The following is a 113,864-nucleotide window of genomic DNA, read 5'->3' on the forward strand; positions in this document are numbered from 1 at the left end:
ATGGTGGCGTACTGCCGGGCCGGTCTGGACGCCTACCGCGCCGGTCTGCCCGCCGCCGTGCATTTCCAACAGCCGGGCGACGCCATCGAGCACCGGCAGGAGGGCCCCGACCGCACCCGCCTGCTGAGCGGACCGCCGGTCAGTGGGGTGGAGGTGCCGTATGGGCTGCGGGTGTTCGCCGAGCAGGCCGTCGGCAGGATCGCGGAGGCGAGGGAGGTGTCCTGGGTGCGCACCGGCAGCCGGGTGTGGCGGCTGGCCGGGCCCGGGGGCGGCAACTGGTACCTCAAGCGGCACCGCGGGGTGCGGTTCCATGACCGGGAGGTCGCTGCGTACCGGTCCTGGGTGCCGGCCCTCGGGGCGCGTGCTCCCCGTCTCGTCGCCGCCGACACCGCGGCGCGGGCCGTCGTGGTCACCGCGCTGCCCGGGCACCCGCTGCACGGCATGGTCCTCGGTGCCGCCGACGAGGCGCGCGTCCAGCAGGCCCTGGGTCGTCTCGTGGGCGTCCTTCACCGCAGCGCACCCGAGCTGCCGGCCGCAGCCGCCACGGCTGCGGACAGGATCAAACGGCATCTGGACGGGGCTCGCCGGTACTTGGCCGACGGGGATGAGGATCTGGTCCTCGTCCTCGTCGGTGCTTACGCGGACCTCCCGAAGCCCACGCTCGTGCCCACGCACGGGGACCTGCAGTACCGCAACGTCCTGCTGGACGGCGACGGGGAACCGCTGCTGTTTGACTTCGAGCGGTCCGAGTACAACACCGCGACCCGGGACATGGTTCGGCTGAGCGACACCTGGACCGGCCGACCCGACCTGCGCGCCGCGTTCCTCGACGGCTACGGCAGGGCGCTCACACCGGCCGAGGAGCTGCGCCTGGACTGCGAGGCCGCCTTCGACGCCGTCTCCGGCATCGCCTACGGCACCAGCCACGACGACCCCGAGGTCACCGAGCGCGGCCACCGCACCCTGCGCCGACTCCGCACCCAACACCCCTAGGCCCGTCCCCGACTCCACCCGTCCGAGAAAGGACCCCCATGCCCCAACCCCGCCGCGCCACCCCTGCCGATGCCGCCGAGATCGCCCGCCTGCGGTCGGAGCACATCCTCAGCGAACCCCTCGACGACGCCTGGCTCACCACATGCACCGACCAACTCGCCTTACGCCTCCAGGAGGGCGGGGACGCCCGCGCGTACGTCATCGACTCCCCCGACGGCGGGCTCGCCACCTGCGCCCTCGGCCTGATCCACGCGGTCCTGCCCGCCCCGAAGTACCCCAAGGGGCTGGCCGTGCGGATCCACGCGGTCGCCACCGACCCCACCCACCGGCGCCGCGGCTACGCCAAGGCCGCGCTCACCGCCCTCCTCGACGACCTGGAGGACGACGGGGTCACCCTGTACGAGCTGTACGCCAGCGACGGTTCGGCCCCGCTGTACGAGCAGCTCGGCTTCGCGGCCGACCCGGCCCTCATGCGGATGACGCGCTTCCCCGCCATCGAAGGGAACGCGTCGTGAGCGAGCGGAAGTGGCTGCCTCCGGAGGAGTTCGCTGCGACGCTGCCGAAGGCCACCATGTTCGGGTCCGTGTTCTTCACCGACAAGGACGACCGCCCCGTCCAACTGCGGGCCACATACTCCAGTACCCACCCCTGGCAGTGGCCGGGCGGCGTCGCCGAACAGGGCGAGCGCCCCTGGGAGACCGCCGTGCGGGAGTGCCGGGAGGAGACCGGCCTCCGCGTGGAGGGACCGCCGAAGCTCCTGGCCACCGTGTTCGGGCTGCCGGGCAAGGACTGGCCGCTGGCCACCGCGGGATGGGTTTTCGACGGCGGCCGGCTCACCGCCGAGCAACTTGCGGGGATCGTGCTGAACCCGGACGAGCACGACAAGGTCCGTGCCCTGGCCGTCCCCGAGTGGCAGGGCCTGATGCCGGAACGCGACCACGCCCGGCTCGAGGCCGTGATGGCCGCCCGCCGCACGGGGATCCCGGCGTACTTCGATACCTGGGACTGGGAGGTCTAGATGAGCATCGTCCTGATGTCCGACCCGCGAGTCGCCGCCATCCGAGTCTCGGAGAACGGCGAGCCCCTGGCCGACGTCCGTGGCGGCGGAGAGCTCCGGCTCGATGACCGCCGCTCCGATCCCGCGTATGCATTCGCGCACCTGCGCTCCGGTGTTCTCGACCGGCTCCTGCAAGCGCAGCTGCTGCTGCCCGAAGGGTTGCGGCTGCTCGTCGTCGAAGGGTTTCGGCCGCCGGCCCTGCAGCAGCGGTACTTCGAGGAGTACGCGGCCGAGCTGCGCGCGGCCCACGGCGACTGGCCGGCGGAGGAGCTGCGGGCGCAGGCGAGTCGGTACGTGTCGCCTCCCGAGATCGCCCCGCACAGCGCCGGCGCGGCCGTCGACCTGACCCTCGTGGACGCGGACGGCACCGAGCTCGACATGGGCACCCGCGTCAACGCCAGCCCGGAGGAGAGCAGGGGCCGCTGCTACACCCTGGCCGACGGCCTCACCCACCAGGCCCGGCTGCACCGCGCCACCCTCAGCCGTGCGCTCACCGCCGCCGGGCTCGTCAACTACCCGACCGAGTGGTGGCACTGGTCCTTCGGCGACCGCTACTGGGCCCTGATGACCGGTAAGCCGGAAGCCCTCTACGGACCCGCCTCCCAGCACTCCAACCGTTCCTGAGCCACCCGACGAACAGGGAGCCCGCACCACATGAGCACCACGCACACCGCACAGGACTGGCACGCCCACTACGAGGCCGGCCACGACTTCCGCCCCCTGAGCGACACCGAGAAGACCATCCTCACCGAGCACCTGGCCCTGCTGGAGGACGCGCAGGAGGCCCGGGCCCTGGACGTGGCATGCGGGACCGGTGAGCTCGCCCGGTTCCTCGCCGCAGCCGGGTACCAGGTCGACGCCGTGGACTGGGCCCAGTCCGCCGTCGACAAGACCAGCGCGGCATCGGACGGGGTCAGCTGCCACCACCTCGACCTGACGAGCGGGGACCTCTCCTCTCTCGCCCCGGTCGGCTCCGGCGGGTATCGGCTGATCACCATGCGCCGGGCCCTGGCCCACCTGCCCGACCGCACCCGCACGGTCACCGAACTCGCCGCCCTCCTCGACGAGGACGGCACACTGTGCGTGATCACCCCGCACGCCGACCGCCACCCCGAGGAGCTGCGCGGGATCTGCCTGGACGACACCGAGATCGACCTGCTCGCCGACGGCTGGCAGCACACCGAGCGCATCGAGGCCGGCGACCTCACCGTCCTGCTGCTGCGCGGCCCCAAGACCGACCCCGTCACCTACAGCGAGAAGCGGACCCCGAAGCCGTCCGCGATGGCCGGAGTCGCCGTCGTCGTCACCAACGACCGCGGGCAGGTCCTCCTCGGCTGGAACCCCTCGCGCGCCGTGTGGGAGCTCCCGGCTGGCAAGGTGGAGCCGGGCGAGGCGTTCGAGGCCACCGCGGTACGCGAACTCGGAGAGGAGGCGGGCCTGCAGGCCCGGCCGGAGTCGGTGCTCCTGCTGGGCACGTTGTGCGACTCCACGCACGGATTCACCCGGGTCACCGAGATCGCCCGCCTCACCGAGTACACCGGCGAGCCGACCGTCCGGGAACCGGAGTTGATCACCCGGTGGGAGTGGCACAGCCCCTTCGCGGTGCGGAACTTGCCCCAGCCGCTGTTCACGGCTTCCGCTCAGGCCTTGAACGTGGTGTGGCCGGGGCTGCTGCCCGACGTCCCGCCTGCGCACCACACGCCCAGGCCCACCGAAGGGGTGCCGCTGAAGTTCGGCGAACCGGCTGCGGCGGTCCGGCTCCGCGAGCAGCTGGTCGAAGACCTCACCGAGGCAGGCTGGATCGACACTCCGGAGTTGCGGCGGGCGTTCGCGACGGTTCCCCGGCAAGCGTTCCTCCCCGAGCAGTCGCTCGTCCGGGCGTACGCCAACGAGGCGGTGCCCACCGTGTTCGACAGCGGGCGGTCGATGAGCTCGGTGTCCCAGCCCGAGATGCAGGCGGTCATGCTGCGCCGCGCCAACCTGCGGCCGGGAGCGAACGTGCTGGAGATCGGAGGAGGCGGCTACAACGCGTCGCTGATCGCCGAACTCGTAGGCTCTCAGGGGTCAGTGGTGTGCATGGAGATCGACCCTTACGTGCATGCGCGTACGGAGAGGTTCCTGTCCGAGACCGGGTACGCCGATCGGGTCCGGGCCGTCTTGGGCGACGGCACCGGCGGAGCGCCCGGGGACCTGATCCCGGCGGACGGCTTCGACGCCATCATCGTGACGGTCGCCTCGAACGACGTTGCGCGGTACTGGACGAACCAACTCGCCGAGGGCGGGCACCTGGTCATGCCCCTGCGGATCGGCGGGTTCACCCGGGCCGTCGGCCTTCGCAACGAGGACCCGGCGCTAGTGTCCACGGAGATCAGCCCGTGTGGGTTCGTCCCCATGCAGGGTGCCGGCCGGTGGGATGAGACCTCGGCCCCGATCGGGGACACCGGCTACGGCATCCGCTGGGAGGACACCCCGCCCACCGCGCTCGACGGCCTGGACCGCGCCCTGGCCGCGGGTGGCGTAGAGCTGTGGACCGGGGTGACGGTCCGCGGCGGAGAGACGCTGGAGGACCTGCAGCTGTGGTTGGCCACCTCCCTGGCCGGGTTCTGCCGGATGGAGGGGGATCCGGAGCGGCCGGGGCCGGTGCGGCTGCCGAAGCGGTCGGGGGCCGAAGCGGTCGTCCTCGGTCGCTCGCTGGCCTGTCTGATGACGGAACGGCGTGAGCTCGATGAGGCCGACGGCACGTCCACGTGGGAGTTCGGAGTGCAGGGCTTCGGGCCGGACGGCAAGGCCGCCGCGGACACCCTGGCCGCCGCCGTCCACACCTGGGACCGCGACCTTCGGTGCCGGGCCACGCCTCGGCTGACGGTGCTGCCCGCAGGTACCCCCGACTCCGCGCTCCCGGCCGGTGATGTCGTGGAGAAGAACGACTGCCGCATCGTGGTCTCCTGGCACGGCCGTGACGAGGTTCCCGGCCCCGCCGTTGGACGGAACACAGCCTCAGGGAGGTCCGACGAGCAGTGATCACCTGGATCAACGGGGCCTTCGGAAGCGGCAAGAGCACCCTGGCAGCCGGCCGGCCTGCATCAGGCACTGCCCGGTTCGGTGGTGGCCGACCCGGAGGAGATCGGCGACCTGCTGCGCTGCACCCTGGCCGGGCACCCCGGAAGGCTCCGCGATTACCAGGACTTCCCGGCCTGGCGGCGCCTGACCACGGCCTACATCAGCGAGATCGCCGCGCATACCAGCGGTCACGTCATCGTGCCCATGACCGTGCTCAATCCCGCCTACGCCGCGGAAGTGTTCACGCCCTTGCGCTGCTCGCCCGGGCTCGTCCATCTCGTCCTCCACGTCGAACCGGACGAGCTGAAAGCCCGGATCGACGCGAGCGAGAAGTTTCCAGGAGACGAGACCCGTGGCGAGGCCGTGCGTGCGTACCGGCGTCGAAGGGCGGTGGACTACGCCGCTGCCGCTGCGTGGATGCACGCCGACGGCCACGTCATCGACACAAGTGCCCTGCTGGCGCACGCGGTCCTCCAGGCCGCCCTACGCCGTATCTCGCCCGCCCACCCCGTAACCGTCGATGGAGCCCGACCCTGATGACCAGCAGCACCAACCTCACCACCGTCCGGCTGGGGACCCGGCCCAGCCCCATGGCCCTGGAACAGACCGACCGCTTCGCCGACGCCTTCCGCGCCCGCTACCCGCAGGCGGTCCTCGACATCGTCGAGATCGTCTCCGAGGGCGACCGGCACCGCGGCCCGCTCTCGGCGATCGGCGGGAAAGGGGCCTTCACCCGCAACGCGGACCGCTACCTCCTCGACGGCCTCGTCCAGGCCACGATCGCGTGCGCCAAGGACGTGCCCGGCCCGCACGACCGCTCCCCCGGCATCATCATCGGAGCGGTCCTGCCCCGAGAGGACACCCGCGACGCCCTCGTCCTCCCCGCCGGCCATCCCGCGGCCACGCTCGCCGACCTGCCGCCCGGCACCAGGGTCGGAACCAGCGCACCCCGCCGCTCGGCCCTTCTCAAAGCCCTCCACCCCAAGCTCGTACAGGTACCGATCCGCGGCAACGCCGACAGCCGGCTCTCGAAGCTGGACGAGGAAACGCTCGGCGCGGACGTGATGATCGCCGCCCTGGCCGGCCTGCGCCGCCTTGGCCATAAGGACCGGGCCTGCGAGATCCTCGACCCCACCGTGTGGCTGCCCGCGGCCGGCGCGGGGACCGTGATCATCGAGCACCGTGCCGACGACCCCGCTACCGGGGAGCTGCTCGCACCCCTCACCCATGCCCCTACTCGGATTCTGCTCGACGCCGAGCGGGCCGCGCTCGCCACGCTGCACGGCGGGTGCCTGACAGCCGCCTCCGCCCACGCCACCCTCGACTCCGCGTCGGGAGTCGTCACCGTGCACGCCGCCGTTCTCGACCCGACCGGCGGCACCCCTCTGCGCGCCTGCGCGTCCGGCCCCTCGACGTCAGCCCATGAAGTCGGGCAGGACGCAGGCCGACAGCTGCTGAACGCCGGAGCGGAGCGTCTTCTCGGACGGCCCGCATGACCGATTCGAACGCCCGGCAGGCAGTCTTCGCGCCGCCAGCCCAGACGTCCGACCAGGAGCGGATGCGCAGCCGGCACCAGCAAGCCGCCCGTGCCTTCTCTGTGACCGCGTCCGGGCCGGAAGCCTGGGGATGGCAGGGCCGAACCCTGGGGCGCCGGGCCGGCCTGTGGTGGCTGCGGCTGGTCGGCGCGCCTGCCGACAAGCGCAACGCCCGCCTGTGGGAGGGTACTGCCGCCGCGGACTGCGCCCTGCCCCGCTCCGTTCCCCGGCCTCGCCTGCACGACGTCACCGAGTGGACCGAGAACGCCATCGCCTACCGGGCCGAGCTGTCCGAGTACATCTCCCAACCGGCGCTCCAATCCGGCGGACCGGTCCTGACAGGCGAGGTAGACCTGCCCCGCTCCTGGTGGGCAGACCTACGCAACGCACTCGCTGCCACCGCGACGGTGCCAACCGACCGGCATGCCGTACGGCAGCAGTGGATCGACCGCAACTTCAGCCGCTTCCTCGGCATCCCGGTGCCCACGATCGATTCCTGGACCACGGGGCACGGGGACCTCCACTGGGGCAACCTCACGCCGGAGCCCCTCGTGATCCTCGACTGGGAGGGGTGGGGCCTGCTCCCCACCGGCTACGACGTGGGCCTGCTCCACGCCTACGCCCTCCCCCAGCCCGCCACGGCCGGCCGCATCCGCAGCGAGTTCGCCCACGTCCTCGACACCCCCGAGGGACGGATCGGCGAACTCGTCGCCCTCGCTCAGCTCCTCCAGGTCACCGGCCGCGGCTCCCACCCCGAACTCGCCCCGCACCTGGCCCACCGAGCCCAGCAGCTCACCGGCACACCCGTTCCATCAGCCACCAGCACGGCCAGAAAATCCGACCGCTGACCTGGCCCCACCCCCGACATCTCGATGCCGCGGCCCCCACACCACAGTGACGGCCGGCACCGACACCCCAACCGAAGGAGCAGCCGTGTCGCTTCCCAGCCTGCTCGGCGTGTTCGCCCACCCCGACGACGAGGCCCTCTTGGCCGGCGGCGTTCTCGCGCAGCACGCCGCCGCGGGCGCAGCAACGAACGTCGTCACCGCCACCTGGTCCCCCACCAGCCACCGGGCGCCCGAGCTCGCCGATGCTCTGGCCGTGCTGGGCGCGGGCGAGCCGAGGATGCTCGGCTACGCCGACGCCCGCATCCCCGACTCCGCGCCCGGTCGGGCCCGGCTGTGCGACGCTCCCATCGACGAGGTCGTCGAGCTGCTCGTCGGGCACATCCGCGCCGTGCGCCCTCAGGCCGTGGTGACCCACGACGCCTACGGCCAGCTGACGGGCCACCCCGACCACGTCCGCACCCACCAAGCGACCGTCCTTGCGTTCCACGCCGCCGGACTTGAGCACCTCCACCCGGATGCCGGGGCCCCGTGGCAGCCCGCGGCTCTGTATGCGGCCACACACCCGGTCTCGGGGGTGGGCGAGCTCGGACCGCTCTTGGAGCGGGTGGGGAAGAAGATCCTCAGCGTTCCGGACAAGCACGCCACCGCGATGGTCGACGTGAGCGAGTGGCTCGAGCAGAAGTGGGCCGCGATCTCGGCTCACCGAAGTGAAGCCGCCAAGGAACGGCCACTTCCTGGGATCCTCTCCCGCCTCCCGTCAGCAGAGCGGGAGTCGATCATCTCGACCGAGCACTTCACCCTCCTCGCCACCCGCCCCGCACCCGCCCACCTACAGCAATTGGTCTTCTGACCGGCACAGCGGAACGCAACCGCGCACTCATCCGCAACGGAGAGCAGGGGATATGACCATACGTCTGGCGAATCTCAACGCCTACAAGCTCACCCCTGCCCCCCGCCACAGCAGCTCCTGGACTGCCCGGGGCACCGCCACCGTGGGGGCGCGCCGGCCACCCGCACGGCATGGCCATGGCGAGCGGGCTGGCGAGGCCATCCAGGAACACTTCGGCCGCGGGTACGGGTTGGGCCTGGACGGTGCTCTGCGCGGTCCAGGCCAGCCGTGGTTCCAGATCTGCGTCGAGGAGGTGGAGGCTCGGTGGTGGGTGAGGAGTGCGAGGGCGGCGGCTTCGTTGGCGGCGCGGGCCGGGTCGCTGCAATGCTTGAGGACGTACGGCTCGCGTCCGCCGATGTACCAGACGCTGTTGGCCTGGCTGGTGCTGATTTCGGTGCGCCTTCGGGGACGCGGCAGTCGATCGTCGCCATGGCGTCAGGCGAGGTCGCCGAGATAGCGGGTGGGAAGCTCGGCGTGCGCGAGGTCGGCTATCAGGGGGGCGCAGGCCCTGGGGCAACAGGTTGATGCCGGTCACCTTCGCCCTCGGGCCGGCACCCGGTGATCTTCCGGGGCACCGTCGTGGTTGGCGCCGATGTACTCACGCAGCCACAGCAGAGGCTCGGGGGTGACGTCCAGGCCGGCCTCCTCGTGGACCTCGCGGCCGCGCTGCGGTAGAGCATGGCGCCACGTACGAGGGACCGAACCTGTCCCCGCCGCCCGTCCCACACCTGGCAGGCAAGCCAGGGCGATGGTTCAGCTGCCCACTGCCTGGGGGGTGTCGGCGTAGCTGTTGAACACTTCGAGCTCATCCTGCTCGAAGCGCCGGATGCCGCCGCGGATGGAGTCGTAGCCGGCCACAACCGCAGTCGCGGTGGCGTAGACGTGATCGTCGTCCTTCACCTCGAAGTGGAAGGTGATCGACACCCGCTTGACGTCGGTCACCCAGGCTTCGATGCGGACCGGGGTCTCCCAGGTCTCAAGCGGGTACTGATAGCGGATGCTCTGCTCGCGCAGGAGGAAGTTGCGGGCCAGTCGCTCGGTGGGATCGCTGGGAACCAGCATGCTGAACATGCGCATGCGGGTCTCTTCCAGGAGGACGCCGTAGCGGCTGGAGTTGAGGTGTCCGTTTGCATCGAGGTCCGACCAGCGAACGGGGCAGTCGTAGGTGTACCGGGACACGGTGGCTCCTGAAGGGCTGTGGGATCTGCCGCGCCTCTGAGGCGCACGGCCGATCCGAGGACGGACTGGCGCAGTCGTCGTCGCAAGAGAAGCGGTTCATGGGCGCGGCCGTCCGGACGATCTCTGCTGCCCGGATGGCCACGCCCCGGCCCCCTGCCCTCGCACGGAGACGGCGCCAGCGGTGACACTAAGTTGTCTTCAATGCTCATTCGGCCAGCCACACCAGCTACTGGGCCAAGTCCTCGCCCTCTTGGAGGCTCTCGGAAATCTCACGAAGGAGAGCGGCCCGGAGGTCTGCCTGCGGTAGTTGATCCTGGAGCCGGCTGAGGGCCTCGCGGTCAGATGCCGGGAGTGAAGCGCGCAACAGAACCTTCAGCTCAGCCCGAGCTTGGGGGTTAATGTTCGCCGGCTGAATGCGGTCGACCACCGCACCGGCCCCGAGCTGCGTGATGCCCCACTCTTCAGGTGCTTCTCGGACGGCCCACACAACGGAGTGGTTCTCAGGTGAGAGGGTGAGCTGGCACTGCGGGCCAAGCAATTCGCTGAGCGCGGGGAGCGGAACGCCTCCGGGGCCGGCGAGCGCCGCGGCTTCGTCGGCACTGTCCACGACCAGGCGGGCCGTGAGCGCATTGGCTGCGCGGCGCCGGGCAGCATCCGCTTCGGCCTGGCCGGTTGGGTGCTGGGCCGGTGCGGCCCAGGCGTTTCGCCTTCCACCGAGGGCGTCGATCTCGTCGTCAGAGGACTCGGCCTCGACCCAGGTGATCACGACGAAGCGGCAGTGGGGCATGCTGGCCGGGTAGAGAACGTGACTGACAACCTCGACAGTTTCCCAGCCGAGCGCGGGGATGATCATACGGAAGACATGGCCGTCACGGTCGGCCTCCATGTCCGCCTCGGTGCGCCAGATCCGGTCGACGCCGGAGTTGCGGCGGACGTCTGCAATCAGCTCGGCCAGTTCCGCGTTGTCCTTGTGGGTGGCCTGTGCGAACTTCAGCAGCCGGACGTAGGCCATCGCGTGCTTGTCCCAGTCGTGGTACTGGGTGCGGGCCTCCGGGTTCGTCAGCGCCCAGCGCATCAGGTTCGCCTGCGGCTCCATGACCCACGGCCACCACTCGGCCATGGCCTGGTTGTACGCCAGAACGTTCCAGTTGCGGTCGGTGAGGTAGGTGGGCGAGGGCATCTGCCGATCGATCAGCAGCCGCAGAGCCCTGCGCAGCTCGGGGCTGGCACCGACAAGCGGGTCGTCGTCCAGCGTCGTTCCAATGTTGTACAGCAGCAGGGCGTGGCGCTCGCTCTTGTCCAGCTGGAGGACGTCCGCCAGCGCGTCGCACTGGGCTTTGGTGAACCGCGGTGGAGTCGCGCCCTTCTCCACGTTGCGGTAGGTCCGGACTCCCATGCCGAGGGCCCTGGCGACCGGAGCCTGGGTGATCCCTGCCGCTTGGCGCCAGTTCTTCAGCCAGCCGCCGAACCCCATGAACTGGCCGGCGAGCTCCTCGCCGCGCGTGCCCTTGTTCTCGGCGTGGTCATCGCCGAAGGGGGTGGATATCCCCTGAGCAACCATGAGGCTCTTCCTTGTCTTCCCGTATTCCACAGGGACACCTGACGCGGACATGAAAAAAGAGGGGCAGGCGTGAATGCCGGCCCCCCGGCCTGGTGTCTCCCACAAAGACGATACGACGACCTTGAACGCTTTCCACAATTTGTGGCCTCGACCACAGGGGTTTTGGTTAAATCCGCAACCATACTCCACCGTCACCAAGACCCTTCCATGACGAATCTGGACATTCCCTCGCCCATGGATTCTCATGATCGGCAAAGCGGCAAATCCTTGCCGCTTTTCGCTGTAGCGGCATAAATGATCACTCGCACCTCTGTCAGGCATCCCTGAATGGCCATGCTTCACCACTCAATCCCCCTTCGCCGCAAAGGCGTTACGCGACTTCATCACCCACTCTCCACATCCTCTACACGTCGCTCTACGCGCGTGGATTCTGCCTTGAGCCACCGTTGACGAAGGCTTTGCCTGCGGGCTTAAATCCAGACCTGACCAGCCCGGTACAGCGCGACAGCCTGCCGGTTCACAGCTGGTCAGAGCATGTGCGGGAAGCTGTATGGGGTTGTAGAGCTATCTCTGGACCTTGGCGCAGCCTGCCCATATGTTCGTCGTCGCTCGCCGGGTAGTCCGCCCGGCCAACGGGGGGATCGGGGGAGAGCCATGTGTAGTGCGTGCACCAGCCGCGCGGATTAAACCGCAGATACAGCGACGGCGCCTGAGAGGGCCAACTCTCAGACGCCGAACGCTCACGGTGCTCCTACCCAAGGCAAGGGCCGGAGACCACCTTCATCCGCACCGATCCTTCTCACGGGACCATCGGTGCGGCTTCACTGCACAGGAGAGTGTTGCATGACGCCTGCCCAGCGCAAAAGGCCAAGTTGTTCGGCCCTGGCGGCCACGGCCCCCTTTCGTAACCCCGCCCGCGGGGGTGCTGCCTGATGGCCCGCATCCGGACGATCAAGCCTGAGATGTTCTTGTCGGAGGATGTCGCCTCGGTCGACATCAGCGCGATGGTGACCTTCATTGGGCTGCTGACTCAGGCTGATGACAACGGTCGCTTCCTCGCCCACCCTGCGATCATCGCCGGTTTCCTGTGGGCGCTGCGCGCCGAGCACACCCCGGAGCACGTGGCCAACGACCTGGAGCAGCTGGAGGCAGCCGGGCTGATCTGCCGCTACATCGGGTGCGACGGCAAGAAATACCTGCACATCGTGACGTGGGAGAAGCACCAGAAGATCGACCGGCCGTCCGCCTCTCGGGTATCGCGCTGCCCGAAGCACCAGACGCACCAGCGGTGCGGCGGGTGCACGGCCGAGAAGCAGCGGCCCTGCCCGGTCTCCCAGCCTGCCGTGGTGCAGGTGCCAGCCACGCCTGCGGGAATCATCGGTCCGGTTCTGCAGGCCTCGGCGCACCCTCGTCGAGCCCTCGATCATCCGGTTTCGCCCGCTTCTGCGCTGGGCGCCGCATGCAGCACCGAAGCGGCCGGGGGAAGCTCCTCCGCTGAGGAGGCCTGCGGAACCCGTTCGGACGGAACTCCGGCGGAGTCGGAAGAAAGTGCAGCTCAGGGGGCATTCGTCGAGCCCTCGACACAGTCTCGCGAGGGCTCGACGTCTGGATCTAGGATCTTGGATCCTGGATCTTTCCCTAAGGGGGGCGATGCCCCCGCGCACGAGGCGGCTCCAGGGCCTGGCTCGACGAAGGCCCTGGTGGCCGAGTACGTCAGCAGTCACGTCCAACGGCCTCCGAAGGACGTGATCGGTCTGGTCGGGCGCCACGTCAAGGGCCTCCTGGAGGAAGGCTTCGACGCCGAGGTGATCCGGGCCGCTCTGGAGCGGCTGCGGTTCAAGAACCTGCATCCGAGCGTCCTGCCGAGCCTGGTCAACGAGGCCCTGAACGCCGCACCGCCGCATGCCGCCGCTGGGGTGTCGTCCGCCTCCGGCACGGGGGCCTGGGCCCACGCCTCGGGCTACACGCCCTACATGAACCCGACCACGCCGGAGCCGACCACGTTCGGAGGCAGCCTGTGAACCGCGCCCGACTCTCCGACCCGCTGCCCGCGGTCTCCGACCGGCTGCGTGAGCGTCTGGCCGCCCGCCTGGCCGAGCGCGGCATCGACCCGGCAACCGCGCCGATGCTCCCGGATACTCCGGAGCCGATCCCGGCCCTGGAGGCCGCCCAGAAGCGGATCCCCTACGCCTACCGGGACGCGGTGCCCCAGCATCCGCAGGTCGCCGCCTGGGTGCGGACCATCGCGGAAACCGCCGTCGCCCCGGCTGCAGAAGATCTCAACGCAGCCTGGGGTAGGCCCGGCCGCCGGCAGATCGCGCACGGCCCGTCGCTGCTGCTGTGGGGCGGGACCGGGATCGGCAAGACCCACGAGGCGTACGGCGCGGTCCGGGCCCTGACCGCTGCCGGGTGTGGGGTCGAGTGGCATGCGACGACCGCCGCGGACCTGTACGCGGAGATGCGCTACCGGTCCGGCGTGGACCCCGAGCACATGCTCCGGCGGATCATGCGGGTGCCGCTGCTTCTCCTGGACGACATCGGCGCGGCGAAGACCAGTGAGTGGACGGAGGAGATCACCTTCCGGCTGGTGAACTGGCGCTGCCAGAACCGCCTGCCGACGATCTTCACTACGAACCTGCCGCCGGTCCGCGCCGACCACATGGAAAAGCATCTCCCGGTGCTGCGTGACAAGGTCGGCGACCGGGTCCTGTCCCGCCTCTCCGGCATGTGCACGCCGGTGGAATTCATCGGCACCGACCGCCGCTTCCAGCGCACCTGACCGGCCCTCCGCCCGGCACACGCTCATCGGCGCGGCACCGCCGCCGTCGCCCCCTTCTCCGCCTCCCGCCGGCCTGCCAGCCGCACCCCGGCCTCCTGCCGGCCTGCCGCCGGCCGGTGAGGCGTACCCGAAAGACAGCTCCCGATGCGCACGATCACCTCGAACACCGCTCCCCCACCGACGCTCCAGGGCGTCTCCGACCACAGCTGGCACGCCCGCGCCGCCTGCCACGGCATGGACCCGGACTCCGCCGACGAGCTGTTCTTCCACACCCCTCGCGACCGCTGGGCCATCCGTGAGGCCCTGGAAACCTGCGGCATGTGCCCGGTCCGCCAGGAGTGCTTTGACTACGCCCTCGACAACGAGGAGAAGGAAGGCATCTGGGGCGGCATGACCGCCGACGAGCGCCTCCACTGGCACGAGAAGGTCGAGCACCGGCTCGACTACGGCCGCGTGCTCTCGGTGATCAACGGCCGGAGCATCCAGCTCAGCGAGCACGAGCGCCGGACCCTAATCCGGTACGCCGCAGCCCGGGGCTGGAGCCCCGAACGCCTGGCCTTCACCCTGCAGGTCAGCCTCAACTGGGCCCGCGACGTCCTGCGCGAGGAAGCCCGCGCCATCGAAGACCGCGACAACTTCAACGTCGCCCTCGACACCAACCCCATCGCCACCGCACGGCAGGCCAAGGCCGACGGCAAGGAGCTCCTCGGTGCGGGCGTTCGCCACGACGGCGACGGCCCCGAGCGCGACCGCAGCAAGCAGACCCCCGAACCAGTGCCCCGGCAGGTCCACACCTCTGCCCTGATCGACGACTTCCGAAAGGCCACATGCCGCCCCAGCACGACAAATGGAGGCACCACCCGGTGAGCACCCAGACCGCTGAGCGATTCGTCCTGATTGCCGCCGGCGCCGTCATCGTGGCACTCACCGCCGCCGGGTTCTGGCTCTCGTACGCTCACCTGGCCGAGGTCGCGGGGCTGCACGGCCTGGGCGGCTCCCCAGTCCGACGGTGGGCCTGGCCCGGCACCTTGGATGCCTTCATCGTCGCCGGTGAACTGCTCATGCTGAGGGCCACGCTCCGTCGGGTGACCGACTGGTGGGCCATCGCTCTGACCACCACGGGGTCGGTCGGCTCGATCGTGCTGAACGTGGCAGGCGTGAGCGGCACCGGCACCGCGCCGGTGCCCCTGCTGAACTACGTGGTCGCCGCGATCCCGCCGGCCGCCGCCCTGCTGGCCTTCGGTGTCCTGATGCGCCAGGTCCAGCAGCTGGTCGCCACCCACCAGGACGGCCAGAGCCCGAACGGGGACCGTACCCCCGCGCACGTCACACCGGGACCGTCCGCAAAGGGCGAGGCGGTCGGGGACGGGGGGCTCCCCGGATGGGGCGAGGGCACCCAGCATGACGGGGACCAGGCGTGCGGGACCGAGGCCTCCACCGCCGGGGACCGTCCCCACTCCACCGCGGGGACCGACCCCGGTACCCGCCGGGACCGCACCGGCGCAGTCCCCCACACGGTCCCGGTCCCCAGCGGGGACCGTACAGACGAGACCGCCCATCCTGCCGGAGGGGACCGAACCGCCGCCGCCGGGACCGTCCCGCAGGACAGCGACCACGGTCCCCGATCAGTCCCCAACACCGCCGTCCCCCAGCGGGACCACGCGTACGGGACCGGGGATCCCGTCGCAGGAGATCGTCCCCACACCGAGGGGACCGTCCCCGGGAGCGACCATGGTCCCCTCCGGAACCGCGCCACCACGGTCCCGGACACCAGCCCCGGTCCGCGGACGGTCCCGGTCCCCAGAGCTGCGGTCACCAGCGGGGACCGTCCCCGGCATGAGCGCACTCTCGCAGTACCGGGGACCGGGGACCGCCTGTGGGCCGGGCTGGGGACCGATGCTGAGGGACCGCGTCCCCACCCGGTCCCCGAAGGGAACTCAGACGGGGACCGGGACGACGCCGGGGACGGGGACCGCAGTGACGGCGAGGACGACCCCGCCACCGGGGACCGGGGACCGGACCCCGCAGCCACGCGCGTTCGGGACCGTGCACGGGACCGGTCCCGAACGCCACGGGGACCACGTACTCGAACGGGACGGGGACCGCGGTCCCGGACCCGCCTGTCCGAGGACGAGATCGTCGACCTGCTGCGCCCCCATGTCCCGGCGGCGCTGAAGCGGGACGGCAACGAGTCCATCACAAGGGTGCAGCTGCGCCAGATCATGCGCGAGCACAGCATCCCGATCCGTAACGACCGGCTAACCCCGGTTCTCGCCCGTCTGCGTGACGAGAACGCCCCGTCCATGAAGAGGAGTTCTGCCCGATGAAGACCTGCCGCACCTTCAGCCGCATCAAGGCGGGATACGAGACGGAGATGGGCCAGATGAGCAACCACTCCGTCCGCCACGCCGGCACCAGAACGGGCAAGTCCAGCGCCGGGTTCGCGGCCGGCGCCAAGCAGCGCATGGCCAGGGCCCTGACCCAGCACTACGCACACTGCCCCGAATGCGGCTGACACCGCTATAGCTGCAGGTCAACCGCCTGCCGCGCACCACCTGACATCCGGGTGGCCCGGTGATCGACCGGGCCACCCCGCTCTCCTTCCGCCGTGCACGCGAGCGGCGAGGCAGGCGACACCCGACAGGCGCCACCAGCACCGGCCAGCCCAGCGACGAGGACCCAACCCATGACCAGCCCAAACACCACGCCTGCAACCGAACGCGTGCAGCCGGCATCCAACTCGACCTCAACGCGAGCAAGTTGGGACGGAAGCGTAGCTTACGCCGGACCCGCCACCGAGGGGGCGGGCCAGGACCTGCACCAGGGGGCGCAGGTCCTTCTGGCTTCGACCGGGGGCGGATCGAAGCCAGAGCAGGAGGAGAAGCCGTCCGAGCGTCGCAGCCGCCGTAACCGATCCGACCGCGCCCGACAGCGCCCGCGCCAGCCGCACGAGAAGAAGCGTCGACACCAGCCCAATACCCGCTTCAACGAAGAAGAGTTCGCACTGATCAAGTCCGCCGCCGCCCGGTGTCGCCTGTCCGTCGCCGGCTTCCTCGCCCGAGCCGCTCTCGCCGCCGCCCGCGACCTCGACCGCACCAACGCCGAGATAGCCGACGAGCGCGAAGTGATCACCGCCCTCTTCGAGAGCCGTCGCAGGCTCGGCTGGGCCGGCAGCAACCTGAACCAAGTCACCAAGGCCCTGAACTCCGGTGCTGACGTCCCCCAGCTCGACGCGACACTCGCAGCCGTCCACCAGGCCGCCAAGACCGTTCACGAAGCCGCCACCCAGCTGATCGCGCAGCGCACGCCGTGATCCCCAGCGTCAACAACCCCGGATCGCGCACCATCGGCCTCCTCGCCTACCTGTACGGGCCCGGCAAGCACGAGGAGCACACCGACCCGCACCTCGTCGCGTCCTTCGACGGCATGTCCCCCGATCCCGGCCGGGACCCGAACGCCACCCTGAAGCACCTCCAGCAGCTCCTCGACCAGCCTGTCCAGGCCCTTCCCGAGCATGCCCGCCCCGCCAAGCACGTATGGCACACCTCCGTACGCGCCACCGCGGACGACCGGATCCTCTCCGACGAGGAATGGGGCGAGATCGCCCGCCGGATCGTGGCCGCCACCGGCATCGACCCCGGCGGCGGCGAGCCGAGCTGCCGCTGGGCAGCCGTACGGCACGCGGACGACCACATCCACATCATCGCCACCCTGGTGTGCGAGGACGGCAGCCGCCCCGACGACTTCCGCTCCGGCAAACGGGCCCAGGCCGAGTGCCGCCTCATCGAGAAGGAACTCGGCCTGCACCAGGTCGCGCCCGGCGACGGCACCGCCGCCCAGCGCCCCACCAGCGCCGAACGCCACAAGGCCGAGCGCCAGGGCCGCGAGCGCACCGCCCGGGAGGAACTGCGCGAGACCATACGCCGCTCGGTCGCCGGAATACGCAGCGAGGAGGAGTTCTTCGCCCGGCTGGCCGCCGCCGGCCTGCTCATCCGCAAGCGAGTCGCCCCCTCCGGCGACCTCCTCGGGTACAAGGTCGCCCTCCCCGACGACCACAACAAGGACGGCGAGCCGGTGTTCTACCCCGGTGCGCGGCTCGCCCCGGACCTGTCCCTGCCCCGCATCCGAGAGCGCTGGACCGTCGCTGCGCCCTCCAGCCAGGAGAGCGACAGCTCTACGGCCGACGCTCCGCTGCGAGCCATGCGCGGGCCCGCTTCCGCACGCCGGGCCGCGACCACCGCCGCCTGGCAGGCGGTTCTGGTCCTCGACGACGGCGACGACGGCGTGATCGCCGCGCACATCGCGGCGGCGGGCGAGGTCCTAGACGCGCTCGCCAAGACCTCCGCCGCCCACACCCGTAAGCAACTCGGTGAGGCTGCCGTCGCGTTCGAGCGGGCATCCCGCTCCCACGTCCGGGCCGTCCGCGGGCACGACCGCGCCCTGCGCCAGGCCGCCCGCGACCTCGTCCACGGCGGACCGGCCCTCGGCCGCGGCGAGGACGGCGCCACCACCGCCATGCTCATCGACATGACGTTCTTCCTCGTCACCGCCGCCGCGCACTGGCACGGCAAGAAGCAGCACGCCCAGCAGGCCGAGGCCGCCCGCCAGGCCGCCGAACACCTGCGCGCCGCCTACCAGGCCGCAGCCTCCCAGCCCATAGCCGTCCTCCACCACCGCGGCCGACTCCTCCCCCTGCCGCTGCAGCGCCGCCACACCCTCCTCGTGCGGCAAGCGCTGCCGGAGCTGGCCGAGCAGATCCTCGCCGAGGCGGGATGGCCCGCGCTCGCGGCCACCCTCGCCGACGCCGAAGCCGCCGGCCACGACCCCACCCTCCTGCTCACCGAGGCAACGGCCCGGCGGGAGTTGGACAGCGCGGCCTCGGTCAGCGACGTCCTCGTGTGGCGGCTGCGCCGCGCAGCCTGCCTCCCCGCCGACGCCTCCGCCCAGCCCCTCCCGGGCGCCACCACAGTCCCGACATCGTCGCAGTCGCGTACAACCGGGCGTACGCAGAACCGGGACGACCGTCGCCGGGGCCGGTGACTGTTCATGAATTTGCTAGTTGCGGCAGGTCACGGGGCTGGTGCACGATCTCCCGTGCCCGGCTGGATCAGGACGAGGGGGAACTGATGCTTCGACGCAGACGTGAACGACAGCAGCGGCTTCAAGCACAACAGCAGTGGGAGGTCTGGAGCGCCATGCACGTAGAACCGGACCCGGCACCGGCGTCGGCCGCGCAGGCAGCCGTCGCGGTGGTGGACGACTTCCTGCCGCCCGACCTGCGGATGCCGAGCCGTGAGCTGGCCGGGATCCTGATGCCTCACGAGGCGCCCCTCGTCATCGATGGCGAGGTCCGCGCCTGCGCCGACTGTGGCGCGTACCGGCAGTGGATCGTCGCCAGCACCCGCGACGGCGTGTGGCTGCGCTGCCCTGTAGGCCACGAGCGGCCCGAGTCCCGCCTGGATGCGGCCTGGTTCAACCGGGTCAGCGGCCCCATCACCGCCCAGCACGCCTCCTACGAGGAGTGCCTGCGCCACCTCGGCCACTGAACCCCGCCCCCTGCCAACGCCCGCCCATCTGCCGGAGGAGAACCCCACGCGGGTCCGGCTGTCAGACCCGCCACACCCAGCAAGGGGTTCCCATGCGCCGTCGCACCACCATCTCCATATCCCTGGCCCTGGCCGCCTCCGCCGCGCTGTCCGGCTGCTCCGGCAGCCCGGCGACCGCACCGTCCGGCTCGGCCGCCTCCTCCTCGTCGGCCGGACCGGCCGCCCCTGCCGGCGCGCCGAGTACGCCCGTGTCCTCGGCCGCGCTCGGCCAGCGGCTCCTGACCGAGGCAGACCTCGGCCAGGGCTACACCCGCAAGCCCGAACGCGACAGCCACCGGGACGACGTCACCGTGATCGGCTGCCCCGCACTCGAGCAGCTCGGCGGCGACGCCGCGGCCGGTGGGAGCCTGGACTTCCCGAACAAGGCCAAGACCGCGTTCACGTACAGCGGCAGCAATGGCTCCGAGGTGTCCCAAGAGCTCTACAGCGACACCCCCGACAAACTCGCCGACGGCACGAAGAAGATCTTCGACGCGATGACCGGGTGCCCGGTGTACCAGGTCGTCATCGGCAGCAGGCCCGTCAAGGTCACCACCCAGAAGCTGACCGCGCCCGCCCTGGGCGAGCAGGCGTGGAGCCAGCTCCTCAGCTTCACCGCTGGCGGGCAGGAGAGCGTCGTGAAGCAGACCGCCGTTCGTACCGGGACCGTCCTTGTGGTGGTGGCCGGCTCTCCTGGGCTCGTCGATGCTCAGGTCGAGAGAGCCCTCGGCAAGGCGTCCTCCTCCCTGTGACGGAAGGCCTACGCCTGCCGCGCCGCGACGCTGGTGCTTGGTGCGCCGGGCAAGGCAGCACGGCAGGACGCTGGCCGGGAGATGCCGATGCGCCGCGCGTCCTCCCCCACGGCCACGTGGTCGGCGTGGATGCCCGGACGAAGCCGGAATCAGCCTCGGGCGAGAGCCAGCATGTGGGCCGAGGAATCCGTCAGGGCCGGGTATGGCTCAGCGACACGTGCAGCGGCAAGCGCCGCCTCGTACATGGGGGTGCCGATCAGGTCGATGCCCGCATACTTCGTGATCGCCTTGACCGCGACCCAGCCCGGCCCCTCCACCCCGTAGACGGTGTGTTCGGAGAGCCCTGCCGCAGCCAGCTCTTCGCGGAGCTCGGCGGAGGTCTGGAAATAGGCGTGGGTGAACCCGCGGGAACCGGAGTAGCGACCTTCGTCGAGGGTGGTGCGCACACCGTCCTGGATGGCGCGCTCGGCGATGCCAGTCGTGGCAATGTAGTCGAGCAGCGGGCTATATCGGCTGATCACGGCTGCGGCGAGGAGGCCTCCGGGCCGCAGGACGCGTCGGGCCTCGCGTAGGGCGGCGAGCCGGTCGGACTGTTCGTGCAGGTGGTAGAGGGGGCCCAGGAGCAAGACGACGTCGAAGGAGTCGTCGGCCGCGGTCAGGGTCCGGGCGTCGCCGAGTTCGGTGGTGACGCCCGGGATTTCGGCGGCCTGGGCGATGTGCTTGGCGACGGGGTCGATCAGGTGCACGGTGTGGCCGTCCTCGGTGAGCCAGCGGGCGTGGGCACCGGGCCCGCCGCCGACGTCGAGAACTCTGGTTGGTGCGGGTGGCAGGTGTCGGCGTAACAGCTCCCGGGTGCGTTCCAGTTCGAGCATGCCGGTGGCCGTGGTGTGCAGGCGTCCGGCTTCGTCGGACTGGTCGTAGAAGGCGATGATCTCCGGGCGAACAGGCTGGAAACTGGACATGGGGTCCCCCTTGTCGGTCGGATGGCGAGCAGGCTAGGGCACTTCTCGAACTGATCGCCTCGCATTTCTGGCCGCCGCGTCCCCTCGCCATGCCACCCCCGCCTGCCTCGAACACCCCCGGATGGTGTCCGCCCGTCGGCAAACGCAACAGGCCCGGAACCCCCCCGTTGAGGGAGTCCGGGCCTGAAGTCATGAATGTCGAAAAGGGGACATGTGGTCCGGGTCCGCTTGCTCCAGCAGACCGGGCCAGTGCCGTCATCCGCACGCGTGCCGTCTACGAGCGTCGTCGGGTACGACTCTGAGACTGGCCGTGCAGGTCCATCCGCAGGTGCACACTGCTTCCCAGGTGGCGCGTCCGGTGCAGCCGTCGGTGCGGGGATAGCCGCGTGGGGAAAGACGGTGCCGGTCGGGGCCGACGGTCGGGCACTGGGTGCCGTCGGGGTGGTAGGCGGTCAGTTTGGGCAGGCTGCGAGGCAAGGATCCTCCAAGACGGGCGTGCAGGTGGCGGGTTGGTCTCCGGGTTCAGTGAGCCCGGGTGAGGATGAGGCGGCCCTCGGTGCCCTCGGGCAGGCTGCGGCGCAGGACCGGGGCGGGTGAGGCCAGGGACGCGGCGAACGCGGCGACGAGGTCGTGCGGGACGCTGGGGCTGAAGGTGGCGGCCCACTGGTACGGGGCGCCGAGTACGGGCTCGGCCCACGCCTGCCAGCCCAGCAGGTCCGGGCGCGGGTCGGCGTCCTGGATCTCCGCCGGGGCGGGGCCCCAGGTCAAGCTGGCGGACAGGCCCGGATCCCAGGCCGTGGTCTCGGGCCGATCCACGTCGCGGGCCCAGCCGAGCGCGGTCAGCGCGCCGAGGACGGCTTCGGGGCCGTCGTAGTTGAGAGCCGGGTCGGTGCGTGCCTCGACGGCGAGGAGGAAGTCCGCGACGGCTTCATGCGGGGTGCCGACGGTGAAGTACGCGTTCCACTCGACCAGCGCGCTGTCGGCGGCGGGTCGGGCGGAGACCTGCCAGGCAACGGGGAGGTCTCCGAGGTGGAAGAGGTTGTCGGGGAGGATCCATTCGGCGCCGCACAGTCGGCCGGGGCTGAGGAACAGCCAGGTGCTGCGGGCGGTGGTCCAGCTGGTCCAGCCCGCCTCGGTGAGCAGACAGGTGATCCGGTCGGCAAGGACACCGTCGTCGCCGGCCAAATGGCGGGGCGTGACCCAGTACGCGGGGCCGGCGGGGTTGGGGGTGGACGGGTAGCGGGGGTGGTGCGGGTTCAGCAGCGCCTCCAGGCGGGTGCGGTACGGGTCACTGGCCGGCGCTTGCTGTGCCGGTGGCGGGGCGGCGCCGCCGCGGGGGTACATCGGTGGGCTCGTGCCAGGCCAGGCCCACGGCGACCGCCGGCGGTACAGGCCCGAGCTGCTCACCGCGTTCGGCGATGTAGACAACCGCCCGCCCCTGCGTGTCCACGGTCGCGGTGATGCCGGCGACCGTGTGCTCCAGCGGGAAGAGCGGATTGATGGCCAGGCGCACAGGTGCGCTGCGGTCGAAGACGGACAGACGGTCGATGAACTCGCCGACAGTGATCTCGCGATCCAACAGGTTCTCCTTCACAAGCGTGGGTGGCTGTCATGCGGGCGGAGCCGGACGCTGTTCAACCCAGGGCCACCGGGCGGGAGGTGGCCAGCACGTGCGCGACGGTGGCCGCGACGAGCTCTGCGGGTGTGTCGACGTCGAACGACACGTGGTATCCAGGGAACTCGGCGGGCCCGGTGACCGCGAGTTTCCAGCCCTCGCCGTCCGTGCCGGGGCGTCCGGTGGGGAACCAGCCAAGGTAGAAGCGGCCGTCCTTGCTGCTGATGTGGAGATCGGCCCGGTCGTCCACGATCAGGTTGAAGTCCTCGGCGGTGAACTGGTCGATCACGCTGGACGGCTGGCCGGGACCGAGCTGCCAGGAGCGGAGCCTCAGCGCCTCGATCGTCGTAGCGAAGCCGTGCTTCGAACCTTCCGCAGCCATGAGCACACACCTCTCTGACCTGGGGTTTCTTGGGAAGGTATCTACGTTGACATCGGTTGCCGCGCTCCACCAGTCCTTTGCCGCTCTTTCCTGTCTGCCCCAGGCGAACTGGGGACCAAGCACTCCAAAGGATCACCGATGCACCTGGCTACACCTCAGGGCCTACAGCTCTGGACGACCGCTCGACCAAAGAGAAGCGACTCGGCTTCCCTGCAAGACACATGGGTTCCAAGAAATAACTGAGGGCTTCAACACGCTAGATAGTCGACGGGCCCTATCCGCGTCTGTCACGAGGTCCGGCTGCTGGTTGCACCGGCGCAACGGGCAGCCCAGCAGCCGGACCACACAACCGAAGGCACAGGCGTCTACCGTAGATCCCCGGTGGGCGCCATCGGTCTGCCCGAAAGTCACTCACATGTGCGCCTGCACCTTGCCTTCGCCGGGCTGCACCCGATCCACTGTGCTGCGTGACCCTCCGGACGGTCAGCACCCCTTGCGCGGGGAGTCCCAGGTCGCACCACCGACATAAGCGGATAGGGCTTAAGGAGAGACGATGAAAGTGAGCGTCGGGTACGCAGCGGGCGTAGCCCTGCTTGCGACCAGCAAGGCTGTCGAACTCGGGGGCGACCGCTGGGACTCGGCTGCCAGCTGGGCGCAGGTGGCCGTGATCACGGCTGCCACTGCGCACGTGGCCATCAGCGGTGTGGATCGGTCGATTAACATCACCCAGCAGGTGCGCAAGGTGATGAGGTTCGCGGCTGTCCTCGATGAGGACAACAAGGCCAATGGCACCGATGCCGGTGCCGCCTAGCGGCCCCATCACAGGAGCGGCCGACGCTGGCGAGACCGCCACGTCGGCCGCTTCGGCGCGCCTCGAAGAGCTGTTTCGCACACTCCGCCCGAAGATCGCCGCCAACATCCGAGCGCGATTCCCGAATCTAAGCTGGGCCGATGCCGAGGATGTCGTCGTCGAGGCGTTCGTCTACGCATTCCGGAATTGGGAACGCATAGGGGCACGGGAGAACCTGGCCGGGTACGTGACGCTCACTGCGCACCATAAGGCGATCGACCTACTAAGGGGCCGACAACGCGAAGTTCTCGCTGACGGGGGAACCCTCGCCGCCCTACTCGACGATACGGGTCGTAATCAAGTCTCTGACGAGAGTGTCGACTCGGAGCTCTGGAGCATCGTTCATCAAGCGATCACAGGCTTGAAGGGGGGGAGCCTGCGCCGCGTAGTCAGCTTGCAGGCAGCGGGTTCATCCGATGCTGACATCGCTGCGGCCTTGGAGATCCCAGCGCACCGTCTCCATTCAGACCGCAGCAAGGCGATCAACAAGCTAAGGAAGCAACTCGGCAGCTACATTCGGGATAGCCACGCCCGCAAGCAGCGGAAGCCTGAGGCAACGTCCAAGCCTCTAACCTCCCTCCCGGCTACGACCAGCCAGCGCGGCTCGACACCACCAACCGCCGCCAAGGCAGCACTGGCACCCAAACGGAAGGGGCGACCCGGCGTTTCTCCGGATGAGGCCGCAGCCGTGATGCGCAAAGCCGGGTTTGAACCTCTGGAACCGTACCCCGGATCGAACGCTAGGTGGCGATGCCGATGCATTACCTGCAGCAAAGAGGTGATGCCGCGCTATGGGACCGCAAAGAAGGGACACGGATGCCGGTACTGCGCCGGCCAGGTTGTATCACCTGAGGCTGCCCTTACCGTCATGCGCGAGCGCGGCCTGGAACCCATCGGCGCCTACCCGGGTGCAACCAAGAAGTGGGCCTACACCTGCCTGACGTGTGGGCACGAGGGCATAACGACTTACCACTCTGTGAAGTCCCAAGCCAGTGGCTGCATTGTCTGCGGCCGACATCAGGCCGGTGCCCGACAGCGCCTCAGCCGTGCTGCAGCAGCTTCGGTTATGAGGCATGGCGGGTACGAACCCCTGGAGGACTATCCAGGCTCTGGCGCACCGTGGCGATGCCAGTGCACAACCTGCGGGGTAGTGGCAACACCCACATACGACAACGTGAAGTCGGGACACCGCTGCAGTACCTGCGCCCGTACTCGGCAGGCCGCAGAGCAGCAAGGCAGGGCGCCTTGGCCAGCGATCGATTCGCAACAGGGGGTCGACGCGAAAGGGAGTGCGCTGGAGGCGGCGGGCCAGAGCGGAGTACCGGGGAAGCTCCCTCAACACCACTATGCGCCGGACACCGAGGCATGCTCCGGGACTACAACGACTACATGTAAGTGCCCTGGCAACACACCAGGCCCCAGGAACTACGGGCTGGTTCCTGGGGCCTGATCTTGCGACGTCGGATGGAGTTAGCTGTTGGGCTGGTCGTCCTCGTCACCCTGGCGACGACGCAAAGCGAACAGGGCACCGCCGCCCGCACTGATCAGCAGTCCGGCGCCGGCGAGTAGCCAGGAGGTGGAGTCCGCGCCGGTCTGTGCGAGGGAACCCTTCGGGGTGGGGGAAGAGGTGCTCGATGCGGTCTCGGTCGGCCTCGGAGTCGCCGAGGTCGGCGCAGTCGCGGAGGGTGTGGGCGTGCCGGTCGTGGCGGGGACGGTGGGGTTGCCCGACGGTGTGGCCGGGGTGGTCGGTGCGGTGGGTGTCGGGGTGGAGGGCGGGTTGGTCGGCTGGTTCTTCTTGGTGTTGGTGAAGGCGGCGGTGGTCTTCTCGCCGGGCTTGGCGGTGATCTTCACTGGGGTGGAGTTGAGCTGGTAGCCGTCGGGGGCCTTGGTCTCGGTGGCGGTGTAGGGGGTGCCGGTGCGGGCGGAGACGTCGAGCTTGGTGGTGGCGGTGCCGTCCTTGCCGGTGGTGAGCGTGAGCGGCTTGCCGCCGCCGGTCTGTGGGGTGATGTTGATGACGGCGCCGGCGAGCGGCTTGCCAGTGTCCTTGTCCGTCTTGGTCACCGTGACTTCGGCGGGCTTGAACGGGTCGACGACGGTGAGCTTGGCAGTCTGGCCGGGGGTGACGACGATGTCCTGGTCCGGGGCGAGGTCGTGGATCGGGCTGCCGGAGTTGGTTTCCTTGAGCCGCCACACGCCTGGGGTGACGCCCTCGAAGCGCAGGGTGCCGTCCTTGCCGGTCTTCCCCTGAAGGGCCTTGGCACCGTGGAGGGTGTCGAGGAGGGAGAACTCGGCCCCGGCGAGGAAGTCGCCGCCGGGGTCCTTCTTCGTGATCTCGAAGTGGCCGGGCTGCGGTTCGGGGGCTTCGGCCCAAGCGGACGGTGCCCAGGTCAGGGTGCCGGTGGCGAGGGTGGCTGCGGCGGCGACGGCTGCCGGTGCGGTGCGGCGAGAAGTGGTGCGGGTACGCATGCGGTGGAACGGTCTCCTGATGTAGTGGTGGGTGCATTGCCGGGATCCCTTGACGGGGCCGAGACGGACGTCAGGGGGTGCGGCCCGGTGCGGGTGCCAGGGCTGGCAGAGCGGGCCGGCCTGTAGCCGCGGCGGTCAGGGCCGGTGGTGCCGTGGGGGTGCGGTAGCGGTGGGCTGCGGCCTTGACCAGGGCGTGCTGGCCTTCGGCGCTGAGTGCGTCGATGCGGGCCAGCGCTTCGGCGGTGCCGGGTCCGTACGGGCGGCCGGCGGTCTGGGTGATGTGGGCGACGGCCTCGGCCTCGGCAAGGACCCCGTACTCAATAGGCAGGCCGAGCGTGTCGCGGACGCCTTCGCGGGCGTAGCGCAGGTTCTGCGAGACGGGGATGCCGTCAAGGGTGCCGTACTCGGCGAAGTCGAAGACGAGGAGTGTCGCCTGGCGGAGCAGGTCGAGGAAGTCGGTGTCCGAAGCCCAGAAGCCGTCCGGGTGATGCAGCCCGGGCGCGTCCAAGGTCGGTGTCGGACGCGGCTCCTGGCGCTGGTGTGCGCTCGGGGGTGCGGCTGGGGCGTGGGTCCACATAGTGGTGAAGGCGGTCACGGCCTGCCGTAGTCCGGTGAGGTCGGCGCCTTGCCAGGGCGGTGGGCCTGAAGGGTGCCAGTCGCGGATGCGGGCGTACCCGTCGTGGCCTGGGGACTTGCCGCGTGCAATGTCCCGTTGGGTGAAGGTGTGGTGTTCGGCGAAGGCGAGGGTCTCCACGTGGAGGGCGCCTCGATGGGGGTGGATCACGGTGAGGCGCAGTCCGTCGTATTCGCCGTGGCGGATCGTCGGGGCGAAGTCGATGCGCAGCCGCAGCGCGGAGTCGGCGGCGAGGGCGGCGTAATAGCTGTCGCCGACGACGAAGCCGGTGGCGAAGGGCGGGTCGAGTTCGGCGAAGAACTCCTGGGCGTGCAGTGGCACATGGGCTCCGGGGCGGGGTTAGCGGCGTACGGCGGGGCGGGTGCTGGTGGTCCAGCGGGGGACGCTGGTCGTGGTGAGGGCCGGCCGTGGCCTTGCCCAGGTGCGGCGGTGTACGTCCAGCGGGGTCGGTGCCGGCCGCGGGGGCGGGACGACCGGGGTGAGCTGGGCGTGCGGGCGCAGCAGTGGGCTGAGGAAGCTGTCCCAGCGGGCGACCGGGGCGGGGTCGGCGAGCGCGGTGGTGACCGCGGTGACCAGCGGCACGGGGGTTGCGGTGGAGGCGGTGGCGTACCAGCGGGGGCCCTTGGGGCCGCCTTCCATGTACCAGCGGGCCCGCAGCGTGGTGATCTCCTGGGCCGGGTCGAGTGGGCCGGTGGCGTACTCCAGGCCGGCCATGCCGTCGGGGGACCGTAGGGCCAGCGCGGAGCCGTAACCGGTGTACGGGAGCTTCCAGCCTTGGTTCAGGAGCGGGGCGACGGCCGTGAACCGGTTCTGGTGTGCGCCGTTGTGGAGGTAGGCCCCCTGGCCGGAGGTGTAGGCAGTGGCGAGTGCGGTGGTGAAGGCGGTGACCAGTTCGGTGGGGGCCGTGTCGTTGAAGCAGACGCCCCAGGCGGGGGCGGCGAAGGGATCCTGGTAGGCGGTGATGCGCCAGATGCCGTCGTCTTCGCCTTCAGGGAGAAAGCCGAGGCGGACCTTGCGGTCCGGGGAGGCGAGGTACAGGTTGCCGTACTCGTCGTTGTGGCGGTCAAAGCCGAGGTCGAACAGCGGCTTGAAGGCGGGGTCTACGTTCGCGGCGCTGCCGGCGAGGTAGCGGGGAGTTACCCACACGTCGCCGTCGATGTCGAAGGTGTCGGTCAAGGGGCTCCAGGTCTCGGGGTTCAGGCGGCGGGTGCGACGGTGATCGTGATGTTCCGGGTGACCGTGTCAAGGCGCTCGCGGGCCTGGTCGGCGTCGGCGGCGGTGACGACGACAAGGCCGACGCGGGCGACGTCGACATCGCCTTCGGGCGGCAGGGTGACGCGGTCGCCGGGCTCGAGGATCCAGCTGGTCTGGTGCAGCCAGTCGGCTCCGGCGAGGGCAGGGTCGATACCCCGGGCGGTGACGGTGCCGGAGGTCTCGGGGTAGAGCAGGGCTATGGCCGCGGCCTGGTACCGGGTCGGGGTGAGGTCGGGGCGGCGGCCGAGGGCGAGATCGCCGGCGGCCCGCGGCAGGTCGATTCCGGTGGCGAGCAGGACGAGCTTGCCGATCAGGTCGCCGCCGATGCGGGCGTTGACCTCGACGATGCGCGGTCCGCTCGCCGTGAGCCGCATCTCCACATGCTGGATGCCGGAGGTGACGCCCAGGGCGGCGACAGCGGCCTGGGCGATTGGGCCGACGTACGGCAGGAGCGGGTCGGCGGCGTCCACGCTGTGGCCGGTCTCCTCGAAGTACGGGGCGAAGCCCAGTTGCTTGCGGGTGATGGCGACCGGTGTGGTGACGCCCTGGTGGGTGACGCACTCGACGGAGATCTCCTCGCCGTCGAGGTACTCCTCCACCAGCACCACCGTGGACTCCCCGCCGTGCAGCTGGGCTCCGGTGGTGGCGAAGGCGAAGGCGTCCGGGAGCTGCTGCGGGGTATCGACGCGGATGACGCCGACGCTGCCGGCCTGGCCCGCTGGCTTGACGACGACCGGGTAGCCGATGTCCTGGGCCGCCGCTACGGCTTCCGCAAGGGTCGCGGCCTTCACCGAGGTGGCGGAGGGCACCTGGTGGCGGTCGAACAGGGCGCGGCTGGTGGCCTTGTCGCGGCAGGCCCGCATCACGCCGGGCCGGTCGCCGGGCAGGCCGAGGTGGCGGGCGAGGCGGCTGGTGTTGACCAGCAGGGTCTCGTTCCAGGTGAGCACGCCTGCGACCGGTCGGCGCGCGGCCAGGGCCTGTCCGGCCGTGATCAGGGAGTCGAGGTCGTAGGGGTCGGCCTGTTCGTGGTCGATGACGTGGGGGTGTTCCCAGGTGAGGGGGGTGGGGGTGATGACGACGGTGTCGTAGGCGGCGGCGACGGAGGTGAGGCAGTAGCCGCGGTACAGCTCGTCGTTGGGGGCGACGACCAAGACGACAGGGCGTCCGGTCGGCTGACGGAGCGGTCGGGGATCGGTCAAGACGGGGTCCTTGTCTGCGGGGGCGGACTGGCGGACGGCCTCGAGGAGGCTTCGCATGTCGGTGGTGAGGCCGCCGGGTGCGTGCAGCAGGCGGGCCAGTGCGGCGGCCTGGCCGGCGGGCAGGCCGTGGAGGCGGCTGGTCAGGGTGCGGAGCAGTGCGGCGGCGCAGGCGGCTTGGTCGGCGGTGTAGGCCGAGACGGCTGCTGGCTGGTCGTTGGGCATGGGCAGTTCCACGGGGGTCAGGTGGCGGCCGGGTGGCGGTCGCGCATGGCGGGTTCGCGGCGCAGGCGCCAGAAGGCTGCGGCGAGTCCGATGGCCTGGAGGGCGGCGCAGGCAGTGAGTACGTGGCCGAGGAGGGCCGGTGGGGTGAGGGCGACGAGGATGCCGGCGAGGGGGAACGGCAGGAGCATCACGAGGATGGTGATGCTCAGCGTTGCGCCGAAGACCTGTTCGGGGATGAGGTGGGAACGAAGGGTGCGCAGCACGACGGTCATGCCGCCTTCGCCGGCCATGAGCACGGCGGTGAGGACCAGGAACTGGGTGTAGGTCCCGGCCTGGGAGACGGCGAGCCCGGCCGCGGCGGCGACGAGGGCGCTGGCTGCTCCGGTGGGCCACAGGCCGACGCGGTCGATGGTGAAGCGGCAGCAGGCGACCGTGAGGAGGGAGGCTGCTGCGGCTGCGGACCAGATGACGCCGACGGCGGCGCTGGAGTACCCGAAGTGCTGGACGACGATGATCGGGGCGGCGGCCTGCAGCATGCCAGTGGCCACGTTGGAGACGGTCAGTCCGGCGATCAGCCAGGCGAGCGCCGGCAGGGAGATGAGGGTCTTCCAGCCGGTGGCCAGTCCGGTCAGGGCGGAAGCGGCTGGGTCCACCTGGCGGGGCTCGCGATGCCAGGGGGCGAGGAGCGCGCCGAGGAGGGAACAGGCGGCGATGGTGACCAGGGTGCCGGTCACCCCGACCCAATGCAGGAGGAATCCCGCGGCGGCGGGTCCTGCGAGGGTGGCGGTCTGATCGATGCCGAGCAGGACGGACTGCACCCGGTGCGCCCGCTCGCCCGCGTCCCGGCTGGCGGTGGCGCCAGCGGTCTCGGCCGCGATGTACGAGAACTCGGTGACCACGCCGGTGATGGCGGCGAGCGCCATCACCGTGACTGTTGCGGCGGCACCACTGACCTGGGGCAGGAGGAACGCGGCGGCCATCACCACCAGGGCGCGCAGAACGGAGGCGATGCGGAAGACCCTTTTGGTGCCGTGCCGGTCGACCATCGCCCCGGCCAGGGAGAACGCCGCGAGGCGGGGTACCCACTCCAGGGCGAACGCCAGGCCGGTCAGGGCTGCCGAGCCGGTGGTGGCCAGCACGATCAGCGGGATGCCGTACGTGGTCATCGCGAAGGCTGCGGCATCCGCGCTGCGGGGAAGGTAGATCCGGCGCAGCAGGGACAGCTGCGGCAGGAGGGCGTGCCGGGGGCCGGCGATCACGAGCTCGGTGGTCATCGTCGCTTTCACACAAGAGCGGCGCCCGCCGCGGCGAGCTGAACAGAGAGAAGGAAGAGGAGCGGGGTCAGCGGCGCGGGCCGCGCGCCTGCGGCGGGGAGTCCGCCGGATGCGCCGTGCCCGCTGTCCTCGTCGGCGCGGTCGGCGGATAGGGCCCGGAGTTGGCGGCCTGGTAGAGGGCCAGGTGGGCATCGAGGCGGCGCAGGAGTTCCCCGCGGCGGACGGCCAGGCGCCCGATGCGGGCGCCCCGGTCGCCGAGGAGGCCGTCGGTGGCCCGGAGGCTGTCGGTGCCGGCCTCGGTCTTCGACAGCTCCTCGATCGCGCGGACGACGTCGTCGAGGAGGTGCCGCTGCACGGCGTCGAGTTCGTGGGCGGTGTTCATCACCGCGAGCACGACGGCCTGCAGGTGGCCGGGCGCGTCCTTCATGGCGGCGAGCGCCCACACGGCCGGGTCGGTGCCGACGACCTCGGCCACCGTGCGGGTCCCCAGACCTGCTTCGGCAGGGCCGTTGGGGGTCGTGCTCACGCTGCCAGTTCCATCCCCGCCTGCGCGCGGGCGGGCACCGGATTCGTGGCGAGGGCGTCCCCGTGGTCGCCGGCCCACTGCGACAGGGCGGACCGTACGGAGTTCAAGGTGCGCGCGGCTTCGTCGTCCGGCCCGGTGTCCGCGGTGGTGGTGCCGGGGTGCTGGGCGAGGAGGGTGAGGGTGGCCTGGACGCGGGTGGTGAAGTCGCTGACTGGGTGGGGGTAGTGGTGGGCACGGGCCCACCGGGCCGCGATGTCGTAAATTTCGGCGAGGTCGCGGCCGGAGCTGGTCAGGACGTAGCAGGCGTTGCCGCCCTGCCTGCCAGTACGAAGGAGGCCCAGCCGTCGGCCGGTGGTGGTGGCGTGGGTGAGCTGGCGGCGGGAGAGGCCGTGCAAGGTGGTGGCGAGCATGCGCCGCTGGAGGGGGCCGTTGTCGTCGATCTCGCTGATGAGACGGATGAGCCCGTCGTGGGCCAGCGTGTCGGCGGCCCACGACGTCGGGGAGGCCGGGGTGCGGGAGGTGTTCATCGGGTGCGGCCTCCTGCCGGTGCGGGGGTGATCGGGCGGGCGGGCGGGGTGTGGGAGAACATGTCGCCTGGTTTCCAGACGGTCTGGGTCGGCCGGGGTGCTGGTGCGGGGTGGCGGGGCTGGGTGGTGAGCCACACCCCGGGCCCGGCGGTTGTGACCGGGGAGGGTGCGGGTGCCGGGCCCCAGACCGGGTGGTCACCGGCCTCCGCCAGTGGGCGGCCGGCCGCCCACGCGGACAGGGCCCGGTAGACCGGTGCCAGGTTCCGGCCGGCCGCGGTCAGCTCGACGTGGCCGTCGCGGTGCCGGTTGCGGGTGATCAGGCCGTCCTCGGCCAGCCGCTGCAGCGGCTGGTAGATCACGGAGAGGCTGGAGTCGGGCATCACACTGGCGGCGATGGCCTTGGCACTGGAGGCGCCCCGGGCCTGGAGGGTCCACAGGATCGCGGTGGCGTGCCGGGGGGCGAGCAGCGTGAGGGTGTCTTCGATGTCCTGGGCCTGCGGCACCGCCTTGGGCACGCGCTGGCCCGTGACGGCGTCCAGGACGGTGTCCTTCTCCAGGTGGGTCCGGGCCCATTGGGCCAGTTCCGGCAGCACCGGCAGCACCGCCTTGCCGCGGGCGGACAGCCCGTAGAGGACGTTGCGCCGGTCGAGGGCGGTGCGCTCGACCATCCCGGCGTCGGTGAGCTTGCGGAGCTTGGGGTGAAGCTGGCCGTCGACGAGCCAGGGCAGACGGGTCTTGATGTCGCTGTAGCGCAGGGGCTGTTCGGCCACCGTCATCAGTACCCACACGTTCCAGCGTGGGGCCAGCATCTGCAGGCTTTCGGTGACGCGGGACAGGTCGGCGGCGACGGTTTCGGGCATGCCGGGGGTAGGCAAAGTGGTGCTCCTGGAACGTGGGTGAAGGAGGGTTCAGCGCGTCCGCGCAGCCGGAGCAGCGGGTGCAGCGGCTGGCAGGCCGGGCATGGCCGGGGCTTGCGCGGCGGGTCCGGGGGCGCGGTGCAGGCTTTGCAGGACGGCGGAGGTGTGCCGGGCCTGGGAGTCTCGGACGGCGACGGCTTCGCCGATGCGGCGGGCGCAGTCGAGGAGGTGTCCGGCGGTGAAGCGGCCGATCTCGCGGTCGGGGTGGGTCAGCTGGCGCAGGCGCTCGGCCTGGAAGGCTATGTCGCGCTCGGCGAACTCGACCGCGGAGACAGAGCCGAGGAGCGCGGCCAGCATGCTGGGGTGGCCGGTGGCGTCCGCGTGGGCTTCGAGTTCGGCACGGGGCCGTCCGTAGAGGTCTTCGATGCGTTCGGTGATGGCCTGGGAGGTACGGTGGGGCAATCAGCGGCCTCTCGTTGCGGGCACTGGCGGTGAGGCGGCGGGGGCGGGACGGGGACTCAGCCGGGCTGCGAGACGCTGTTGGTCGAATGCGACTGGCCGGCGGGGAGGGTTGGTCGGCGCCGGCATGGTCTTCAGGAGCTCGCCCAGGGCGGTGAGGTACTCGCCGCGGGCGGACAGGGCGGCGTCCATCCACTGCGAGTCCATCCGCAGCTGCGCGGCCGACAGCTCGTCCATATCCCGGTCCGGGGCCATGGCGGCGTGCACCCGGTCCCGGACCCGGGCGACCTGTTCCTCGGTCAGTGCGAGGAAGGAACGCAGCTCCAGCGCCCGCGATACCGCTGGCGGTGCGATCCCGGCAGCCGCCTGCCCGTACAGCTCGCCGACCGGGGCGCCGAAGACTTCTTCGAGGCGGATGTCCTGGCTGCAGGGCTTGGTTGAAGTGCTCATCGCACAGCCCCCCTCACCGGCACCGCGGTGGCGGCAGGCCGGGCAACCGGCGTGGTCCGGACGGCCGGAGCCAGTCCGTTGGTGCGTGCGGACCAGGCAGCGCGGTTGCCGGGTGCGTTGCCGTCGAGGAGGTAGCGCACGACCATGGCCCGTCCATCGCGGACGGCGACCGCCGCGTTCACCTGGTGGGCCAGGGCCATGGCCGGGTCGTCCAGCTCTCCCGGGGTGCTGCCGAGTTCCTCGACGAGCGCGTCCTCGGCGCGGGTGAGGGCTTCCTGGGCATCGGTGAGATGCCCGTACCAGCGCAGGACCGTGGCCGCGCCGCGATCGGCGCCCGGTGCAGCCGTGACCGCGGCCCGCAGCTCGTCGGTGGTCATTCCGTAGCGGGCTTCGATCTGCTGGGTGATGGCACTCACGACATCGTCGGACTCCAGTGCTGGGGACACCGTGGACTCCTCTCCAGAAAAAAGTGGGCATGCCTCGCCCACGGCGACAGGCAGGGGTGGGAAGCCCGGGCGGCGTTACCCGCTGGGCTGATTCAAGAGTCCGGACAATCCCCGGTTTGGCTAACCGGGGATGTGCTGTTAGCTTCTCCGCCCGCAACTCGATCAGCGGGATCGTCCTGATCGCGGACCTGGGGCAGGGGCTGGCGGGAGTGCCGGCACCCCAGGCGTGCGCGCGACCGATACCCGAAGCGCCCGCGGAGCCGGGAGCGGGGCGTCGCGGTCCTCCAGCCACGCGTCCGCAGCCTCGAAGGTCTCGAAGCCGCCCTCGCGCAGGGTGTGGGTCCACGTGCCGGTGTCCACCTCCTCCAGCAGCACCCGGTACGGGTACGGCGCCCGGTCGTCTACGGCCCGCAGCAACACCGTGATCTCCGGCTTCGGGCCGTCGTCCTCGGTGTAGCTGAACAGAACGGCGAAGTTGTCCCCGTCGCCCATCAGCCGCCGCTCCAGAGCGACGGTGGTCTCGTCCGCAGGCCTGGTGCCCGTCCCCTCCGGCAAGCCGATGGCATCGGCAGGGCAGCCGCGCTTGATCAGCCAGGACTGGGCCATCGCGACCAGCGGCAGGCGGACGAAGTCGGCCGTGAAGGTGCGGGCTGCGATGTCGCGGGTGAGGTGGAGGGCGATCAGCTGCGGCTCGCCGGGAATGCCCCAGGTAGCGGTGCGGTCGTGGAGTACGAAGAAGCTGGTGTGCCCGTCCTGGCTGTGGTGGGAGGCCAGCACGCTCATCTCGTGGGATTCGCTCTCCACCACGCCCCAGAAGCTCTCCCCCATCGCGGGGCTTGCGGGCTCAAGGCCGTCGAGTCGGAAGTCGGGTTCGTCATCGGTCGGTGGCAAGGAGGTCCGTTCGTCGTATGCGGGGCGTGGGGGGGAGTCAGCGGTGGGCCCGCGTGGCAGGCGCGGGCCAGGCACCGGTGCGGACGGCCGGAGGCGCCCCGGGCGCGTTCGTACGCCGGGCGCCGGTGAGCGTGGCGCGGCCGGCCTCGGTCAGGGTGAGGGGAACCCCGGCGTGGACGGGGTGGGAGGTGTCCCGCGCGACCAGGTCGGCGGACTCGAGCCGTTGGAGGGCCGAGTAGGCGATGCGGGTGCCGGAGGCGGTGATGACCGACAGGCGCTGGGTGAGCAGGTTCTCGTGGAGCTTGGCTCCGCGGGCGATGGCCAGCAGCGCGGCAGTGTCCGGGGCCGACAGGTCCGGTGCCCCGCTGGTGTCCGGCCGTGCGGGGCTGGCGGTCTGGAGTTCGGCCAGGGCGGCGAGGACGGCGTCGCGGTGGGTGTCGCGGGTGGCGGCGGCTTGCCGCAGGTGCCCGATGGACCGGTCGATGCGGTCCGCGACCGTGGTGTCCACCACAGGCTCGTCGAACAGCAGCCGACGTAGGTGCTCGCGGTGGTAGTCCACGGCCTGCTGCGCCTGGCACATAAGCCTGTGTGCGTCGGCCAGGGCCGCCGTCGGCCCGTCGAGCAGGCCGCGTTCGTGATACTCGGCGAGGTCAGTGACGCCGTGGCTGGTGACGGCGCGGATCCGGTCGGCCAGAGCCGCATCCGGCGCAGAAGGGGCAGATGGTGGGGTGAGGATGGGCGACTCCGGGAGGTGACGAAGCGATCGGATGTGTTCAGAAGGGCCTGCCGGGTGCGTCAGCTTCTGAGCTGGACGCGGACGTCCGCGTGGCTGCCGTGTGGTGTCTGCGCGGACGGGCCGAGGCGGCGCAGGATGCGGAGCATCGGCGTGTTCGACGCCGCGGTGTAGACCGACAGGGTGTGGGCGCCGCTGCTGCGGGCGTGCGCGGCGGCGTGGCGGGTCATCAGTGTCCCGATGCCTCGCTGCTGTTGGGCGTCGGCGACCTGTAGGCCGAGATCCATCACCCCCGGCTCGCCGCTGACGTGCCCGGCGGTGGCCACTGCGGTCACCTGCCCGGACGCGTCGAGGCCGAGCCATGTCGTACCAGCGGCCAGGCGTTCGATATCGTGGATCGCGACGCGGGTCCGCCCCCAACGCTGGTGAAGACCGGCAGGTGAGCAGCGGTGGTGGAACGCGTCGATGCGGGCGATGTCCGAGAGCACAGCCCGCCGGATGCCTGCGAGCACAACCGCGCGGACAGGGTGGGGGCGTGGGGTGGTGGGGTGGTTCAGCAGAGGGATTCGCCCCACCCCGCCGAGACGAAGGCGGTGCGGCGGTAGGACTTGCGGCGCCGGCCGTCCGGCAGGGTGACGTCGCGGGACTGGATCCCGTATGGGGCCAGGAGCTCGGCGAGTCGGGCCTGGGTGAGGTCGGCGTAGGACCAGCGACCCCCCGCGGTGCCGGGCAGGAGGCGCAGTCCGTCCACCAGGTCCGCCGATGCCAGCGCGTCCGGATCGCCGAGCGCGCAGAACACCACCAGGCACGCATCCAACAGGTCGGCCTGTTCCGCGCCTGCCTGCCGACAGGAGCCGTTCTCCGAACCCTGCCCGCACGGGAGGCACTCGGGTTCGACCGGGATATCTCCGCTCGGGCGGCAGCAGTCCGCATCGGGCTCGCCCTCGGCGGGCGGGGTGCTGCCGGTGACCGGGGCGCAGGGGGCGGACAGCAGGAGGGACAGCTCGACGCCGGCGGCGAGCCGGTCGAGGACGAGCTCGGTGTACTCCTCCACGTACGTATGCAGCGAGGTGTTCTCGGGCAGCGGCCGGGAGAACCTCTCCAGGAGCTGGCCTTCGAGGTGCTGGACGGTGCTGTGGGCCTCCAGGAGGGCCCGGTGGTGGGGGTTCTCCGGCTTCGGCTGCGTCCCGAGGAGGGTGTGGGCGAAGGCGTCGAGGATGTTGGGGTGGGTCGTCAACGTGTGAGGCCTTTCGTGGCGAGGGGGGTGGGTGCGGGCTGGGGCAGGCCCGGCAGTGCGTACGACGGCGGGCCGGGCTTGGGAGCGGTCCGGTAGCCGGCCAGCTGGGGGGATCGGGCGCGGGCGGCGTGGGTGAGCGCGCTGACGGGTCGCCGCTTGATGCCCAGGCGGACGGCGGCGGTGTTGTAGACGTCGTGCCGGTCCCGGGGGCGGATGGCGACCACGTGGATCTCGGTGCGATGGGCGGAGCCCTCCGGGGCCGGCCGTTGGGCGTAGACGGTGCGCCACGCGGCAGCGCGGTCGACGTAGAGCTTGCGCAGGCCGGCGAGGTCGCCGGTGAGCTTGCCGCCGAACAGGTCGGCGTTGACGACGTCCTGGAGCTGGGCGAGGGCCAGGTCGCGGATGTCGCCGGGGGCGGCAAGCAGGTCGTTCAAGGCGCGCGGGTCGAAGCTGAGGCCGAACGCGGGCCGGGGCTCGGGCCCGCTCACGACTCGGCCCCGTCCGCTGCCGCTGCGCCTGCGGGGCCTGCCATCGGAGCGCGGCTGGATCGGCCGGGGCCGCGCAGGAGACGGTGGGCAGGCCGGTCCGGATCCGTCTGGCAGGCCGAGAGAGGGCCGCCCGGTGCGCGGACGGCGGCCATGGTGTGGGTGAGGAAGTCCCGGTGCCACACCGCCATCCCGGACTGGCCCGCGTCGGGTTCCTTGTGCTGGAGGTAGGCCAGCCACAGGGCGTGCAGCCAGGCCACCACGTCCAGGTGCTCCTGCCACTGCCCGCACCACGGCGCGGCGGTGGTGACCTCCGTGCCGTAGACGCGCATCAGGAAGTCCTCGACCCAGTCCGTGAGCGTGTCGAGTTCGTTCTCGTACTCCTCGCCCTCCAGCTCCAGGATCGGCCGCGGCTCCGGCGGCAACGCCGGCATGCCAGGCATGCCGGGGAGCGAGGGCATGGCGAAGCCGGGAAAGGACACCGGGTCGGGGGCGATGGCCAGGCTGTCGAGCTGGCGGGCCTGTTCGGCAGAGCGGTCCAGGAGGTGGCGGACGCTGGCCTGGATGCTCTCCAGCTCGGCTTCCGGAATCCGGACCGGCTCCAGTTCCTCGCCGCCGGTGGCATCTGGTGATTCGTGCACGGAAAAGGGATCTCCTCACAGCCGTAGACGGCATGGGGAATTGGGAAGGGGACTTCAACGATCCACGGGATCCCCGGTTTGGCTAACCGGGGATCCCGTGTTACAAAGCCCGGCAACCGGACAGGAAGGGGAATCGAAACCTCGGGAATCCACCGCCGTAAGACGGTGGGCGGTATCAGGCAGACAGGGTGAAGTCGTCCTGGGTGAGGGTCTGCTGGAGCGTTTCGGCGAGCCGGCCGGTGGCGATCTCGGCGTAGTGCTTGGTCTTCTCCACACCGATGAAGTCGCGGCCCTCCAGCAGGGCGGCGACCCCGGTGGAGCCGGACCCGGCACAGAAATCGAGCACCGTTCCGCCCGGCGGGCTGATCTTGACCAGCTCGCGCATCACCTCCACGGGCTTCTGCGTGATGTGCTGCCGGTTCTTGCCCGAGGGCTGCGAGGCCGAGTACAGGCCGGGCAGGTAGACCTCGTTCCGGTCGCCGTCGATGGCGCCATTCGAGCCCCAGACGATGAACTCGCAGTTCTGGGTGAAACGGCCCTTCTGCGGCCTGGCCTGCGGCTTGTGCCAGGCAAGGACACCGCGCCACAGCCATCCGGCGGCCTGGAGCGCGTCGGTGGTGACGGGCAGCTGGCGCCAGTCGGTGAACAGCAGCGCCGTCCCGCCGGCCCGGGTAAGGCGGTGGGCTTCGGTCATGATCTGGGTGAGCCAGAAGCCGTAGGAGCGCTGGTCCATGTTCTCGCCGGTGAAGTCCGGCAGGGTGTGGCCGGCGTCCGCGGAGGTGTACTTCTGGCGCGCAGTCCGGGAGGTGCGCTCCTTCGCGGTCCGCCCGCCGCTGTTGTACGGCGGGTCGGTGATGACGGAGTCGACGCAGTCGTCCGGGAGAGTGGACAGGACGCTGAGCGCGTCACCCTGGTGCAGGGAGAAAGACAAAGAGGTACCCCAATTCGGGTCGGGAAAGGGATGGGACTCCCCAGAACGCGCCAATGGGACACACGCCAGCCAGGCGGTATGCGGGCATGGCAAGGCCACGGCAGAAGGCGCCGGGCAGTTGCAAGTGGGAGTCCCAAAACTGTAGGGCACGATCCCCGGTTGACCACGGTCACCGCCAAAACCCGTGAAATAGAGCCTTGATCATCAATTTCTTGGTCAACCGGGGATCGGCACCTACAGTTTTGGAACCGCCCCGGCACGCACCGACTGCCGGATGGCCTCCCCCACCCATGCCCTCACGGAGGATCCCTGTGCCCAGGCACACCTGAACTCGCGCCCTGCCGTACCGGAACGAGAGGCAACTCAATCCGGCCCGCCGCCGGGCACCAGATCACCCATTACCCGGCACGACGCGCCCTTCTCACACGCTCCACGGACCGCGCGGCCGGGCTTCACTCACCAAGGACACTGCTGTGACACGACCCTGCCCTCCCCTGCCTGTAACCCGGCCGCCGGCACCGACCGGCGAACGGGGAGGCACACCGGATTGAAGGCCGTAGCCGCCGCCCTCGGCGCCGTCTGCCTCTCCCCACTCCTCCTCGCCGGCACCGCAGCTATCGCGGCAGCCGGAAGCGCCGGCGCCTCCCGGTCCGCTAACTGCACCCCCGGCGGCGGCACCGTCGACACCGGTGCCGTCGCCCGGCAGGTCGCGGCCATCCTCGGCGGCCAGGGCGCCGACCAGAACGTTCGCGTCGAAGGCCTGGAACTGCCCGCCGAGCAGATCCCGCACGCCAAGACCATCGTGGCCACCGGCGTCGCCATGAAGGTGCCCGAGCGCGGGCAGGTCGTCGCCCTCGCCACCGCCATCCAGGAATCCCGGCTGCGGAACCTGAACTCCGGCGACCGCGATTCGCTGGGCCTGTTCCAGCAACGGCCCAGCCAGGGCTGGGGAACCCCGGAACAGATCCGCGATCCTGTGTACGCCTCCACGCGCTTCTACAAGGGGCTGCTGGAGGTCAACGGCTGGCAGCAGATGACGATCACCCAGGCTGCCCAGGCCGTACAGCGCTCCGGCTACCCGGACGCGTACGCCCAGTGGGAGCCGCTCGCTCGGGCCCTGCAGCAGGCCATCGCCAAGACCCTGCCGGGCGGCGGCCAGCCCCAGCCCGGCCAACCCGACACCGGCAGCGGTGCGGGCACAGGCGGCTCCGGCAGCGGCTGTCGGCCGGGCGAGGACGGGTCCGGCTGGGGTGAAATCCCCGAAGGAACCGTCCCCGACGGGTACAAGATCCCCGCCGACGCCTCGCCGAAGGCCCGCACCGCGATCGACTGGGCGATGCACCAGCTCGGCACGATGTACCAGTGGGGCGGCACCTGCCTCGCCCCGCGCGGGCCCGACCCGATGGGGCGCTGCGACTGCTCGAGCCTGATGCAGCAGGCGTACGCCAAGGCCGGTGTCCAGCTGACCCGCACCACGTACACCCAGGTCATGGAAGGCGACCCGGTGCCGGCCAGCGCCCTCAAGCCCGGTGACCTGCTCTTCACCCGCGGCACCGCCGCCGTTCCCGAGCACGTCGGCATGTACATGGGCGCAGGTCTCGTGATCAACGCGCCGAAGACCGGGCGTCCGGTGCGGATCGAGAAGGTCGGCGACTGGCAGATCCTCGCCGTCCGACGCATCCCCGCGCTCAGCTGACCGTCAGCTGCGCCCCGGCCTGATCCGGGCCCCCCACGCGCCCCGAGCGCCCCCTCTTCCCTTCCCCCGCATTCCGCACGGCCGCTTTGCCCTGCGTACGCAAGGAGCTCCGTCATACCCATTCCACTCGCAGACCGCGTCACCCACCTCGCCTTCGACCCCGGAATCACCCCGAAGGGGGGCGGCCTGCCGGGACTTGACGTCCTGCGCAACGTCGTCAGCTCGATCAACATGTTCGGCATCATCGCCGTCGTCGGTGCCCTGGCCGTGTCCCTCGGTGTGTGGGCCTGGGGCCACCACAGCGGCGGCCACCAGGCCGAGGCCAACGGCAAGAAGGGCGCCGTCGTGAGCGCGGGCGCGGCCCTCGGGCTCGGCGCCGCCAACGGAATCGTGGCATTCTTCTCCGCCCTCGGCACCCAGGTCCGCTGATGGGGAGGCGCTCTCTGTCTCCCCTGCACCGTGCCACCTCGGACTGGCCCGCCAAGCGGCGGATCATCGTCCTGGTGACCGTGACGGCCCTGCTGCTGGCGGTCGCTGCAGCCGCGGCCCTCCTCACCAGCCGGGACCAGGGCAAGGCCCGCATCCCCACGGCCTCGGCCAGCCCCTCACCATCCCCGCCGGGCGCGCCGAAGCCCGGGGCGGGTACGGGCTCGGTCCCCAAGCCGCCGCGGCTGGCGGATCCGCTGGCCTACGGGCGGGCGGCGGCGGTGATGCTGTGGTCCTACGACACCCGCACCACCACCCGCGACCAGCAGCTGGCCGGCATGCATGCCTGGATGACCGCCGAGACGAAGTACAGCGACTGGACGTCGCTGTCCTCCCAGGTCCCGGACCCGGTGCTGTGGTCGCGGATGGCGGACAACGCCCAGCACGCCACAGCGACCGTCACCGACGCCCGCTTCCCGTCGGCGTTCAAGCAGGCCCTGGCGGAGAACCCGACGGCGATCACCGAGGCGTACATCTACGCAGTCACCGTCACCGGCAAGCAGTCCATCGCCTGGAAGGACGGCGGTGGCGGGGCGGAGGACCGTGCGGTCACCCTCGCCGTCCAGTGCCGGCCCAACGCCGACTGCGCCCTAGTCTCCCTCGCCCCGAGCGTCGCCCCGTAGCACGCCACTGAACAGATAAGGAGGTATCCCTTCCAGTGGACTTCTGCTCTCTGCCCATCGCGAGCAAGCTGTGCACGGCGGCCGACGCCATCGACTTCGTCAACGATCCAGGCAAGGCCATCACCGAAGGCATCGGCAACTGGATCGCCAAGTCGGTCGGCGAGTTCGCCGCGGGAGCGGCCGAACTGGCTGCCGAGGCCGTCGACACCACCACGAAGGTCGACCTGCGGGCCGGGTGGTTCGTGGACAACTACGAACTGCTGCTGCCCATCGGCCTGACCATCCTCGTCGCCACCTTCTGCGCCCAGCTCATCCGGGCCGCCGTCAAACGCGACGGTCAAGCACTGGCCCAAGCGTTCACCGGCACCGCCAGCGGCGTGCTCTTCTCCTTCGCCGCCATCGCGCTCACCACCGTGGCCATCGAAGTCGTCGACGCGCTGTCCGCCGGCCTGTTCGCCGCAGCGGACACCTCCATCCAGGAAGCCGTACGGCGCATGGTCAAGGCCAGTTACGTCGGCTCGATGGTGCCGCTGGGCTGGATGATCCCCGCAGTCGTCGGGCTCGGCTCCGCAGTCGGGGCGCTGCTGTACTGGTGCGTGATGATGGTCCGCAAGGTCGGCATCCTCGTGCTGGTCACCCTCGCCATCTTCGCCGGAGCCGGCGGCGGCTGGGAAGCCGCCCGCAGGTGGCGGCGCGGCTGGATCGAAGCCACCGCCACCCTCGTCGTCTCCAAGCTGCTGATGACGATTGTGTTCCTCCTCGGTGTCTCCGCCCTCGGACGGACCGAACCGAAGGACGGCATGGCCGCGCTCGCCGACTGCCTCGCCGGCGCGGTGATCATGATGCTGGTGCTGCTCTGCCCGTACGCCTGCTTCAAGTTCGTGCACTGGGCCGCCGAAGGCACCGACGGTGAATCGATCCATCGGGCCGGCGGCACGGGCGCGCAGGTCGCCCGCCAGCACACCGAGCAGGCCGCCCGCAAAGCCGCCGCGATGGCCGCGACCGGCGGTGCCGGAGGCGCCGCAGCCGGGGCCGCCCCGCAGGGGCCGGCCAGTGTCCCAGGCCAGTTCCCCGGCGACGTCGCCGCCAGCCCCACCGGCGGTGCGGGCGGGGAGAAGAACACCGCGCCCATGCCGTCCGCGGGCGGAGGGCTCGCCGATGGGCTGTCGAAGGTGGTCCAGCCTCCGCCGACCCGCGTGAACCAGGACACCAGCGGCCACCTCGGCGGCAGCCCCGGCCTGCAGGCCGGGCCGACCTCCCCGGGCCCGGGTGCCGGTCCGGTTCCGCGCAGCACGCAGCAGGTGCCGCCGCAGGGTGCCCCGAGTGCGACAGCCGGATCCACCGGCAGTCCGTTCACTGCTTCGCCGCCGTCCAGCGGTTCCTGATCCGTTCGCCCCAGCCCGGGCGGGACGCACACACCGCGTGTCCCGCCCGGGCACCAGCCCCGCGCCCCGAAAGCGGCCCCTGCCTTGTCTGACCTCTCCCTGTCCCCACTGACGATCAAGTTCCCCCACCGGTCCAGGCGCGGCATCCTCCTCGGCCTGTCCCTTCCCCAGCTCATCCTCACTTCCGCAGCCCTCGCCCTGCTCCTGGCGACCGTCGTCTCCACCGGCCTTCTCGGCGCGCTCGCCCTGACCCCCTTGTGGGCGGCCGTCGCCGGGCTCGTGGCCATCCGCCGTCACGGCCGGTCCCTGATCGACTGGGCGCCGATCGTCCTGCGCTACGCCCACCGCCGGCGCACCGGCCAGAACATGTGGCTGACCCGCGCTGTCTCCCGCCCGAAGGTGGACGGCCTGCTGCACCTGCCCGGCACCGCAGCCTCGCTGCGCGTGGTCACCCCGGCCGGGTCCCAGGCCGCCGCCGTCCACGACCCCCACCACCAGACCCTCACCGCGGTGGCCCGCGTCACCTCCCGGGCGTTCGCCCTCCTCGACCCCGGCACCCAGAACGCCAACGTAAGTTCCTGGGGGCGGGCGCTGGCCGGCATCGCCCGCACCGGGCACATCGCCACCGTCCAGGTCCTGGAGCGTACGGTCCCCGACTCCAGCGACACCCTCACCCGCCACTGGACCACCCACGGCCACCCCGCAACACCCGTGGCCGGGCAGGTGTATGCCGACCTCGTCGCCTCCGCCGGACCGGCCGCCGCACCGCACGAGACGTACCTGGCGGTCTCCCTGGACATGAAGGCCGCCAAGCGTCTGATCTCCCAGGCCGGCGGCGGACTGCCCGGAGCGTTCACCGTGCTGGGGCAGACCACCGCCTCCGTCGCCCAGGCCGCCCGCAGCGCGGGTCTGATGGTTACCGGCTGGCTGACGGCCCGGGAGATCGCAGCCGTCGTCCGCACCGCCTACGACCCCAGAGCTCTGGCCGGCCTCCAGCAGTGGTCCGAGCACGGTCGCGCCGAGGCCGACCCGGCAGCAGCGGGCCCGGTCGTCCAGGTCGAGGAGTACGACCGGGTCATCACCGACAGCGCCCGCCACGCCACCTACTGGGTGGAGAACTGGCCCCGCACCGAAACAACGCCGGGATTCCTGCACGGCCTGATGTTCACCGCGGGCGTGCGCCGTTCCTTCTCCCTTATATACGTGCCCCAGGAGCTCGAGTCCGCGCTGCGCGACGTGCAGCGCACCAAGGCCACCATCATCGCCGACGCCAACGAACGCGCCCGCCGCGGACAGGTCGACTCCGAAGCCGACTCCGTGGAGTACACCGACGTCAAGGAACGCGAACGCCAGCTCATCGCCGGGCACGCCGACGTCGCCCTCACCGGCCTGCTCACCGTCTCCGCCGAAACCGACGCCCAACTGGACGCCGCCTGCGCGCAGATCGAGACCGCCGCCGTCACCTCCCAGGTCGACCTGCGCCGCCTGTCCTACCAGCAGCCCGACGCCTTCACCCTCGCCGCCCTCCCCCTCGCCCGCACCGCCCTGTAACCGGCACGGACCGGGCATCGCCTCCCGCCCCGCCGCCGCTGACCCGCCCAACAGAAAGACGCCCTGCTTCTTGGCTTCCTCCCTCACCGACTCCGGCGACGCGCACCCCTACCTGCGGGCCGCAACCGCCGGCGTCCGCCACCACACCCGCCAACGCGCCACCACCGGCACTCCAGCCGACCGCGCCCACCTTGATGTCCTGCACGGCCACCTGACCGGACTGCACCTGCTCCTGGACCAGCTCGCCGAGGCCACCCGGCCCGCCCACCCAGCGGCCGGACGCCACCTCGCCGCAGCGCACCTGCGGATGTGGCAGGCCGCAGCCGGCGTCCACGACGCCTTCCACACCCTCCCAGCCACACCGAAGGCCGCCGCGGACCCGGTCTGCCGCCCGGAGACGCTGCCTGAAGGGCCGCCTGTCCTCACCATCTGCCAGCGCCACCTCGCCTCCGGGCACGCCATCCGCCGCAAGACCACCCCCAGCGACCACAGCCCCCGCACCGCCGGAACGGTGTGAGCGGCCACCACCGCAGAATCGATCCGCCCCATGCCCCAGCAGCACCGCCCCGGCCGCCGCGCCCGCCGCGCCAGCGCCAGCCCCCTGTTCACCCCGCACGGCACCGACCGCGCCAGCCGCCGCACCGCCCGCAAGCAACTCGCCGAAGCCGAGGCCAAAGCCCGCGCAGCCGCCACCGCTGTCCACGGACCCGAGCCCGCCGAAGCGGAAATGCCGCTGGCAGTGCACTCCCCGGCCGGGCGCCTTGGTCCCGCATCCGCCCGCGGCAGCCGCCTGCGGCTGCCCGCCCACCGCATGACCACCGCGGTCGCCGCCGGCGCGTACCCCTTTCTCGCCGAAGGCGGACTCGGAGCCGACGGCATCTACATCGGGCGCGACGTCCATGCCGAAGCCGCCTTCACCTTCGACCCGTTCACCCTGTACGGCAAGGTCGAGGGCTTCACCAACCCGAACATCCTGCTCGCCGGGGTCATCGGCCAGGGCAAGTCCGCTCTTGCGAAGTCCTTCGCCCTGCGCAGCGTGGCCTTCGGCTACCGCGTCTATGTGCCCTGCGACCCGAAGGGCGAGTGGACGCCGGTCGCGCAGGCGCTGGGCGGCACCTCGATCGCTCTTGGTCCGGGCCTGCCCGGCCGGCTCAACCCGTTGGACGCAGCACCGAGGCCGCCGTCCGTGCCGGAAGGGGACTGGGCGGGTGAGATCCGCAAGCGGCGTCTGCTCCTGCTCGGCTCCCTCGCCCGCACGGTGCTGGGCCGGGACCTGTTGCCGATGGAGCACACCGCGCTCGACATCGCGCTCGATGGCGTCGTCAAGGCCGCCGCCCACGCGGGGCGCACCCCGCTGCTGGGCGACATCGCCCACACTCTCGCTCAGCCCGCGCTCCTCGACCAGGCCGCCGGCACCGTCTCAGGCCACCTCGGCGACGCCGCGCGCGACCTCGCCCACGCCCTGCGCCGCATGGTCCACGGCGACCTCGCCGGAATGTTCGACGCCCCCTCCACCGTCGCCTTCGACCCGAACACCCCCATGCTCAGCATCGACCTGTCCCGGCTCGGCGGCTCCGGCGACGACACCGGCCTCGTCCTCGCCATGACCTGCGCCTCCGCCTGGATGGAATCCGCACTCACCGACCCCCGCGGCGGACGCCGCTGGATCGTCTACGACGAGGCATGGCGCATCCTGCGCCACCCCGCCCTCCTTCAGCGCATGCAAGCCCAGTGGAAGCTCTCCCGCGGCCTGGGCATCGCCAACCTCATGGTCGTCCACCGCCTGAGCGACTTGCTCTCCGCCGGCGACGCCGGATCCCAGGGCCGGGCCCTGGCCGAGGGGCTCCTCGCGGACTGCTCCACCCGCATCGTCTACCGGCAGGAAACCGACCAGCTCCACGCTGCCGCCGCCCTGCTCGGTCTCACCACGGTGGAGACCGAAGCGATCTCCCACCTCAGCCGCGGACGCGGCCTGTGGAAGGTCGCAGGCAGATCATTCATCGTTCAACATCTTCTGCATCCGGCCGAGCAGCACCTGTTCGACACCGACGCCCGCATGCACTGAGGTCTGCCCACCTCGCAGGGCCACCCCTCACAACCGAATCCCCTCCAGGAGGACCCCCATAGAATCCCACCCGACCACCGCCCTCTTCCCCATGCTCGATGAAGAGGAACTCCAGGCCCTTGCCGACAGCATCCGCGAACTCGGCCTGCTCCACCCCATCGTTCTGGACCCCGCAGGCCGCGTCCTCGACGGCCGAAGCCGCCTGCGGGCCTGCGAACTCACAGGCACTGAAGCGGCATTCACCAGCTACGACGGCGACGACCCTCGGGTCTACTCCCTGGCGGTCAACAGCCGCCGGCGCCACCTGACCAAGGGGCAGCTCGCCATGATCGCCGCCACAGCCTGTTCAGTTTCTGAACATCCAGGCCGTTCAGAGACTGAACAGACGGCCCGTTCAGTTTCTGAACAGGCCGGGGTCTCTCTCGCCCGGATCGGACAGGCCCGCACCGTCCTGCGTCACGCCTCCGATCTCATCGACCGCGTGATCTCCGGCGTCGTATCACTGGACGACGCCTATGCGACCGCTCGCGAGCGCAAGGCACAGGCCGACTCCCACGAATCACAGCTCGCTCGGCTGCGTAAGGAGGACCCCGAGCTTGCCGACAGGGTGGTGGAAGGCGAACTGACCATCCAGGGCGCCTGGGCGGAGCACAAAGCCCGCCTGGAGGAAGAGGTACGCCAGCGCCGGGTAGCCACGCAGCTGCTGTGCGAGATCGTGCCGGCTCTCGCTCAGATCCGCGGCAGCCGCACCTTCAACCAGTACGACCCCGAACTCGCGCTGCCGGGCCGCACTGTCACCCGCGAAGTGATCGCATACGCCACCGAGGCGCTCGCCGAGATGGCGACCGTGTGGAAGGAGCGTGACCTGCCGTGAAGCGTATCTCCGACCCGAAGCTGCGCCAGCTCGCCCTCGACGCGGCGCATGAGGCAACCACCGACGTCGGCCGCATGCACACCAACGACATGCTCGACATCCTCTGCGGGAAGCTGGACAAGCATCCGGACCTACACAGCGTCCTGCTCAGGAAAGCGGCACAGGGCGCGCTGCGCGATCTCGGCGAGCGCCGCAGCCCCCGGCGCAACCGGACCACCGGCGGGCTCTACCACCCGGACAGCATCATGAAGCTCGGCCATGGGGTCTGGGTGTGGATGAAGGATGCCACGTTCACCGACATGACCGCGTGGGGCCGCGTCGCCGCCCAGAACACGATCCGGACGATCACAGCGGACGGGGCGAAGCAGAAGTACGTCTTCGAGCGCACCGACGCGTTCCGGCAGAACCCGTCCTTCGAACGCCTCGCCCCTCTGGAAGCAGCCGTCTTCGACTACCAGCATGTCTCCTTCGACGACCTCGACGTCGAAGACGACTGGGCCGCGTAACGTCCGCGCCCCGGACCAGAAAGCCGCCGCCCTGAACCCCGACTTCGAGCTGTACGACAACGCCGGCCGCGACGCCGAGCAGATCCACTCCCACGCCACCGGGTCTGCCACCGCAGCTGACCTGGACCGGTGGGCGCGCAGGGACGCCGCTGGCCTCCTGGCCCGCCACCGCTTCCCCGAGCCGCCCCTTGACGCACCCGACCTTCGCCCTTACCTGAAGGCCCTGGACGAGGCGGCCACACCTGTCGAGGCCGCCGTCGTCACCAGCGCCGTACTCAACGCCTCCGAAGCGTTCGTCGGCGCCCTCAGCAACTACCTCCTCGCCGCCGGCCACCGTCACCAGCACAACGAACGGTCGTCTGCCGACTCCCCACGCACGGCGGCGTGGAGAGCTGCGAGCGGTCTGCTGGCCTCCCTGGGCGAGGCCGTTCGCGCCGTCGAGATCACCCTCCGCCAGGAGTACGACACCCCGGCCCGACCGGGCAGCCACCCCGGACAGCAGCCACCGGCTCCTCCGCCGAACCCCGCATCCGGCCCGACAGCGCCCCGCCGCTAGAAATCCATGACAGGAGGCAGCACGCACATGCTGCACCACCCCGTGAGCATCCACGTCGGAGCCCACACAGCCGCACCGATGACCCACCCACGCACCGACCCCGTCCACCGCCTGCTGTGGGGGCGCGGATTCTCCCACTGCCCCCGCCTGAACGCCTACGTCGCACCATCGGAACTTCCCGTCGAACAGCAGGAGCATCTGGTGCACCAGGCCGTCCACGCCCTCACCGCACTCGGCCATCCGGTCGCCCACTTCCACCACCAGCAGCCGGACGTCTGACCCGCCCGGCCGACCAATGCGGAGCCACCCTCTGCCCACACCGTCCACGCCCGCTCCCGCGGCCTCGGGCCCGCCGCACCTGACCACCCCCCGCCGATCCGGACGGCCGCTACGCCTACGGCCTGCTACTCCTCGACCTCACCGATCGCCTGAGCGGCACCCCGCACCTTGACCGCGCCGCCGCTCTCGTCGACCAGATCCTCGACCCCGCCGACGGGCTGCTGGCCCGTCTCGCCGACTTCTTCGAAGCCGCAGGGGAGAAAGCGAAGGAGTCCGAGGACGACGACGCCTTCGACCTCGGCGCCGACTTCGAGGAAGCCGCCGCCCAACTCCGCGACATAGGCGAGACCCTGCACGACGCCACCGAGCGCATGACAGCCCTCGCCCCCACACCCTCACCAGTGCGCGCCCCGCGCTCCCTCGGCTCCGCCGTCCCCGTCGGCATCACCCGGCCCATACCCGGCCGCTCCCGCTGACCACCCACCCACTTCCCCCGGAGGATCCCCTGGCCACCCGCTCCTTCATCGCCCGCCCCACCGAATCCGGGGGCTACGAGGGCATCTACGTCCACTGGGACGGCTACCCCAGCCACCACCTGCCCCTCCTGCTGGCCGCCTACCAGCACCGCTTCGCCGGCGACCTCGACGCCATGACCCGCCACCTGATCTACGACGTACCGGTCGGCTGGTCCGGGCTCGGTACCGACCTTCTCGACGGCGCCCCCGACGAGCTGGTTACTGCCCTCACCCGCGGTGATCGGTACGCCAGCGACCAGCTCGACGTCATCACCCCCGACGGATCACCTCCCACCCGTATGACTGTGCGAGACGGGCAGGCATCCGGTCTGGACTGGGGCTACGTCCTCCACGGGCACGGCATCGAGGTCATCAGCCTGCGCGAAGAACAGCGCGGGCCCGTCGTCGGGTGGGCGACCGACCCCCGCACCCGGTTCAGCGACCACCCGGCGCTGTGGCAGCCGACCGCACCGGTCCCCGGGCGCTCGCCCTCGCCGGCTCCAAAGCTGACCACAACCGCCGTGCCGCCCGCCGCCGCCCCGGCCGCCACCGCGCACCCCACACGCCGCTGACCCGAAACGGAGCCCCACTTCTGTCCGGCCAGTTCGTTCTCGGCACGCACCCGCAGTACGGGTACGTCGCCTCATCTACCGGCATCCCCCACCACATCAGCCACTGGTACCTCACCCGCCTCGGCTTTCAGCCGCTCCATGGCCTGCATGGCGTGTACCTGCTGAGCACCCCCGGCCACGACGGTCCCCGGCGCACCCGCCAGGCCGTCGCCAGCCTGCGCGCCAGCGGCTACCCGGTCCACGCTGACTACTCCCTCGATCCCGCCAACACCACCCAGGCGGCCCCGGCACCGGACCCGCGGGCGTGGTACCGGACCACCGTGGCGCAGGCCGCAGCCGTACGCTCCCCACAGGACCGGCACCCCTTGCCCGCCCGCCCCTCACCCGTTGCCGCTACCGGGCGGCCGGTGAACGCACCGGCAGCCGCCGGGCCGGCGCGAAGCCGTTGATGAAGAACACCGCGATCATCTCCATTACGCGCGGCAGGGGCGGGCAGGTCGAGGCCGAGGGCCCGATCGACGCGCTCGCCTCCGCCCTGCTGGACCGTGCCGGTTTCATCCGGCAGCCCACCCTGAGCGGCACCTGGCACCGGCTCCCCTTCGACATGGGCGAGGAGTGGGAGAACGAACACGCCTCCTACGCAGCCGACATGCTCCGCACCGCCCGCTACGTGATCCGCCTCGACCCCGCCCTGAACCCCGGCGGCCATCCCGCACCGAACAGCCCGCGCCGGGGCGCCGGCGCCAGCCCAATCCCGGTACCGGCTGCGCCCTCCGCGGTGCCCCGTACCCGCTGACCACACCAGGACCTGCCCATGACCACCACCCCCAGCCCGGCCCCGGCCTACCCTCGCCCAGCGAGCTGCGGCGCCAGGCCCGCGCGCAGGCCGGATCGTTCCTTGACCTGCGGGAACTGTCCGACCCCGCCGACGCTCTGCGGGACTGGACACGCTGGCTGGCCGAGGCCGGGACACCCGCCCAGTTCCACGTCCTCGTCGACACCGTGACCGGCACCCACGGCAGCGCGCTGCTGGCCTTGCGGGACTTCCTGCTCACCGCCAGCACCTGGTGCCGCGAGAACGGCCATGCCCGGCTCGGCGAGCGCTACCAGCGCACCAGCGACCTCCTCGACGTCGCCGACCGGCTCCTTCACCAACTCGGCGTCGACCACCTCGCCGCCACCTGGCCCAGCCAGGCACACACCGCCCCCTCCTCGGGAAGGACACCTCACTGAACTCGGCCGAGATCAACCTGTTCACCAGCAAGCACGACGGCATCGTCGCCCTGGTCACCGGTGACAACTGGCGCTGGGCCCGCAAGATCCTGCTGGTCGCCGGATTCGCCAAGGACGACGACGGCAACTACGCCCTGCCCCTGGCCGGCCTCCCCCGGATCCGGCAGGCCCTGACCGACGTCCACGAGCTCGCCCGCGCCTGCCAGATCAAGGTCACCGCCACCCACCAGCCCTATGTCGGCGACTTCGCCCGGGACATGGCCCAGCACCTGCCCGGCCAGTGGAGCGTGAAGGTCGAAAACTACTCCCTGCCGGTGTGGCAGGAGGATCTGGCGGCCTGCCTGTGGGACACCAGCCCCGGGCCGGGCTCCGAGTTCTACGGACCGCTGCTGCACACCATGGAGAAATACCGGGTGCCCTGGGCAGTCGTGTTGCGTAGCGACACCGGGACCGAGCTCGCCGTCGTCCAGGCCCCCCGCGACGACCAGTACCACGTCGGCGCGCTCGCCCCCAGGGACATGTGCATGGACGAGGAGGTAGTCCCGCCGCGCAGCATCACCGTGCAGCCCTCCGCTGTCACCGCAGCGCGCAGGGTCGCCTCCGTGCTGCTGGCCGACTACCGCCGGGCCGTCCTGCAGTCCCACCTCAACCACCTGGCCGATGATCTCGCCTGGGCGCAGGAGGCGTTCGAGCCCGGGGCCGTACTGAGTCCGCCGCAGCCGGACCTGGCCGCCGCCTTCGCCCGCTTCACCACCCACGCCCCTGACCTCATCGCCTCCCTGCGGCACGCCGCCCCCGGCACGGTCGGCAGGCAGGAGGCGGCGTTCCTGGAGCGTATGGACTCCGCCTTCGGAACCCCTCCGCCCGGCAGCGACATGGACAGCCCTGCGGCGGTGCCCGCTGTTGATCCGCTGGCGCTGTGGCTGATGGAAGGAGGCGAGCTGATCGGCCTGGCCCGCACGGCCCACCCGGCGCTCACCCCAGCGCCCATTGCCGCCGTGTCCGGTCGGTCTCCGGCCGTTGCGGGTGCTCTTCCCGCTGTCCTGCCGCCGCGTTCCGGGGCCGTCTCGAGCCGCCGATAGCTTCCGCCTCCCTGGAGTGCCCATCACCTCTCGCCCGGACCCGACCCCACCACTGCGTCAGGCGGTCGACTCCCTGACCGGCTACGCCGCCCACTATTCGCTGATACGACTGCGCCTCGAAAACCCCCCAGAAGGACCCGCGCAACGGGTACGGGCTGATCACCGTCCCGGGCGCCGCCTTCGAGGGACACGTCCGCGATCTCGCCGAGGCCTTCAAGCGTCTGCTGCCTCACGTTCCCGTGCTGCTGGAGTCCGTCCGCGCCGGTATCGACGCCATGCCGCCCGCCCGCCACCACGCTGGATGGCGGGCGGTGCTGGACGACCTCGCGCACGCCCCCAACCAGGCATCACGCCCCGTCAACGTCACTGACGGACTCGGTGAGCGGCTGTGGCCATACCTGCGGACCTGGGGCGAACGCGCCACCCTGCTGCGCGACCTCGCCCTCCAACCCCAACAGCCCCACACGGAGCCTTCTTGAGCGCGCAGGAGGAGGAGGGGCTGTGGACCGCTTACGCCCGCTCGGCCCGGCTGCGGGCCCTGCTCCAGCCCATGGAGTCCCGCTACGACGCCGCGGGCCGACAGATCACCGTGGCCACCGCCCTGCACCCCGAGGACCCTGACGAGGAGATCGTCCTGGTCCTGTCCGGGGACATCCACAGCCCCGGCATGCGGGTGATCGGGCACTACGACAGCCGCGACGACGCCATCGCCCACCTGCCGCCGGCGGTCCCGCCCGGCGTGCTGCACCCGGCCGGTCCGCCCGCCGTACGGGATACGCAGGCTCCGTCACTGGCCGACCTGACCCTCGACGTGGCCGACGCCCGCCACAGCGGCGACGTCGCCGGGGCGATCTCATACATCGCTGGCCACCCCATTGAGGGCGGGCACCTCGGCGAGCTCACCGCGTTCCTCGACACCTGTACGGCCTGGGCGAGCGCCATGGACATCCGCGCCGGCCACGACCTCGCCGCCCGCCTGCGGATGCTCGCCACCCAGACCCGGCAGCTCGGCCACGAACTGGGGCTCGTCGGCGAGGACATGGACGCCGCCGTTGCCGTCTTGCCCGCATACCGCACCCCGGCCCCCCGCCACCTCAAGGTGTCGGCCGCACCGGCGCTGACCACCACCCCGCTGCCGGCCGCGCCGCCGGCGTACGCGCTGCCCGCCCACCGCCGGTAGCGGCCCGGCCCAGCTCTGCCACCTCATCTCGCACGCCATCTGACGGAAAGCCCTGCCCTGTTGACCCTGGCCGCCACCTCGACCGCCGCCCCGCCGCCTGCCACCTACGGTGCCGTTCTCGGCAGCCGGCACGTCGCCCGCCTGCTCGCCGGCACACTGACCGGGCGCCTGCCCAACGGCATGGTCCCCGTCTCCCTCGTCCTGTGGATCAACGCAGCCGGGGGGAGCCTGGCCTTCGCCGGAATGCTCGCCGCCCTGTACGGGCTGGCGTCGGGGCTGTCCCAGCCGGTCAAGGGCAGGCTCATGGACCGGTGCGGGCAGACCCGTGTCTCTGCCCCGGCGGTCCTGGTCAACTCCGGCTGTCTGCTCGCCCTCACGTGGATCGGGGCGAGCGGGCACCCGGCCGCCGTCACTGCGGTGGTCGGCGTGGCGGGGGTCTTCACGCCGCCTTTGGAGGCCGGGCTGCGGGCCCTGTGGCCGAGCGTGCTCACTGACCCCGGACAGCGTCGCGTCGTCCAGGCCCTCGACACCGGCTCCCAGGGTCTGCTCTACATCGCGGGCCCCCTGCTCGCCTCCTGGCTGGCTACCGCATACGAGCCCGATGCCGCGCTGGCCGTGACCGCCGCCCTGGGCCTGGCCGGCACCGTCGTGGTGCTGACCGCCGCTCCGTCCCGGACCTGGCGCCCCACAGCCCCCGACAGCGGGGCGGCGGGAAGCGCGCGGCTGATGAGCACTGCCCTCGTCCTGCTGTTCCTCGCGCTCGCCGGGACCGGCTTCACCCTCGGCGCGATGAACGTCTGGGCCGCCAGCATGGCCACCACTCACCACCAGCCCCTCCTGTCCGGCGTGCTGCCCGCGGCGTTCTCCACCGGGTCCTTCCTCGGCGGCCTGATCTACGCCCGCCGCACCTGGCCCGGCACGACCACCACCCAACTCCTGGCCACCAGCGCCCTGTTCCTCCTGGGCTGGCTGCCCCTGTTGGCCCAGCCTGGCCCCCGCACCGCGATCGGACTCGCCCTCCTGCCGGGACTGTTCCTCACCCTGGTCATCACCTGCGGATTCCACACCGTGGACACCCTCGCCCCCGCCTCCCGCACGACCGAGGCGTACGCCTGGCTGATCTTGTCGATTGGCGTCGGCCAGGCCTCCGGCACCGCACTCGCCGGAACCCTCGCCGACCACCCGCAGACGCTCGCCGCGCTGCCCGCGGCGGGAGCCGCCACCGCCCTGCTCGTCCTGCTCCTGGCCCGCCCGAAGCTCGGGCCCGGACGCCAGCCCGGACGCCACCGCCGCCCCCGCGCCACCGCCACCGCCCACTCGTACTCGAACTCCCCTACCTCCGAAGGAGATACCCCTATGGCTGTACGCACCGCATGGAAGATCGCCCACAGCTGTGGACACGAAGTCACCCACGACCTGTCCGACCGCCCCGCCGACCGCCGGGCGTCCTTCGCCCGCTGGCTCGCAGGCCGCGACTGCACCGACTGCTGGAAGGCCGCCCGCGAGGGCGACACCGCGTCGAAGGAAGCCTGGCTGGCCGCACGCCGCGCCGAGGAGCAGGCCGCCGCGAAGACCTGGTCCGAACAGTTCGACATGCCGCCCCTGGAGGGCCCCGAGAGAGCCCTGGACTGGGGCGAGCGCTCCCGTTACCAGCTGGCGACCGCCGCCTACACCGCGCTGGTCACCGAAGGGACCTGGGACGAGGCGGACTGGGCGGTACTGGAGGAGAAGGTCCGCACGGTCACTCGGGCCGGGTGGTGGATCGACCAGAGGGAAGCCGAGGGCACCGACCTGCCGGAACTGCTCGACGCAGCAGGCGAAGCGGACCACGGCACGGAGAACCCGTTCCGGTGAGCGCCGCGCCGGGACGCCGGTAGGGGCGGGGCGGACATGTATAGCGGACGATCCCCGGTTAGCCAAACCGGGGATCCTCCAGACCATTAAAAGTGCTGGCCCCACCGCCAGCCGTGCTCTTCGCAGAGAGGATTTTGCCGTGCCCGAAGCCGTCTCCCGTGACGCGTGCATACCCGCCGACACCATCACCCGCGACCGGGACATCACCCATGCCCACTTCGCCCCGGGCGACCAGATCGTGGTGATCAAGGGCGTCGCCGACGGCGAACTGTGGGGGGATGCGATGACGGTGGTCACCCCGTCCTGGCACACCCCCACCGAGGAAGACGGATGGCGGCTGCGCGACCCCAACGGCGGCGCGCTGTCCTTCATCACCGGGCACCCCCGCTACTTCGTCCACCTCTCCAAGCGCTGCCCGGACTGCCTGATCTACCAGCGCGCCCTGGAGGACTACCTGCTGCCGAAGATCGGCGGGACCAAGGCCGTGGACGTCGGCTGGTACTCCATCACGGACCTGAACCAGCTTGTCCACGCCGCGGACAAGCGGAGCGCCCGGTGATCGCCCGCCTGCACCGCCGGCAGCACACCGCCGAGGCCGCGCTGGGCAACGCGCTGGAGCGTCCGGTCAGCTTCACCCGCGAACTCAGCCACCGCATCGTGGCATCCTGGGACCGGCTGGACCTGCGCTCCGAGTTTGCCGAGCGGGAGGGATGGAGCGAGGTCCAATGGGCCGCGCACCTCAGCCATGCACAGCCGCGCACCGAGGCGGCCGATTCACCGCGCTTCCTTCATTTCGGGATCCGGTTGCACCGCCTGGACCAGCCGCTCGCCCCGGCGCAGTGGTCGGAGATCGCCCATCGTCTGGCCCGCACCGCGGGCCTGGCAGCGCCTGTGCACGGAGAGCCGTGCCGGTGGATTGCTCTCCAGTTCCGCCACGGGCGACTGGATGTGATCGCCAGCCTGGTCCGCGAGGACGGGGCCCTCGCGCGCACCCCGAGGCGGCTGGCCAAGGAACTCGCCCGGCAGGCCCGGATCCTCGAGTCCGAGTTCGACCTCATTCCCGCCCGGCCCCCGGCCGCCCGCGAGGAACAGGCGATCGCCGACCCCCTGGTCGCCGCGGAAGCCACGCCCGCGCAGATCGCGGAGCAGATCCGCGCCCTCACCGATGAGATGAACGGCAGCCTTGCCCAGGCCCGGCGCCTGGCCGAACAGGCCGGCCACCAGTTGGCGACACGGCCCGAGGTGTACGCCCGGCGCGGCGCGCACCAGCTGGAATGGGCCGCCGGGCGCCTGTACGGGCTCCTCCACGACCTCGAAGGCACCGCCGAGACGCTGGCCAACCCGCCCGCGCTGCTGCGCAACGCCGTGGTCCGCTCCACCCGCCGCCCCGCCCGCGCGGCGCGGCGGTCCCGCTGATCCCACCCTCGAAGGGAGCCTGTTTGCCCCTGGCCGAACGCCACCTCGCCCTGCGGCGCGACCCGCACTCCGGTGAGGTCCTCGCACGCGGCGGCGACGCCGTCGCCCGCAGCATCCTTGAGCGCACCGGCTTCGTCTCCGTCATCCGCTACCGCGACCGCTACCACCGGCTGCCGAAGAACCTCGACCGGGCCGAGGACGAGCGCCTGGCCAGGCGCGCCGTGGCCCGCCTGCAGGCAGTCGGCTACCACGTCGAAGCGGACAGCGCTTTCGCCACCGAACACCGTGAGCCGTACTATCTGCCCCTCGGCGCCCAGGTGGCGCAGCTCGCCACCCGTATCCGCGAAGCCGAATCCACCGAGGACGTCGCGGCCGTGCTGACCGAGTTGACCGCCGACCACGACGGCATCCTGCCGGCCCTGGCCGAAGTCCTCGCCGCCGCTGCCGACTTCTACGAGCCCCTCGGCGATCCGGCCGATGCCTACACCGCGAAGCGGCTGCGCTACCTGTCAGGGGAGCGGCTCGCCGTCATCGACGCCGACCTGCGCACCACGCGCAACGAACTCGCCGACCGGCACACCACGCACCCCCACCGCCGCCCCTGCACCGGCGAGGTCGGCCCTGGTGAGACCGAGGCGTCAACCGTTTGTCCCTGCCCCGTCCCGGTCACCACCTCGCTGCCCTCCGCGCCGGCCGCGCTGCCGCCCGTCCCTGTCGGCCGACACCGCTGCCCCGTCCCATCCCGTCCTGCCTTGAGGAATCCATGCCCGCCCACCACCACGAGGAGCTCGGTGCCTTCGCCGCGATCCTCACCCAGCTCATACCCGGCGCCTGGGCCCACCAGCTCCGCCAGCACACCCCCCACGACGACCAGTTCTTCCTCACCTCCGATGTGTGGGACACGAACCAGGTCGCCGAAGCCATCGCCACCACCACCCTTACGCACGACGCCATCCTGGCCCGCGACGACGGCCTGCGCCTGTTCCTCATGGACCACCCCCGCCACGAGGACACCTTCCTCATCGCCGCCATGGCCCCTGCGGACACGGCCGCCGAAGCCTTCCGCGGCGTACGGGAGCCGGACGGCATCGCGATATCCGACGACCCCGAGCAGGCCGCCGACGCCATCACCACCCGCCTCCTGCCCCGCTTCGAAGCCGCCCTCGCTCACGTCCGAGACAATGCCGCCCGCCTCACGGCCACCGCGGCCGGGCCGCACACCGTCGAGATGACCTGGACCGATGACGGCGCCCTCACCGCCGCGGCAACCGGCGATAAGGCCGCTCGGATCCTGGTCGCCAACGGATTCATCCACGACCCAGACCGGCAGGAGTACGTCCTCTCCGGTGACGACACCGCCGTCCAGGCCCGCCACGTACGGACCGCCGGCACCCAGCTCGCCGCCCTCGGCATCGGCGTCGCCCTGCGCCACCCCACCCCCATCACCGCAGTGGACACCAGGCCCGTCCCGGTCCCACGCCAGCACGCGGCGGGCAAGGCCCGGTCCCGGTGAAGAAGCCCGACAGCTCGCCGGACCCCCGCACGAACCTGATCGCGGCGGTGGGTCCGTCTCGCACCAGCTGATGCCCTGGGCACCCGCCGCGTCCTTCCCTCCCGCCCGAGGAGCCCATGCCCACCGCACGCCCCGACCTGGCCACCTACGCCGAAGCCCTCGCCACCCGGCTCCCCGGCACCTGGACCACCGCCTACAGCCGCAACGCCGCCCACGCCGACCAGCTCTCCACCACCGCGGCAGTCTGGGACGCGGGCGCCGTCGGATACGCCGCGTCCAACTACGTCCTTGGCCACCAGGCCGTGCTCGCACGCCCCGACGGCGCACGCCTGCTGCTCTTCGACCGGCCCATGCGCCCCCGCCAGTTCATGGTCGGCGCCCTGGAGCCGGACGCTCATCACGACGCCTTCCACGGCGTGGCCGAACCAGGCGGCATCAGCGTCCCCGACGACCCCGCCCGAGCCGCCGCCCAGGTCACCCGCCGCCTGCTCCCCCGCTACGAGGCCGCCCTGCGCCAGGTCCGGCACAACACCGCGCACCCGCCGCCGCGGCGGCCGGCACCACCCGTGATCACCGGGATGGTGAGCATCGCCTGGTATCCCGACGGCGTGGTCGGCGCCGTCACCGGCGTCCGCGACGCCACCTCCGCCCTGTACAGCGCCGGGTTCCAATACCACCCCCACCAGCGGATGTTCCTGCTGCCCTCCTCCCTCGGCGCCCGCGAACAGATCGCCCGCATCGGCGTGGCCGCCCAGCACCTGGCCCGGATCGGCGTCGGTGTCACGGTGCGCCCCGCCCCGGCCGCCACTCCCACGACGCAGCCCGCCCCACTCCCGGCCCTGCCGACCGCCGTGTCCGCGCCAGGCCGCTGACCCCAGCCCCGCCCCCCTTTTTTGAAGGAGTCCCCGCCGTGGGCAATCTCGCCGATGAATCCGGCACTGACGTCGAGATCTACCGCCGGGCCTTCACTCCCGACGCCATCCACATCGTCAGCCGCACCGACGCTCCCGAAGAACTCCTGGCCCTCCTCGACAGCGCCGGTCTCGAGCGCAAGACCGAGGCCATCTACACCTGGCACGAAACCCCCCAGGGTCTGAGCGAGGCCGCCCAGAAGCAGCTGGTCACCCGAGCCGTGCTCCCGCTGCTGATCGCCGACTACAAGGTCAACATCGACCCCGACGTCTACGACGTGACCGCCTGGGCGCAAACCCTGCGCGAACACCGCGCCGCCCAAGCCCAGGCCACAGGAGCGCCAGCCCTTCCGCCCCCAGGCCCGGCAGGCCCCCACCCCAGCCGTACCCGCTGACCCCCAGTTCTCAGCCAAGTGCCCGGTCCGGCCCGGCCGGGCTGGACCGGGCAACCTCACCCACCGGAGCTTCCACGATCCCCAAGCCCTCGCGGCTGCCAGCACCGATCACGGCAGACCACCGCCCGCGCCTGGCCGTCTTCCTGATGCGCCGCTACCTGCGCGCCGTGACCGCCGTCGGCGCCGACCGCCACGCAGGCGCCAGCGGCCCCTTCAGCTCGCTGGATGAATCCCGCCGCCGATCCCCTCGCCCCTGACCACAACCGGGAGGACCATGACCGACCCCACCCCCGACCCCGTACTGCTGGCACGGCACATCGCCCAGCAGATCAGCCGACTCACCGACCACCTTGCCGTCGCACCGCCTCAGCAGGCCGCCCACATCCTCGGACACGTCCTGGCACCCGACGGCGTCCTCGACGGAATGACCGGCCTGGTCGCCGCCGGATCCCGCTTCGCCAAGGACCGCGCCACCTCCGGAGCACTGCCGCCGGAGGTGTGGCTCGCCCTCGGCCGCGCCTCGAACGATCTCGACGCCATATGCGGTGACCTCGCCGAGCACACCGACGACATCCACCGGCTCACCCAGACCCCGGCAACCGCCACAGCCCGGCCGGTCGCATCCGCCCTCGTCGCACGGAGGCACCGGTGAAGAAGCAGCAGTGGACCGGTTGGGGCCCGTCCGCCGACCAGGCCGAACAGCACTACCTGATCGAACCCCGCCACCTCGGCGGCGGCGGAGACCCCCGCTACATCGCCGAGTACCTGCGCGCCTCCGGCTGGAGCGACCACACCCACAGTGGCGGGCCGTACGTCTTCGACAGCCCCGACCGCACCGTGCGCATCGGCTACGACCCCACCACGATGCCCGGCGGCTGGACCGTCTCCGGGCAAGCGGTCGGCGAACACCAGGCAGCCTGGCACGCCACGTTCACCACGGCCGTCCCCGTCGAGATCGTCGCCGGCCTCACCGACAGCCTCACCAAACCGCGCTCCGCGCACGCCCCCAACGTGTGGGCCCCGCTCGAAGAGCACGGCTGGGAGACCGAACGCGGACAGCACTTCACCGCCGTCTCCCCGGACCGCAACGCATGGGTGCAGTACCACCAGAACGAACCCGGCCAGGCCCACTGGTGGGCCGGCGCCCGCACCGAGCACGGACGCGCCTGGGACGCGGTCTTCACCTCCACCACGCCCCTGCACCTCGTCCAGGGCTTCTCAGCAGCGCTCGCCGACCCGACCCCGGTGATGCGGCCCCGCGGACACGTACCCGCCACCAAGTGGATCAAGACCACGTCCGTGTCGGTCCGGCCCTCCGAGCTCGGTGCGTGGCAGCAGGCCCGGATCACCGCGGCCCGCGCAGCTTCCTGGGCCCGCAACTCCTGGGCCGCCGCCCGCCCCCGCCAGCACACCCCCACCCCCACCGCCGGCCCGCACGCGGCAGCAGGCGCACGTGGCCGCCGGTAGCGCCTGGAAGGAGAAGCCTCGCCCTCTGTGAGCATCAGTGAGCGGCAGTTGGCCGCCTTCGCCGCCGACCACAACGTCTACGGCTCACCCGTCAGCCCCCGATACCTCGCCGGCCGCGGGGATCCCCGGCACATCACCCACGCCCTGTGGGCCGCCGGTTGGACCAATTCCTCTGACCCCCTGCACCCGGCCCTGCGCATGACCAGCCCCGACCGCAGCCTGCGCCTCGACGTCGACTTCGCCGAGGAACGCTACGGCTGGAGGGTCAGTACCGAGTTCGGCCACAGCTACTGGTCGGCCTCGTTCAGTACCAGCACTCCGGTGGAGATCGTGGCCGGTCTGACCGACGCCCTCATCCGACCCGAACCCGACACTCCGGCCCTCCCGGTCGCCGACATCCTCACCGCCCGCGGCTGGCAGCACACCACCGACGAGACCCGGACGCAGAGCCTGCTCTCCCCGGACGGCACCGTCCACGCCGAGCTGCGCGTCTCCCCGTCCATCGGGGTAACCGGCTGGCAGTTCATCGCCGCCTCCCACCATGGCGAGTTCGGCCCCCGAGGAGTGCTGTGGCGGGCCGACTTCCGCGAGACCACCCCGCCCCACCTCCTGTCCGCGTTCACCGCTGCCGTGTGCCACCCCGCCCCCGCCCTGCGCGCACGCTTCGACCACGCCTCCAGCCCCCACGTGCACGTCGACGAGGAGTTCGTCATCGGCGACGCCATGGTCGCCGCCCACAAGCAGCGCCTGTCCCACGCCCGACGCCTGCGGCCCCGCCCCGTCCAGCACGCCCCGGGCCCGGCGATCCCCGTACCCGCCACCCGGGCCACAGCCGGCCCCGCCCGATAGGGCCCGCCTCCTCTGTTTCTGCTCCAGGAACCCGTACCGCGTGCCCCTGCCCCCCGACGAAATACGACACCGCTCCCTTGACCGGCTCGCCCGGTACATCAAGGAGGCCGAGGAGATCCTCGCGTCCTGGGACGCGTACTCCGACGAGTACAGCGACGCCGACGGCTGGCCCCACGACCCCACCGCCTACGACACCCGGCAACGCCGTCGCGACGCCGACACCTGGCGCGCCTTCACCCGGATCCGCAGCACCGCTGCCTCCTACCTGCTCACCGCGGACCGACAGCTGCGGCAGCTCCCCGGGACCGCCGCCGCAACCCCATTGGGCCTGGCAGCTGAAGGAACTACGCACATCGCTCGACGCGATCCACACACTCCAGGCCGAGTGGCTCGCCACGCTCAACACCCCGCCAGAACCGGCGCTGCCGGGCACCGAGGCGTGGGCCGAGACGCAGGCCGAACGCAACGCAGAGGCCTGGCACCACCTCTACACCTGGGCCTGCCACGGCCACGCCGTCCTGGGCATCCACACCGCCACTCAGCACCACCGGCCCCGCGCCGTCCCCATTACGACAGCGGTCGCCACCACCCCCGTACCCCGGCCGGCCCCATCTCCAGGAGACCCCTCTGACCTACACCGAAGGCCCCCTCATCGAACGGTGCCTCGTCTATCCCCACCGCCGGGGACGACACCCGCTCCCTGCCACGCCCGCTGACCTCCTCTTTCTGGAACCGCCCTCTTGACCAACTCCCCCTCCAGCTCCGGAAACGACGGCTGCGACATAGCCTTCAAGGCACTGCTCGGAGCCATGGCCGTCATCATCCCCGCATCCTCCCTGGCCTGGCTCGGCGGCAACGCCCTCGCCTGGGCCACCGATGCCGGCGACTGGGTGCCCTACCAGCCGGCCGCCGCCCTCCTCCACCCCGACCAGCTGTGGCCCGCCGCGGATGAGACCGCGCTGCTGATCGCCACCCGCACGCTGCCCGCCATAGTCCTCATCGCGCTCGTCCTGGGCGGGCTCACCTGGTGGCGGCGCCGCCGTGGCGCCGGCGGCGGGGGCAAGCGGAAACGTATCGCCGGGATGGCCAAGCGGTCCGACATCGAGCCGCTGCTGGCCAAGGCCATCACCGCCAAGGCCCGCTCCCTGCGCCCGAGCCTCAAGCACGCCAAGAGCATCGACGCCAAGGACACCGGCGTCCTCCTCGGCAACCTCCAGGGCAGCCGGCACGAGGTCCGGATGGGGTACGAGGACGTCGCCGTCGCCATCATGGCACCCCGCTCCGGCAAGACGACCTGCCTGGCGATCCCCGCCATCCTGGGTGCGCCCGGCCCGGTCCTGCTCACCTCGAACAAGGCGGCCGGCGACGCCTACACCGCCACCCTCGACGCCCGCGGCCAGGTCGGCCGGGTGTGGTCCATGGACCCCCAGCAGATCGCCCACGCCGAACGCACCATGTGGTGGAACCCCCTCGCCGACGCCCGCACCCTCGACGGAGCGGGCCGCTTGGCCGGGCACTTCCTCGCCGCGAGCGTGGACGCCTCCCAGCAGGGCGACTTCTGGTCCAAAGCCGGATCCAACATCCTGTCCCAGCTCTTCCTCGCCGCCGCGCTCGACGAACGGCCGATCACGGACGTTATGCAGTGGCTGGCGTTCCCCGCCGACCGTACGCCACTGGACATCCTGCGCGACCACAAGTTCACCGCAGTCGCCTCCCAGTTGAAGGGCACCGTCGAAGGCCCACCGGAAACCCGAGACGGCATCTACGAGACCGCCCGCCAGTACGCCGCCACCCTCCTCAACAGCGAGATCGCCGCCTGGGTCACCCCGCAGAAGGGTGTACCGGAGTTCCGGCCCGCCGAGTTCGTCACCTCCCTCGACACGCTGTTCCTACTCAGCAAGGACGGCGGTGGCGGCGCCTCGGCGCTGATCGCGGCGTGCGCGGACTCGGTGATGCGAGCAGCGACCGCCCAGGCCGAACGCGCCGGCGGACGCCTGGACCCGCCGATGCTGGCGATCCTCGACGAGGCCGCCAACGTGTGCAAGATCAGCGACCTCCCTGACCTGTACTCCCACCTCGGCTCCCGCGGGATCATCCCGATCACCATCCTGCAGTCCTACCGGCAGGGCCAGAAAGTTTGGGGAGACGCAGGCATGGACGCCATGTGGTCCGCGTCCACCGTGAAGGTGATCGGCTCCGGCATCGATGACCCGGACTTCGCCGACAAGCTCTCCCGGCTGATCGGCGACCACGACGTCGAGACGAAGTCCACCTCCGTCTCCGACTCCGGCAAATCCACGAGCATCAGCATGCGGCAGGAACGCATCCTCCCGGCGGACGCCATCCGCGCGCTGCCGAAGGGCACCGCACTGTGCTTCGCCACCGGCATGCGGGCCGCCATGCTCGATCTTCGGCCCTGGTACCTGGAACCCGGCGCCAAGGAGCTGTCCGCAGCCTCTGCCGCCACGTCGAAGGCGATCACCGCTCGCGCGGTCGCCAAAGCCGCACCGCGCCAGTCCGACTTCGGAACCGCCGCATGAGGGCGCACAACCGGTTCGTCCTGGACCTCTTCGCCGGCCCGGGAGGCTGGAGCCACCCATTGAAGGTGTTCGGCATACGCGAAGTCGGGCTCGAGTGGGATGAATGGGCCTGCAAGACCCGGGCCGCTGCCGGGCAGTTGACAATCCGAACCGATGTGGCCCTGTATCCGACCCGACCGCTGGCCGGCCGGACCTGGGGATGCCTGGCGTCGCCTCCCTGTCAGGCATGGTCGATGGCCGGCAAACGCCTGGGGCTGGTGGACCAGCCTCTGGTGCACCAAGCCGTCGCCGACCTCGCGACCGGGCGTGACACCCGGGCCAAGCTCCTGACCGCATGCAAGGACGTACGGTCGCTGCTGGCTGCCGAGCCGATGCGCTACCTCCACGCCCTCAACACCGTGGGCGAGCCGGATTGGATCGCAATGGAGGAAGTCCCCGACGTCCTCCCCCTGTGGAAGCAATACGCGGCCATCCTGCGCACCTGGGGGTTCTCGGTATGGACGGGGATTCTCAACGCCGCCGACTACGGCGTGCCCCAGACCCGGCGCCGGGCGATCCTCCTCGCTTCCCGCGTCCGTACCGCCGAACCGCCAGCGCCCACCCACGCGCGGGCCGCAGAACCGGAGTCCCTGTTCGGGCCGGGCCGCGAGCGGTGGGTGTCGATGGCAGACGCGCTCGGCTGGGGCGCCACCGACCGGCCCACCCCGACTGTGTGCGCTGGCGGTGGCCCGGGCGGCGGCCCCGAACCCTTCCCCTCCGGCGCCCGCAAGACACTCGCCGATGCCCGAGACCGCGGCCGGTGGAAACACCCGACCCCCGGCCGCACCGACGGTCGCACCGAGCACGGCGGGCCAGCCGGGAAGACCACGGGCGAAGCGGGCTGGTCCTGTTCGCTACGGAGCAACAACCAGGCCAAAGCCACTATCCGCACCGTCGACGAACCGGCCGGGACGCTGTTCTTCGGGCACCGCGCCAACGAGTGCGTGTGGGTGGCCGAACCAACCGCTGCGGAGCTGGGCGTGGACGCCCCTTCGGGTCCGGCGCCGGAAGCGATCCGGATCACCGCTGCCGAGGCCGGTGCCCTGCAGTCCTTCCCGGCCGACTACCCGTGGCAGGGCAATAAGGGCCAGCAGTTCTCGCAGATCGGCAACGCCGTCCCGCCCCGCCTGGCCGCCCACCTCCTCGCCCCACACGTGGGCGTCACCCTCACCCGCGACGACTTCACCCTGGCCGCCTAGATTGCCCCGACCCGTTCTCCCCGACCCGGACTTCGACCTGCTCGACGTCCCGCCCGCCCCCGCCGTCCACTACGCCGAGCAGGCCCTTCTCGGCTCGATCATCCTCGAACCCGACCGCCTCAAGACCCTCGGCACGCTGCACCCGGCCGACTTCGCCAACGCCGGGCACCTGGCGGTGTTCCACGCCATGACCACCCTCACCCCGCCCCCGCCCGATCTCCACACCACCAAGCCGATATGGCTTACCGCCATCCTGGAACACGCCCGGCCCGCCGCCCTCGGATTGACCGCCGCCTACCTCCACCAGCTCATCAGTACCTGCCCCGACCCCGCCCACGCACCGGCGTACGCAGCGATCGTCCGCGCCGGACACGCCCGCCGGACCCTGACTGCCCACGCCGAACACCTCATCCACACCGCGAGCGACCCCACACTGGAAGACCAACCCACCGCCGCCCTCGAGGCCGCCGACAAGCTCGCCGGCGTTCTGGACCACCTCGCCGGCCGGTTCCCCCCGCACTCCAGCACCCTCCCCCGCACGCCCGCACCGGCTCACCCGGTCCGCGACCCCGACCCCGAGGTCGTCCAGGACGAACGCCTGCTTCTCGGGGCGCTCTGCGCCCGCCCCTGCCCCGTCGAGGCCGCGCGCTGGCTCCAGCCTGGCGACTTCCTCGAACCCCTGCACAGTCGGCTCTTCCGCTGCCTGCTCGACGTCGCCCGGCACGGCGACCCTGTCGACCCGGTCACCGTGCTGTGGGAAGCCCAGCACCAAGGGCTGATCAACCCCGCCCTGCCCCCAGCCGAACTCCTCGGCATGCTCACCGACGGGCCTGGCGCAGCCGCGGAGTACTGGGCCGAGCTCGTCCTGCGACGCTCCATGCTCGCCCGCGCACACACCACCGGCCTCATCGTCCTCGCCTACACCCAGGACGACACCAACACCGTCCACCAGCTCCTCACCGGCACCCGACGCGCCCTCGCCGACCTCGCCGCCATCCGCGCCCGCTGGCAGCGCGCCACTCACCCGGCCCCGCCCAAGACCACCCAATCCGCGGCCCCGGCCCCACCCCGGGCTGGACCCGTCCCGCCCCGGCCCACAGTCACCACACGGGCCGCTCGCTGACCCCTTCTCCCAGGCTCCGGCCAGCACCCGAACGGCAGGAGCTGCAACCTGAAGGCGCTCGCCGCCGACGTACCGGTCTACTTCTGCGCCCCGGCCAGCCCCTTGGCAGCGCGGCTCGAACGAGAAGCGTCAACGGCCTGCTGCGGCAGCACTTTCCCAAGGGCACCGACCTGTCCGTCCACACCCGTGAGGACCTCGACGCGGTCGCCGCCGAGCTCAGTGGCCGACCACGCAGAACGCTCGGCTGGAAACCTCAGCCGAGCGCCTGCATTACTGCTCGCGGCCTGAGCAACACAACCACGTGTTGCAACGACCCCTAAAAGCCGCCTGCTGACAGCGGAGGCTTCTCGCGTTTCCGAGTCACAGGCGCCCGTCGACGCATCGGAAGCCGGTGTCCTCGTCACACATGCTGGTGGAGGCGTCGTTGAAGGCTGCCGGTGTCGCGCGGACGAACGGGCTGGTGAAAGCGCTCCCCTTCAGCTCCCGGCGCCCCGGAGAGGACTCGGTGGCACACCACTCCCACACGTTGCCGCACAGGTCGTAGGCCCCGAAGGGACTCGCACCGCTCTGGTAGCGGCTGACGGGGGTCGTGTGCCCGATACCGGATTCGGAGACGTTGCACTTCGCCGCGGTGGGGCTGTTCCCCCAGGGGTAGATGTTGCCTTTCGTCCCCCGGGCGGCCTTCTCCCACTGTGCACTGCTGGGGAGCGACTTCCCGGCCCACGCGGCGTAGGCGGCAGCGTCGCGCCACGACACCCACGCCACCGGGTGGTCGAAGAGGCTGTCCGGGTACCGCGCCCCCTGCCAGTGTTGCGGGGGCGGGTGCCCCGTGGCGGACACGAAGCGGAAGTAGTCGGCGTTCGTGGTGGGGAACACGTCCAAGCGGAAGGCCGGAAGCCACTCCGTCTCACGGGTATCACCTCGTAGGAAGATCCCTTCCGGAACCACCACCATCAGCTTCCCGTCGACCGGATGCCGGACGAACTGGAGCGGATCGGCGGCCAGCAGAATTTCTGTTCGCTGGTCTTCAGCCGCAGCGGCCTGTTCCGTGATCAGGACCGCGAAACGCTCCTGCGCCTCCGTGCCCGCGCACGATAGCGCGGTGTCGAGCGCGGCCTGGTTGGAGGGACGTGGGGCGATTGCGACCCCGGCCGCCTCCCAGTGCGACACCATGCGGTCGCTGACTCCGATGTGGACGGCGAACTTGCGGACGGTCATCCGCAGGGCCGTGCGTAAGGCCCGCGTCTCTCTCCCCGTCCATCGCACCACTCCCATACCCGGCGCCGGCTAGACGAGTTCACCGGGCTCGGCCAGGTACCCCTCTCGCAAGGCGGCCAGCACCGGATGCTCTGTGGGGAACGGCGTGGAGTCGATGGCGCTGATGGCCCGTACGCCGATGCTCGTGTTGGTGGCGAACACGGCCTGCATCTCGTGGGCAGCCTCACGCGTGACGTGTGTGACCGTGTGCTCGTGCTGCTGCTGGAGGAGCGCCATCGTGACCCCGGGCAGGACTTCCGCCTTCGGCCAGACCACGGATCCCTCGCTGTCGATGAACCCGACGTTCCAGGTGCCCCCCTCGGAGATCAGCTCATCCGGCCCGTAGAACAGCGCATCGTCGAACCCGTCGAGCTGCGCCGCCCGGCGGGCGTGGAGGGCGCCGAACAAGCCGATGTGCTTCACGGCCGGGACGTCGCGCACGTACGGAACAGCCTTGACCTTCATGGGCGGCATCGGGAGCTGACCCGTCGGGCGGCTGGTCACCAGGACATGCGGGGTGGCAGCCGACGAGGGGTGACCCATGTCCAGAGCCGGGTCGAAGATGCTGACGCGGACGACGAACGAACCGTCGTGGCCGGCGACCGCCCGGCGTACGTACTCACGAACGCGGTCCATGTCGAGTTCCGCGGCGAAGACGGCGCGGCAGTCGCGTTGCAGCCGCTCCATGTGCAGGGACAGACCCCGCACCCGCTGGTCATCGACGCGCATGGATGTGAAGTGCCCGTAGTTGACCAGTGCAAGGGCCTTCACGGCTTCGGGATCGGCGGGGGCTCCATTGAGTTCCATCATGCTGGTCAGTCTGGCAGTTGGGGCCGATCGGGTGGCTGAGAGCGGCCATTCCGATGCCCGTAACTTCAGCAAAACTTCATTCCCCAGGTGGTCCGTACGGCCGTTGACTTGTCACCGCACCCGGAGCGACGACTCGCCCCTCCACACCGAGGAGAAAGCCGTGACCGAACGCCTGCCGCGCCGCCTGCTGGCCCGTCAGCTCGAAGTCCAGCCCGAGGAGCGGATCCCGTGGGACGCCTTCGCGGCCAGCTCCGACGTCTCCGGGCCGTACGGGCAGCCCTCCACGGCCTTGATCGAGCGGGCCAAGGGCGTTAAGAGCAGGATCGGCGCCCTGGACACCCCCACCAACCCGGTGGGTGAGGAGTGATCGCCGTGCCTCGCCCCGCATCCCACCAGAACCTGCCGGAGTGGCTCTACGACGGCGCCAACGTCCCGACCGCGACACCGAGGGCGTCGTTCAGTTCATCGGCGACTTGGAGGACCCGGCCACCCACCGGCAAATCCCGCACGCGGTCTTCCTCCCGAGGGCGGCGGTAGAGAGTGGACCGTCCTCCCCGGAGCCGTTCGGGAAGCGGGGCCGCCGTGAGGCTGCGTCTGCTGGACGAGACCGAACTGGCGGGGGACCCGAGTCGCAGCGTGGAAATGACCTTCGATGGTGTCCGTGTCGAAGACGACCACCTCGCGGTGCGGCTGACCCCGGTCGATCTCGTCCATCTCACCCTCGACGCCGAGCGGGTCATGGGTGAGATCAGAGCCGAAGTCGTACGCGCCGAGCGGAGGTGGCGGCGCGCCCTTGAGTAGTGGCATGAGGAGGGACGGATGGCTGTCGAAGCCCGTACGCCGGACGTGGCGCTGCTGTCCCGGGTGCTCGAAGCACTCCGCCGCGATGCCCTCATCACCCGCTGATCCACTGACCGCCTCTTCTCCACCCCCAAGAACATCAGGTCCCCCACGAGACTTCCGCCCGCCCCTACACATCGTGGGGCAAAGGCGGACCGCCGGGAACCTGCTTCCCGGCGACCTCACCGAGCGACGAACGAGAGGGTGCACACAATGCGAGGTCACGTTCCGTCCAACGAAATCACCGCCGAGGGATACGCGCCGATCTACCACCAGACCAAGGAGCGGATGGCCAGCGTCTTCGGCGTCCGCGACGACCGGCACTGGCCGTCCGGCGAGGAGACGTGCTCCGACTGCTACAGCGTCACGCCGGCAATCAACGCCACCGCTTAAGACCGCCCCGCACTGACTGAACCCGAGGCCGGGTGCTGTACGCGGTGCCCGGCCTCTCACAGATACGGAGAGTGCACGTGGACAAGATCAAGCTGGTGGCCGAACCGGGAGCGATCCTCGACAAGTGCCTCGTGGCCATGCCCGACATGGACGACGGCCTGCGCGAGCGCCTGCGCATGCTGGAGGAGTACGACATGGGGTTCCTGCTGCTGGGCATGAGCCCGCGCAGGCTCCTGAGGGACGGCCGCCTGTTCGACAACGAGCAGGTGCTGCCGCTCCTCCTGTGGTTCGGCCAGTGGGACAGCCACTGTCGCCACTGGGCCGCCGAGGTCATGAAGCAGTGGCTCGTCTTCAACCGCTCGGAAGGCACCTTCGAGGGCGTCGCCGACGAGAAGGCCGTCGCGTTCCGAGACTACTTCTTCCACAAGTACGCGATCCCGCTGATCGAGGAGTTCCGTCAGTACGTGGCGCTGACGATGCTCTACCCGAAGGAGCACAACGCCCCCTCGGGCCCGGTCGACATGGTCTGGCACTCGTTCATCCTCAACACCGAGCCGTACCAGGAGTTCGGCCGACGGATCTGGGTGGGCGCCGAGCACATGGCCCCCGAGGTCCCGGACGAGGACTACGCCGACATCCCCACGCCCGTCGGCCGGTAGCGGTGGACAGGCCGCACGATCTCGCGGGAGCCGCTGCGGCATTCCACCGGGACGGATTCGTAATCCTGCCGTCCCCCGTGCCCGCGGATGCGGCCGAGCACCTGCGGGTCCTGGTCGAGCACCACTACCAGGACCCGCGGGTCCACGCCGCCGATCCGGAACGTGACCTCGTGCGCGGCGGCGTCAGCCTGATGCGCATGTTCGAGCACGACCAGGCGTTCCGCGACATCATCACGGCGGAGCCCCTGGCGACCTTGGTCGAAGCGATCCTCGGGCCGGACTGTCACGTGATCTCCCAGAACGCGCTTCGTATCCCGCCGGGGAAGGGCATCGTCAACTGGCACATCGACGACGCCCTGTTCTTCCCCTTCCTGGAGGGAGCCGGGGCACCTCAGGAGAACATCCCCTGCTTCAGCTTGAACGTCATGATCGCGCTCAGCGACATCGACGACGAGCAGTACGGCCCGACGCAGGTCATTCCTCGAAGCCACCTGTCCGGCCGACGGCCGCCCTACAGCCCCGACCTCCCCGGAGAGCCCAGGTCCCTGCTCGCACGGGCCGGAGACGTCTACCTGGTCAACAGCCAGACGTGGCATCGTGGCGCCCCCAACCGGTCCGACCGCACCCGGTACGTGCTGACCACCGCGTACGGCCGCCGGTTCATCAGCCAGCGCTTCTACCCCTTCATCGGGTACCGGCTTCCTGATGGTGTCCTCGAGGGGGCCTCCGGCCGGTTCGCCCGCTTCCTCGGCCAGCACGACAAGGGCCCCTACGGGTAAGGACCCCTCACTCCCACCCGGTCCGGTGCCGCAGCCAAGCACGTGCTGCTTCAGCGGCCCGGACCTGGTGGGCCCGGAGGAACGGAATCCCGGGAGGGGCGGGCCGGCGGGAGGACTTCTCCCAGTACCCCCCGAGACCGGCGGCGAACGCGGTCAACGTCCGGGGGTTCTCCGGCTGCGGGAGATGGGCCACCGCGGCCTCGGCCTCACCTGCGGTGTGACCGTCGAGAATCAGCTGGGGCACCAGCACGGCCGGGTCGACCCAGGCCGCCCCCTGATTCTGATACGACCAGTCGATGATGACGACCGTCCCGTCCTCACGGCGCAGCATGTTGTCTGGCCGCAGATCCCAGTGCAGCAGGGTGTTCCCCCCGGCCTCCTGCTGCCAGTCCTGCTCGATCGCTGCCAGGGCTTCCAGGTTCCGCGCGGCCCACGGGTCGAGGTCGTCCGGGATCTGTGTGGCCAGAGTCGACCATCCGGTCAGCCACCGTCCGACCAGATCCGCGATGGGCTTCGCGCCGTCCAGCGGCGAGGGCGTCAGCAGCTTCCCGGCCTGCTCCACGGCGGCCAGCGCCATCTCCGTATCCGCGGAATCCGGAGCCAGCACGGGCATCGTCCCGGGAATGTCCTCAAGGCACAGCCACCACCAGCCGCCGGACTCGCCGGGACTGGCCCACCACCCCACACGCGGCCCGACACCCTCGGGCAGCACAGAGGTCACGGCCACCTCATCCGCGTACTGCGGGGCGAACGGAAGATCGGCACTCATGCCCTTGAGGAAGACGTGGCGCCCGTCGTCCAACCGTAGCCGGGATGCGACACCTGGTGTGAACCCGCCCCCGCATGAAACCGCCTCGACGACACGCGCTGCGAGCCGGCGTTCCACGTACGCGCGCACATCGCGGTGAAGAGAACCCCATTCGGGCCGGACAGAGGTTACGGCCATACGCTGCTCCCGGAAGATCCGACACCCACAACGGATTCTCCGTACGGTAGCGCTTCCCCCCACGCTGCACCCTGTGGATTCCCCCGCACAGCGGCACCCCTCCCAGTGGCTCGCAGAGGGGGCGCCGTTCATGTCTGCACACGTACTGAGCGCTTCGTATGCGCGCGTTCCACATCTATCGCATCACCATCGACTACGACTGCCCACTGGCCGCCCAGCCTTCGCCAAAAAGGGGCCGCGCCGACAGCCTCGGTCCCAGTACGCTCCGTCGCCTGTCCGCTGCAGAACGGAGTCGCACCTGTGATCCTCACCAGTGCCCGCCTGACCCTGCGCGCCCCAGAAGAACACGACATCGACTGGATCACGGCCGAACTCCAGGACCTCGAGATCCAACGGAACACCACCGTCCCCAGCCCCTACAGCAGACCTGACGCCGAGCAGTTCGTGGCCAACGCGCGCAACCACGAAAGCCACAGCACCTTCGTCATCACCACCACCGCCACCGGCCAGCCGGCCGGAGTGATCAGCCTCCACGAGCGCCCCAAGCACGCACCCTCGATCGGCTACTGGATCAGCAAGTCCGCCCGCGGCCAGGGCATCGCGACCGAGGCGGTCGTCCGGATCTGCCGCTGGGGCTTCGAAGACCTCGACCTGCCGATCATCACGTGGATGGCCCGCGTCGGAAACGACGCCTCCCGCGCCGTCGCCCTCAAGGCCGGATTCCAGATGGAGGGCACCCTCCGTCTACGCATCACCTCGCAGGGCCGCCTGCGCGACTGCTGGGCCGGATCCCTCCTCCCCGAAGAGTTCGCGCCCAACGCCAGCTAGGGGCCGGTTCACGCTCAGGGGCGGGTGGGAATGCTGCCTCACCACCCATCGGACCGACGAGGAGCACGATGCCCGAGAACACCGCCGCCTTGACGCGCAGTTACGCGTCCCACTACGCCGACGTCCACCTCCTGCTCCGCCAGGGCGACCAAATCCTCATGAGCCGGCGCCGACAGCAACGGGTCTTCCCCGGCATGTGGCAAATCCCGGCTGGCCTCATGGAAGAACACGAACCCGCCCGCGCAGCAGCCGCCCGCGAGTTCACCGAGGAGGCCAGCGCCGCCGTCGACCCCACCCACCTGCGCTTCGTGCACCTCATGCACCACATCTCCACCGGCTCCGGCTCGCGAAGGATCGCGTTCTTCTTCGAAAGCGACCGTTGGCAAGGCAGCATCGGCAACCCCGAGCCGGACAAATGCGAAGGCTGACAATGGCAAAAACCACCAGCCTGCCCCAGCCACTTCCGCCCTACCTCGCCATAGCGCTCCAGCACATCGCCGACGGCACCCGGTACAGCGAGTACGCCTGGCCCGATACCGCCGCCCCGGGCCCAGCCATTCATCACGTCCCGGCCATGCCGCCGAACAGTTGCACATACAGCAGCCGATCCCCGGTTAGCCAAACCGGGGAATCGCCGGGACATTGAATACCCACCGCCGCTCGCCTATCCGCACCGCCGCAAGGCCAGCACCGCGCCCCAGCCCCACAACGACAAAGTGCCGCGCTGACCGTTCGCGTTCACGCCGCGGCGTAGCTCATCCGGAACAGCTCCTGGGCACGCTCCAGGTCGCGCTCGCTGTGCAGCCGCACCTCCAGGTTGCCCGTGCCGTGATGGCCGAGCCCCGTCACATCCCGGCTGAACCCGGGGACGAGCTCGATCTCGATCGGGCTGGCCTTGAGGTAGACCAGCAGCCTGCTCTTCCGGGAGCACACACAAGCGAAGTTCTGCAGCCGCTGGTAGGCGGTGTAGGTCTGGTTCTCGACCTTGGTGACGCCCTCGCCGAGCCCGAGCAGCACCTCGTCGACCGCTGCGGCCAGCTCGCCCATCGCCCCGTCCAGCCGCTCGGCACGCTCCTCCCGAGCAGTGCCCCGGCGCCGTCCCGCACTCGCCGGCGTACGGGTTCCGCCTGTCGAGGCGACGGTCTCCAGGCCGAAGTGCTCGCCGCCGAAGATCCGGTAGCGCACCAGGTCGATGGAGTGCCGATGCTCGCGGACCGCGTGAAGGTCGTAGCGCGTGAAGTCGCCGGCCACGCAGATCAGCCTCGGCGCGCTCCACCGCACCCGGGCCGCGGCCTGCGCGCCGAGCCGGTCGCGGACCAGGCGCCGGAAGGCGTCCCGGTGATCCATCAGCCAGGCAAGGTAGAACAGGCCCTGGTTGATCACACCCGCGTCAGTCGAACGCTTGTACTCGATCACGACAGGTGAGCCGTTCTCGTCGATGCCCAGCGAGTCAACTCGGCCACCATGCACCGGTCCGGTGCTGTACTCGCTCGCCAGGAACGTCACGCCCAGCATGGCCTCCATGTGCGCCTCGACGAGGTCCTGCACATCACCCTCGACCTCGGCAAGACGCGACACGACCTCCGTCACACCACCCTTGAGGTTGAACAGCCTCAGCCCCAACACCTTCCCTTCACCGTCTATGGGCCGAACAACAAACGGTGATCGAATTGTTTCCAATCAGGGTCTTCGGGCTTGTGAAGATGGTGTAGAGGCTGCCTCCAGCCCGTGAACCCAGCCCGATCTCCTGGCCCTTGCCCCTCGCCTGCAGCTGTTGTTGCAGAGACGAAAACCGGGCAAAACGACCCGGAGATGGGCCAGTCGCAAGAGCAGGAGGCGGACCGGGCGGAGCGTCAACGGGTGCGGCGGCAGCGCCGTGCCCGGCTCACGGCAGCGGCATTGGGCCGCTCGCACGGCCGGGCTGACCAGCAAGGCCCACCTCGCGGCGGACCCCCGCTGCCGCCCGCTGGCGTTCGTGCTCACCTCCGGGCAGGCCGCCGACAGTCCTAATTGCTCACCAGACGCTGCAGGTGCGGGCCGTACTGTCCGTCCGGCAGAGTGGCCTCGATCAACTCCCACTCACGGTCGCTCAGCTGGCGCCGCGTCACACCGACGGTTCGACCAGTCAAGCACCAGTTCGATAGCCGAATCAGCCCACAAAGATTTCAACTCCAGACAGGCCCCTACGCGCGCAGCAGCGGCGAAAGCTGGCAGCGGGTCCCCGGTTAGCCAAGCCGAGGATCCGCTGGATCACGGCTCGTGCATCAAGACCGCAAGGCCGACGGCAAGGCGTCATCCCACAACCTGCTGCGAGGTCCTTCCCGTGAGGTGGAGGAACAGCTGCAGAGGGTCCAGATCCGCTGCGGTCAGGAGGGGGCCGAGGTCTCGTCGGGCCTGCTCACCCTGGGCTGCAGGGCGGGGTGCTCCGCTGTGGAACGTGGCGGACGGAGTCGCCGGGGCCGGGACGCGGAAGCTGGTCCACTGCGTACCCCGCTGGCGCACGAGGACCGGCCGGTGCCAGGCCATGAAGCAGGGGACCCGCGCGCCTTGACCGCGGGCGCGGGCGAGCACGGGGCCGGGCCACAGGCCGTCGGGCAGGCCGGCCAGCACCGTGACTGCCTTCGCACACGCGGCCTGCGGGTTGGTGAACTCGCCCGCCAGCTCCCAGACACCGGCCTCGTAGGTCGCGCTTAGATGGGCGACGGCCAGAGCCCGGTGCGCCTCGACGACTGGGTCCGGTACGGCGCGGGCCCGCTTGCCGAGTACTTCGACATCAGCCTTGGTGGCCACGGGAGCCCCTCGACGGCTCGCCTGCAAGTAGAGGTCCGCCGCACGGTCCGGCTGCACACGGGCGACCGCGGTACGGCTCATCCTCCAGGCGGTGGCTGCCACCGGTTCCGCCCCAGGTCCCTCGATCTCACCGTGCAGGCCGAGGAGCGATATGTGTACGGCGATCACCGCATCGAGGCGCTCTCCCTGTTCCTCGGGCAAATCCTCGTCCGTCGGTCGCCGGTCCGCTTCGGCGAGCGCGGTGAGTGCGCGGAGCAGGTCCGCCGTGACGGCGCGCCAGCTGTAGTCGTTCTCGTCCCAGGCGCCCGCGGCGAGTAGCTGCAGGTGCAGGGCGGCGACAAGCAGCGTCGTCGGCAGGGACCACGGGCGGGGCCGGGCTCCAGGCAGCTCGTCGCCCGCCGGGCCCGGCCGACCCTTCCCACTTTTCCCGGCAGCCTCGGTGGCTGCCTTGTCCGCTGCCTCTGCCTCGGACGCCAGTCGGCGTGCCAGCCTGCTCATCCACCTGCGGGAGTATGCGCGTGCACCGTCAGGGAGCGCAGACGGAGCGTCCTCCACCTCCGCTACCGTGTCGGAGCCGGCGTCGGCAGCCTCCTCCTCGTCGTCCCCCGAGAGGTACTCCGAGATCTGCCAGCGCTGCGCGGCCGGAGCCTGGGGAAGCTGCGGCAGGTCCATCGCGAGGGGTCCGAAGGCCACTTCGGTCAGCTCCACGCCCAGTGTCCGGCGGCAGTCGGCCACCGTTGGCGGGACTCCGACGGCCGGTGTCGGCCGCCCCGCTGCATCCGTGACGACGAGTTCACGCAGCCGGGCGATGTCCTGCTCGAACCGTCGCGCCGCCATCGAGTCGCCGAACAGGTCCTCGACGGCGTAGCCGCCGGAGAGGCGCGGGACCGTGTCGGCCGCGCCGCGCGGTGCACAGTGGTCGGCACTGTAGAGGAAGGCAACGGCCGATTCGACGTACGTTCCGTCGTCCAGTCGGCAGGTGGCGCGCACTGCTGCCCCCGGTGCCGTAGATGCCAGCGGGAACGTGGCGGTGTGACGGTCTACCGGGATGCGCCCGATCGCGGCCCACGAGCCCGGCGCGCCACCGTCCGACGAGAGTTCGACGGAGACCTCCGCCCCCTCGGGACGACGGCCCAGTACGGCCTCCAGCGCGGGACCGTCCGTCCGTACGCCGAGCAACACGAGCGCGGGCGCGGTTCCCGCTCCGCCGCGGCCTGCCGCAGTGGATCCGGTGAGCTCCGGAGCGGGGGTGGCCGGTCCCTCGTCCGGCAGCAGCGGGTCGGTGCCGGACGCCAGGACGGCGAGTTCGCAGTTGCGGGCGGGGCCATTCCCGGTCCCGCTCGGGGCGTCCCCCACGGCACGGCCGAGTGCCGCCCGGGTCAGGTTGGGGCTTCCGGTGAGCGCGTGCCAGCGGGCGCCCGTGCGCCACTCGATCAGCTTGCCGTGCCGCATCCTCGTCTCGGCGAGCTCGCGCACACGGGCGGCAGGGTGCCCGGCGAAGGCGCGCCTCACACCCTCCGCGTCGTAGCTGGTCCACCTTCGCTGGAGTCCCAAGGTCACGTCGGCCGGGGACAGCCGCTCCCGGAGCAGCCGCAGCATCTCGCCCGAGGGGTCTACGAAGGGGGCGTACAGCCGCAGTTCGTCCACCGGTCCGGCGGGGAGTTGGTCGAGGATAGGCCGGTGCAGGTTGTGCACCAGGCGTACGTCCGTTCCTTCCGGGTCGAGGGCGGGCGCCTCGCAGTGCAGCTCGGTCAGCAGGCTGGCGATGTGGTGCAGGTGTTCCTCCCACCAGGAGGTCATGGCAACCGCGTCCGGCAGCTCCTCCAGCCAGTCGGCGAGATCCGCCAGGAGCGGGTGGGAAGCCGTGCCGTCCGTGGCGACGACCGTCCACAGTTCGTCGTTGGTGCCCCATCCCGACTGCGTCGGATTGCCCGAGCCGATGGCGACGCGGCAGGCGTCGTCCCCCAGCAGCAGGGCCAGTTTGGGGTGGAAGGCCCCGTGGCAGGAGGCGACGCCGTGGAGGTATCCGCGCCCGGCCTGCCGCACGTCGACCGCCTCGTGCAGGGCGTGTCCGGCGTCCCCCAGGATCGCGACCCGGGCGCCCAGGGCGCGAGCCACCGGGACGGCGACCGCTTCCAGGAACGGGAGGTCGGTGGTGAAGCCGAGGACCAGGAACTCCCTGAGCGGTGCCTTGTCCGGCCGCTCCTGCCAAGCCCGCAGGAGGGAGACAGGCGAGGCGAATTCGGTGTGCACTGCTGCTGTCATGCCCCCACGTCCAGGCTCGTCCACGCCGCTTCGGTCAGGGTCAGGGAGCCGGCCTCGTCCGCGTCGGCATCGAAGAGGCCGAGCTGTCGGCCGATGGAACCGAGCTGAGGGATCCGGATGCCGATCTCCGCCTTCGACTCCTCGCCGATCCTGAAGTAGCGGTCGTTGCGCATGTGGAGGCGGGAGAAGATCTTGAGGCCACCCGTCTGCGGGTCGTAGCGCAGCTTGCGCAATGCCACCCTGCGGGACTGGGCCAACATATCGTCCGCCAAGCGAGACGCCAGGTCCCGGACCGGCCGGTCACCGTACTCCCGCATCAGGGCCTCCACCCACATCGGGTCGAGGAACTCCCGCCGGTCGCCGAGGAAGGCGCGCTGGACCCCTGCGAACAGAGTGCCTGGGTGAGGATGTATGCCATCGGCGCCGTCACGGGCTCGGAGGCCGCCCACGAGGAGGACCCGGATGTCCCGCCAGGGAGCCGGTTCCTCCTCGAGGAGCCGTGGCTCGACGGGTACGGAATGCCCGGCGCGGTCGTAGGCCGGGCCGAGTCCGGCGAGCGCCTCGTTGACGGTCCCGTCAGGCACCTGGTCGCACAGCCACGTACGAAGCTCGGCCGCCGACCGGTCCTGGCCGCCGTCTTGCCCTTCCTGCGCACCGACCTCGGTCACGAAGTCCGCCCACAGCCGACGCCACGCGGACACGGAGTAGTGGCGCAACAGCAGCCCCCGCCAGCGGGCTGCCTCGGGGGCAGCGGACAATACGGGGTCGTCGGCCAGGAGCGGGCCGAACGCGACGGTCTCCCGTAGCGCACCGGTGTACGAGTCCCCTCCGTGCAGCGCGACCGCCCGCGCGAGCACGCGCAGCGTGGCCCTCCGCGTCCGGTCGGTGGCCTGCCAGTCCCCCGGATGGTGCATCCCGTCGCGGGTCGCGGCCAGCAACGAGGCGAGCCAGTCCCGCTCCGCGGCACACGGCTGACCCAGCGCCGCAGCCCCGGCTTCCTGCAACTCGGCGGGCCGAACCTCGGTTCGCCTGGAGGCTGCGAGGGCGAGCAATGGCGCGAACAGCTCGCGGACTTCTGTGGGGCATTCGTGCCGTCCCGGCCGGATCCTGCCCCCGTCGTACCCGACGATGCCGAGGACCTGGGCAGGCGCACCGTACTGGGACCAGAAGCCCCACGAACGGGGCGAGTAGACCCGGGCAGTCCGGTCAAGGTCGAGCCCGTCGTCGGCAGACAGCCGGGGGTACACGCCGTCATGGCCGTGTGGGAAAAGTCCGTCGGGGATGCCGCCCTGCGACTGCGCGATCTGTACCGCTGCGAGCAGCACCTCGGAGCGGCGCAGCAGCTCACGGCAGCCCTGGGCGTCAAGGTCCCGGCGCTCGGCCTCGACGGCGGCCGCAGCGTAGAGCGTGTAGTAACGCGCATACTTGGTGACGCTGGACACCCCCGGCACGAGCCGGTCGACCAACCTCCGGACAGGCCCTTCGACGGACAGGGGGAACTTGGGACTCCGATGCCCCAGCCCCTCCTTGGCCCACGCCGGCCCCACTGCCTCCGCCCGCAACCTGCTGCCTTCCCCCTCGGCTGCTCCAGACCATACATCGGCCGCCTGACACCGACTCAGCAGGAGCCGGTAGTGCGGTGACCGTCAAGTGCGGGTCGTGCTGCGCCACGCGACCAGGTGGCGTCCAATTAGCGCCCGAAATCGTGCGGAATCCAGCCCGCCCACCGCAACTCCACCCTCAGGCGGCTTCCCAGAGGCCGGCGTCAAGCACACGGGCTGCCTTCGTGATACTGCCCGGCATAAGATGTCGATAGGTGCGATAGGTTTCCTCGATGGACTTGTGCCCCATCCATTCGGCTACATCAGTGATCGGTATGCCTTTACCCAGGGCATTTGACGCGAAGTAGTGACGGAAACCATACATGCCCATGCCGCTCACCGGGGGAAGGTCTTTGAACAGCTTCTGCACACGACGGCGCTCCATACCTTCGGTGTAATAGCCGCCCGGACCTCTGAGGAGATAACCTTCCTCCGTCGTTCCATACTTCTCTTCAAAACGCTCCATCGCCTCTCGCACGGTACGCGGCAGCGGCACCTCTCTGAATTCACCGACCTTTCGATGCTTGAGCTTCGCGGGCTTCAGCAGGTTCGAATGGATCTGCTCGTGCACTCGGTAGACATCGTCTGCAACCACGTTGTTGATGTTCACCGCCCGCGCTTCACCATTGCGGAGACCACACCCGACCATCATCGTGATCTCCAGTGCGAGGTCCTTGTCTGCCACCGCAAGGGCCTTAGTGATGTAGTCCAGCTTGGGAATAACCACCTTGCTGCGCACGTATTCGGGATCCTGCACGCCCTTCACCGGATCCTCAGCCATCGCACCCTTGTCGTAGGCATCTCTCAGGATCGACTTCAGGGTGCGATATATATTCATCTGATTGCCGCGCCCGACACCATTAGCCTCAAGGTCATCGAGGAACTGCTCAACGACGCTCGGGGTGACCGAGTTCAACTTTCGGGAGCCGATGGCAGGATTGATGTGCACCTTGATATAGCTGCCGACATGCTGTGTGGTTGAGTAATCGGTCATCTTGCGCTGCCGAGGCAACCACGTCTCCGCGTACTCCTTGACCGTCTTCTGCCCCAATTCACGACGCGCTTCGGCCACGGTCGCGGCCGTCTGCTTCTTGGTCTTATAGAGCGCCGTGAGGCGGTCCATCGCATCGTCCTGAGTGCTGAAACCAGTCTCCTCGCGCTGCTTCCCCAGCGCGTCCCGGAAGCGAATCGTGTACGTGTGAGAGCAGCGCGTTTGCCTGGCGCAGTCACAGGGCTTGAAGAACGTGCCCATGCCGCGGGCGAGCTGTCGAGCCATGAGTGGGAGCCTTCCGGAGCCGTGCGGGCGACCGCTGGCCCGGCCCCCCGCTGTCTCGCCCGGAGGTCAGCATTGCCGAAACGGGGTCCGGTCTCATGCTGAGTGTTTGCTGACCTGGGCCCGGCCATCATGGCCCTGACCTGCACAGATGACCAAATGTCAGATGTTGGACTTGATCATGGTGCGCAGCATTTTGAGCTCCTAGAGGACGGCTCCCTGCCAGCTTTTTGCAGGTCAAGGGCGTTCTGCACTCTACACCGGCAGGCATCGGAACGGAGATCCCAAGGAAAATCGATTGCCTCTGGCGAGAGGGCTCCTGGCCTGCGCTTCCTTGGACACCAAGGCCGTTGCGACACTGCAGACCAGGCGTCGCGTCGGGCAGCCGCTTCGGGACACAGGGGGACCGATGCTGACCAGATGCTGACTTGTCTGACGGTATGTCACGCGCATCAGGAGGGGCACGGAGCGCCTCACGAAGGGCTGCCCACGGGGCTCGACACGTCAGGCACCGGCACCCGATCGGCGTCCACCGACAAGTCGGTCACGAACGTCGAGACCACCCCGACCCACCCGGTAACCGACGGCATGCACTCGGCCATCATCCGCGCCCTGAAGCCCGCAGCCGGGCCGGGCATGAGCGCCGGTCAGGCGAAGGCCGCGGGGCGGCCTCTTCCGGCCGTGACGTGAGACGTACGCCATCCGGCTCGGCCGCCGACATGCTCAAGACCGTGGCCTAGGGTGAGAGCGCAGCTGGTTCGCCCCGTCCGCCAGGCGGGATGCGTCGTAAGAGGGAACCCGGTGGGAATCCGGGACTGCCCCGCAGCGGTGAGCGGGAACGACCGCCGTCATACGCACTGGAACCGGACAACGGTCCTGGGAAGCGACGGCCAGTAGGTGCCCGCCGGGTCCACCACCCGGCAGGCATGCCCGCGAGTCCGAAGACCTGCCCGCTGACCGTGCGCGACGAGCGCGTACGGAGACCCGAGGGCCTCGTGGGCGGGCCGGCGGCAGCGGGCACCCACCGGTCCCGCCGCTCCTTCGCGCCCCGGACGCGCCGCCGGGTCGAGCCACGACTCGCGAAGGAGAGTTCCGTGACCACGGACATCACCGCAGGCTCCCGTGCCCACAAGGCGCCGGCCGACTCCCGTGTGACCCTCGCCCACATCATGAGCGAGCACGACACCAACCTCTACGGCACCATCCACGGCGGCGTCGTCATGAAGCTCATCGACGACGCGGCCGCGGCGTCGGCAGGCCGCCATGCCGACGGCCCCGCCGTCACGGTCAGCGTGGACCGCATGACCTTCCACTCCCCGGCCCGCGCCGGAGACCTCCTCACCGTCCACGCCACGCTCGAACGCGCCGGCCGGACCTCCATGATCGTATCCGTCCGGGTCACCGCGGAACGCTGGAACATCACCACCACACCGGCCACCGAGGTTGCCACCGCCCTCCTGACCTTCGTCGCCATCGACGCCGACGGACGGCCGCGCCCGGTCCCGGGCCTACTGACGGAGTAGCGGTCCGGGGCGGGGACCTCCCCGCCCCACACTCGTTCCTCGGGTGGCCGCGAGCCGTCACGCCTGGTCGAAGTCGATCGTGATCCCTTCGGCGAGGGGGTGAGTCCGGCAGGTGAGGACGTAGCCCGCCGCGATCTCCGTGTCCGTGAGGTCGCAGTCGTCGAGCCGGACCTCGCCTCCGGTACGCCGGGCCCTGCACGTGCCGCAGATCCCTTCGCGGCACGAGTAGGGGAGGTCCAGGCCCGCGCGCAGCCCGGCGTCGAGGATGGTCTCTGCCGACTGGACGGTGACCGTGTTCTTGGTGCCCCGCTCGATGACGGTGACCGCGCGGGGCTCTCCGGTCGCGGCCTTCTCGGGGCCGGCCGGGTGGGCGCCTGGTGAGACGGCGAACCGTTCGCTGTGGATGCGGTCCGCCGCCAGGCCCAGGCCGGTGAGCGTGCCGCGGATCTCGGTGATCAGGTCCGCCGGCCCGCACAGGTAGGCCGATTCAACGCCATCGGCCATGCCTCGAGCCTTCGCCAGTTCGCGGAACGCGTTGCCGGTGAGCCGCCCTTGGCGCTGGGGGTCCGGCACCTGGGCCCGGCTGAGTACGTGGACGACGCTCAGCCGCTCCCCGTACCGCTGTTCCAGGCCGTCCAGCTCCTCGCGGAAGATCGTCGAGGCGGCCTCACGGTTCCCGTACACGAGTGTGCAGCGGCTGCGCGGTTCGACCGCCAGGACGCTCTTGACGATGGAGAGGATCGGGGTGATTCCGCTCCCGGCGGCGATGCCGAGGACGTGGCGTTCGCGCAGAGGGTTGAGGTCGATCGCGAAACGTCCGCTCGGGACACCGACCTTGACCAGATCGCCGGCGCGCAGCGTGGTGTTGACCCAGCCCGACATCCGGCCGTGCGGCTGTGCCTTGACGGCGACGCGCAGCTCCCCGTCCGTGATGCCGCTGCAGATCGAGTACGGGCGTCGGACCTCCGTTCCGTCGAGGACGGTGTGGAGCATCACGTGCTGCCCGGGCCGGAACCGGAACTCCGGCGCGAGTTCGTCGGGCACGCGGAAGGCGACGGACACCGTGTCGGACGTCTCCCGCCGGACTTCGGCGACGGTGAGGGCGTGCGGGCCGCGCAGCCTTGAGGGCTCGGCGGGGGCCGTCTGCTGTGTCGCGGGCGGCCGGCCCTCCGGTCGGGCGGCCCGGCGCCCGGCGGCGAGCCGGTACACGAGGAGGAAGACGAACGCCATCCCGAGGAGGGCTCCGCTCACTCGCACGAGGGGGGCGCCGGCATCACTGCCCGCGGTGAACGTATGCACGGTGGCCAAGGCGAACACCCCGAAGGCGGCGCGGTGCAGGTAACGCCACATCCGGTCGGGCAGCCGGCTCTTGAGCAGCGAGGTGAGGTGGACGGCGACCAGGAGGTAGACGGCGACCACGCCACACGCCTGTGCCAGCGGGTTGGCCTCGCGGGCGAACGGTACGAGCAACTCGGCCCATCCGAAGGCGTAACGGGGTTCGAGGACGAGTGCTGCCAGGTGAACCGCGGTGAAGGACACGGACAACCCGGCCAGCCAGCGGTGCAGGTCCAGCAGCCAGGCCGGCGCGGGCCGGCCGCCCATGACCCGGGTGGACAGGAGCAGCCCCCACAGAACCGCCGCGGAGACCAACCACCAGGCGGTCAGCCCGGTGGCACGGGCCACGTACCACCACAGCTGGGGATCCATCGTCATGCCTTTCGTCGAATGCGTGTTCATCGGCACGCAGGCCACAGGGTTCGGGGCCGAAGCCGTCCCGCCGGCCAAGTCGCTCACGGGCGCGGTACGGTCGCCAACTGTGTAGGCGGCCGCGCATCGTTCATGTACCGGCGTATGAGCGTGACGACGCGCACGGGGGGCTCCGGAGGAGGAGCGGGACGCGCCTGACGAGCTGCCTGCTCCCGCGCTGCACGCCGCTCCGTCTCCGCCCGGTGGCGCTCTTCCTCCTTCGCCCGCTCGTCGGCGGCGAACGCCGCGACCAGGAGCAGCGTGACCGCCACGCTGCCTCCGCAGACCGCTATCCGCGAGACCGCAGCCGGATGACATCGCCTCTTGACGGGCTCAGTGGTCAACCTTGCCTCCGTGACCGTGGGTTCGGCGATCTCCTGGGGAGGCTGAGAACCGCTTCGCGGGCTTGGGGCCTACAGGCTCGGGGTCCTCGCGCTTGACACCCTTGCGCTTGGCCTCCCCCACCTTGCCGCGCTTGCCCCTGTCGGCGACCTTCCCCTTGTCGCCCTGCTCGCCCTCGTCGTTCTCGTCGTGGACGTCGCGCTTGCCTTCGCGATCACCCTTGTCGCCCTTGCTGGGCGGACGGGGTACGGCGGGCTTGCGCGGGCTGCTGTCGGGCCTGGGCACCGATGCGTCGGACCGTGCCGGCACTTCCACTGTCCGCACGACGTTCCCAGAGGGCGGCGCAGGCATGTCGACGTACCGCGTCACCTCGACCGTCGGCACCGGGCTCGGCTCGGTGGGAACCACGGGCCGGACCCCTGGCGGCTCGGCTTCGACGGCCCGCGGCGACTGGCCGGTGAGAGCGGCCACGGCGATGACCCCCGAGACCCCGACTGCCACAACGGCACCCGCCAGCGCGACGGCATGGCGATGCTCCATGGAGCTTCCTCCGATTTGTTCTGGACATGCCCAAGTACCCCGGACGGGGACTTCAGGCAGTGGACGTACTTAGGCCCGGCGTCAGGGTGCGGGACCAAGAAGGAACCAGCCGCCAGGTGCGCCTGATTGGCGTCGCGTCAAGCAGCGGGTGCCTGCCTCCGGCCATCGTTGGTGCGTGCACGGCTGGGCGCCAGGGCCCCCGCCGCGTCGCTCACAGACAGGGGAGGCCGGGCTTGCGCAGCCCGTCACGTACGGGCGCAACGAGCGCACCCCCGCCCGAGAACGGGGTGGGGCGAATGCCTCTGGCAGCGGTGAGCTGCGGCACAGTGGACCTCCCTGGGGAACACGCGTCCCATTCGGCGGAGCATGTGCGACAGCGCGGGGTCTGACTCACCGATCACGTAAGCCCGTGGGGCCCGTTCCCGGTACACAGTGGCGCGACCGTGCCGGAGTTGCACCGGACTTCCGCGCGCTGTCACATGAACAGGGAAAACGTACTGGGCAGCGCTGGTTTCAGCCAAGGGCGCACAGGGGCGCCATTCATCACACTAACTACCCGCGTGCGCCCCGCGTGGGCGACGGAGCGCAGCAAGGCCGCGGTCCAGAGACAGAGGGTGAGCCCGACCCGGCTCACGTCTTGTGCCCGCCGGTGCGGTCGAAGCGGACCGGGGCCTGGAAGCGTGCCTTGCGAGCGGCGCGGCGGAAGACCGTGAGGACGGCCGGTCCGGCCAGCAGGATGCAGACCAGGTTGGTGGCCGCGCGACCGGTGTCCCAGCCAAGGGAGGTCGCCAGGTCGAAGGCGAGGTAGCGCTGGAACTGCTCGGTGAAGGGCAGACCGGGCAGGTACGCGATGGAGCTGTTGGGGTCGAGGGAGAAGGGCCAGAAGGAGAGGTTGAGGAGGAACCCGAAGAGGTACCCGGAGACCGAGCCGTATGCGGCGAGCATGAGGACCTCGCGGCGGCCGGTGGCCTTGGGCAGGAGGCCGGCGAGCATGCCGACGAAGGCGCAGCCGAACATCTGGTACGGCATCCAGGGCCCGACCCCGCCGGTGATCAGCGCGGAGGCGAAGAGCGAGGTGCAGCCCAGGGTGAAGCCGAAGCCCGGTCCGAAGACGCGGCCGGCGAGGACGAGGATGAAGAAGACGGTCTCGATGCCCGCGGTGCCGGCGCCCAGGGGGCGGATGGCGGCGTTGACCGCGGACAGCACGCCGAGCATGGCGAGGGCCTTGGAGTTGATGCCGCCCTCGGCGATCTCCGAGATGACGACGGAGAGGACGATCACCAGCAGTACGGCAAAGATGAGCGGCGGGGCGTAGTTCGAGCCGAACTTCCCCGGGGCGACGAGGAACGGCCAGAAGAAGGCCACGACCCCGAGGAAGGCGGCCAGGGCGATGACCAGGGCGGCCCGCGGGCCGATGCGGATGGCGGGGCTGAGCGCGGTCATGTGGCCGTGTCCGTTCCGTCGTCGGCGGTCAGGGCGTCGACCGCCTGGGCGACGGTGAGGTACGGGAGCGGTGCGAGGATCTTCGCGGTCTGCGGGGCGAAGACCGGTGAGGCGACGATGACCTCGGCGGTGGGGCCGTCGGCCACGATGTCGCCTTCGGCCATGACCACGACGCGGTCGGCGGCCCGGGCGACGAACTCGACGTCGTGGGTGGAGATGACGACGGCCCGGCCTTCGGCGGCCAGGTCGTCGACGATCCTGATCAGCTGCTCCTTGGCCCGGTAGTCCAACCCGCGAGTCGGCTCGTCGAGGAGCAGGACGTCCGGGGCCGCAGCTAGTTGGATGGCGAGGACCAGGGCGAGCTTCTGTCCCTCGGAGAGGTCGCGCGGATGGGTGGTGTCGGGGATGCCGGGTGCCAGGCGGTCCAGGAGCGAGCGGGCCGTGGTTCCGTTCGCGGTCACTGCCGACTCGGCGTCCGCCTGCTCGAGTTCCTGCTTCACCGTCTCCAGGTACAGCAGGTCGGTGGGCGTTTGCGGGACCAGACCGACGAGCCCTCGCGCCTCGGCGGCGGGAAGCTTGCGAGGATCGGCCGGTTTCCCCGTGCCCGACGGTATGCCCACCGAGCCCGCGGTACGGGGTCCCGACCCCTGGAGGGCCCACATCAGGGAGGACTTGCCGGAGCCGTTGCGGCCCATGAGCGCGGTCACCTCGCCACCGTGCAGGGTGAGGTCCACCTCGCGTACCGCCGGTACGCCGTGGTAGCTCACGGTCACGCCGCGGGCGGTCAGGAGAGTGGGCCGGTCCGATGCGGTCAGGGGGCGGGCCAGCCCGGCGGCCGTGCCGGCCAGGCGGGCGCGTACGGGGGCGGCGGCGCGGCGGGCGTCGCGGATCGACAGGGGCAGCGGGTCCCAGCCCGCGGCACGGCCGAGCTCCACGATCGGCGGCGCGATGGACGTTGTACGGAAGACCTCCGCGGGCGGGCCCGAGACGACGCGACCGTCGCCGGGCAGGTGGATGACGCGGTCGGCGTACTGGACCACGCGCTCCAGGCGGTGTTCGGCGAGGAGGACCGTGACGCCGAGGTCGTGGACAAGGCGGGTGACGGCGGCCAGGACCTCCTCGGCGGCGGTCGGGTCGAGGGCGGAGGTGGGTTCGTCCAGGACGACGATCCGGGGGTGCGCGGTGAGGACGGAGCCGATGGCGACGCGCTGCTGCTGCCCGCCGGAGAGCTCGTGGAGAGCGCGGTGGCGCAGGTCGGCCAGGCCGAGGAGGTCGAGGGTTTCCTCGACGCGTTTGCGCATGGTCGCGGGCGGTACCGCCAGCTGTTCCATGGTGTAGGCGAGTTCCTCCTCGACGGTGTCGGTGACGAAGCCGTCGAGGGGGTCCTGGCCGACGACGCCCACGACGTCGGCGAGTTCGCGGGGTGGGTGGTCGGCGGTGTTGCGGCCGTCTACGAGGACACGGCCGTACAGGGTGCCGCCGGTGAAGTGCGGGACGAGGCCGTTGACGGCGCCGAGGAGGGTGGACTTGCCGACGCCGGTGTGGCCGACGACGAGGCAGAGTTCGCCTTCCTCGACGGTCAGGTCCACGTCCCTGATCACGGGTTCGGCGGTGTCGTCGTACTGGACGGAGACCTGGTCGAAGGTGATCACGTGGCTGCCTCGGTGCGCGGTGCGGGGACGGGGGGTGTGTGGCGGGACGCCGGGGGTGGCGCCAGGAAGCCGGCGGCGCCCGCGAGAAGGATGGCGGCGGCGGGGACGAGCGGGAGCGTGGGCCAGCTGAGTGGGTAGATCGACGGGTTCAGTTCGGCCGCGTTGAACCCGGCGTTGCTGAAGAGCAGGACGGCGGAGAGGACTCCGCAGCCGGCGACCGCCCACTCGGGGAAGAGCCAGGGGTCGGGCCGGTAGGTGGTACGCGTGATGCGTCGGCCGCCGAGGCGCAGTCCGGCCACACAGAGCAGCGCCCCGACGCCCATGGCGGGCAGGCCCAGCAGCTTCGGGGCGGTGGCGTCCAGGAGGCCGTACGCTCCGGCGCACATCCCGCACATGCCCAGCAGCATCAGTACGCCGGTGATCCGGCGGGAGCGGCGGGTGGCGGTGCCGGCCCGGCCGTAGCCGCGCGAGTCCATGGCGGCGGCCAGGCGAAGGGATCGTTCGAGGGCGTCTTCCAGGACGGGGACGACGATCCCGCGCAGCGCCCGCAGGCCCTTGCTGCGGCCGGCCCGCAGCCGCCGGGCGCGGTGGACGCGCTGGACGCTCTGGACGAGCTGGGGGGCGACGCTGATCGACACGGTGACGGCGACGCCGAGTTCGTACAGGGCGCCGGGCAGGACGCGCAGGGCCCGTTTGGGGTTGGCGAGGGTGTTGGCGGCGCCGATGCAGCACAGCATGCAGGCCAGGCGCAGGCCGTCAGTGGCGGCGGAGAGCAGCGCCTCCAGCGACACCGGGCCGCCGAGCTGGATGCCGGCGTACCAGTCGGGGGTGGGGATGTGCGGGAGGGAGAAGAGGAAGTGGTCGTGCGGGGTGATGCCGGTGGCGAAGACGGCCCGGAAGGCGACGCGGATCGTGACGACGGTCAGCGCCAGGTAGAGGTAGTACTTGAAGCCGCGGGCCCAGGGGGCTTCGGTGCGGCGCATGGTGATGACGTAGCCGAGGACGGCCAGGACCAGGAACAGCAGGAGCGGGTTGTTGGTCCGGCTGACGGCGGTGGCCAGGGCGAGGGCCCAGATCCACCAGGCCACGGGGTGCAAGGTGCGGGGCAGGCGGCGGCCGCCCGCGTCCGGCGCCGGGCCGGACACGGGCGGCGTCGATATCGCCTCGGGCAGGGTACGTGCCACGCCGCTACTCCGTACGACGACGGCGCTTCGCCGCGTAGACGGCCGCCCCGCCGATGAGCAGGACGAGGGCGCCGGTCGCCACTGCCGGCAGGTAGGAGCCGGTGTCGTGTTCGGCGTCTGCGGCCGGGGCCGCGTCGACGACCTTGGGACCGGTGCTGGGCGCAGGCGCTGCGGCGACACCGGGCGGGGTCGCGGAGGCGGGCGCGCTCGGCGACAGGGTGGCCGAGGGGCTGGGGCTCGCTGCCGGAGTCGTCGGTGACGGGGACTGCGCGGGAGGCGCAGACGTCGGCTGTTCCGGCTTCGGGCCAGTTTTGGTACCGGGCGGGACCGGCGCGGCGGTCCGGGTGTCCTTGGGCTGGGGCTCGCTGCCGCCGGTGGGCTTGGCGTTGTGGGCGCGCAGCTGCTCGGGGGTGACGGTGGGCTTGCCCTCCGTGCCCTCGATGTTGGTGGCGCCGAAGATCCACAGGTCCACGCTGCCCGGCTTGGGCTTGTAGAGCATGGCGCCGAGCTGGCTGTAGGTCCAGGTGTTCTGTCCCGGGTCGGCGTGCCAGTACGACCAGTACGCCGAGGCCGGCGGTGTGAGGACGCAGTCCTCCTGCGCCGGGGTCGGGTACTGCTTGCCGCCCTGGTGGCCGCTGTAGCCGATGCGGCAGATGAAGGCGGGGCCGTCGTGGCCGGTGCCGGTGGTGGCCCAGCCGCCCTGGTTGAGGAGCTCGTAGCCGGTGGTGGGCGTGGTGCCGCAGGAGCGATACACGGGACCGCCCCAGTGGCTGAAGTCGACCGCGAGGACGACGCCCGCGGAGGTGGTGCACTGGCCCATGGGCTGCGGTGCTGCTGCGGCCGGCGAAGTGGTGGCGGTCAGAGAGGCCAGGGCCAATCCGACGGCCGCCGCGAGGTTGCCGACGGCGCGTGCGAGGCGGCCGGTCACTGGTGGGCCCCCTTCGCCGTGCGGCGGGTACGGGCAGCGCGTACGAAGCCGTAGCCGAGGAGCGTGAGGAGTACGGCCGCCCCGCCGATGCCGATCACCTGCGTACCGGTGTGGGCGAGCCCCCCGCCCCCTCCGCCGCTGCCGCCGGATCCGCCGCCGTTGTCGCCGGGGGTGACGATCTTCGGGGTGGTGGGCGTGCCGGAGGGCTGGGCCGACCCGGTGGGAGTGGGCTGCGGGGTGGTGCCGTCGAGGCTGCGGGTGAGGGTGCCGAAGGAGATGCCGGTGGCGCCGCCGACGGCCTGCGTGGAGGCGCGCAGGTCGGAGCCGGGCTGGGAGTCCCTGGCGATGTTGAAGCCGCCGTCGCCGTTCTGCTGGGAGGTGAGGAAGGCCAGGGCCTTGGTGATCTGCGTCTTGTACGTGGTGCTGTCGAGGGAGAGGCCCTGGACGGCGAGTGCGGCGGAGTTGACCGAGTTGCCGGAGGCTCCGGGGAAGCCGCCGTCGGGCTTCTGCTGGGCCGCGAGCCACGCGAGGGCCTTGTCGACGGCCGCCTGGGACTGCTGGTCGGGCAGGAGGTCGAGGGCCATCGCGGCGATGGCGGTGGAGTCCACCTCCTCCCCGCTCGGCTCGCCGATGAGGCTGACCCAGGCGCCCGACGGCTTCTGGAGGCTCTTCAGGTAGGCGACGGGCTCGGCCGCGGCGGCGGTCTCCCCCGCCCTGATCTGGGCGATGACGCCCAGGGACTGAGAGAAGACGGAGGTGGCGTTGGTGTAGGCGCCCTTGTCGGCGCAGGAGCGGTCGGGCGCCGGGGTCTTGGCCGGGCAGACTGCCTTGGCGAGCGCGGCGATCAGGTCCTGGCCGCCGAAGGTGCGGGGGTCGCGGCCTACGGCCTCGGCGAGCAGCGCCGCCTTGCCGAGGGAGCCTCCGCCCGCGTACTTGGTGCCGATGTTGGTCCACGAGGCGAGGGTCCGGCCGGTGCCGTCCTTGCCGCCGTGGTCGAGGAAGTCGACGATGCCGCGCAGGGCCGCGTTGTCGGCGCCGGTGGCGGCCAGGGCGTACGCGCCGTCGATGGTCAGGCCGAAGTCGGCGAAGCCGGTGCCGGCAGTGCTCTCGTAGTAGTGGCCTTGGAGGAGCCTCGTGGGGTCGGTGAGGTAGGCCGAGCCCTTTGTGAGGTCCGGGCCGCCCTCGGGACGGGGCGTCGGGCCGGTGGTGGGGCCCGTGGTGGGACCGGTCGGGGAGGGCGAGGGCTCCGGCTGTTTGGTGGTCAGGGTGACCAGGTCGCTCTTGACGCCGGCGATGACGGCGGGGACGGTGGCGAACAGCAGCGGGTCGGTGCCGCCGGCCTCGAAGGCGAAGGCGCCGCTGGGCAGTTGCTGCTTGGACAGCCAGGAGACGGCCGCGTCCGCCCGGCCGGGATCGCCGAGGTGGCGCAGGGCCTGGGCGGCGAAGCCGGTGGCGTAGGCGCTGCCGACCGTGCCGTACGCGGCGGCGGGCAGGCCACCGTCCGCGAGCTGGGCCTTCTTCAGGAAGTCGCGGGCCTTGGCCACCTCCGCCTCGTGGCCGCCGGCCCGCTGGAGGGCGAGGGCGGCGAGGCCGGTGGCTCCGGGCTCGCTGTCACAGCCGTCGCCGCGGCGGATGAGCATGCTGGTGAAGCCGCCGTCCTGGCACTGCATGTCGGTGAGGCGGGCCACGGCGTCGGCGGGCGGGCGGACGTCGCCGCCGAGGAGGGCGATCACGGCGAGGGCCTGGCCCTCGGCCTGGCCGGAGGTGGTGGGGAAGTCGCCCTTGACGGTGCAGCCGGGTACGGGCGTGGGGGCGTCCGATCCGCTGGTGCAGACGTGCTTGAGGAGGTCGCCGAGGAGGTCGTGGCCGCCGACGGCGCGGGGGTTGCCGCCCGTGGCCTCGGCCACGAGGGCGAGCCGGGCCGCAGCCGGCGCTTCAGGCGCCTGGTCCTTGCCGGACGGGTAGGCGTACGCGTCGGTGTGCTCCGGCCGGGCCAGGAAGGCGGCTGCCTTCGCGGCCGCCGGGCTCTTCGGGGCGGCGGCGGCCAGGGCGAGGGCGGTCTCGGCGGTCAGGGAGTGGTTCGGGATCTCGGAGCCTTCGTCGACGACGCGTTCGCCGTCCTTGAGCTGTGCGGTGAGCCAGCGGGTGGCCGCGGGGAGGTCGACCGCGCCGGGCGGGACAACAGGTCCGCTCGTGTCGGTGGGCTTGGGCGAGGGCCCGCCGCCGGCGCGGACGTCGTCCGGGGAGAAGGTGGGTTTGCCGGTGCTGCCGCCGACGTCCGTGCCGCCGAAGACCCAGGCGTCGACGTCCCCGGGCTTGGGGGTGCGGGCCATGGCACCGAGCGGGCTGTAGGTCCAGGCCGTCTGGCCGGGCGAAGCGGTCCAGTAGGACCAGTAGGCGGAGGCCTGCGGGGTGAGCTGGCAGGGCTCCTTGTCCGGGGTCGGGTACTGCGTACCGGAGTTGAAGGAGCCGTAGCCGATCCGACAGATGAAGGCGGGGCCGTCGTGGACGGTGCCGGTGGTGGTGAAGCCGGCTTCGTGGAGCAGGTCGTAGCCGGTGGTCGGGGTCGTGTCGCAGCCGCGCTCGACCTTGCCGCCGAACGGGCCGAAGTCGACGGCCACGATCGCGCCGACCGTGGCCGTGCAGTCCTTGACCGGGTCGGCCGTCGCCGTCGTGGACGGTGCGAGGAAGGCGACGGTCACACCGCAGACGAGCAGCATCGCCGCCGTCATGGACAGCAGTCGTTGTCTGGCGGTCGTGTGCCGGCCTGCCTGCTGTTCGGTTTCCACCCGCGGCCCCCTCGTCGGTGCCGGACGGACGGGGTCGTGGCGAGACGCCCCGTGCGCGAGATCCGCAGGGGCGGTGACGACCACGCCGTAGTCCGCGACGGCGCTCTTCGTTCATGACACGGCCACAGGCAATCCGGCTCGCCCGGGACGATCGCCGGGCCTACGGTTGCGGGTCAGCGCCGGAATTCGACCGGCTTCCCCTGGGGCTGAGTACTTGTCAGCCGCCATGGAACACGGCCCCGAGTGCACCGTCAAGGTGGGATGCGTCTCATCCAGCTGCCGAGCCAGGGCACTTGGGGCCACGCTGGCGGACCCTTGATCACTGGGGTAGCGTCCTGGGCGCCACATGGGGGAATCCGGTGAGAATCCGGGGCTGACGCGCAGCGGTGTGGCACGGCGGACGCCGTGCCGAGCCCGAATGCCCGTGCGGTGACGAAGCATCAGGAAGCCGTACCACGCGTTCCGGACGGCGGCCCCTTCGCCAGGTCGTGCCGGGCGGTCCGCGCATGGTCCCCTGGCGAGGTCGGCCGGCGTTCGCCGATCTCAGGAGCAGGTCATGAACCGTTCCCTCACCTCCCGCCGCCTCGCGCTCGCGGTCCCTGCCGCAGTCGGCGCGTTCGCCCTCGCCGTGGTGCCCGCCGCGGCCACCTCCACGCCCGCCCAGATCGCCACGTCGAAGACCAACGGTGTGGCCTACCTCAAGTCCCTTCAGGCTGCTGACGGTTCCTACGCCGGTTCCGGACTGTCCAACGAGTGGGCCTTCAGCGCCTTCGCCGCCGCGGGTACCGCGGTCGTCGACGTCGCCCCGGGCGGGGACACCACGAAGAACGCCCGGACCGTCTACCGCAACCTGCTCTCCACGTCCGGCTGGCCCTCGGCCTCCCCTGTCGTGACCGACTACGAGCGCGGCACGCTCAACGCGTACGCGGCTGGCATCGACCCCGCCCGGGTCTCCGCCTCCCGCAACCTGATCGCGAACATCTACTCCTACTGGCAGACCGCCGAACCCGGCTACTTCGGCCCCTCCGCCAACTTCAACGGCACCGTCTTCGCCGCCCTCGCCCTCGGCGGCGCCAAGGCCCAGGCCGGCGGCGCCCGCATACCGCAGGCCCTCACCAACTCGCTCGTCGCCCGTATCCGCGCCAACCAGCACAACGACGGCGGCTGGCAGTACGGCAAAGCCGAGGGCAACCCGACCGCCCTGGCCACCCCCGGCGACATCGACATGACCGGCGCCGCCATGGCCGCCCTGTGCGCCTCCGGCGTCCCGAACACCGACACCGACGTCGTCCAGGCGAAGAACTTCCTCAAGAGCAAGCTCGTCACCACCTCGGGCGCCTTCAACTCGATGTACGGCGTCAACACCAGCTCCAACGGCTGGGCCGTCGCCGGCCTCAACGCCTGCGACATCAACCCCCAGACCGGCGACTTCCTCACCACCGCAGGCAAGACCCCGATCGACTTCCTCATCGCCAACCAGTACAACCCCGGCGGCGGCTTCAAGTACAAGCCGGCCGACACCAGCCCCACCGCCTACGCCTCGATCGACTCGCTGCGCGCGGTCGCCAGCGGCGGCTTCACCTCCGCCCCGCCCGTCCCGGTCACCCCGGGCGCCCCGCAGTGGGTGGCCCAGTCGACGTTCACCTCGGGCACCGCCACCAAGCTGGCGCTCACCGTGGACGACGGCGCGGGCGGCCTGAAGGTCTGCTCGGTCTCCTTCACCCCGACCGGCACGACCACCACCCTCGGCGACGTCCTGAACGCGGCAACCACGGCGGCCACCCCGGCCGGCTGTGTCACCAGCGTGACGCCGTCCTCCGGCACCGGCACCATCACTGCCGTCAACGGCAAGGCCAACAGCGGCCCCAACACCTGGAAGGTGAGCGTGGACGGCTCCGCCTTTGCCGGGGCCGCCCGCAACAAGGTGATCAACGTGGGCGACACCATCGCACTGCGCTGGGGCGCCTGAGACGTGCGACGGGCGGGGGTACGCGTCCTGCTCCCCCGCCCGTGGTGCGGCACCTGCTCGGATCAGAAGGACGTCCAGACGAACGACACCTGGTCGCCCGCGTTCAGCTTGAACTGGCAGCCGCCGACCGGGGTGGGCGTGCCGTTGACGGATATGTTCCAGTAGGCCGAGCCGCCGCCGCTGACACCCTTGATCGTGTCGACGGAGAAGTCGTCGAACGAGGCGTACCAGGTGCCGTCCCAGGCGAAGTAGTTCAGGCGGGCGGCGTCGTCCAGGGCGGCGGTCGGGGTGGGGACCTTGCTCGGGTTGGCGCCGCCGTTGGTGCCGTCGCACTTGTGGGTGCCGCCGGTGGCGGTGGTCACGTCGTGGCCCTTGGTCGTGATCTTCCCCTTGAACAGCTGCCCGCCGGGCCCCTGCACGGTGAGGTTGACCTTGACAGGGGCGTTGGTGTTGACCGGCTTGGCGTGGGCGACGGCCGGGACGGTGGTGAGGCCGGTGAGGGCGAGTCCCAGGGCGGCCGTGGTGACGGCGGCGCGGCGGGCGGGGCTCAGGCGCATGGGGTGGCCTTTCTGACCGGTCCGGTCGGCCGATGCGGCTCCCGCGACCGGCACGTCCCACCGGCGGCAGGCGGACGAGCGCGCTGACGTGGTGGTCCGGCGGTACCGGGCTTCGCTCTGCAGACCGTGACAGTGGAAGCGGATGCTGCCGCGCGGCGGGCATCCCGACTCGCGGCGCAGGTCAGCGCGCCACACACGGTTGCAGGTCAGCGCCGGATTCCCACCGGCTTCCCCCGATCGCACAGCCATTCGGTTGTGACCCGGCCGGAGCCGGGCAGTGGCATCGTACGGGGCGCACACCCGGCAGCCAAGCGCCTTACGTGGCAAGGGCGCTGAGCGACTCGGCCGCGCCGAGGCGGGTCGCGAGCGAGATGCAGCCAAATGACCCACTCGTTCGAATGAGCTTCATGCTCGCAAATCCCGACGGCTCCCGGTCGGTATCCCCGACGTAGAGCCGCATCTCCGACTCGCGCCCCAATTGCCGGAATTTCCGGCTGTACGTACTAGGATCCGCCGCTAGCATCACTCGATCGACCGCTGCTCACCCAATCGATTGGAAGCCCGATGATCGGCGTGCTCGTGACTTTCACGCAGACCGACAAGTTCGATCGTTCAACTCTGGCAAGGATTGCCGACGAACTCCGCGGACCGTTCGAAGGCATGGCCGGCCTACGCTTCAAGAGCTTCATGCTCGATGAAGACGGTGTTCGGGCAAGGAACTTCTATGTGTGGGATGACGAGGAGAAGGGCCGCTCCTTCTTCACGGAGCAGATCATCGACAAGGTGACGGGAATCTATGGCGTCCCGCCCCAAATCGAGTTCCTCGATATCGTGGGTCTTGTCGACAACTCCGGCACCTGACTCTCAAGGCGGCTGCACAACCGCGCGCCAGGGCAGTGCTTAGTGGCGACGGCAAGCCGAGAAAGGGGGTGCGGCGGACACCACTCCGCCGCACCCCTTCCACCACACGCTGCCGGGCCCCTCAGCCCGGCCGCAGCACCGGGTCCCTCAGCAGTCCCGGTCGTAGGTGTGGAACCCCCGGCCCGTCTTGCGGCCCAGCAGCCCTGCCTCCACCATCCGCATCAGCAGCGGCGGCGGAGCGTAGAGGGGTTCCTTGAACTCGTCGTACAGCGACTCCGCGATGGCGGACACCGTGTCGAGGCCGATGAGGTCGGCCAGCTTCAGCGGGCCCATGGGGTGTGCGCAGCCGAGCTCCATGCCGGCGTCGACGTCCGCCGGGGTGGCGAAGCCGGACTCGGCCATCCGGATCGCCGACAGCAAGTACGGGACGAGGAGGGCGTTGACGACGAAACCGGCCCGGTCCTGCGAGCGGATCGCAGTCTTGCCCAGGGTCTCCCGGGCGAAGGCCTCCACCGTCTCCACGGTCTCCCGGGAGGTGTGCAGCGAGGAGACGACCTCCACCAGCGGCAGCACGGGCACCGGGTTGAAGAAGTGCAGGCCGACGACCCGGTCGGCCCGCCCGGTGGCCATGCCCAGGCGCATGACGGGAAGGGAGGAGGTGTTCGTCGCGAGGATCGCCCCCCGGTCCTCGACGATCTTGTCCAGGGCTGCGAACGTCTCCGTCTTCACCTCAGCGTTCTCGGTGACGGCCTCGATGACGAGCTGCCGGTCAGCCAGGTCGTCGAGGCTGCCGGTGAAGACGAGGCGGGCGAGCGCGTCCTCGGCGGAGATCCGGTCGAGCTTGCCCCGCTGGACGGCGCGCTCGAGGGAGACGGCGACGCGTTCCCGGGCCGCCCGGGCGGCGGTGCCGTCGGCCTCGCAGACGACGGTGTCGAGTCCGGCGCGGGCACAGACTTCGGCGATGCCGGCGCCCATCTGCCCGCCTCCCACGACCCCGACCCTGCGGATACCGGCGCTCATGACCGCACCTCCGCACGGCGGACCAGGTGACGGCTGTACGTGTCGGGAGTGAAGAAGGCCGGCAGGTCGCGCCCCAGGGCAACCCGCTCCAGTACGGCCCTGGCCTCCGGTACGAGTGCGTACGGTCGCTCCGCGGTGAGCGCGGTGCATTCCTCGTCGATCACGGTGAGCAGGGCGTCCCGGTCGATCCTGCGGTGGCGCAGCCACTGCCAGAGCTGGACGCGGGCGATCTCGGCGGTGGCCGCGTCCTCCATCAGCCCGTACAGGGCGACCGCCCCCTGGCCGCGCAGCCAGGCCTCGAAGTATCGGAGCGAGATGGCGACGTTGGCGCGCACCCCTTCCGCCGTGGGCGGCGCGCTGATGCGGCGGACGGAGAGCAGGTCGGCGGCTCGGACGTGTACGTCCTCGCGGGTCCGGTCGAGCTGGTGGGACCTGCCTTCGAGGACGGCGTCGAAGACCTCGCGGCAGACCGGGACGAGCGCGGGGTGGGCGACCCAGGAGCCGTCGAAGCCGTCCTCGGCCTCGCGTTCCTTGTCCAGGCGGACCTTGGCCAGGGCCGCTGCGTTGACGTCGGGGTCCTTGGCCGGCACGTGCGCGGCCATGCCGCCGATGGCGTGCGCGCCGCGCTTGTGGCAGGTGCGGACGAGGAGTTCGGTGTAGGCGCGCATGAAGGGGGCGGTCATCGTGACCTGGGCGCGGTCGGGGAGCTGGAAGTCGGTGCGGTGGCCGAAGGTCTTGATGATGCTGAAGAGGTAGTCCCAGCGGCCGGCGTTGAGGCCGGCGCTGTGCTCCCGCAGGGTGTGGAGGATCTCCTCCATCTCGAAGGCCGCGGTGACGGTCTCGATGAGTACGGTGGCGCGGATCGTGCCGCGCGGGATGCCGAGGAGTTCCTGGGCGAGGACGAAGACGTCGTTCCACAGGCGGGCCTCGCCCGCGTTCTCCAGCTTGGGGAGGTAGAAGTACGGGCCGTGTCCGGCGTCGATCTGACGCTGCGCGCAGTGGAAGAAGTACAGGCCGAAGTCCACGAGCGACGCGGGGACGGGCCGTCCGTCGATCTCCAGGTGCTCTTCGAGGAGGTGCCAGCCGCGGGGGCGGACCACGATGGTCGCCAGGTCCTCGCCGAGGCGGTACACCTTGCCCTCGGGCGTGGTGAAGTCGATGCGGCGCTCGATCGCGTCGAGCAGGTTGAGCTGGCCGCCGATGACGTTGCTCCAAGTGGGGGCGGTGGCGTCTTCGAAGTCGGCCATCCACACCTGGGCACCGGAGTTGAGCGCGTTGACCGTCATCCGGCGGTCCGGAGGGCCGGTGATCTCCACCCTGCGGTCCTCCAGGCCCGGGGCGGGCGGGGCCACGCGCCAGTCGGGGTCGGCGCGGACGGCGGCGGTGGCGATGGAGAAGTCCAGCGGGGAGCCCGAAACGAGGCGGTCCTTGCGGCGGAGCCGCTCCTTGAGGATGTCGGCGCGGCGGTGGCCGAAGGCCGCGTCCAGGCATGCAATGAAGTCGAGCGCCTCCGGGGTGAGGATCTCGTCGTGGCGGTCGCCGGGTGCCGCAAGGACCCGGACCCGGTGCGTGGTGGCGGTGGTGGTCATACGGTCTCCTGACGAGGCGACGAGGGTGGGGCGGGAGCCGGACGGAGACGGTCCTCCGGCTCCCGCTGAACACGGGCCTCCGGCCACAGCCGGGCCGGGAGGGGGCGGAGCGTCCTAGTGGAACTGCTCTGCCTCCGTGGAGCCGGCGAGGGCGGTGGTGGAAGAGGCCGGGTTGACGGCGGTGGAGACCAGGTCGAAGTAGCCGGTGCCGACCTCGCGCTGGTGCTTGACCGCGGTGAAGCCGTGCTGCTGGGCGGCGAACTCCCGCTCCTGGAGGTCGACGTAGGCGGTCATGCCGTGTTCGGCGTAGCCGCGGGCCAGGTCGAACATGCCGTGGTTGAGGGAGTGGAAGCCCGCCAGCGTGATGAACTGGAACTTGTAGCCCATGGCGCCGAGTTCGCGCTGGAACTTGGCGATCTGATCGTCGTCCAGCGCGGCCTTCCAGTTGAAGGACGGCGAGCAGTTGTAGGCGAGCATCTGGTCGGGGTACTGCGCGTGGATGGCCTCGGCGAACTCGCGGGCCTGGGCGAGGTCGGGGGTGCCGGTCTCGACCCAGATGAGGTCGGCGTACGGGGCGTAGGCGAGGCCGCGGGCGATGACGGGGGCCATGCCGTTCTGCACGCGGTAGAAGCCCTCGGCGGTGCGCTCGCCGGTGCAGAACTGCGCGTCGCGCTCGTCGACGTCGCTGGTCAGCAGGTTCGCGGCGAGGGCGTCGGTACGAGCGATGATCAGGGTGGGGGTGTCCGCGATGTCGGCGGCCAGACGTGCGGCGTTGAGGGTGCGGATGTGCTGGGAGGTGGGGACGAGGACCTTGCCGCCGAGGTGGCCGCACTTCTTCTCGGAGGCCAGCTGGTCCTCGTAGTGGATGCCCGCCGCACCCGCCGCGATCATCGCCTTGGTCAGCTCGAAGGCGTTCAACGGCCCGCCGAACCCGGCCTCCGCGTCCGCGACGATCGGGGCCAGCCAGTCAGTCGTGTCGGCGCCGCCCTCGGCGGTGGCGATCTGGTCGGCACGCAGCAGCGCGTTGTTGATCCGACGCACCACCTGGGGAACGGAGTTGACCGGGTAGAGGGACTGGTCGGGGTAGGTGTGCCCGGCCTGGTTGGCGTCGGCGGCGACCTGCCAGCCGGACAGGTAGATCGCCTGGAGCCCGGCTCGGACCTGCTGCACGGCCTGACCGCCGGTGAGCGCGCCCAGGGCGTGGACGTAGTCGAGGTCGTGGAGCTGACGCCACAGCCGCTCGGCGCCGCGGCGGGCGAGGGTGTGCTCCTCGCGGACGCTGCCGGAGAGTCGGACGACGTCCTCGGCGGTGTAGGTGCGCTCGATGCCCGCCCATCGCGGGTCGTCGGCCCACCGCTGCTTGAGCTGCTCGGCCGCCGCCTTCGTCCTGTTGGTGTCTGCCATGACCGTCACCGTCTCCATGGGTTCGCGTGGTCTGCCAACCTCCCGACGCTTACGACAGGAGGTGGCACTGTGTGCCTTGATCTGAGGCGGGGCCGCCGACCCCACCTGGGGAGCAGCTGAGCAATGCTGCAGGTCAGCCTGGTTGGACTGGCCGGATTCCCGACGTCAGGGCGCGAGTCGGGCCCGGCATGTCTGCCAGGCTGCCGGGGTCCGGCGGGCCGCACGACAGACTCTGACAGCGGCACGCAGTGCCATCAATGAGGTACGTCTGCCAACTTCTGCGAATCTTCTGCAGCACATTTGCCAACTTTGCGAAGGGTTCACAGCGACGGGATCATGCGTAATCTGAGGCCGAAGCAGGCCGAAGGAGACCGGGTGGGCAAGACGTACGCGGGTGCGCGGTTGCGGCGCCTTCGTGAGGAGCGCCGGATGAGCCAGGCGGAGCTGGCGCGCGTTCTGGCCATCTCGCCCAGTTATCTCAACCAGATGGAGCACGACTCCCGTCCGCTGACCGTGCCGGTCCTGCTGCGGCTGACCGAGGCGTTCGGCGTGGACCCCGGCTTCTTCTCGGAACGCGACACCAGCCGCCTCGTCGCGGACCTGCGCGAGGCTCTGGCGAACGAGGTCGCCGAGGCCCGGGTCTCCCCCTCCGACCTGGCCGAGCTCGCCACCCGGATGCCCGTGGTGGCCTCCGTCCTCCTGGACCTGGGGCGGCGCAGCCAGCTCCTGGCGGAGCGGCTGGCTGACACCGCGGACGGCAGGGACGGGGGCCCGGCCGCGCCCCGTTCACCGCACGAGGAGATCCGCGAGTTCTTCTACCGGCGTCAGAACTACCTCCACGACACCGACCTCGCCGCCGAATCCCTCGCCCGAGAGATCGGTGTCCGCCCCGGAGAGGTCGTCCGGGTGCTGTCGAACCGTCTCACCGAGCAGCACGGGATCCGGCTCGCCTCGGACTCCGACCGGCTGCACCACTACGACGAGGGGACACGGGTCCTGCACCTGTCGGGCCGGCTCCGCCCCGGCCAGCAGGCGTTCCGCATGGCCACGCAACTCGCCCTGCTGGAGTACGGCGACGAGCTGGACCGGCTCGCCACGGAGGACTTCCCGGCTGGCTCCCCCGCCCACGGCCTGGCGCGCATCGGCATCGCCAACTACTTCGCCGCCGCGCTGATCCTCCCGTACCGCGCCTTCCACACGGCCGCCGAGGAGTTCCGCTACGACATCGAACGCCTCACCGACCACTTCGGCCTCGGCTACGAAACCGTCTGCCACCGCCTGAGCACCCTGCAACGCCCCAGGCTGCGCGGGGTCCCGTTCTCCTTCGTCCGGGTCGACCGGGCCGGGAACATGTCCAAGCGGCAGTCCGCCACCGGATTCCACTTCTCCCGCGCGGGCGGCACCTGCCCGCTGTGGAACGTCTACGAGGCCTTCGCCGCGCCCAGCCGGATCCACGTCCAGGTCGCCGCCATGCCCGACGGACAGCGGTACCTGTGGACCGCCCGGGCCGTGACCCGCCACCGCGGAGGCTGGGGCGAACCCGGCAAGACCTTCGCCATCGGGCTCGGCTGCGAGATCCGGCACGCGCACCGGCTCGTCTACTCCGACGGCCTCGACCTCGGCAACGCCTCCACCGCCACCCCCATCGGCATGGGCTGCCGGCTCTGCGAACGCCTCGACTGCCCCCAGCGCGCCGTCCCACCCCTGGGCCGGGCCCTGACCGTCGACGAGAACAGCAGCACGTTCGTCCCCTACCCCGTGGCGCGAGGCCGGGACTGAGGATCGGGCTCAGCCCAGCCGCCGGGCCTCCGCCTCGGTCACGGGGTCCCCCGCCCGCACTCCGTGGAGCACGTGGGCGAGCACCTCGGCGCCGCGGACCACGCGGGGACCCGGTCGGTTGAAGTACGCCGGGCCGTCCAGCACCCACACCTCCCCGGCCCTCACAGCGGGCAGCTCCTGCCAGCCCGGCAGCGCGGTGAGCAGATCGATCTCCGCCATGGTCCGTTCGGGCGGGAAGCCGCACGGCAGGACGAGCACCACGTCCGGACTGGCCTCGCGGACCGCCTCCCAGGTCATCGGCTGGGTGTGCTCGCCGGGCTCGGCCAGCAGCGGTTCCCCGCCGGCCGCAGTGATCTGTTCCGGTACCCAGTGGCCTGCGGGCCACAGCGGGTCGAGCCATTCGATGGCGACGACCCGGGGCCTGGCCCTGCCCCGCGTGAGTCGGCGGACCTCGTCGAGCCGACCGCGCAGTTCGGTGCGCCGCTGCTCGGCCCGCTCCCGCACCCCGAGCACGTCCCCTACGGTGACCAGGCAGTCGAGCACGTCGTCGAGGGTCTTGGGTTCCAGGCTGAGGACCCGAGGACCGGCATCCATGACGCGCACCGCGCGGGAGACGCCTTCGTAGGACACCGCGCAGACGTCGCACAGGTCCTGGGTGAGCAGGACGTCCGGTGCGAGCGCGGCGAGCGCCTCCGTGTCCAGGGTGTAGAGCGAGGAGCCGGAGTGGGCGGCCCCGCCGACCGCCTCGGAGATCTCCCGGCTGCTGAGGTCGTCCGCGGCGAATTCGGCGCGGGTGACGACGGGCACGGAGGCGACGGCGGCGGGCGGCCAGTCGCATTCGTGGGTGCGTCCGACCAGGTCCGCGGCCAGTCCGAGGTCCGCCACGATGTCCGTGGCCGCCGGAAGCAGGGAGACGATGCGCATACCGCGACTCTAGGCCCGCCCGAGTGGCGGGTCTGGACTTACTAGGACGTCCAACTATATGTTCGTGGCACAAGGTCCGCGGTGCAGGGAAGCCGGTGTGAGTCCGGCACGGTCCCGCCACTGTGACCGGGGAGTGTGCTGCCATCCACACGCCACTGACGAGGACTGTCGGGAAGGCGGGCGGCACGCGGAGATCCGGGAGTCAGGATACCGGCCGCGGGTTGTTCCGTGTTGTCCACGAGGATGGAGCAGACACGCATGGCACCGGTCCGTACCCACGACCCTGGTGATCCGGCGGAGCGAGCGGTGACTCCCGCGTTCACATAGCTCTTCGACGGCCTGACGCCGTCGTCGTCCCACGGCATGCCCTGCGCGGCACCCCACCGGGTGCGGGCGTCGGCCTGCCGTGCCATCCCCGGATCCAACCTGACGAGAGCAGGCATCCATGGTCCGTGAACTCACCCATTTCATCGGCGGAAAGCACACCACCGGAACCTCCGGGCTCTTCGCCGACGTGCACGACCCCAACACCGGCGCCGTCCAGGCGCGCGTACCGCTGGCCGGGCGGGCCGACACCGAGGCCGCCATCGTCAACGCCGAGGAGGCGCAGGCGGAATGGGGCCAGTGGAACCCGCAGCGCCGGGCCCGGGTGCTGCTGCGTTTCCTCCAGCTCGTCGAAGGCGAGCGCGAGAGCCTGGCCCGGCTGCTGTCCGCCGAGCACGGCAAGACCGTCGCCGACGCCCATGGAGACCTCCAACGCGGCCTGGAGGTGGTGGAGTTCGCAGCCGGGATCCCGCACCTCCTGAAGGGCGAGTTCACCGACAACGCGGGCACCGGCATCGACGTGCACTCCCTGCGCAGCCCGCTCGGCGTGGTCGCCGGCATCACCCCGTTCAATTTCCCCGCCATGATTCCGCTCTGGCAGGCGGCCCCCGCCCTGGCCTGCGGGAACGCGTTCATCCTGAAGCCGTCCGAACGTGACCCTTCCGTGCCGCTGCGCCTCGCGGAGCTGTTCCTGGAGGCCGGGCTGCCGCCGGGCGTACTCAACGTCGTCAACGGCGGCAAGGAGGCCGTTGACACCCTCCTCGAGGACCCTCGCATCCAGGCCCTCGGCTTCGTCGGCTCCACCCCGATCGCCGCGCACATCTACGCCACCGCCGCCGCCCACGGCAAGCGTGCCCAGTGCTTCGGCGGAGCCAAGAACCACATGATCGTGATGCCCGACGCCGACCTCGACCAGGCCGTCGACGCCCTCATCGGCGCCGGCTACGGCTCGGCCGGCGAACGCTGCATGGCCATCTCCGTCGCCGTGCCCGTCGGCGAGGAGACCGCAGACCGCCTGGTCGCCGCGCTCAAGGACCGGCTTTCGACCCTGAGGATCGGCCGGTCCGACGACCCCGAGGCGGACTTCGGACCCCTGGTCAGCCGCGACGCCCTGGACCGGGTGAACCGCTACGTCGACATCGGCGTGAACGAGGGCGCCGAACTCGTCGTGGACGGACGGGGGTTCACCCTGCCCGGGCACGAGAACGGCTTCTTCGCGGGCGCCACGCTCTTCGATCGGGTCTCCCCGCAGATGCGCGTCTACCGCGAGGAGATCTTCGGCCCTGTGCTGTCGGTCGTCCGGGCCGCCGACTTCGAGGAGGCGCTGCGCCTGCCGAGCGAGCACCCGTACGGCAACGGCGTGGCCATCTTCACCCGGGACGGTGACACCGCCCGCGAGTTCACCCGCCGGGTCAACACCGGCATGGTCGGCGTCAACGTGCCCATCCCGGTGCCCGTCGCCTACCACACCTTCGGCGGCTGGAAGCGCTCCGGATTCGGCGACCTGAACCAGCACGGGCCGGACTCGATCCGCTTCTACACCCGTACGAAGACCGTCACCTCGCGCTGGCCCTCCGGGGTCAAGGAGGGCGCGAGCTTCACCATCCCGACGATGGGGTGAGCGCCGTGACCACCACCCTCACCGAGGACCAGCTCGCGCTCGCCGAGGTCACCCTCGACTTCGCCCAGGAGCAGCTCGCCCCGCACGCCCTGGCCTGGGACCAGGACAAGCACTTCCCCGTCGACGTCATCCGCCGAGCCGCCGGACTGGGGCTGGCCGGCGTGTACGTACGCGAGGAGCACGGGGGCTGCGGACTCACCCGTACCGACGGGGTCCTCGTCTTCGAGACGCTGGCCACCGGCTGCCCGTCCATCGCCGGCTACCTCTCCATCCACAACATGGTCGCCTGGATGATCGACCGCTATGGCGACGACGCCCAGCGCGAGCGCTGGCTGCCCGGTCTCTGCTCCGCCGCGACGCTGGCCAGCTACTGCCTGACCGAACCCGGCGCGGGCTCGGACGCCGCTGCCTTACGCACCCGCGCGGAGCGGCAGGACGGCCACTACGTCCTGACCGGGGTCAAGCAGTTCATCTCCGGCGCCGGCGCCTCGGACCTCTACCTGGTCATGGCACGGACAGGCGAACCGGGCCCCGGAGGAATCTCCGCCTTCATCGTCGAGCGTGCGGATCCGGGTGTCTCGTTCGGGCCCAACGAAAGGAAGATGGGCTGGAACGCCCAGCCCACCCGCCAGGTGATCCTCGACGGGGTCCGGATCCCCGCCGACCGGCGACTGGCCGCCGAGGGCGACGGCTTCCGGATCGCCATGAACGGCCTCAACGGCGGCCGCCTCGGCATCGCCGCCTGCTCGCTCGGCGGCGCCCAGAGCGCCCTGGACCGCTCACTGTCCTACCTCGCCGACCGCGAGGCCTTCGGAACCAGGCTGCTGGACGCCCAGGCCCTGCAGTTCCGCCTGGCCGACATGGCCACCGAGCTCGCCGCCGCCCGCGCCCTGGTCCGGCAGGCCGCCGAATCCCTCGACACCGGGGATCCGCTGGCCCCACGCCTGTGCGCGATGGCCAAGCGCTTCGCCACCGACACCGGGTACGCGGTGGCCGACGCCGCCCTCCAACTGCACGGCGGCTACGGCTACCTCAGCGAGTACGGCATCGAGAAGATCGTCCGCGACCTGCGGGTCCACCAGATCCTGGAAGGCACCAACGAGGTCATGCGCGTCATCGTCGCGCGCGGACTCACGGAGACACTGCGATGACCAACGAGAACCCCACCGCAGAGGACCACGTCCTGCTGCGCACCGAGGGCCACGCCGCGTACATCACCCTCAACCGCCCCAAGGCACTCAACGCCCTCAGCCACCCCATGGTCCAGCACATCGAAGAGGCGCTGTCCGCCTGGGCAGACGACCCTTCGGTCGAGCTGGTCGTCATCGAGGGCGCAGGTGAACGGGGTCTGTGCGCGGGCGGCGACATCCGTGCGATCTACCAGGACGCCCGCACGGGCGGTACCGCCTCGGCGGACTTCTGGCGCGACGAGTACCGCCTCAACGCCCTGATCGCCCGCTACCCCAAGCCGTACGTCGCCCTCATGGACGGCATCGTCATGGGCGGCGGGGTCGGGGTCTCGGCCCACGGCAGCGTCCGCATCGTCACCGAGCGCTCCAAGGTCGCCATGCCCGAGACCGGCATCGGCTTCGTCCCCGACGTCGGCGGCACCTACCTCCTGGCCCTCGCCCCCGGTGAGCTCGGCACCCACCTCGCGCTCACGGGAGCACCCGTCGGCGCTGCCGACGCCCTGCTGTGCGGGCTCGCCGACCACTTCGTGCCCTCGTCGGCGCTGCCCGACCTGGTGCGGGACCTGGCCCTCCAGCCGGTACACGCCGTACTGGAGCGGTACGTGAAGCAGCCACCGTCCGGCGAACTGGGCACGGCGCGCGAGTGGATCGACCACTGCTACGCCCCGGACACGGCCGAGGAGATCGTCGCGCGGCTTCGGACGTCGGGCGAGCCCGCCGCGAAGGACGCAGCCGGCACCCTGCTGGCCAAGTCCCCCACGGCGGTCAAGGTCACCCTGGCCGCGCTGCGCCGGGCCCGGCACCTCGGACCGCTGGAACGGGTGCTGGAACAGGAGTACCGCGTGTCCTGCGCGGCACTCGCCTCCCCCGACCTCGTGGAGGGCATCCGCGCCCAGGTCGTCGACAAGGACCGCGACCCGCACTGGACGCCCGCCACGCTGGAGGACGTCACCCCCGCGGACGTGGAACGGTACTTCGCCCTGCTCGACGCGCACGAGCTCCGGCTCGACGCGGCCGCTACGTCCCAGGAGGTCGTCTGGTGAGCACCACCGTCGCGTTCATCGGCCTCGGCCACATGGGCGGCCCGATGGCCGCCAACCTCGTCAAGGCCGGACACCGCGTCCTCGGCTTCGACCTCGTCCCCGACCTGCTGGCCACCGCCGCCACGGCCGGGGTCGAGCCCGCCGCCTCCGCGGCCGCGGCAGCCGCCGCAGCCGATGTGGTGATCACCATGCTCCCGGCGGGCCGCCACGTCCTGGCCCTCTACCGCGAAGGGGGACTGCTGGCCGCGGCCCGGCCCGGCACGTTGTTCATCGACTGCTCCACCATCGACGTCGCCGACGCCCGCACCGCGCACGAGGCCGTCGTCGCGGCCGGGCACCGCGCACTGGACGCCCCGGTCTCCGGCGGAGTCGTGGGCGCCGAGGCGGCCACCCTCACCTTCATGGCGGGCGGAGGACCCGCGGAATTCGCCGCCGCAGAACCACTGCTCGATGCCATGGGCAAGAGGGCCGTGCGCTGCGGCGCCGCCGGCGCCGGCCAGGCCGCGAAGATCTGCAACAACATGATCCTCGCCGTCTCGATGATCGGCGTGAGCGAAGCGTTCGTCCTCGCCGAGAGCCTCGGCCTGGACCACCAGGCCCTCTACGACGTCGCCTCCACCGCCTCCGGCCAGTGCTGGGCCCTCACCGTCAACTGCCCCGTCCCCGGACCGGTCCCGGCCAGCCCCGCCAACCGCGACTACCGCCCCGGCTTCGCCGCCCCGCTGATGGCCAAGGACCTCGGCCTCGCCGCCAACGCCTTGCGGGCCAACGGAGTCGATGCGCCCCTGGGCCTCAAGGCCGCCGAGATGTTCGCCGCGTTCGCAGCCGACGAAGGCGCCGGCCTCGACTTCTCGGCCATCGTCCGCACCCTCCGACCGCAGAACGGAACCACCACATGACCGCGTACGAGACCGTCCTGCTGGAACGCAAGGGCCGGGTCGCCGTCCTCACCCTCAACCGGCCCGAGGCCCTCAACGCCCTCAACCTCCAGGTCATGACCGAGGTCGTGGCCGCGACCGAGGAGCTCGACCGGGACCCGGAGGTCGGCTGCATCGTCCTCACCGGCTCGGCCAAGGCCTTCGCGGCAGGCGCTGACATCAAGGAGATGCGCCCGCAGACCTACATGGACATGTACCTCTCCGACTGGTTCACCGCCTGGGACCGCCTCGGCCAGGTCCGCACCCCCACGCTCGCCGCCGTGTCCGGCTACGCCCTCGGCGGCGGCTGCGAACTGGCCATGCTCTGCGACATCCTCCTCGCCGCCGACACCGCCAAGTTCGGGCAGCCCGAGATCAAGCTCGGCGTCATCCCCGGCATCGGCGGCTCCCAACGTCTCACCCGTGCCGTCGGCAAGGCCAAGGCGATGGAACTGTGCCTGACCGGGCGCACCATGGGCGCCGCCGAGGCCGAACGCGCCGGGCTGGTCTCCCGGATCGTCTCCGCCGACGACCTCCTCGACGAGGCCCTCGCCGTCGCCACGACCGTCGCCGAGATGTCCAAGCCGGTCGCGATGATGGCCAAGGAATCCGTGAACCGCGCCTTCGAAACCACCCTCGCCGAAGGCGTCCGCTTCGAACGCCGCCTCTTCCACGCGGTGTTCGCCACGGCCGACCAGAAGGAGGGCATGTCCGCCTTCGTCGCCAAGCGTCCACCGCACTTCACCCACGGCTGACCAAGAACAGGCGTCCCCGGGGATCCCACCTCTGTCCCCGGCGGCGCCGCGCGTCCGTCCCGGACCCGCCAAGCCGGGGCGGACCGTACGCCGTACCCGTCTCCTGCCTCGGAACACCCGCTGTGATCAGGGACTCATCCCCTTGGACCAAGGAGGCTGCGGGCGGTAGCGTCACGCCGACATCTACACATAGCGACGACGGCGAGACGGAAGCCCGGTGTGAATCCGGCATGGTCGCGCCACTGTGTGCTGCGACGACACCCTCCACGGGGTGGCGGCGCGGCGAGTCAGACCCTCGGACCGTCGTTCCGCACCACCACATGGGACGCGTAGTTCCCCGAGGAGGTTCCACCATGGCCGAGGCCCTCGCCCCCGCTGCCATACCCACCCCCGCCGTCTCGCCGTCGGCTCCGCTGCCCGTCAAGGCCGTCCTGCCCTGGGCGCTGTTCGTCGGTCTCCTGATGCTCGTGGCCCTGTACTTCGTCGGCGCCGAACAGGGTGCCACCGCCGTGTTCTCCGGCGAGGGCGTCCACGAATGGGTCCACGACGGACGTCACCTGCTCGGCTTCCCCTGCCACTGAGAGGCACACGCACCATGTACGCCTCCACCGTCAGAGGTCTCCTGGTCCGCGGCATGCTCGCGGGCCTGATCGCCGGACTCTTCGCCTTCGCCGTCGCCTACGTCGTCGGTGAGCCCCCGGTCCGGGGCTCCATCGCCGTCGAAGAGGCCACGGCCGCCAAGGAAGCCGCCCCGGCCGCCGGCCACGCAGGGCACGGTGCCGCCGCTCCCGCCGAGGAAGAGGAAGAACTCGTCAGCCGCCCCGTCCAGTCCACCGTCGGCCTCGCCACCGGTGTCCTGGTCTACGGGGTCGCCCTGGGCGGCATCGCCTCCCTCGCGTTCTCCTTCGTGCTCGGCCGCGTCGGCGGGTTCAGCCCGCGGGCCACGGCGGCGCTCACTGCCGCCGGCGCCTTCACCACCGTCTACTTCGTGCCGTTCCTCAAGTACCCGGCCGCCCCGCCGGCCGTCGGAAATCCCGACACGATCGGGCAGCGCACCACGCTGTTCTTCCTGATGATCCTGCTCAGCGTCCTGCTCGGCGTCGGCGCGATCATCCTCGGACGCCGACTGGCACCGCGCCTGGGCAACTGGAACGCCACCCTGGCGGCCGGCGCCGGCTTCGTCGTCGCCACCGGGCTGGCCTTCCTGGTCCTCCCGGACAACACCGACGCCGTCAAGCCCGAGTTCCCCGCGGCCCTGCTGTGGGAGTTCCGGGTCGCGTCGGTGGCCGTCCAGGTCGTGATGTGGGTCGTGTTCGGAGTCGTCTTCGGCGTCCTCGGCCAGCGGCTCCTGGCCCACCGCACCGACCCCGCCGGTGCGGAAGCCACGGCCCCGCAGCAGGCCTCGGCCCTCGGCTGACCCCCCGGCCCGGTCGCTTCGGCTCTGCCGCCCCTTCACAACGGGGGCGGTAGGGCCGAAGTCGTCACCGGGCACTCATACGGCAGCGAGGACTGCCTGCGCAGCGGGGGACGGGCTCGCGGCCGGTTCGGGGCTGGACACCGGATGGCGTCCGGCCCCGGACCGGGTGGGTCAGGCGCCTTGGGCGGCGAGGCCGGACCGGACGTCACGGGCGGCGGCGACGAGGTTCTCCAGGGAGGCGCGGGTTTCGGGCCAGCCGCGGGTCTTCAGGCCGCAGTCGGGGTTGACCCACAGCCGCTCGGCCGGGATGGCCTCCAGCCCGGTGCGCAGCAGGCCGGCCGCTTCCTCGGCGGAGGGGACGCGCGGGGAGTGGATGTCCCAGACGCCCGGGCCGGCCTCCCGGGGATAGCCGTGGGCGGCGAGTTCGCGGGCGACCTGCATGTGGGAGCGGGCGGCCTCCAGGCTGATGACGTCGGCGTCGAGGTCGTCGATGGCCTGGACGATGTCGCCGAACTCGGCGTAGCACATGTGGGTGTGGATCTGGGTATCCGGCCGGACCCCGCTGGTGGTGAGGCGGAAGGACTCGGTGGCCCAGGCCAAGTAGTCGGCGTGGTCGGCGGCGCGGAGCGGCAGGGTCTCACGCAGGGCGGGCTCGTCCACCTGGATCACGGACGTCCCGGCCGCCTCCAGGTCGCCCACCTCGTCCCGCAGGGCGAGGGCGACCTGGCGGGCGGTCTCGCCGAGCGGCTGGTCGTCGCGCACGAAGGACCAGGCGAGCATGGTGACGGGCCCGGTCAGCATGCCCTTGACCGGCTTCGCGGTCAGCGACTGCGCGTACGAGGTCCAGCGGACGGTCATCGGCTCCGGGCGGGAGATGTCCCCGGCGAGCACCGGCGGGCGGACGTAGCGGGTGCCGTAGGACTGGACCCAGCCGTGCTGCGTGGCGAGGTAACCCGTCAGCTGCTCGGCGAAGTACTGCACCATGTCGTTGCGTTCGGGTTCGCCGTGCACCAGGACGTCCAGGCCGGCCTTCTCCTGGAAGGAGACGACCTCCTCGATCTCGCCCCTGATGCGCGCTTCGTACCCGGCCGTGTCGATCCGTCCGGCCCGCAGATCGGCGCGGGCGACCCGCAGTTCGTCGGTCTGCGGGAACGAGCCGATGGTGGTCGTGGGGAGCAGCGGAAGGCCCAGGTGGGCCCGCTGGGCGGCGGCCCTCTGCGGGTAGGGCTGGGCGCGCCGTCCGTCGGCCTCGGTGATCGCCGCGGTCCGGGCCCGGACCGCGGGGTCGTGCGTGAGGGCGGAGTTGGCGCGGGAGGCGAGGTCGGCGCGGTTGGCGGCGAGTTCCGCGGTGATCGCGCCCGTGCCCTGGGCGAGGCCGCGCGCGAGGGTCGCGATCTCGGTGGTCTTCTGGCGGGCGAAGGCGAGCCAGCGTCGGACCTGGGGGTCGATGTCGCGGTCGGCCGAAGCGTCCAGCGGGACGTGCAGGAGGGAGCAGGAGGCCGCGACGTCCACCCGGTCGGCGAGGCCGAGCAGCGTACCGAGGGTGGTCAGGGACTTCTGGTAGTCGTTGATCCAGATGTTGCGGCCGTTGACCACGCCCGCCACCAGGCGCCTGCCGGGCAGGCCGCCAACGGCCGCGAGGTCGGAGAGGTTCGCCGTGCCGGTGTCGGTGAAGTCGAGCCCGAGGCCCTCGACAGGTGCGGCGGCAAGGATCTGGAGGGCGTCGCCGAGCCGGCCGAAGTAGGAGGCGACGAGCAGCTTGGGCCGGTCGGTGAGGGCGCTGAGGTCGCGGTAGGCGCGGGCGGCGGCGTTCAGCTCGGCCGGGGTACGGTCCTGGACCAGGGCGGGCTCGTCGAGCTGCACCCACTCCGCGCCGGCTGCCCGCAGCTCGGCGAGCACCTGGGCGTAGACCGGGAGCAGCCGGTCCAGCAGTGTCAGCGGCTCGAAGTCCGCGGCCACTCCCGGGGCGGGCTTGGCCAGCAGCAGGTAGGTGATCGGGCCGACCAGGACTGGGCGGGCGGTGTGCCCGAGCGCGACGGCTTCCTCGAACTCGGCGATCTGCTTGGCGGAGTTCGCGGTGAAGACGGTGTCGAGGCCGAGTTCGGGGACGAGGTAGTGGTAGTTGGTGTCGAACCACTTGGTCAGCTCCAGCGGCGCCACGTCCTGGGTGCCGCGCGCCATGGCGAAGTAGCCGTCGAGCGCGTCCGCGTCGACCGCCGCACGGTGGCGGGGCGGGACGGCGCCGAGCATGACGCTGGTGTCCAGCACGTGGTCGTAGTAAGAGAAATCACCGGTCGGTACTTCGTGGATGCCGGCCTCGGCAAGCTGCTGCCAGTTCGAACGGCGCAGGCCGGCCGCGGTCTCCCGGAGGGCGTCGGCGGTGACGCGGCCCTTCCAGTAGCCCTCGACGGCCTTCTTCAGTTCGCGGTTCTGCCCCTGACGGGGGTAGCCGTACACGGTGGCTCGTACTGCCGCGGCTGCGGGCTTCGCTGTCACGGAACTCTCCTTCGCGAGATGTCTCCAGGAACATCCCGACGACGGGACGCGGACGCGAAGGGAACGACAGAATGGGCGGCCCACGCCGCAGGACGCATGCCCGCACGTGCCGCTCGCTGTGTACGCCGACCCGCCCACGAGGTCACCGGGATATCCGCACACGGAACCGTCCGGGTGCGGGCAACGGGCAGGTCTTCGGACTCGCGGGCACGCCTGCCGGTC

At 71.0% G+C, this 113,864-nt stretch carries 112 protein-coding genes, 4 pseudogenes and 8 riboswitches (2 of these 124 running past the window's edge); of the genes and pseudogenes, 70 read left to right on the top strand and 46 right to left on the bottom strand.

Annotated features, from left to right (window positions below):
* The 9 genes from ACIQUR_RS01435 to ACIQUR_RS01475 form a co-directional block, all read left to right on the top strand.
* Positions 1–993, top strand: the 3' portion of a protein-coding gene (locus ACIQUR_RS01435) for an NUDIX domain-containing protein (protein WP_403656625.1). Its footprint begins 387 nt before the window's first position; the window shows 993 of its 1,380 coding nt (coding positions 388–1,380); its start codon lies beyond the left edge, outside the window; the stop codon is at positions 991–993.
* A gap of 38 nt (positions 994–1,031) precedes the next feature.
* Positions 1,032–1,508 (top strand): GNAT family N-acetyltransferase, encoded by a 477-nt coding sequence (locus tag ACIQUR_RS01440; RefSeq protein ID WP_403328225.1) that lies wholly within the window; start codon positions 1,032–1,034, stop codon positions 1,506–1,508.
* Positions 1,505–2,011 carry an NUDIX domain-containing protein gene (locus ACIQUR_RS01445; RefSeq protein WP_403328228.1) on the top strand — a complete coding sequence of 169 codons (507 nt, stop codon included), beginning with the start codon at positions 1,505–1,507 and terminating at the stop codon, positions 2,009–2,011. Before ACIQUR_RS01440 ends, ACIQUR_RS01445 begins: the two co-directional genes overlap by 4 nt.
* Positions 2,012–2,674 carry a M15 family metallopeptidase gene (locus tag ACIQUR_RS01450; protein WP_403328231.1) on the top strand — a complete coding sequence of 221 codons (663 nt, stop codon included), beginning with the start codon at positions 2,012–2,014 and terminating at the stop codon, positions 2,672–2,674.
* Between the two features lie 30 nt (positions 2,675–2,704).
* Positions 2,705–5,071: a methyltransferase, FxLD system gene (fxlM, locus tag ACIQUR_RS01455; RefSeq protein WP_403328234.1), complete on the top strand. Its 2,367-nt coding sequence runs from the start codon at positions 2,705–2,707 to the stop codon at positions 5,069–5,071.
* An 84-nt stretch (positions 5,072–5,155) separates the two neighbouring features.
* The gene (locus tag ACIQUR_RS01460) at positions 5,156–5,647 is read left to right on the top strand and encodes an ATP/GTP-binding protein (RefSeq protein WP_403328237.1); all 492 of its coding nucleotides are present in this window, start codon (positions 5,156–5,158) and stop codon (positions 5,645–5,647) included.
* The gene (hemC, locus tag ACIQUR_RS01465) at positions 5,647–6,606 is read left to right on the top strand and encodes a hydroxymethylbilane synthase (protein WP_403328240.1); all 960 of its coding nucleotides are present in this window, start codon (positions 5,647–5,649) and stop codon (positions 6,604–6,606) included. Before ACIQUR_RS01460 ends, hemC begins: the two co-directional genes overlap by 1 nt.
* Positions 6,603–7,493 carry a hypothetical protein gene (locus ACIQUR_RS01470; RefSeq protein WP_403328243.1) on the top strand — a complete coding sequence of 297 codons (891 nt, stop codon included), beginning with the start codon at positions 6,603–6,605 and terminating at the stop codon, positions 7,491–7,493. Before hemC ends, ACIQUR_RS01470 begins: the two co-directional genes overlap by 4 nt.
* An 85-nt stretch (positions 7,494–7,578) precedes the next feature.
* Complete coding sequence (locus tag ACIQUR_RS01475) at positions 7,579–8,343, top strand: PIG-L deacetylase family protein (RefSeq protein ID WP_403328246.1); 765 nt, start codon at positions 7,579–7,581, stop codon at positions 8,341–8,343.
* A gap of 792 nt (positions 8,344–9,135) precedes the next feature.
* On the opposite strand, the gene ACIQUR_RS01480 is transcribed toward ACIQUR_RS01475, so the two are convergent.
* Both ACIQUR_RS01480 and ACIQUR_RS01485 read right to left on the bottom strand, forming a co-directional pair.
* Complete coding sequence (locus tag ACIQUR_RS01480) at positions 9,136–9,561, bottom strand: thioesterase family protein (RefSeq protein WP_359922835.1); 426 nt, start codon at positions 9,559–9,561, stop codon at positions 9,136–9,138.
* Between the two features lie 226 nt (positions 9,562–9,787).
* A complete protein-coding gene (locus tag ACIQUR_RS01485; protein ID WP_403328249.1) occupies positions 9,788–11,122 on the bottom strand; it encodes a helix-turn-helix transcriptional regulator in 1,335 nt (444 codons plus the stop codon).
* A gap of 932 nt (positions 11,123–12,054) precedes the next feature.
* Between ACIQUR_RS01485 and ACIQUR_RS01490 the strand changes: the two genes are divergently transcribed.
* The 9 genes and pseudogenes from ACIQUR_RS01490 to ACIQUR_RS01530 all read left to right on the top strand — a co-directional run bounded on the left by ACIQUR_RS01490 (position 12,055) and on the right by ACIQUR_RS01530 (position 20,238).
* Complete coding sequence (locus ACIQUR_RS01490) at positions 12,055–13,143, top strand: hypothetical protein (protein ID WP_403328251.1); 1,089 nt, start codon at positions 12,055–12,057, stop codon at positions 13,141–13,143.
* A complete protein-coding gene (locus tag ACIQUR_RS01495; protein WP_403328254.1) occupies positions 13,140–13,901 on the top strand; it encodes an ATP-binding protein in 762 nt (253 codons plus the stop codon). Before ACIQUR_RS01490 ends, ACIQUR_RS01495 begins: the two co-directional genes overlap by 4 nt.
* A 144-nt stretch (positions 13,902–14,045) precedes the next feature.
* Positions 14,046–14,768: a WhiB family transcriptional regulator gene (locus tag ACIQUR_RS01500; protein WP_403328257.1), complete on the top strand. Its 723-nt coding sequence runs from the start codon at positions 14,046–14,048 to the stop codon at positions 14,766–14,768.
* Positions 14,729–15,182, top strand: a pseudogene (locus ACIQUR_RS01505) (DUF2637 domain-containing protein); the annotation flags it as partial. The gene ACIQUR_RS01500 and the pseudogene ACIQUR_RS01505, both read left to right, overlap by 40 nt.
* A 1,042-nt stretch (positions 15,183–16,224) precedes the next feature.
* Positions 16,225–16,416, top strand: coding sequence for a hypothetical protein (locus tag ACIQUR_RS01510; RefSeq protein ID WP_229335211.1), 192 nt, complete (start codon positions 16,225–16,227; stop codon positions 16,414–16,416).
* A 171-nt stretch (positions 16,417–16,587) separates the two neighbouring features.
* The gene (locus tag ACIQUR_RS01515) at positions 16,588–17,214 is read left to right on the top strand and encodes a plasmid mobilization protein (protein WP_403328260.1); all 627 of its coding nucleotides are present in this window, start codon (positions 16,588–16,590) and stop codon (positions 17,212–17,214) included.
* The gene (locus ACIQUR_RS01520) at positions 17,211–18,941 is read left to right on the top strand and encodes a relaxase/mobilization nuclease domain-containing protein (RefSeq protein WP_403328263.1); all 1,731 of its coding nucleotides are present in this window, start codon (positions 17,211–17,213) and stop codon (positions 18,939–18,941) included. Before ACIQUR_RS01515 ends, ACIQUR_RS01520 begins: the two co-directional genes overlap by 4 nt.
* A gap of 155 nt (positions 18,942–19,096) precedes the next feature.
* Complete coding sequence (locus tag ACIQUR_RS01525) at positions 19,097–19,447, top strand: hypothetical protein (RefSeq protein WP_403328266.1); 351 nt, start codon at positions 19,097–19,099, stop codon at positions 19,445–19,447.
* A gap of 92 nt (positions 19,448–19,539) precedes the next feature.
* On the top strand, positions 19,540–20,238 hold the full coding sequence (locus ACIQUR_RS01530) for a hypothetical protein (protein ID WP_403328268.1): 699 nt from the start codon (positions 19,540–19,542) through the stop codon (positions 20,236–20,238).
* Positions 20,239–20,387: 149 nt separating this feature from the next.
* On the opposite strand, the gene ACIQUR_RS01535 is transcribed toward ACIQUR_RS01530, so the two are convergent.
* The 4 genes from ACIQUR_RS01535 to ACIQUR_RS01550 all read right to left on the bottom strand — a co-directional run bounded on the left by ACIQUR_RS01535 (position 20,388) and on the right by ACIQUR_RS01550 (position 23,197).
* Positions 20,388–21,200 (bottom strand): class I SAM-dependent methyltransferase, encoded by an 813-nt coding sequence (locus ACIQUR_RS01535; protein ID WP_403328271.1) that lies wholly within the window; start codon positions 21,198–21,200, stop codon positions 20,388–20,390.
* 522 nt (positions 21,201–21,722) lie between these two features.
* Positions 21,723–22,472: a DUF317 domain-containing protein gene (locus tag ACIQUR_RS01540; RefSeq protein ID WP_403328472.1), complete on the bottom strand. Its 750-nt coding sequence runs from the start codon at positions 22,470–22,472 to the stop codon at positions 21,723–21,725.
* A gap of 16 nt (positions 22,473–22,488) precedes the next feature.
* Positions 22,489–22,779: a hypothetical protein gene (locus ACIQUR_RS01545; protein ID WP_403328274.1), complete on the bottom strand. Its 291-nt coding sequence runs from the start codon at positions 22,777–22,779 to the stop codon at positions 22,489–22,491.
* A gap of 55 nt (positions 22,780–22,834) precedes the next feature.
* Complete coding sequence (locus ACIQUR_RS01550; RefSeq protein WP_403328277.1) at positions 22,835–23,197, bottom strand: DUF317 domain-containing protein; 363 nt, start codon at positions 23,195–23,197, stop codon at positions 22,835–22,837.
* Positions 23,198–23,750: 553 nt separating this feature from the next.
* On the opposite strand from ACIQUR_RS01550, the gene ACIQUR_RS01555 reads away from it, so the two are divergent.
* Both ACIQUR_RS01555 and ACIQUR_RS01560 read left to right on the top strand, forming a co-directional pair.
* Positions 23,751–24,008 (top strand): hypothetical protein, encoded by a 258-nt coding sequence (locus tag ACIQUR_RS01555; RefSeq protein ID WP_403656640.1) that lies wholly within the window; start codon positions 23,751–23,753, stop codon positions 24,006–24,008.
* Positions 23,992–25,497 (top strand): RNA polymerase sigma factor, encoded by a 1,506-nt coding sequence (locus ACIQUR_RS01560; protein WP_403328475.1) that lies wholly within the window; start codon positions 23,992–23,994, stop codon positions 25,495–25,497. Before ACIQUR_RS01555 ends, ACIQUR_RS01560 begins: the two co-directional genes overlap by 17 nt.
* Before the next feature lie 20 nt (positions 25,498–25,517).
* Here ACIQUR_RS01560 and ACIQUR_RS01565 read toward each other — a convergent pair whose 3' ends face one another.
* From ACIQUR_RS01565 to ACIQUR_RS01650, 18 genes are all read right to left on the bottom strand, one after another.
* Positions 25,518–26,513, bottom strand: a complete 996-nt coding sequence (locus ACIQUR_RS01565) for a SpaA isopeptide-forming pilin-related protein (RefSeq protein WP_403328283.1) — start codon at positions 26,511–26,513, stop codon at positions 25,518–25,520.
* A gap of 70 nt (positions 26,514–26,583) precedes the next feature.
* Positions 26,584–27,468, bottom strand: coding sequence for a hypothetical protein (locus ACIQUR_RS01570; protein WP_403328286.1), 885 nt, complete (start codon positions 27,466–27,468; stop codon positions 26,584–26,586).
* 18 nt (positions 27,469–27,486) lie between these two features.
* A complete protein-coding gene (locus ACIQUR_RS01575; RefSeq protein WP_403328289.1) occupies positions 27,487–28,323 on the bottom strand; it encodes a DUF317 domain-containing protein in 837 nt (278 codons plus the stop codon).
* A 20-nt stretch (positions 28,324–28,343) separates the two neighbouring features.
* A complete protein-coding gene (locus ACIQUR_RS01580) occupies positions 28,344–29,822 on the bottom strand; it encodes an ATP-grasp domain-containing protein (protein ID WP_403328292.1) in 1,479 nt (492 codons plus the stop codon).
* Positions 29,823–29,839: 17 nt separating this feature from the next.
* Positions 29,840–31,096, bottom strand: coding sequence for an MFS transporter (locus tag ACIQUR_RS01585; protein WP_403328295.1), 1,257 nt, complete (start codon positions 31,094–31,096; stop codon positions 29,840–29,842).
* 67 nt (positions 31,097–31,163) lie between these two features.
* The gene (locus tag ACIQUR_RS01590) at positions 31,164–31,622 is read right to left on the bottom strand and encodes a hypothetical protein (RefSeq protein WP_403328298.1); all 459 of its coding nucleotides are present in this window, start codon (positions 31,620–31,622) and stop codon (positions 31,164–31,166) included.
* Positions 31,619–32,149, bottom strand: a complete 531-nt coding sequence (locus ACIQUR_RS01595; RefSeq protein WP_403328301.1) for a regulator — start codon at positions 32,147–32,149, stop codon at positions 31,619–31,621. Before ACIQUR_RS01595 ends, ACIQUR_RS01590 begins: the two co-directional genes overlap by 4 nt.
* Complete coding sequence (locus ACIQUR_RS01600) at positions 32,146–33,009, bottom strand: winged helix-turn-helix transcriptional regulator (RefSeq protein ID WP_403328304.1); 864 nt, start codon at positions 33,007–33,009, stop codon at positions 32,146–32,148. Before ACIQUR_RS01600 ends, ACIQUR_RS01595 begins: the two co-directional genes overlap by 4 nt.
* Before the next feature lie 48 nt (positions 33,010–33,057).
* A complete protein-coding gene (locus tag ACIQUR_RS01605) occupies positions 33,058–33,468 on the bottom strand; it encodes a hypothetical protein (protein WP_403328306.1) in 411 nt (136 codons plus the stop codon).
* Positions 33,469–33,915, bottom strand: a complete 447-nt coding sequence (locus ACIQUR_RS01610; protein WP_403328309.1) for a hypothetical protein — start codon at positions 33,913–33,915, stop codon at positions 33,469–33,471.
* A complete protein-coding gene (locus ACIQUR_RS01615) occupies positions 33,912–34,361 on the bottom strand; it encodes a hypothetical protein (protein ID WP_403328312.1) in 450 nt (149 codons plus the stop codon). Before ACIQUR_RS01615 ends, ACIQUR_RS01610 begins: the two co-directional genes overlap by 4 nt.
* 162 nt (positions 34,362–34,523) lie before the next feature.
* Entirely contained in the window at positions 34,524–35,168 is a 645-nt protein-coding gene (locus tag ACIQUR_RS01620) for a hypothetical protein (RefSeq protein WP_403656649.1), read from the bottom strand.
* 121 nt (positions 35,169–35,289) lie between these two features.
* Complete coding sequence (locus ACIQUR_RS01625) at positions 35,290–35,832, bottom strand: hypothetical protein (RefSeq protein ID WP_403656652.1); 543 nt, start codon at positions 35,830–35,832, stop codon at positions 35,290–35,292.
* A gap of 215 nt (positions 35,833–36,047) precedes the next feature.
* Positions 36,048–36,473: a GNAT family N-acetyltransferase gene (locus tag ACIQUR_RS01630; RefSeq protein ID WP_403328320.1), complete on the bottom strand. Its 426-nt coding sequence runs from the start codon at positions 36,471–36,473 to the stop codon at positions 36,048–36,050.
* Between the two features lie 65 nt (positions 36,474–36,538).
* Positions 36,539–37,222: a DUF3631 domain-containing protein gene (locus ACIQUR_RS01635; RefSeq protein ID WP_403328323.1), complete on the bottom strand. Its 684-nt coding sequence runs from the start codon at positions 37,220–37,222 to the stop codon at positions 36,539–36,541.
* Positions 37,219–37,710 carry a type II toxin-antitoxin system RelE/ParE family toxin gene (locus ACIQUR_RS01640; RefSeq protein ID WP_403328325.1) on the bottom strand — a complete coding sequence of 164 codons (492 nt, stop codon included), beginning with the start codon at positions 37,708–37,710 and terminating at the stop codon, positions 37,219–37,221. The genes ACIQUR_RS01635 and ACIQUR_RS01640 overlap by 4 nt, the downstream gene beginning before the upstream one ends.
* Positions 37,707–38,348 (bottom strand): DUF4913 domain-containing protein, encoded by a 642-nt coding sequence (locus ACIQUR_RS01645; RefSeq protein ID WP_403328328.1) that lies wholly within the window; start codon positions 38,346–38,348, stop codon positions 37,707–37,709. Before ACIQUR_RS01645 ends, ACIQUR_RS01640 begins: the two co-directional genes overlap by 4 nt.
* 175 nt (positions 38,349–38,523) lie before the next feature.
* A complete protein-coding gene (locus ACIQUR_RS01650; protein ID WP_403328331.1) occupies positions 38,524–39,279 on the bottom strand; it encodes a DNA-methyltransferase in 756 nt (251 codons plus the stop codon).
* A 547-nt stretch (positions 39,280–39,826) separates the two neighbouring features.
* Between ACIQUR_RS01650 and ACIQUR_RS01655 the strand changes: the two genes are divergently transcribed.
* The 11 genes from ACIQUR_RS01655 (at position 39,827) to ACIQUR_RS01705 (ending at position 49,300) form a co-directional block, all read left to right on the top strand.
* Positions 39,827–40,975, top strand: a complete 1,149-nt coding sequence (locus ACIQUR_RS01655; RefSeq protein WP_403328334.1) for a C40 family peptidase — start codon at positions 39,827–39,829, stop codon at positions 40,973–40,975.
* A 114-nt stretch (positions 40,976–41,089) separates the two neighbouring features.
* On the top strand, positions 41,090–41,404 hold the full coding sequence (locus ACIQUR_RS01660) for a DUF6112 family protein (protein ID WP_229344839.1): 315 nt from the start codon (positions 41,090–41,092) through the stop codon (positions 41,402–41,404).
* Positions 41,404–42,084: a hypothetical protein gene (locus tag ACIQUR_RS01665; protein WP_403328337.1), complete on the top strand. Its 681-nt coding sequence runs from the start codon at positions 41,404–41,406 to the stop codon at positions 42,082–42,084. Before ACIQUR_RS01660 ends, ACIQUR_RS01665 begins: the two co-directional genes overlap by 1 nt.
* 35 nt (positions 42,085–42,119) lie before the next feature.
* The gene (locus ACIQUR_RS01670) at positions 42,120–43,469 is read left to right on the top strand and encodes an ATP-binding protein (RefSeq protein ID WP_403328340.1); all 1,350 of its coding nucleotides are present in this window, start codon (positions 42,120–42,122) and stop codon (positions 43,467–43,469) included.
* Between the two features lie 84 nt (positions 43,470–43,553).
* Positions 43,554–45,020 (top strand): SCO6880 family protein, encoded by a 1,467-nt coding sequence (locus tag ACIQUR_RS01675; RefSeq protein ID WP_403328343.1) that lies wholly within the window; start codon positions 43,554–43,556, stop codon positions 45,018–45,020.
* Positions 45,021–45,090: 70 nt separating this feature from the next.
* Positions 45,091–45,537 (top strand): DUF6238 family protein, encoded by a 447-nt coding sequence (locus ACIQUR_RS01680; RefSeq protein ID WP_403328346.1) that lies wholly within the window; start codon positions 45,091–45,093, stop codon positions 45,535–45,537.
* A 30-nt stretch (positions 45,538–45,567) separates the two neighbouring features.
* Positions 45,568–47,085, top strand: a complete 1,518-nt coding sequence (locus tag ACIQUR_RS01685) for an ATP-binding protein (RefSeq protein ID WP_403328348.1) — start codon at positions 45,568–45,570, stop codon at positions 47,083–47,085.
* A gap of 91 nt (positions 47,086–47,176) precedes the next feature.
* Positions 47,177–47,959 carry a ParB/RepB/Spo0J family partition protein gene (locus ACIQUR_RS01690; RefSeq protein ID WP_403328351.1) on the top strand — a complete coding sequence of 261 codons (783 nt, stop codon included), beginning with the start codon at positions 47,177–47,179 and terminating at the stop codon, positions 47,957–47,959.
* Positions 47,956–48,465: a hypothetical protein gene (locus ACIQUR_RS01695; protein WP_403328354.1), complete on the top strand. Its 510-nt coding sequence runs from the start codon at positions 47,956–47,958 to the stop codon at positions 48,463–48,465. The genes ACIQUR_RS01690 and ACIQUR_RS01695 overlap by 4 nt, the downstream gene beginning before the upstream one ends.
* Positions 48,419–49,021, top strand: coding sequence for a hypothetical protein (locus tag ACIQUR_RS01700; RefSeq protein WP_403328357.1), 603 nt, complete (start codon positions 48,419–48,421; stop codon positions 49,019–49,021). The genes ACIQUR_RS01695 and ACIQUR_RS01700 overlap by 47 nt, the downstream gene beginning before the upstream one ends.
* A 78-nt stretch (positions 49,022–49,099) precedes the next feature.
* The gene (locus ACIQUR_RS01705) at positions 49,100–49,300 is read left to right on the top strand and encodes a hypothetical protein (protein WP_403328360.1); all 201 of its coding nucleotides are present in this window, start codon (positions 49,100–49,102) and stop codon (positions 49,298–49,300) included.
* A 125-nt stretch (positions 49,301–49,425) separates the two neighbouring features.
* On the opposite strand, the gene ACIQUR_RS01710 is transcribed toward ACIQUR_RS01705, so the two are convergent.
* Positions 49,426–49,656, bottom strand: coding sequence for a hypothetical protein (locus ACIQUR_RS01710; protein WP_403328363.1), 231 nt, complete (start codon positions 49,654–49,656; stop codon positions 49,426–49,428).
* Positions 49,657–49,949: 293 nt separating this feature from the next.
* Here ACIQUR_RS01710 and ACIQUR_RS01715 point away from each other — a divergent pair, with 293 nt between their 5' ends.
* From ACIQUR_RS01715 to ACIQUR_RS01725, 3 genes are all read left to right on the top strand, one after another.
* Positions 49,950–50,387 carry a hypothetical protein gene (locus ACIQUR_RS01715; protein WP_403328366.1) on the top strand — a complete coding sequence of 146 codons (438 nt, stop codon included), beginning with the start codon at positions 49,950–49,952 and terminating at the stop codon, positions 50,385–50,387.
* A 448-nt stretch (positions 50,388–50,835) separates the two neighbouring features.
* Positions 50,836–51,183 carry a hypothetical protein gene (locus tag ACIQUR_RS01720; protein ID WP_403328368.1) on the top strand — a complete coding sequence of 116 codons (348 nt, stop codon included), beginning with the start codon at positions 50,836–50,838 and terminating at the stop codon, positions 51,181–51,183.
* Positions 51,184–51,389: 206 nt separating this feature from the next.
* The gene (locus ACIQUR_RS01725; RefSeq protein ID WP_403328370.1) at positions 51,390–51,620 is read left to right on the top strand and encodes a hypothetical protein; all 231 of its coding nucleotides are present in this window, start codon (positions 51,390–51,392) and stop codon (positions 51,618–51,620) included.
* Here ACIQUR_RS01725 and ACIQUR_RS01730 read toward each other — a convergent pair.
* Positions 51,614–51,889, bottom strand: a complete 276-nt coding sequence (locus tag ACIQUR_RS01730; protein ID WP_403328373.1) for a hypothetical protein — start codon at positions 51,887–51,889, stop codon at positions 51,614–51,616. The genes ACIQUR_RS01725 and ACIQUR_RS01730 overlap by 7 nt on opposite strands.
* Here ACIQUR_RS01730 and ACIQUR_RS01735 point away from each other — a divergent pair.
* From ACIQUR_RS01735 to ACIQUR_RS01815, 17 genes and pseudogenes are all read left to right on the top strand, one after another.
* Entirely contained in the window at positions 51,878–52,702 is an 825-nt protein-coding gene (locus ACIQUR_RS01735; protein WP_403328376.1) for a hypothetical protein, read from the top strand. The genes ACIQUR_RS01730 and ACIQUR_RS01735 overlap by 12 nt on opposite strands.
* Positions 52,703–52,941: 239 nt before the next feature.
* Entirely contained in the window at positions 52,942–53,181 is a 240-nt protein-coding gene (locus ACIQUR_RS01740; protein WP_403328379.1) for a hypothetical protein, read from the top strand.
* A complete protein-coding gene (locus ACIQUR_RS01745) occupies positions 53,178–53,882 on the top strand; it encodes a hypothetical protein (protein ID WP_403328382.1) in 705 nt (234 codons plus the stop codon). The genes ACIQUR_RS01740 and ACIQUR_RS01745 overlap by 4 nt, the downstream gene beginning before the upstream one ends.
* Before the next feature lie 180 nt (positions 53,883–54,062).
* Positions 54,063–54,875: pseudogene (locus ACIQUR_RS01750) on the top strand (MFS transporter); the annotation flags it as partial.
* 363 nt (positions 54,876–55,238) lie between these two features.
* On the top strand, positions 55,239–55,736 hold the full coding sequence (locus ACIQUR_RS01755; protein ID WP_403328479.1) for a hypothetical protein: 498 nt from the start codon (positions 55,239–55,241) through the stop codon (positions 55,734–55,736).
* Positions 55,737–55,875: 139 nt separating this feature from the next.
* Positions 55,876–56,295, top strand: coding sequence for a hypothetical protein (locus tag ACIQUR_RS01760; protein WP_403328385.1), 420 nt, complete (start codon positions 55,876–55,878; stop codon positions 56,293–56,295).
* Positions 56,292–57,152, top strand: coding sequence for a hypothetical protein (locus ACIQUR_RS01765; protein WP_403328388.1), 861 nt, complete (start codon positions 56,292–56,294; stop codon positions 57,150–57,152). Before ACIQUR_RS01760 ends, ACIQUR_RS01765 begins: the two co-directional genes overlap by 4 nt.
* A 763-nt stretch (positions 57,153–57,915) precedes the next feature.
* A complete protein-coding gene (locus tag ACIQUR_RS01770; RefSeq protein WP_403328391.1) occupies positions 57,916–58,665 on the top strand; it encodes a hypothetical protein in 750 nt (249 codons plus the stop codon).
* A 116-nt stretch (positions 58,666–58,781) separates the two neighbouring features.
* Positions 58,782–59,537, top strand: a complete 756-nt coding sequence (locus ACIQUR_RS01775) for a hypothetical protein (protein ID WP_403328394.1) — start codon at positions 58,782–58,784, stop codon at positions 59,535–59,537.
* A gap of 38 nt (positions 59,538–59,575) precedes the next feature.
* Positions 59,576–59,971, top strand: a complete 396-nt coding sequence (locus ACIQUR_RS01780) for a hypothetical protein (protein WP_403328396.1) — start codon at positions 59,576–59,578, stop codon at positions 59,969–59,971.
* Between the two features lie 274 nt (positions 59,972–60,245).
* A complete protein-coding gene (locus ACIQUR_RS01785) occupies positions 60,246–60,623 on the top strand; it encodes a hypothetical protein (protein WP_403328399.1) in 378 nt (125 codons plus the stop codon).
* A complete protein-coding gene (locus ACIQUR_RS01790; RefSeq protein ID WP_403328402.1) occupies positions 60,620–61,438 on the top strand; it encodes a DUF317 domain-containing protein in 819 nt (272 codons plus the stop codon). The genes ACIQUR_RS01785 and ACIQUR_RS01790 overlap by 4 nt, the downstream gene beginning before the upstream one ends.
* A gap of 27 nt (positions 61,439–61,465) precedes the next feature.
* Entirely contained in the window at positions 61,466–62,287 is an 822-nt protein-coding gene (locus ACIQUR_RS01795) for a DUF317 domain-containing protein (RefSeq protein ID WP_403328405.1), read from the top strand.
* Positions 62,288–63,027: 740 nt separating this feature from the next.
* Complete coding sequence (locus ACIQUR_RS01800; RefSeq protein WP_403328408.1) at positions 63,028–64,827, top strand: type IV secretory system conjugative DNA transfer family protein; 1,800 nt, start codon at positions 63,028–63,030, stop codon at positions 64,825–64,827.
* Positions 64,824–66,065, top strand: a complete 1,242-nt coding sequence (locus ACIQUR_RS01805) for a DNA cytosine methyltransferase (RefSeq protein ID WP_403656671.1) — start codon at positions 64,824–64,826, stop codon at positions 66,063–66,065. The genes ACIQUR_RS01800 and ACIQUR_RS01805 overlap by 4 nt, the downstream gene beginning before the upstream one ends.
* 1 nt (position 66,066) lies before the next feature.
* Positions 66,067–67,188, top strand: coding sequence for a DnaB-like helicase N-terminal domain-containing protein (locus ACIQUR_RS01810; RefSeq protein WP_403328414.1), 1,122 nt, complete (start codon positions 66,067–66,069; stop codon positions 67,186–67,188).
* 66 nt (positions 67,189–67,254) lie between these two features.
* A pseudogene (locus ACIQUR_RS01815) lies at positions 67,255–67,508 on the top strand (transposase); the annotation flags it as partial.
* Positions 67,509–67,548: 40 nt separating this feature from the next.
* On the opposite strand, the gene ACIQUR_RS01820 reads toward ACIQUR_RS01815, so the two are convergent.
* Both ACIQUR_RS01820 and ACIQUR_RS01825 read right to left on the bottom strand, forming a co-directional pair.
* Positions 67,549–68,406 (bottom strand): formylglycine-generating enzyme family protein, encoded by an 858-nt coding sequence (locus tag ACIQUR_RS01820; RefSeq protein WP_383775641.1) that lies wholly within the window; start codon positions 68,404–68,406, stop codon positions 67,549–67,551.
* Positions 68,407–68,475: 69 nt separating this feature from the next.
* Complete coding sequence (locus tag ACIQUR_RS01825) at positions 68,476–69,255, bottom strand: aminotransferase class IV family protein (protein WP_403328417.1); 780 nt, start codon at positions 69,253–69,255, stop codon at positions 68,476–68,478.
* A gap of 160 nt (positions 69,256–69,415) precedes the next feature.
* On the opposite strand from ACIQUR_RS01825, the gene ACIQUR_RS01830 reads away from it, so the two are divergent.
* The 5 genes from ACIQUR_RS01830 to ACIQUR_RS01850 all read left to right on the top strand — a co-directional run bounded on the left by ACIQUR_RS01830 (position 69,416) and on the right by ACIQUR_RS01850 (position 71,926).
* Entirely contained in the window at positions 69,416–69,622 is a 207-nt protein-coding gene (locus ACIQUR_RS01830; protein ID WP_403328420.1) for a hypothetical protein, read from the top strand.
* Positions 69,623–69,837: 215 nt separating this feature from the next.
* Complete coding sequence (locus ACIQUR_RS01835) at positions 69,838–70,056, top strand: hypothetical protein (protein WP_403328423.1); 219 nt, start codon at positions 69,838–69,840, stop codon at positions 70,054–70,056.
* A gap of 252 nt (positions 70,057–70,308) precedes the next feature.
* Complete coding sequence (locus ACIQUR_RS01840) at positions 70,309–70,488, top strand: hypothetical protein (protein ID WP_403328426.1); 180 nt, start codon at positions 70,309–70,311, stop codon at positions 70,486–70,488.
* 77 nt (positions 70,489–70,565) lie between these two features.
* Positions 70,566–71,147: a hypothetical protein gene (locus ACIQUR_RS01845; RefSeq protein ID WP_403328429.1), complete on the top strand. Its 582-nt coding sequence runs from the start codon at positions 70,566–70,568 to the stop codon at positions 71,145–71,147.
* 2 nt (positions 71,148–71,149) lie between these two features.
* Entirely contained in the window at positions 71,150–71,926 is a 777-nt protein-coding gene (locus ACIQUR_RS01850; RefSeq protein ID WP_403328432.1) for a phytanoyl-CoA dioxygenase family protein, read from the top strand.
* Between the two features lie 7 nt (positions 71,927–71,933).
* Here ACIQUR_RS01850 and ACIQUR_RS01855 read toward each other — a convergent pair whose 3' ends face one another.
* Positions 71,934–73,004, bottom strand: coding sequence for a phosphotransferase family protein (locus ACIQUR_RS01855; RefSeq protein WP_403656678.1), 1,071 nt, complete (start codon positions 73,002–73,004; stop codon positions 71,934–71,936).
* 168 nt (positions 73,005–73,172) lie between these two features.
* Between ACIQUR_RS01855 and ACIQUR_RS01860 the strand changes: the two genes are divergently transcribed.
* Entirely contained in the window at positions 73,173–73,700 is a 528-nt protein-coding gene (locus ACIQUR_RS01860) for a GNAT family N-acetyltransferase (protein WP_403328438.1), read from the top strand.
* 68 nt (positions 73,701–73,768) lie between these two features.
* Complete coding sequence (locus tag ACIQUR_RS01865; protein WP_403328440.1) at positions 73,769–74,128, top strand: NUDIX domain-containing protein; 360 nt, start codon at positions 73,769–73,771, stop codon at positions 74,126–74,128.
* Between the two features lie 310 nt (positions 74,129–74,438).
* Here ACIQUR_RS01865 and ACIQUR_RS01870 read toward each other — a convergent pair whose 3' ends face one another.
* From ACIQUR_RS01870 to ACIQUR_RS01885, 4 genes are all read right to left on the bottom strand, one after another.
* Positions 74,439–75,326, bottom strand: a complete 888-nt coding sequence (locus ACIQUR_RS01870) for a transporter (RefSeq protein WP_403656682.1) — start codon at positions 75,324–75,326, stop codon at positions 74,439–74,441.
* A gap of 666 nt (positions 75,327–75,992) precedes the next feature.
* Positions 75,993–78,755 carry a hypothetical protein gene (locus tag ACIQUR_RS01875; RefSeq protein WP_403656685.1) on the bottom strand — a complete coding sequence of 921 codons (2,763 nt, stop codon included), beginning with the start codon at positions 78,753–78,755 and terminating at the stop codon, positions 75,993–75,995.
* Complete coding sequence (locus ACIQUR_RS01880; RefSeq protein WP_403656687.1) at positions 78,752–80,197, bottom strand: hypothetical protein; 1,446 nt, start codon at positions 80,195–80,197, stop codon at positions 78,752–78,754. Before ACIQUR_RS01880 ends, ACIQUR_RS01875 begins: the two co-directional genes overlap by 4 nt.
* 298 nt (positions 80,198–80,495) lie before the next feature.
* Positions 80,496–81,632 (bottom strand): tyrosine-type recombinase/integrase, encoded by a 1,137-nt coding sequence (locus tag ACIQUR_RS01885; protein ID WP_403656690.1) that lies wholly within the window; start codon positions 81,630–81,632, stop codon positions 80,496–80,498.
* A 417-nt stretch (positions 81,633–82,049) separates the two neighbouring features.
* Here ACIQUR_RS01885 and ACIQUR_RS01890 point away from each other — a divergent pair, with 417 nt between their 5' ends.
* Together ACIQUR_RS01890 and ACIQUR_RS01895 are read left to right on the top strand one after the other, a co-directional pair.
* Entirely contained in the window at positions 82,050–82,319 is a 270-nt protein-coding gene (locus ACIQUR_RS01890) for a hypothetical protein (protein WP_403656693.1), read from the top strand.
* 47 nt (positions 82,320–82,366) lie between these two features.
* A riboswitch (cobalamin riboswitch) is annotated at positions 82,367–82,598 on the top strand.
* 200 nt (positions 82,599–82,798) lie between these two features.
* Positions 82,799–83,149, top strand: a pseudogene (locus ACIQUR_RS01895) (acyl-CoA thioesterase); the annotation flags it as partial.
* Positions 83,150–83,209: 60 nt separating this feature from the next.
* Here the strand turns inward: ACIQUR_RS01895 and ACIQUR_RS01900 are convergent.
* The 7 genes from ACIQUR_RS01900 to ACIQUR_RS01930 all read right to left on the bottom strand — a co-directional run bounded on the left by ACIQUR_RS01900 (position 83,210) and on the right by ACIQUR_RS01930 (position 93,719).
* The gene (locus ACIQUR_RS01900) at positions 83,210–84,865 is read right to left on the bottom strand and encodes a 2Fe-2S iron-sulfur cluster-binding protein (RefSeq protein ID WP_403656695.1); all 1,656 of its coding nucleotides are present in this window, start codon (positions 84,863–84,865) and stop codon (positions 83,210–83,212) included.
* Between the two features lie 366 nt (positions 84,866–85,231).
* The gene (locus ACIQUR_RS01905; RefSeq protein ID WP_403656698.1) at positions 85,232–85,780 is read right to left on the bottom strand and encodes a hypothetical protein; all 549 of its coding nucleotides are present in this window, start codon (positions 85,778–85,780) and stop codon (positions 85,232–85,234) included.
* A 357-nt stretch (positions 85,781–86,137) separates the two neighbouring features.
* Positions 86,138–86,272, bottom strand: a riboswitch (cobalamin riboswitch).
* Positions 86,273–86,410: 138 nt separating this feature from the next.
* Positions 86,411–87,223 (bottom strand): ECF transporter S component, encoded by an 813-nt coding sequence (locus ACIQUR_RS01910; protein ID WP_403656701.1) that lies wholly within the window; start codon positions 87,221–87,223, stop codon positions 86,411–86,413.
* Complete coding sequence (locus ACIQUR_RS01915) at positions 87,220–88,875, bottom strand: ABC transporter ATP-binding protein (RefSeq protein WP_403656704.1); 1,656 nt, start codon at positions 88,873–88,875, stop codon at positions 87,220–87,222. Before ACIQUR_RS01915 ends, ACIQUR_RS01910 begins: the two co-directional genes overlap by 4 nt.
* Positions 88,872–90,059 carry an energy-coupling factor transporter transmembrane component T gene (locus ACIQUR_RS01920; RefSeq protein WP_403656707.1) on the bottom strand — a complete coding sequence of 396 codons (1,188 nt, stop codon included), beginning with the start codon at positions 90,057–90,059 and terminating at the stop codon, positions 88,872–88,874. Before ACIQUR_RS01920 ends, ACIQUR_RS01915 begins: the two co-directional genes overlap by 4 nt.
* Before the next feature lie 4 nt (positions 90,060–90,063).
* Positions 90,064–90,987 carry a hypothetical protein gene (locus ACIQUR_RS01925; protein ID WP_403656710.1) on the bottom strand — a complete coding sequence of 308 codons (924 nt, stop codon included), beginning with the start codon at positions 90,985–90,987 and terminating at the stop codon, positions 90,064–90,066.
* Entirely contained in the window at positions 90,984–93,719 is a 2,736-nt protein-coding gene (locus ACIQUR_RS01930) for a prenyltransferase/squalene oxidase repeat-containing protein (protein WP_403657948.1), read from the bottom strand. The genes ACIQUR_RS01925 and ACIQUR_RS01930 overlap by 4 nt, the downstream gene beginning before the upstream one ends.
* A gap of 162 nt (positions 93,720–93,881) precedes the next feature.
* Positions 93,882–94,030: riboswitch (cobalamin riboswitch) on the bottom strand.
* A gap of 59 nt (positions 94,031–94,089) precedes the next feature.
* Positions 94,090–94,221: riboswitch (cobalamin riboswitch) on the top strand.
* Between the two features lie 111 nt (positions 94,222–94,332).
* Here ACIQUR_RS01930 and ACIQUR_RS01935 point away from each other — a divergent pair.
* On the top strand, positions 94,333–95,745 hold the full coding sequence (locus tag ACIQUR_RS01935; RefSeq protein WP_403656713.1) for a hypothetical protein: 1,413 nt from the start codon (positions 94,333–94,335) through the stop codon (positions 95,743–95,745).
* A gap of 62 nt (positions 95,746–95,807) precedes the next feature.
* On the opposite strand, the gene ACIQUR_RS01940 is transcribed toward ACIQUR_RS01935, so the two are convergent.
* Complete coding sequence (locus ACIQUR_RS01940) at positions 95,808–96,302, bottom strand: DUF4430 domain-containing protein (RefSeq protein WP_403656716.1); 495 nt, start codon at positions 96,300–96,302, stop codon at positions 95,808–95,810.
* A 136-nt stretch (positions 96,303–96,438) separates the two neighbouring features.
* Positions 96,439–96,581, bottom strand: a riboswitch (cobalamin riboswitch).
* Between the two features lie 285 nt (positions 96,582–96,866).
* Between ACIQUR_RS01940 and ACIQUR_RS01945 the strand changes: the two genes are divergently transcribed.
* Positions 96,867–97,163 (top strand): hypothetical protein, encoded by a 297-nt coding sequence (locus ACIQUR_RS01945; RefSeq protein WP_403656719.1) that lies wholly within the window; start codon positions 96,867–96,869, stop codon positions 97,161–97,163.
* Positions 97,164–97,310: 147 nt separating this feature from the next.
* Here ACIQUR_RS01945 and ACIQUR_RS01950 read toward each other — a convergent pair whose 3' ends face one another.
* The 3 genes from ACIQUR_RS01950 to aceA all read right to left on the bottom strand — a co-directional run bounded on the left by ACIQUR_RS01950 (position 97,311) and on the right by aceA (position 101,176).
* Entirely contained in the window at positions 97,311–98,183 is an 873-nt protein-coding gene (locus tag ACIQUR_RS01950; protein WP_403656722.1) for a 3-hydroxybutyryl-CoA dehydrogenase, read from the bottom strand.
* On the bottom strand, positions 98,180–99,772 hold the full coding sequence (gene aceB, locus ACIQUR_RS01955) for a malate synthase A (RefSeq protein ID WP_403656725.1): 1,593 nt from the start codon (positions 99,770–99,772) through the stop codon (positions 98,180–98,182). The genes ACIQUR_RS01950 and aceB overlap by 4 nt, the downstream gene beginning before the upstream one ends.
* 114 nt (positions 99,773–99,886) lie before the next feature.
* Entirely contained in the window at positions 99,887–101,176 is a 1,290-nt protein-coding gene (aceA, locus tag ACIQUR_RS01960; RefSeq protein WP_403656728.1) for an isocitrate lyase, read from the bottom strand.
* Between the two features lie 375 nt (positions 101,177–101,551).
* Between aceA and ACIQUR_RS01965 the strand changes: the two genes are divergently transcribed.
* Positions 101,552–102,955: a short-chain fatty acyl-CoA regulator family protein gene (locus ACIQUR_RS01965; RefSeq protein ID WP_403657951.1), complete on the top strand. Its 1,404-nt coding sequence runs from the start codon at positions 101,552–101,554 to the stop codon at positions 102,953–102,955.
* Between the two features lie 9 nt (positions 102,956–102,964).
* Here ACIQUR_RS01965 and ACIQUR_RS01970 read toward each other — a convergent pair whose 3' ends face one another.
* On the bottom strand, positions 102,965–103,879 hold the full coding sequence (locus tag ACIQUR_RS01970) for a cobalamin-binding protein (protein WP_403656731.1): 915 nt from the start codon (positions 103,877–103,879) through the stop codon (positions 102,965–102,967).
* Between the two features lie 48 nt (positions 103,880–103,927).
* A riboswitch (cobalamin riboswitch) is annotated at positions 103,928–104,113 on the top strand.
* Between the two features lie 211 nt (positions 104,114–104,324).
* Between ACIQUR_RS01970 and ACIQUR_RS01975 the strand changes: the two genes are divergently transcribed.
* The 7 genes from ACIQUR_RS01975 to ACIQUR_RS02005 all read left to right on the top strand — a co-directional run bounded on the left by ACIQUR_RS01975 (position 104,325) and on the right by ACIQUR_RS02005 (position 111,146).
* Positions 104,325–105,824 (top strand): CoA-acylating methylmalonate-semialdehyde dehydrogenase, encoded by a 1,500-nt coding sequence (locus ACIQUR_RS01975; RefSeq protein WP_403656734.1) that lies wholly within the window; start codon positions 104,325–104,327, stop codon positions 105,822–105,824.
* A 5-nt stretch (positions 105,825–105,829) separates the two neighbouring features.
* Complete coding sequence (locus ACIQUR_RS01980; RefSeq protein ID WP_403656737.1) at positions 105,830–106,975, top strand: acyl-CoA dehydrogenase family protein; 1,146 nt, start codon at positions 105,830–105,832, stop codon at positions 106,973–106,975.
* On the top strand, positions 106,972–108,057 hold the full coding sequence (locus ACIQUR_RS01985) for an enoyl-CoA hydratase/isomerase family protein (protein WP_403656740.1): 1,086 nt from the start codon (positions 106,972–106,974) through the stop codon (positions 108,055–108,057). Before ACIQUR_RS01980 ends, ACIQUR_RS01985 begins: the two co-directional genes overlap by 4 nt.
* Positions 108,054–108,956, top strand: coding sequence for a 3-hydroxyisobutyrate dehydrogenase (gene mmsB / locus ACIQUR_RS01990; RefSeq protein WP_403656742.1), 903 nt, complete (start codon positions 108,054–108,056; stop codon positions 108,954–108,956). Before ACIQUR_RS01985 ends, mmsB begins: the two co-directional genes overlap by 4 nt.
* Positions 108,953–109,729 carry an enoyl-CoA hydratase gene (locus ACIQUR_RS01995; protein ID WP_403656745.1) on the top strand — a complete coding sequence of 259 codons (777 nt, stop codon included), beginning with the start codon at positions 108,953–108,955 and terminating at the stop codon, positions 109,727–109,729. Before mmsB ends, ACIQUR_RS01995 begins: the two co-directional genes overlap by 4 nt.
* A gap of 208 nt (positions 109,730–109,937) precedes the next feature.
* A riboswitch (cobalamin riboswitch) is annotated at positions 109,938–110,022 on the top strand.
* A gap of 60 nt (positions 110,023–110,082) precedes the next feature.
* The gene (locus tag ACIQUR_RS02000) at positions 110,083–110,310 is read left to right on the top strand and encodes a CbtB-domain containing protein (RefSeq protein WP_384753696.1); all 228 of its coding nucleotides are present in this window, start codon (positions 110,083–110,085) and stop codon (positions 110,308–110,310) included.
* 14 nt (positions 110,311–110,324) lie between these two features.
* A complete protein-coding gene (locus tag ACIQUR_RS02005; RefSeq protein ID WP_403656748.1) occupies positions 110,325–111,146 on the top strand; it encodes a CbtA family protein in 822 nt (273 codons plus the stop codon).
* Between the two features lie 171 nt (positions 111,147–111,317).
* Here ACIQUR_RS02005 and metE read toward each other — a convergent pair whose 3' ends face one another.
* Complete coding sequence (metE, locus tag ACIQUR_RS02010; protein WP_403656751.1) at positions 111,318–113,642, bottom strand: 5-methyltetrahydropteroyltriglutamate--homocysteine S-methyltransferase; 2,325 nt, start codon at positions 113,640–113,642, stop codon at positions 111,318–111,320.
* A 168-nt stretch (positions 113,643–113,810) separates the two neighbouring features.
* Positions 113,811–113,864: riboswitch (cobalamin riboswitch) on the bottom strand (it continues 173 nt past the right edge of the window).

Origin of the sequence: Streptomyces sp. NPDC101132 (assembly GCF_044759225.1) — a bacterium.
Classification (GTDB): Bacteria; Actinomycetota; Actinomycetes; order Streptomycetales; family Streptomycetaceae; genus Streptomyces.

Coding starts and splice junctions, on each gene's coding strand:
- ACIQUR_RS01440 (WP_403328225.1), top strand. CDS start 1,032: ATGCCCCAACCCCGCCGCGCCACCCCTGCCGATGCCGCCGAGATCGCC.
- ACIQUR_RS01450 (WP_403328231.1), top strand. CDS start 2,012: ATGAGCATCGTCCTGATGTCCGACCCGCGAGTCGCCGCCATCCGAGTC.
- fxlM (WP_403328234.1), top strand. CDS start 2,705: ATGAGCACCACGCACACCGCACAGGACTGGCACGCCCACTACGAGGCC.
- hemC (WP_403328240.1), top strand. CDS start 5,647: ATGACCAGCAGCACCAACCTCACCACCGTCCGGCTGGGGACCCGGCCC.
- ACIQUR_RS01470 (WP_403328243.1), top strand. CDS start 6,603: ATGACCGATTCGAACGCCCGGCAGGCAGTCTTCGCGCCGCCAGCCCAG.
- ACIQUR_RS01485 (WP_403328249.1), bottom strand. CDS start 11,122: ATGGTTGCTCAGGGGATATCCACCCCCTTCGGCGATGACCACGCCGAG.
- ACIQUR_RS01490 (WP_403328251.1), top strand. CDS start 12,055: ATGGCCCGCATCCGGACGATCAAGCCTGAGATGTTCTTGTCGGAGGAT.
- ACIQUR_RS01500 (WP_403328257.1), top strand. CDS start 14,046: ATGCGCACGATCACCTCGAACACCGCTCCCCCACCGACGCTCCAGGGC.
- ACIQUR_RS01510 (WP_229335211.1), top strand. CDS start 16,225: ATGAAGACCTGCCGCACCTTCAGCCGCATCAAGGCGGGATACGAGACG.
- ACIQUR_RS01515 (WP_403328260.1), top strand. CDS start 16,588: ATGACCAGCCCAAACACCACGCCTGCAACCGAACGCGTGCAGCCGGCA.
- ACIQUR_RS01525 (WP_403328266.1), top strand. CDS start 19,097: ATGCACGTAGAACCGGACCCGGCACCGGCGTCGGCCGCGCAGGCAGCC.
- ACIQUR_RS01530 (WP_403328268.1), top strand. CDS start 19,540: ATGCGCCGTCGCACCACCATCTCCATATCCCTGGCCCTGGCCGCCTCC.
- ACIQUR_RS01535 (WP_403328271.1), bottom strand. CDS start 21,200: ATGTCCAGTTTCCAGCCTGTTCGCCCGGAGATCATCGCCTTCTACGAC.
- ACIQUR_RS01550 (WP_403328277.1), bottom strand. CDS start 23,197: ATGGCTGCGGAAGGTTCGAAGCACGGCTTCGCTACGACGATCGAGGCG.
- ACIQUR_RS01555 (WP_403656640.1), top strand. CDS start 23,751: ATGAAAGTGAGCGTCGGGTACGCAGCGGGCGTAGCCCTGCTTGCGACC.
- ACIQUR_RS01560 (WP_403328475.1), top strand. CDS start 23,992: ATGCCGGTGCCGCCTAGCGGCCCCATCACAGGAGCGGCCGACGCTGGC.
- ACIQUR_RS01565 (WP_403328283.1), bottom strand. CDS start 26,513: ATGCGTACCCGCACCACTTCTCGCCGCACCGCACCGGCAGCCGTCGCC.
- ACIQUR_RS01580 (WP_403328292.1), bottom strand. CDS start 29,822: ATGCCCAACGACCAGCCAGCAGCCGTCTCGGCCTACACCGCCGACCAA.
- ACIQUR_RS01585 (WP_403328295.1), bottom strand. CDS start 31,096: ATGACCACCGAGCTCGTGATCGCCGGCCCCCGGCACGCCCTCCTGCCG.
- ACIQUR_RS01595 (WP_403328301.1), bottom strand. CDS start 32,149: ATGAACACCTCCCGCACCCCGGCCTCCCCGACGTCGTGGGCCGCCGAC.
- ACIQUR_RS01600 (WP_403328304.1), bottom strand. CDS start 33,009: ATGCCCGAAACCGTCGCCGCCGACCTGTCCCGCGTCACCGAAAGCCTG.
- ACIQUR_RS01610 (WP_403328309.1), bottom strand. CDS start 33,915: ATGAGCACTTCAACCAAGCCCTGCAGCCAGGACATCCGCCTCGAAGAA.
- ACIQUR_RS01625 (WP_403656652.1), bottom strand. CDS start 35,832: ATGTGCCAGGCGCAGCAGGCCGTGGACTACCACCGCGAGCACCTACGT.
- ACIQUR_RS01665 (WP_403328337.1), top strand. CDS start 41,404: ATGGGGAGGCGCTCTCTGTCTCCCCTGCACCGTGCCACCTCGGACTGG.
- ACIQUR_RS01685 (WP_403328348.1), top strand. CDS start 45,568: ATGCCCCAGCAGCACCGCCCCGGCCGCCGCGCCCGCCGCGCCAGCGCC.
- ACIQUR_RS01690 (WP_403328351.1), top strand. CDS start 47,177: ATGCTCGATGAAGAGGAACTCCAGGCCCTTGCCGACAGCATCCGCGAA.
- ACIQUR_RS01700 (WP_403328357.1), top strand. CDS start 48,419: ATGTCTCCTTCGACGACCTCGACGTCGAAGACGACTGGGCCGCGTAAC.
- ACIQUR_RS01705 (WP_403328360.1), top strand. CDS start 49,100: ATGACCCACCCACGCACCGACCCCGTCCACCGCCTGCTGTGGGGGCGC.
- ACIQUR_RS01715 (WP_403328366.1), top strand. CDS start 49,950: ATGACCCGCCACCTGATCTACGACGTACCGGTCGGCTGGTCCGGGCTC.
- ACIQUR_RS01720 (WP_403328368.1), top strand. CDS start 50,836: ATGAAGAACACCGCGATCATCTCCATTACGCGCGGCAGGGGCGGGCAG.
- ACIQUR_RS01735 (WP_403328376.1), top strand. CDS start 51,878: ATGGCCCAGCACCTGCCCGGCCAGTGGAGCGTGAAGGTCGAAAACTAC.
- ACIQUR_RS01755 (WP_403328479.1), top strand. CDS start 55,239: ATGGCTGTACGCACCGCATGGAAGATCGCCCACAGCTGTGGACACGAA.
- ACIQUR_RS01770 (WP_403328391.1), top strand. CDS start 57,916: ATGCCCGCCCACCACCACGAGGAGCTCGGTGCCTTCGCCGCGATCCTC.
- ACIQUR_RS01775 (WP_403328394.1), top strand. CDS start 58,782: ATGCCCACCGCACGCCCCGACCTGGCCACCTACGCCGAAGCCCTCGCC.
- ACIQUR_RS01785 (WP_403328399.1), top strand. CDS start 60,246: ATGACCGACCCCACCCCCGACCCCGTACTGCTGGCACGGCACATCGCC.
- ACIQUR_RS01805 (WP_403656671.1), top strand. CDS start 64,824: ATGAGGGCGCACAACCGGTTCGTCCTGGACCTCTTCGCCGGCCCGGGA.
- ACIQUR_RS01820 (WP_383775641.1), bottom strand. CDS start 68,406: ATGACCGTCCGCAAGTTCGCCGTCCACATCGGAGTCAGCGACCGCATG.
- ACIQUR_RS01825 (WP_403328417.1), bottom strand. CDS start 69,255: ATGATGGAACTCAATGGAGCCCCCGCCGATCCCGAAGCCGTGAAGGCC.
- ACIQUR_RS01840 (WP_403328426.1), top strand. CDS start 70,309: ATGCGAGGTCACGTTCCGTCCAACGAAATCACCGCCGAGGGATACGCG.
- ACIQUR_RS01855 (WP_403656678.1), bottom strand. CDS start 73,004: ATGAACGGCGCCCCCTCTGCGAGCCACTGGGAGGGGTGCCGCTGTGCG.
- ACIQUR_RS01865 (WP_403328440.1), top strand. CDS start 73,769: ATGCCCGAGAACACCGCCGCCTTGACGCGCAGTTACGCGTCCCACTAC.
- ACIQUR_RS01875 (WP_403656685.1), bottom strand. CDS start 78,755: ATGACAGCAGCAGTGCACACCGAATTCGCCTCGCCTGTCTCCCTCCTG.
- ACIQUR_RS01885 (WP_403656690.1), bottom strand. CDS start 81,632: ATGGCTCGACAGCTCGCCCGCGGCATGGGCACGTTCTTCAAGCCCTGT.
- ACIQUR_RS01890 (WP_403656693.1), top strand. CDS start 82,050: ATGCTGACTTGTCTGACGGTATGTCACGCGCATCAGGAGGGGCACGGA.
- ACIQUR_RS01900 (WP_403656695.1), bottom strand. CDS start 84,865: ATGACGATGGATCCCCAGCTGTGGTGGTACGTGGCCCGTGCCACCGGG.
- ACIQUR_RS01905 (WP_403656698.1), bottom strand. CDS start 85,780: ATGGAGCATCGCCATGCCGTCGCGCTGGCGGGTGCCGTTGTGGCAGTC.
- ACIQUR_RS01910 (WP_403656701.1), bottom strand. CDS start 87,223: ATGACCGCGCTCAGCCCCGCCATCCGCATCGGCCCGCGGGCCGCCCTG.
- ACIQUR_RS01930 (WP_403657948.1), bottom strand. CDS start 93,719: ATGACGGCGGCGATGCTGCTCGTCTGCGGTGTGACCGTCGCCTTCCTC.
- ACIQUR_RS01935 (WP_403656713.1), top strand. CDS start 94,333: ATGAACCGTTCCCTCACCTCCCGCCGCCTCGCGCTCGCGGTCCCTGCC.
- ACIQUR_RS01940 (WP_403656716.1), bottom strand. CDS start 96,302: ATGCGCCTGAGCCCCGCCCGCCGCGCCGCCGTCACCACGGCCGCCCTG.
- ACIQUR_RS01945 (WP_403656719.1), top strand. CDS start 96,867: ATGATCGGCGTGCTCGTGACTTTCACGCAGACCGACAAGTTCGATCGT.
- ACIQUR_RS01950 (WP_403656722.1), bottom strand. CDS start 98,183: ATGAGCGCCGGTATCCGCAGGGTCGGGGTCGTGGGAGGCGGGCAGATG.
- aceB (WP_403656725.1), bottom strand. CDS start 99,772: ATGACCACCACCGCCACCACGCACCGGGTCCGGGTCCTTGCGGCACCC.
- aceA (WP_403656728.1), bottom strand. CDS start 101,176: ATGGCAGACACCAACAGGACGAAGGCGGCGGCCGAGCAGCTCAAGCAG.
- ACIQUR_RS01970 (WP_403656731.1), bottom strand. CDS start 103,879: ATGCGCATCGTCTCCCTGCTTCCGGCGGCCACGGACATCGTGGCGGAC.
- ACIQUR_RS01975 (WP_403656734.1), top strand. CDS start 104,325: ATGGTCCGTGAACTCACCCATTTCATCGGCGGAAAGCACACCACCGGA.
- ACIQUR_RS01985 (WP_403656740.1), top strand. CDS start 106,972: ATGACCAACGAGAACCCCACCGCAGAGGACCACGTCCTGCTGCGCACC.
- ACIQUR_RS01995 (WP_403656745.1), top strand. CDS start 108,953: ATGACCGCGTACGAGACCGTCCTGCTGGAACGCAAGGGCCGGGTCGCC.
- ACIQUR_RS02000 (WP_384753696.1), top strand. CDS start 110,083: ATGGCCGAGGCCCTCGCCCCCGCTGCCATACCCACCCCCGCCGTCTCG.
- ACIQUR_RS02005 (WP_403656748.1), top strand. CDS start 110,325: ATGTACGCCTCCACCGTCAGAGGTCTCCTGGTCCGCGGCATGCTCGCG.